This is a genomic window from Halolamina rubra, from assembly GCF_000739555.1.
Lineage (GTDB): Archaea > Halobacteriota > Halobacteria > Halobacteriales > Haloferacaceae > Halolamina > Halolamina rubra.
Genome location: NZ_BBJN01000005.1, coordinates 1 through 88,399 on the forward strand (window position 1 = coordinate 1; position 88,399 = coordinate 88,399).

Consider the following 88,399-nt stretch of genomic DNA (forward strand, 5'->3'; position numbering starts at 1 on the left):
GCCGCCGTCAGTTCGGGAGGCGGTCGCGTGCCTGCCGGAGCTCGTGGACGGTCTCGTTCTGTGCTCGCTTCAGCTGGACCTGCAGGAACCGGGCGTCGTCGCCGTCGAGGCGGGCGAAGTCGTGGGCCGGGTCGTACCGCGGAACGGGGTTCCGGCTCGTCGCGGGGTCCTGCTCGAACTGGCCGTCCTCTACGAGGTAGAGCCGGGTCAGCGTGCGCGAGAGGTCGGTGATCGCACTGTTGGCGGTCTCGGCGTCGATCTCGCCGGCTTCCGCCCGCTCCCGGAACGCCTCGATCTCGTCACGGAGCGCCCTGAGCTCCGCGAGCGTCGGCTCGAAGTCGAACTGGTCGCCCGCGGCGTCGTCGTACTCCTCGACGTGGTCGATCAGTCGCTCGGCGTAGCGCGTGTGGTCGAACGGCAGCAGTTCCGCGTTCAGCACGCGCAGGATGCTGACCGCGTAGATGCGGATGTCCCGCAGGAGTTCGTCCTTCCCGGCCTTGTCGAGCGTGTCCGTCGAGACGTGCCAGGCGTCGGAGTTGCCGCCGCAACCCCCGACCGGGTGGTAGCCGCGCTCGTCGCGGATCTCCTTCGGGATGTTCGAGCCGAGCATGAAGAAGCCGGTCACGCCGATGTTGTCGAAGGAGTAGTCGCCAGCCCGCGGCGGGAACTGCTCCGCCGAGGGGATGCCGGCCACGTCGTCGATGGCGTCGGTCACCAGCCCGTGGGCCTCGGGCGTCCAGCAGGACATGTCGGTGTACTCCGCGGAGTCCTTCGCGCCCGGGCTGTCCATGTTGACCTGGGCGACGCAGTTCTCGGCGATCTCGAGGGCGTGCTCGTCGGTGTACCACGTCGAGCCGGCGTAGCGGCCGGTCGAGTGTGCGGGCCACCAGCAGATCCGGACGTCGCGCTGCAGGTCGTCGCTGTGGGCCTCGAGGACGCGGGCGAGCTCCAGCATCCCGGCGTCGCCGGTGGCGTTGTCGGTGATCCCCACGTACCAGGAGTCGTAGTGGCCGTGGAGCAGCAGGAAGTCGTCGGTGTCGGCGGCGCCGCCCTCGATCCGTGCCTCGACGATGGGGCACTCCATCCAGTCGGTCGTGAGGTCCGTCGAGAGCTCGAGTTCGAGCCCCTCCTCGCTCTCGGCCCAGTCGCGAAGGATCTCGCCGTCGTGTTTGGTGACGTTCGCGATCGGCACGTCCGGGATGCGCTCCTTCTCGTCGTACGGCGGCGCGCCGCCCCAGACGGGCGTGGCGATGCCGTCGTGTGGCTCCCGGCGGTGTTCGTGGATCGCGATCACGCCGCCGGCACCCTTCTCCTCCAGCACGGTGGTGGCGCCGATGGAGAAGCTGCCGCCGTCGACCAACGCGATCCGGCCCTCGAGGTCGTCGAGTTCGGCGAACGGCTCGCGCGGGCCCGCCTCGCCGTCGTCGACGAGGTCGCTGCTCGCGGTGCCGACGTACTCGACCTCGCCCCGCACCGTCGTCGACGCCGAGAAGCCGACAGTTTTCACGATCCCCGGCTCGAACGTCTTGTTCAGTGTCCGGATCGTCGCGTCGTGTGGCTGGCTGATGTAGAGCTCCGGGTCGTAGCGGTTGTAGTCGACGCCGTTGGCCGCGAGTCGGTCGGTCAGGTACGCGGCGGCGGCCCGTTCGTCCTCGGAGCCGGAGAGCCGGTTCAGCTCCGAGAACTCCTCTAAGAGGCTCCAGGGCTCCTCGATCGAGATCTCGTCGACGACCCGTTGCTCCACGTCGCTCAGCGCACTCCTGTCCGTGACTGTCTCACTCATACGGAGTTGTGTTGCGAACCGAACTATTTGAATACTCGTATGGGGGTAACTGACACGGCCGGAGCGCCGGAACGCTTAATTGGGTCGTTCGCAGTGGTTGTGGCATGATAACGAGTGTCGATGTCGTGAGTCGCGAGATCCCGTACGCCGACGCGTTCCCCACGTCGTACGACGACCAGAGCCCCACACAGCACGTGTTCGTGCGAGTACGGGCGGGCGAGGAGACCGGCTACGGCGAGGGGTCGGCGCTGAAGTGGTTCACCGGCGACACCGCCGCGACGATGGCGGCGATCGTCCGCTCGGAGTTCGTCCCGGCGATCGAGGGCAAGCCCGTCGACGAGGCGCTGGGTGACTGCCGGGCGCTCGCGAACCGGCTCCCGGGCAACCCCGGCGCCAGTTCGGCCGTGGAGATGGCGCTGCTCGACCTCCGGGCGAAGCAGCTGGAGGTGCCCGTCCGGACGCTGCTCGGGCAGGCCCGCCGGGACTCGATCCCGCTGGCGTTCGCCTCGGGCGCGCTCCCACCGGAGACGGTGGCGTCGAACGCCGTCGACGCCTTCGACGCCGGGTTCCGGACGTTCAAAATCAAGGTGACGCCCGACCTCGAGACCTCGGTCGCGCGGATCAACGCGGTCACGCGGGTGTTGGCCGAGCGCGCCGACCCCAACGACGTGTTCGTCCGCGCCGACGCCAACACGGGCTGGGAGTCCTACGAGCGGGCCACGAGCGCGATCGACCGGATCGAGCGCCAGGCGTACGTGGAGTACTACGAACAGCCCGTCGCCGCCGACGCCATCGGCGACCTGCGCGCGCTGCGGACCAACCGCGGGGTGCCGGTGTTCGCCGACGAGGCGGTCCACGGCGTCGACGAGGTGCGCGAACTCACCCGCGAGCCGGCGGCGGTGTCGGGAGTGTGTGCGAAGCTCGCGAAAGCGGGCTCGTTGCTCGAGATCGTCCGGATGGGCGAGCTCGCGGCCGACGCCGGGCTCCCGGTGACGCTGATCAGCGCGTTCGAGACATCCCTCGGCGTCGCGGCGAACCTCCACGTCGCGTCGGTGCTGCCGTCGCTCTCCTCGGCGGCGGAGCTGGGCGCGAACCTGATCGCGGAGGACCCGGTGGATCGCTCGATCGAGCGGGCGGCCGACACGCCGGTGCCGGAGGGGCCGGGGCTGGGCGTCGAACTCGACGACGCGCTGTTCGACTGAAAACGAGTTCGGGAGCGTCAGTTCGGCAGTTCGTCCCGCAGCCGCCGTAGTTCGAACACCGCGTCGTTCTGTGCGCGCTGGAGCTCGACCTGGAGGAACCGGTACTCGTCGTCGCTCTCGTCGTACACGTCGAACAGCGACGTGTTCTCGAAGCGCGGGTACGGCGGCCGGTTGTAGGCGGGGTCCTGCTCGAACTGGCCGTCGCTGACGAAGTTGAGCCGCGTCAGCGTCCGCGAGAGCGTCTTGATCGTCTCGTTCGCGACCTCGTGATCGATCTCGCCGGCCTCGACGGCGTCGTAGAACGCGTCGACGGCGTCGGCGACCGAGTCGAGCGCCTCGAGCGTCGGGCCGAAGTCGAACGCCTCCCCCGCGAGGTCGTCGTAGTCGGCGACGATCGAGCGGTGGCGCTCGACGTTCCGGGCGTGGTCGTGGGGCAGCACGTCGGCACGGAGCAGGCGCGAGACCAGCACCGCGTACATCTGGATGTCCCTGATCAGTTCGGGCTTGCCGGCCTTGTCGATCGTGTCGGTGCTGAGGTGCCAGGCGTCGGCGTTGCCGCCGCAGCCGCCGACGGTGTGCCAGCGCATCGTCTCCCGCACGTCGGCAGGGATGTTCGAGGAGAGCGTGAACGCGCCCGAGAGCCCGAGGTTGTTGAACGAGTAGTCGCCGGCCCGCCGGGGCCGGTTCTCGCTGTAGGGCGCCCCCGTGGCGTCCTCGATCGCCCCGGCGACGACGCCGTGCATCTCCGGCATCCAGCAGGCCATGTCGACGTACTCGGTGGAGCCCTTCGCGCCCGGGCTGTCCATGTCGACGTGGGCGACGCAGTCCTCGACGAGATCCATCGCGAACTCGTCGGCGTACCAGGTCGAACCGGCGTAGCGACCCGTCGAGTGGCCGGGCCACCAGCACACGCGGAGATCGCGCTGGAGATCGTCGCTGTGTGCGTCGAACACGCGGGCGAGTTCCAGCAGGCCGGCGTCGCCCGTCGCGTTGTCGGCGATGCCGACCGCCCAGGAGTCGTAGTGGCCGTGGAGGAGGACGAAGTCGTCGTCGTCGGGGTCGGCGTCGCCGGCCTCGATCCGCGCCTCGACGATGGGGCAGGCCATCCAGTCGGTCGTCGTGTCCGTCTCCAGGGTGACTTCGTGGTACTCGTCCGCGTCGGCGTACGACCGCAGTTCGTCGCCGTCGGGCCGGGTGACGTTCGCGATCGGGAGGTCGGGGATCCGCTCCTTCTCGTCGTAGGGGGGCGCGCCACCCCAGACGGAGGTGGCGATCCCGTCGTGCGGTTCGCGCTCGTTCTCGTGGATCGCGATCACGCCGGCGGCGCCTTTCTCCTCGAGCACCCGGGTCGCCCGGATCGAGAGGCTCCCGGCCGCGGTGAGCGCGATCTTCCCGGAGAGGTCGCCCACGTCGGCGTAGGGTCGCGTGACGTTCACCGCGTGGTATTGGCTCCCGTCGTCGGCGCCCACGTCGCTCTGCTCGGCCTCGCCGACGTAGACGAGCTCGCCGGTCACCGCCCGCGCCGCCGAGAACGCGACGGTTTTCACCGGCCCCGGCTCGAAGACGCCGTCGTCGACGGTGATCGACGCGCTGTGGGGCTGACTGATGTAGAGCTCCGGGTCGTAGCGCTCGTAGTCGACGCCGAATTCGTCGAGGCGGCCGGTGAGGTACTCGGCCGCGCGGCGCTCGTCTTCGGTGCCCGAGACGCGCTCGAGATCGGCGAACTCCTCGAGGAGGGCCCAGGGTTCGTCGATCGACACCGCGTCGGTGAGCCGTGATTCGTACTGGTCCAGCGACTTCTCGCCGGTGCGCTGCTGAGACATCGTGTTGGTAAGTCAAGTCACACCACAAAAAGCTGTCGTGGGGCGCACTCCCCGCCGCGGCGGGGTCAGGCCCCGGGCGTCACGACGACCTTGCCGAACACCTCGCGGTTCTCGATCGCGCGGTGGCCCTCGGCGACACGGTCGAGCGGCAGCACGCGGTCGATCACCGGGGCCACCTCCCCGCGGGCGATCAGCCGGCCCGCGGCGCGGAAGTCCCGACGGTTCCCCATCGGCGTCCCGAGGATGCGCCGGTGGCGCTGGTACACCGAGCGGATGTCGATGTCCGGATCCGCGCCGGAGGTGGCGCCGCAGATCACCATGCGCCCGCCGGTCGCGAGGCTGTCGATGGACCGCTGCCACGTCTCCTGGCCAACGTGGTCGGCGACGAGGTCCACCCCGCGGCCGTCGGTGAGTTCGACCACGCGCTCGTCGAACGGTTCCTGGGTGTAGTCGATCACGTCCTCGGCCCACTCGGCCGCCTGCTCGGCTTTCCAGTCGGCCGAGGTCGTCGCGTACACCTCGGCGCCGATCCGGTCGGCCAGCTGGAGCGCGGCGTGGCCGACGCCGCCGCTGGCGCCGAGGATCAGCGCCGACTCGCTCGGCTGCAGCCCCCCGCCGCTGACGAGCATCCGCCACGCCGTCGTGAACGAGGAGGGCCACGCGGCCGCCGTCTCCATGTCGACGCCCGCGGGCACGGCTTCGAGGTTGTCGGCGGGCACCGCGACGTACTCCGCCAGCCCGCCGGGGAAGTCGCTCCCGAACTTCCGGTCGTGGGGACACATGGTCTGCTCGCCGCGCTCGCAGAACTCACACTCCCCGCAGCTCACGTGGTGGTAGACGTTGACGCGGTCGCCCGGCGTCCAGTCGTCGACGCCGTCGCCGACCGCGTCGACGACGCCCGCCATCTCCGTGCCCGGGCGTTTCGGGAACTCGTCCTCGATCTCGGGGTGACCCGTCCGGGCGAACACGTCCGCGTGCTGGAGCGCACACGCCTGGACCGCGAGCCTGACCTCCCCCGGCCCGGGCTCGGGCCGCGGTACGTCGCGGATCTCCAGTACGTCCTCCGGCGCACCACTGTCGACGATGTGGACTGCTCGCATATCCCGTCCGTCGGCGCCCACCACCATATCTCTATGCGCCCCTCCGGGATTAGTTCGGCCGCGTTCGCGGCTGACTGTACTGTCCGGTATGTGACCACAACCCAAGGTACTATATACCATGACATGTAGGTCCAAACGTCAGCCCATGACCGACCAGCCACCCGACAACCCGTTACAGAGGCGCAACTTCCTGAAGAAGACCGGCGCGGTGGGCGCGACGGTGACGCTCGCATCGTTCGCCGGCTGTGCAGGCGACGGCGGCGGCGGCGGCGACGACACCGACACCGAGACCGTCGCGGGCGGCGGCGGCGACGACACCGTCCAGATGGAGGGGTTCCAGGTCCCCTCCGAGAACGTCGTCCCCCAGAGCGAACTGGACGAGGCGCAGGCGATCCCGGAGCTCACCCTGATCGTCAACCCGCCGGACGCACAGCCCGACGACCACGAGACGTCGATGTTCGTCAGCGAGGAGATCGCCAAGCTCGGCCTCGACACGACCGTCGAGACGATGACGTGGCCCTCCCAGTCCTCGACGGTCTGGGACGGCACCGACTGGGACATGACGTTCTGGCAGATGGTCGGACGGCCGTCCCGGCTCGACCCCGACGAGTTCTCGGTCCAGATGGGCCACTCGAGCTTCCAGCAGGGGTACAACTACTACTTCTGGGAGGACGAGGAGTACGACGAGAAGGTGATGGCCCAGCGCGAGGAGCTGGACCAGGCCGCCCGCGAGGAGCTGATCAAGGAGTGCCAGCAGATCTTCCACGACCGGGGGCCGAGCACGTTCCTCATGTACCCGGACAAGACGATCCCGTGGAACAGCGAGCGCTGGGACGGCGTCGTCGAGCTCAACGGGATGGGCGCGGTGAACATGCTGACGTTCTCGAACATCGAGCCCACCGGCGACCGGACGGAGCTCAACATCGCCTACGATCAGGAGCTGCAGGCGCTCAACCCGTTCGACCAGTCCGGCGAGATCGACATGATCCAGCACCGGATGATCTGGGACCGCCTCGCGTGGCCCAACGAGTCCGCGCTGCCCGAGCCCCGGCTGGCGGAGGAGTTCAACTGGAAGGACGACACGACGCTCGAAGTCCCGATCAAGGAAGGACACACGTTCCACGACGGCGAGCCCGTCACCGCCGAGGACGTGAAGTACAGCTACAACATCCACCGCGACTACTCGACGTACTTCTCGGGGCCGGTCGAGCCGGTCAACGAGATCACGGTCGTCGACGACCACACCGTCGAGTTCAGCTTCGACTACCACTTCGCGCCGTTCCCGATGGCGGCGATGGGCCGCATCGCGATCATCCCCAAGCACAAGTGGACCGACATCATCGAGAACCGGATGGACGTCGAGAACCCGATGCTGTACCAGGAGGAGGAGCCGCTCGGCTCCGGGCCGATGGAGTTCGTCCACTGGCGCTCCTCGGAGGAGGTCCGCCTGGAGCGGTTCGACGACCACTTCGACCCGATCGCCTACGAGGCGCGCAACTCCCGGATCATCCCCAGCGTCCAGACGATGCTGACCCAGCTCGAGAACGGCACTCTGGACATGCTGGCGAACTACCGCGGCGACAAGGACGTGCTCCGCGACCGCGTCGACGCCAACGACAGCCTCTCGATGGCGGCGACGACGACGGTCGGGTTCAAGCAGATCTCCTACAACAACGACCGGCCACCGTTCCACATCGACGGGTTCCGCCGCGCGATGAACCACCGGTTCGACAAGGAGACGATCGTCAACGACATCTACGGCGGCTGGGGGTCGATCGCCCCGAACACCCTGGTGTCCTCGGCGCTGGAGAGCTGGCACAACGACGAGCTCGAGCGCTACGAGTTCAGCCTGCAGGCCGCCGCCAACGAGCTCATCGAGGCCGGCTTCGTCTGGGACGAGAGCGACGGCATGCTGTACATGCCCGCCGACAACACCGAGATCGACGGGGACGACAAACCCTAGTCCTCATTTCTTTAGATAATGGGACTAAAAGAATTCGTCACGAGACGTATCATCCAGATCGTCGTGCTCTACTTCGCGATAGCGACGATGCTGTTTTTCCTGTTTCGGGCGGCGCCCGGCGATCCGCTCGCGGCGTACATCGGCACGGGGTTCACCCAGGAACAGGCGGCCCAGATACGGGCGACGTTCGGGCTCGACCAGCCGATCCACGTCCAGTACTGGAAGTACATGACCAGCCTGGTGACGTTCAACTTCGGCCTCTCCTACATCACGGGCGACCCCGTCTGGGGGATCATCCAGGACCGGATCTGGAACACGCTCGTGCTGATGGGCACCTCCGTCATCCTGGCGTACCTGATCGGCGTCCCCTTCGGCGCGTACCTCGCGTGGAACCGCGGGACGAAACGGGAGCGCTTCGGCGTCGTGTTCGCGCTGATCTCCCGCAGCGCGCCGGTGTTCTGGACCGGGCTGCTCGGCATCTGGATCTTCTCGTTCAAGCTCGGCTGGCTCCCGGCGGGGTCGATGTCCCAGCCCGGGGTGACCTACTCCAGCAAGCTGGCGCAGTTCACCAGCCCGAGCTTCCTCCGACACCTGATCCTGCCGGCGCTCGTCCAGGCCTTTTACTTCTACAGCCTGCCCGCGCTGCTGATGCGCAACAGCATGCTCGAAGTGATGAACGAGGACTTCGTCGACTTCGCGGAGCTGAAGGGGATCAGCGACTTCTCGGTGATGCTGAAACACGCCGCCCGGAACGCGCTGCTCCCGATCGTGACGGCGTTTGCCGTCGCCGCGGGGTTCGCGGTCGGCGGCAGCGTCGTCCTCGAAACCGTGTTCGCGTGGCCGGGGCTTGGTCGGGAGATGGTCCGGGCGGTGATCGCGAACGACTACCCGGTGGCACAGGCGACGTTCCTGATCCTCGCCGGGCTGGTACTGGTAGCGAACTTCCTCGCGGACTTGGCGTACGGCTACCTCGATCCGCGGATCACCTACGACTGACACATGAGTGACCAGAACAAAACGGCCCTCGACTCGGAGTCGAACGTCGACGCCCTCGACACGGAACTCTCGACGTGGCGCGAACGCCAGGCGGACGCGTGGCGTCGACGGCTCGCCTTCCTCAAGCGCGAACCGATGGGGCTCGCGGGCATCCTCATCCTGCTCGCGATCGTCCTCGTCGCGATCTTCGCGCCGGTGATCGCGCCGTACGAGCCGACCGAGACGGACTACGGCAACTCGCTGGCCCCGCCCAGCGCCGAGCACCCGCTCGGCACCGACAGCGCGGGCCGGGACATCTTCAGTCAGCTCGTCTTCGGCGCCCGCCCGGCGCTGCAGATCGGCCTGCTCAGCGCGATCAGCGTCGCGTTCGTCGGCATGAACGTGGGGTTGGTCGCGGGCTACTACGGCGGCTACGTCGACGACGCGCTGATGCGGCTGGTGGACTTCGCGTACGGCATCCCGTTCACCCCGTTCATCATCGTGCTCGTGGCGCTGTGGGAGCCCTCGAAGTGGACGATCGTCGGCGCGATCGCGCTGCTGCTGTGGCGACAGACCGCCCGCGTCGTCCGCTCGCACGTGCTGAACCTCAAGGAGAAGCCGTTCGTCAAGAGCGCCCGAACCGTCGGCGCCAGCGACCGACGCATCATCTACAGACACATCGCGCCCAACGTCCTCCCGCTGGTGTTCCTCTACGGGAGCTTCGCGATCGCGTGGGCGATCCTCACCGAGGCGGCGATCAGCTACCTCGGGTTCGGCGATCCCACCGCGGTGACGTGGGGGCAGATGCTGCAGTCCGCCCAGCAGTCACAGGCGCTGGCTCGGGACGCCTGGTGGTGGTTCACGATGCCCGGCATCGCGATCATGCTGACGGTCATCTCGGCGTTCCTGATCGGCCGCGGCTACGAAGAGCAACTGAACCCGGAACTCCAAGAGCCATGACACTACTCGAAGTCAACGACTTGCACGTGACGTACGCGGGCGATCCGGCCGTCGAAGCCGTGCGTGGCGTCTCGTTCACCCTCGAGGAGGGCGAGACGCTGGGCATCGTGGGCGAGTCCGGCTGCGGGAAGACGACGCTCGCCCAGGCGGTCATGGGCGCGCTCCCGGACAACGGCGAGATCACCGGCGGCGAGATCATCTTCGACGGGCAGGACATCACCCACCTCTCGAACCGCCAGCGCCGCGAGATCCGCTGGGAGCGGATGTCGATGATCAGCCAGAGCGCGATGAACAGTCTCGACCCAGTCTACCGGGTGAAAGACCAGATCCGGGAGGCGATCCAGGAGCACCGGGACGTCTCCGACGCGGAGGCGTACGAGCGCTCCCGGGAGCTGATGGAGCTGGTCGGGCTCGACCCCGACCGCGTCGAGGACTACCCCCACCAGCTCTCCGGCGGGATGCGCCAGCGCGTGATCATCGCCATGAGCCTCGCGCTCGACCCGGACCTGATCATCGCCGACGAGCCGACGACGGCGCTGGACGTGATCATCCAGGAGCAGATCCTCTACCGGATCAAGGAGCTCCAGCGCGAGCTCGGCAACTCGATGGTGATGGTCACCCACGACATCAGCGTCGTCGCCGAGACGTGTGACAGCATGGTGGTGATGTACGGCGGCGAGCTGATGGAGGCCGGCAACGTCGACGAGATCTTCAACAACGCCCACCACCCGTACACGCTCGGGCTCCAGAACGCGTTCCCGAGCGTCGAGGGCGAGAAGCGCGACCTCACCAGCATCCCGGGGTCGCCGCCAGACCTCTCGGAGCCGCTCGAGGGCTGTCCGTTCGCGTCCCGGTGTCCGTTCGCGGCGCCGGAGTGCGAGGAGAAAGTGCCAGTACGGGAGCCGGTCGATGGCCACCGCGTCAGGTGCCACGAGCCGGTGCCGTTCGAACAGATTCGTGACCGATCCGGCGAGGACGAGACATGGCTATCACAGAACAAAGTCTGAACTGGGACTACGACGGTCCCATCATGGAGGTAGCGGGCCTGGAGAAGCATTTCCCACAGAGCACCGGGATCGTCCACCAGCTGATCGGCGGCGACACCAAACACGTCAAAGCCGTCGACGGCGTCGACATGGCGATCGAGAGCGGCGAGACGATGGGGCTGGTCGGCGAGTCCGGCTGCGGGAAGTCGACGCTGGGCGAGGTGCTCATCGGGCTGCAGGAGCCCACCGGCGGCTCGATCAAGTTCCTCGGGACGGAGCTCTCCTCGATGTCCGACGCCCAGCACAAGGAGTTCCGGCGCAACGTCCAGATGATCTTCCAGGACCCCTACGAGTCGCTGAACCCGCGGTTCTCCGTCGAGCAGTGGATCCGCGAGCCGCTCGAGGTCCACGACATCGACAACCAGGACGAGCGCATCTACGAGGCGCTCGAGCGGGCCGAGCTCACGCCGCCGGAGAACTACATCGGCGAGCACCCACACGAGCTCTCCGGCGGGGAACGCCAGCGCGTCTCCATCGCCCGCGCGCTCGTCCTCGAGCCGAAGTTCATCGTCGCCGACGAGCCGGTCTCGATGCTCGACGTGTCCGTGCGGGCGAGCATCCTCAACCTGCTCCGGAAACTCGTCGACGAGCTCGACATGGGCGCGCTGTACATCTCCCACGACCTCTCGCTGATCCGGCAGATGTGCGACCGGACGAGCGTGATGTACCTCGGGAAGGTCGTCGAGCGGGGGCCGACGGAGCGGCTGATCAAGGGGCCGAAACACCCCTACGCCCGCGCCCTGCTCGACGCCGTGCCGGTGCCGAACCCGGAGCACAACATCTCCGAACCGCAGCTGGAGGGGGAGCCGCCGGACCCCGTCGACCTGCCGGAGGGCTGTAACTTCCGGCCGCGCTGTCCGTTCGCGGCCGAGGAGTGTTTCGAGGAGCCGGGGCTCGACGCCTACGAGACGGCGGACGGCGAGCACGCGGCCGCGTGCTGGCGGGTAGAAACGGTCGACGAGATGTGACCCCGTCGGTGCGGCGCCGACGGGGTCGTCGTGGTTGCGGCTTCCCGGGTCGGCGGCTACAGGGTCTCGCGTCGCGGGCTACAGGTCGTAGATGTCGGCGTACTTCTCCGTGATGCGGTCGACGAAGTACTCCGTGGTGAGTCGCTCGCCCGTCGCGACCTCGGGCAGCACGTCGGTCTGGTAGCGCTTCCCGTGCTGGTGGACGTGCTCCTCCATCCACTCGCGGATCTCGTCGAAGCGCTGGGCACGAACGAGCTCCTCGAGCGATTCGCCGAAGTCCGCCTCGAGGTAGTGCTGGAGCTGGGCGGAGAACACCGTCCCGAGCGAGTAGCCCTGGAACGTGCCGATGCGGCCGATGCTCCAGTGGATGTCCTGCAGGCAGCCCTCGCTGTCGTTCTCGGGGCGGATACCGAGGTACTGCTCGTACTTGTCGTTCCAGACCTCGGGCACGTCCTCGACCTCGAGCTCGCCGTTGAGCAGCGCGCGCTCGATCTCGAAGCGGACGACGATGTGGAGGTGATAGGTGACCTCGTCGGCCTCGACGCGGGTGAGGTTGTCCTCGTACACCTGATTCGCGGCCTCGTACGCCTCCCGCGGCGTCACGTCCGAGAGCCGCGGGAAGTGCTTCTGGACGATCGGGAGGAACTGCTCCCAGAACGCCTCGGAACGGCCGACGTGGTTCTCCCAGAAGCGGCTCTGGGACTCGTGGATCGAGTGGCTCCGGGACTGACCCAGCGGGCCGGGGAACGCGTCCTCGTCGAGCCCCATCTCGTACGTCGCGTGCCCGTACTCGTGGAGCGAGCTGTCGAGGCCGTCGACGGGCGAGTGGTCGTGGAACCGCGTGGTGATGCGCATGTCGTACCGGTTGCCGTAGGAGAACGGGTGCGGCGACGTGTCCAGCCGCGCGCGGTCCCAGTCACACTGGACGAACGAGAGCGCGTCCTCCGAGAGCGCCATCTGGGTGTCCTCGTCGTAGGGGCCGCGCTCGACGAAGGGTCCCGAGGGGTCGACGTCGCTCGCCCGGATCTCCTCGATGAGGGGGACGAGCGCGTCCTTCAGGTTGTCGAGCACGCGCTCGGCGGTGTCGACGCCGACGTACGGCTCGTACTCCTCGAGCATGACCGCGAAGGGCTCCTTGTCCGGGTTGATCTGGTTCGCCTGCTCGCGCTTGAGTTCCAGTAGCTCCTCGAGGTAGGGGGCGAACGTGTCGTAGTCGTCGTTCGCTTTCGCCGCCTCCCAGGCGTCGTTGGCCTCGGAGATGACCGAGTTGATCTCCTCGGTGAGCTCCTGGTCGACGGACGCCTTACGCTCGTGCTCGCGCCGGACCTCCCGGACGACGGCCTGCTGGTCGTCGTCGAGGTCGGCGCCGTCGACGGCGTCGAGCCACGCCTCCACGTCGTCGCCGGTGAGCGCCTCGTGCTGCAGCGAGGAGACGAGCCCGCGCTGGGTCGACCGTGCGGGCGTCCCGCCCGGGGGCATCATCACCTGCTGGTCCCAGAACAGGAGGTTGTCCATCGTTTCGAGCGTCCCGACCCGCTCCGCGCGGTCGAGAAGCTGTTGGTACGCGTCCGCCGGGGAGTTGTCGGTCATAGAGATACGTTACCGTACAACGACGAAAAGCTACCCATACCCGTCACGCTGGCCGGTACCTCCACGTCGGCGCCGCGCTCCGGGACCGGAGGTAGCTTTATCGCGGTACAGCCGTCAGATCCATCCGTGACAGAGATTGTCTACCTCGTCCCGGGGCGGGGACTGGACGACGCGGAGCTCGATCGCCGCGAGGCGATCGCCAACGAACTGACCGACGCCAGCGTCACCGTCGTCGACGCCGACGACGGCCCGCTCTCGATCGAGAGCGAGGTCGAACACGAGTGGTGCGTGCGGAGCCTGCTCGGCCTGCTCAGGGAGCACGAGGCCGACTACGACGGGTTCGTCATCGGCTGCTTCGGCGACCCCGGGCTCGCGGCGGCCCGGGAGTTCGTCGACAAGCCCGTCGTCGGCCCCGCGTCGTCGACGTTCCACACCGCGGCCCAGCTCTCCGACCGGTTCTCCTGTCTCACGATCCGGTCGACGCCGGCGTCGAAGCGCCGGCAGATCCTCGCCGACGGGCTCGGCGAACACCTGGCGAGCGTTCGCGTCGTCGAGCAGGGCGTGCTCGACGTGGATCACGAGTCCGAGGAGATCGTCCAGAAGATGGTACGGGCGGCCGAGGCGGCGGTCGCGGAGGACGGCGCCGAGTCGGTCGTGCCGGGCTGCATGAGCCTCGCGTTCATGCAGGTCCACGACCGCGTCGCCGACGACCTCGGCGTGCCGTTCCTCGACCCCGTCCGGATCAGCCTCGGGACGGCGGCGATGTGGGCCGAGCAAGGGCTGACCCCGAGTCGGGTCACCTACCCGGCGTTCTCGGACGAACGGGAGGCGAGCCTGTTCGAGTGAGGTCGGGAGAACGGTCGGCCCGCGAGGGAGTTACTCGCGGTGGAGGTGGCAGGCGGCGAAGCGGCTCTCCGCCCGACTGGACGGGAGTTCGTACGCCGGCTGCTCCTGTGCGCAGATGCTCTGCTCGGCGAAGGAGTCGGTGAGTAGGTCCGTCGCTTCCTCCCACTCCGTCGCGGCGACGTGGTCGAGCGCGTCGTCGACGACGCGCCCGCCTCGCCGCCGAGGCTGACGCCGTCGAAGAACTCGGCCTCGACGGCCGCGCGGCTCTCGGGGTCGAACGCGCGGCGCCTGACCGCGCGCATGAACTCCCGAACCGCCGCCCACTCGTCGTCGCCCAGGTCGTAGGCGTCGGGCGGGATGAGCTCCGGACAGCGCGTCCGGAAGCGACAGCCCGAGGGCGGGTCGACGGGGTCCGGCACGTCGCCCTGCAGGATCGTCCGCGAGCCGGCCTGGGACGGGTCCGGCACCGGGATCGCCGACAGCAGCGACCGCGTGTAGGGGTGTTTCGGGTCCTCGAACAGCTCCTCCTTCTCGGCCAGTTCGACGATCTGGCCGAGGTACATCACCGCGACGCGGTCGGAGATGTGGCGGATCACCGAGAGGTCGTGGCTGATGAACAGGTAGGTGAGGTTGAACTCCTCCTGGAGCTCCCGCATCGTGTTGAGCACCTGTGCCTGGATCGAGGCGTCGAGCGCGCTCGTCGGCTCGTCACAGACGATGAAGTCCGGATCGACCGAGAGCGCCCGCGCGAGGTTGATGCGCTGGCGCTGCCCGCCGGAGAACTGGTGGGGGTAGCGGTTGTAGTGCTGCGGGTCGAGGCCGACGGCCTCCAGCAGCTCCCGCGCCCGCTCCTCCCGGCCGTCGTCGTCGTAGAGGTCGTGGGCCTTCATCGGCTCCTCGACGATCGGGCCGACCTTCATCCGCGGGTTGAGCGAGGACTGCGGGTCCTGGAAGATCATCTGCTGGTCCTTCCGGGTGCGGCGGAGTTCGCCCTTGTCGAGGTCGGCGATGTTCCGACCCTTGAAGTAGATATCCCCGTCGGTCGGCTGGAGCAGGCGGAGGATCGTCCGCCCGAGCGTCGACTTCCCGCAGCCGGACTCGCCGACCAGCCCGAGCGTCTCGCCGCGCTCGATCTCGAAGGAGACGTCGTCGACGGCCCGGACGTGCTCGACGGTGCGCTTCAGCGGGAACCCGCCGCTCAGGTCGAGTTCCACGGTGTCGAACACGCCGCTGCCCGTCGAGAAGTGTTTCGTGAGGTTCTCGACGCGGAGGATCGACTCCGCCCCGCTCATCGGCTCCCCTCCGTCACCTGCAGGTCCTCGCCGAACTCGTCGTCCTCGGACTTGATCGGCGCGCTGTGCTCGTAATCCACGTCGAACGCGTCGTGTTTCACACACGCCGCGTTGTGGGGTCTGCCGGTGTCGCTCACGTTCCGGGCGTCCGGGTTGATCTCCCGGCAGACCTCGCGGGCGTCCGGACAACGCGGGTGGAACCGACAGCCTGCGGGCGGGTCGATCGCCTCGGGCATCACCCCCTCGATCGGCGTGAGCGACTCGACGGTCTTGTCGGGGCGCGGCACGGAGTTCAGCAGCGCCTCCGTGTACGGGTGTTTGGTGTCGTCGAACAGGTCGTGGACGTTCGCCTGTTCGGCCATCTGCCCGAGGTACATCACGTTGACGCGGTCGCAGATGTCGGCGACGACGGCGAGGTCGTGGGTCACCCAGACGAAGCTGGTGCCGTACTCGTCCTGGAGGTTGGAGACCATGTTCAGGATCTGCCCCTCGACGGTGACGTCCAGCGCCGTCGTCGGCTCGTCGGCCAGGATCAGCGACGGCTGGCAGGCGATCGCCATCGCGATGAGGACGCGCTGGCGCATCCCGCCGGAGAACTCGTGGGGGTAGTCGTCGAACCGGTCTTCGGGCTTGGGGATGTCGACCTCCCGGAGCGTCTCGATCGCCACGTCCCGGGCGTCCTTCGGCGGGAGCTCCCGGTTGATCTCGATGAACTCCTGGAGCTGGCTGCCGACGGTGAACACGGGGTTGAGGCTCTCCATCGGGTCCTGGAAGATCGTCGCGATCTCGCGGCCCCGGATGCGGCGGCGGAACTCCTCGTTCGAGAGCGTCTCCGGGCTGCGGCGGCGCTCGCCGTCGGGGCCCTCCTCGAAGCTGAGCAGCGTCTCCCCCTGGAAGCGAATCTCGCCGCCGACGATCTCGCCGGGCGACTCGACCAGCCGGAGGATACTGGAGATGGCGACGGACTTCCCGGCGCCGGACTCGCCGACGAGGCCGACGGTCTCCCCCTCGTGCACGTCGAAGGAGATGCCGTCGACCGCGCGGACGGTGCCTTCGGCGGTTTCGAACTGTGTCTGGAGGTTGTCGACGCTGAGTAGTGGCGTGGATGCAGTCATTGTCAGTTTTCGAGGCGCGGGTCCAGCGTGTCGCGGAGCCCGTCGCCGAGGATGTTGAACGCCATCACGGTCACGAGGATGGCCAGCCCCGGCCAGACCGAGAACCACGGCGCCGGGAGCATGTAGTTGCGCGCGATCGAGAGCATCTGGCCCCACGACGGCGTCGGGGGCTGGGCGCCGAAGCCGAGGAACGACAGCCCGGCCACGATGAGGATGTTCGTCCCCATCTGGAGCGTCGTCTGGACGACGACCGGCGCGAAGCTGTTCGGGATGACGTGCCGGAGCAGGATGTTCCGGTCCTTCACGCCGGCGGCCTGGGCGGCCTCGACGTACGTCTCCTCGCGGATGCTCAGCACCTCCGAGCGGATCAGCCGGGCGAAGATCGGGATCGATATGATGCTCACCCCGATCATCGCGTAGATGAGCTCCCGGCCGAACGCCGCCATGAACGCGATGACGAGCACCAGGAACGGGATGGAGTAGAGGATCTCGACGAACCGCATCAGCACGTCGTCGACCCAGCCGCCGTAGTAGCCGGAGACGGCGCCGACGGTGGTGCCGACGACGACGCCGATCGTCGTCGACACCAGCGCAATCTGGATGGCGATCCGGGAGCCGTACAGCAGCCGGACCGCGATGTCCCGGCCACGGGTGTCGGTGCCCAGCGGGTGGGCCATGACGCCCTCGCCGAACTGGTTGCTCAGCCCGACCGGCGGCAGCAGCGGCCGCGCGCCGACGTTGTTCCGCAGCGGGTGGTAGAGGTACGTCTCCGCCAGCCGGTAGTCGAGGAACTCCGCGTCGACGAACGCGAACAGCGCGCCCGCGGAGATGATCGCGATCAGGAAGAGGCTGATCCGGGCGCTCGTGTCCTGGAGCAGCCGCGAGAGGGTGTAGGAGGCGCCGACGCGGGACTCGTACTCCTCGCCGTCGGCCGCCTCGGTTTCGGCCGCCATCAGTCCTCACCCTCGTAGGTGACGCGCGGGTCGAGGTACGCGTACGTCAGGTCGGTCACCAGCGTGCCGATCACGAACATGACGCCGAAGAACAGCGTCGTCCCCATGATGAGCGCGTAGTCCTGCGTCCGGACCGCCTGGATGATCAGCCGACCCATCCCGTTGATGTTGAACACGGTCTCGGTCAGCACCGCGCCGCCCAGCGCGGACGTGAGCTGGAGCCCGATGATGGTCACCACCGGCAGCTGCGCGTTGCGGAACGCGTGTTTCCGGGTGATGACGGACTCCTTCACGCCGAACGCCCGGGCGAGTTTGATGTAGTCCCGGCCCAGGACCTCGAGCATCGACGACCGCTCGATGCGGGAGACCGCCGCCATCTGGAGCGTCCCCAGCGCGATGGTGGGCATGATGAGGCTCTTGGCGGTCTGGACCAACACGTCGAGCCGTGAGGTGGCCCCCTCCACCTCCGAGATCGGTGTTAATGGCATCACTAACCCGTTCGAGGGTAGCACCTGGAGGTGGTAGCCGAACACGATGATCAGCAGCAGCCCGATCCAGAAGTTGGGGGTGCTGACGCCGATCAGCGAGACGACGCGGGAGCCGTGGTCGACCGGCTGGTTCCGGCGGCGGGCGGAGACGATCCCCAGCGGGATCGCGACGCTGATGGCGAAGGCGAAACTCGACGCCAGCAGCAGGAGCGTCACCGGCAGGCGCTCCATGATCTTCGTCGTGACCGGGACGCCGTAGTGGATGCTGCGCCCCAGATCGCCGCCCATTGCCGCGAGAATGTACTTGACGTACCGTACGTGGATCGGTTGGTCGAACCCGTAGCGCTCCTCGGCGGCGGCGATGAGCTCCTCGCTCGCGGTCGGCCCGAGCATCACCTCAACCGGCGAGCCCGGCATCGCGTTGATCAGGAAGAACGTGATCGACGAGATGCCGATGAGCACCGGGATCGCCTGGAGCAGCCGTTTGATAGTGTATCGTAAGTGTGACATCTATGTCGTCGTGAGTGCGAAAACGGTCGAGGGGGGAGGGGTTACTGATCCATCCAGACGTTCGAGCCTTCGGTGTCGGCGTTGGTGTTGTTCCGGTCGCCGTAGAGGTAGGGGTTGTACGTCGAGACGGGGTGGGTTTTCAGCCCCTGGACGTAGTTCTTCACGCCCATCGAGACGGAGGTGTAGTACAGCGGGAGGTGGACCCGGTCCTCGACGAACAGGTTGATCGCCTCGATGTACATCTCGCGGCGCTGCTCGCGCTCGGGGGTGACCCGGGCCTCGGCCAGCAGCTCGTTGAACCGGTCGTTGTCGTAGTACTGCCCCTGGAACGCGCCGTCGATGTGGAGCAGTTCGTAGAGGAAGCGGTCGGGCTCGGGGGCGCGCGTCCAGCCGAGCAGGTAGATGTTCACCTGGCTGGCGTCGCCGGAGTCGAACCGGTCGAGCATCGTCGCGAAGTCGAGGTACTGCACCTGCGCGTCGTAGCCCGCCTCCTGGATCCCGTTCGCGATGGAGACGGCGACCTGTCGGCGCTTCTCCGTGGAGGAGACGATGATGTTGCACGTCCAGTCGTCGGGCACGCCGGCGCTCTCGAACAGCTCCTTGGCGCGGTCGATGTCCTTGTCGGCCCAGCTGTTCTCCCACTCGTCGAGCGGCATGTCCCACGCCTCGGCGACGGAGGCGGGGACCGGGCTGTAGATCCGGCCGCCGCCGGGCTTGATGTACTGATCGATGGCCTGGTCGAGGTCGACACAGTGGTCGATCGCCAGTCGCACGTCGCGCTTGGCACACTCGCCCTCCTTCTGGTTGAACGCGGCGAACTGGTAGCTCAGCGAGGGCCCCTCGATCACGTCGGCGTCCGACATGTTCTGGACGGTGCTCCAGAACTGCGGCGGGATGCGGTTGATCACGTCCTGCTCGCCGGTCTGGAGCTGGGTCACGCGGTTGGTCGGCTCGTTGATCGGCGTGAACGTCACCTCGTCGAGGTGGGGGCTGCCGCTGCCCCAGTAGTCGTCCCAGCCGGCCATCGTGACGTGGTCGTTCTCCTCGAACTCCGTCACCTCGAACGGGCCGGAGCCGACGAACGTGTCGATCCCGAACCCTTCGGGATCCTCCTCGCGGACGCTCTTCGGCGCCACCGGGTGCGCGATCGCGTGGAGGATCGGCACGTACGGTTCGGTCAGCGTGAAGTGGGCGGTCTGGTCGTCCTCGACTTCGATGCTCTCGACGATGCTGAAGTTGGAGGCGTAGCTGGTCTGCTCCTCGACGGTCGCCTCGAACGTGTACTTCACGTCCTCCGCGGTGACGGGGTCGCCGTTGTGGAACGTCGCGTCGGCGTCGAGGTTGAGCGTGAACTCGTTCCCCTCGAGGGTGGGGATCTCCTCGGCCAGGATCGGCACGAGGTTGGTGTTCCGGTCGTAGCCGAGCACCGGGGAGTACACCAGGTTCTTCAGCATGATGGAGTAGTTCCCGCCGTTGTTGTTGACGGGGTCGAGCTCCACCGGCGAGGAGGTCTGTGCGAAGTTCAGCGAGCCGCCCCGGGTGGGCGTCGACGTCTCGCCGTCGGTGTCGTCGTCCCCGGACGAGCCGGAGTCCGTGTCGGTCGGGGTCGCCGTGCCGTCGCCGCCGGTACAGCCGGCAAGTCCGATCAGGCCCGCGGACGCGGCGGCCTGGAGGAACTTCCGGCGGTTGTCTTGCCAATCATTCTCAGGCATAGATGTACCCAACCCCCAATCTCTTATAAATGTTTGTCATGCGGCGGCCACTCCTCGAAATATACTTTGTGTCGGGTGGAATACAACTTAAACCGTACGGCGTCGAATATACAGCCCCCACTCGGAAGGTAGGTGGTTGCTACGGTGACCAGGTCCCGGTAGTCGGCGCCGAGAGCCACGTCGACGCCCGCTCGACCGCCGCCGTCGCCGGTCTCGCCGCCAGTTCCTCCAGCGCCCTGTCAGGTACGGGAAGCTATTACGGAGGGGGTACCGAAGGGGCAGTATGAGTCAGCGACTCTACGCGGACGGGAAGCCATCGCTGTCGGGCGTCGACGCCGCCATCGTCGACGCCGTCGGCGCCGACGAGCCCTGGCGGCTCGTCGAACGGTTCGCCGAGCTCGAGCGCGTCTCGGGCACCGACGACGAGCGCGCGGCGGCCGAGTACCTCACGGAGCGCCTCGATGGGTTCGGCGTCGACCACGAGCTGTTCGAGCCGGAACTGTTCCTGAGCACGCCCCACGGCGGGAGCGTCGAGGCTGGGGACGGCTGGGGGGCAGCGTCGGCGAAGACCGTCTCGTTCTCCGCCGACGGCACCGCCGAGGGCGAGCTCGTCTACGTGGAGAACGACGACGAGATGGAGTCGATCGAGGCGATGCTCTCGGTCTCGCTCGCCGGTCTCCCGGAGGACCTCTCGGGGAAAGTGGTGATGAGCGAGTCGATCATCCCGATCAGCGCGATCGAGGAGCTCGCCGACCGGGGCGCCGAGGCGTTCGTCGGCATCCACCCCCACGAGCGCGAGCCCCACGAGGGGATCGTCACGCCCGTCTGGGGCGGCGCGCCCCCGTACGACGAGCGGGACCGCATCCCGGAGCTGCTCGTCGCGAACGTCTCCGCGAGCGACGGCCGCGAACTCCGGGAGCGGGCCGCCGCGGGCGCCGAGGTCACCGTTTCGGCGGAGACGACGACCGAGTGGCAGACGGCGCCGCTGGTGCTGGCGCGGATCGAGGGGGAGGCCGCCCCCGAGACCGACGAGTTCGTGCTGGCTCACGGCCACCTCGACTCCTGGCACGTCGGCGTCACCGACAACGCGACCGGCGACGCCGCGCTGCTGGAACTGGCCCGCGTGCTGGACGAGCACAGCGACGAGCTCCGGCGGGACGTGTGGGTCGCCTGGTGGCCGGGGCACTCGACGGGGCGCTACGCCGGCTCGACGTGGTTCACCGACGAGTTCGCGACCGAACTCGCCGAGCGCTGCGTGGCGCACGTGAACGTCGACTCGCCGGGCGTCGCCGACGCGACGGCGTACGACGAGCGCGTGAAGTGGATGGCCGCGGTCGAGGGCGTCGCCGCCGGCACCATCGCGGACGTGACCGGCAAGGAGACCGAAACGTTCCGGCCGGCGCGTGCGGGCGACTACTCCTTCAACAACCTCGGGATCCCGGGGATGTCGCTGCAGTCGAGCATCCCCGCGTCCGTCCGCGAGGAGCGCGGCTACCACCCCGTCGGCGGCTCCGGCGGCCACGCCGACGCGTGGCACCTCACGACCGACACGATCGAGAAGGCCGATCCCGACGTGCTGGAACGCGACACCGAGGTGTACACGCTCGCGACGGCCCGGCTGAGTCGGGCCGACCGCCCGGCCGACCCGGTTCGGGCGATCGACCGGCTCGCGTCGGCGGCCGCCGAGTACGACGAAGCTAGCGCGTTCGACCTCGGGCCGGTGCGCGACGAGCTCGACGCGCTGCGGGAGGCGACGACGGCGTTGCTCGACGACGCCGACGGCTACCCCGCGGCGGCCGACAGGCTCGTCAAGGCGCTCACGCGGCTGCAGTTCGTCACCGAGGGGCAGTTCGAGCAGGACCCCGCCGAGAGCCGGGCGCCGTTCCCGCGGCTCGCCCCCGTCGAGCGACTCCCCGACCTGGACGGCGACGACGCGCGCTTCCTCGAACTCCAACTGCAGCGTGAACGCAACGGTGTCGTGGCGGAACTCCGAGAACTCCGCCGGTCGCTCTAGGACTGCGCACTCGCTGCGGGGATAGCTCTTTACCCGTGGTCGAGGATGATTGAGGTGATGCGGTTCGCAGCCAACATCCCGACTGCCGCCGGCGCCTCGGAGTACTCCACGCTGGCGTTCTGTGACTCGATCTCCTGGGAGAAACAGCGCGCCTACGCCGAAACCGTCGAAGCCGCGGGGTTCGACGGGCTCGGCGTCCCCGACCACCTGCTCGCGGGCGACGACGCGACCACGGAGTGTTTCACGACGCTGACCGGGCTCGCTGTCGCGACCGACGAGGTGACGCTGTTCCCCAAAACCGTCAACAACGAGCTCCGCCACGGCCCCCTGCTGGCGAAGATGGCCGCCGACCTCGACAACGTCAGCGACGGCCGGCTGAAGCTCGGGATGGGCGCGGGCTGGAAGGCCGACGAGGCGCTCGCGTACGGCTACGACTGGCCGGACGCGCCCGAGCGACTGCGCGCGATGGAGGAGACGATCGAGCTCACGAAGCGCCTCTGGACCGAGGACGACGTCGACTACGACGGCGACTACTACCAGCTCGACGGTGCGACCTGCCGCCCGCGACCGCGGCAGGACCCGCGGCCGCCGATCATGGTCGGCGGGGGCGGCGAGGAGTTCACGCTCCGCATCGCCGCCAAGCACGCCGACGAGTGGAACTACTGGGGGCCGACCGAGGTGATGGAGCACAAGCTCGACGTGCTGCGATCCCACTGCGAGACGTACGACACCGCGTTCGACGAGATCGACGTGTCGTGGTTCGCGCGGTGTATCGTCCGGGAGACCGAGGCCGAAGTCGAGGCGATCCTCGACGAGGTGCCGCGCTTCCGCGATCCGGACCCCGACGACCCGATGGCGTCGTACAACAACCTGATCGGCACGCCCGACCAGCTGATCGCCGAGCTCGAGCCCTACGCCGACCTCGGCGTCGACGAGGTCGTGCTGGAGTTCGTCGACTTCCCCGAGGCGACCGGTGTGGAGCTGTTCGCCGAGGAGGTCGTCCCGGCGTTCCGCTGAGCACCCCGATCGACGGCCTGCGGTTCAGGCCCGCCGGTCGAGGAACGCCTCGACGGTATCGGCCGCCTCCTCGACGTTGTGCGCGAGCTTCGAGACGCCGCGGACGGCTTTCGTCCGGGCGAAGCCGGCTCGGGGGCCAGTTTTGTCCGGGAGCGTCTCGGCGACCCGGAGGTACGGGAGCAGTTCGTGGGGCAGCGCCGGGTCGTGCTCGTGCGCCGGCGACTCCATGTACAGCGCCGGGATGAGCAGGTTGCCGAGCCGGACCTGTACGTCCTCGACGCCCGTCGCGACGCCGTCGTCGTCGACGCCCTCGGCCACTGCGGCGAACGAGTCCAGCGCGGCGTCGAGGCGGTCGAGCCGGTCGTACACCGGCGAGAAGTCGACCTCGCCCGCGGCCGCGTCGTCGATCTGCTCGACGAGCGCGCGGATCTCCGCGGCCGTCTCCCGGTAGTCGTGGGGGAGCACCGGCGAGTTCGAGAGCCGCGAGACGATGGCCGTGTACAGCCGGGCCTCCTCGGCCATCAGGTCGAAGTCGATCTTGTCCCGGGTGTCCTCGGGGGTGTGCCACCACCAGCCGCCGCCGACGGGGCCGGCGTCCTCGTGGTCGGCGCTGAACCGCGCGCCCGAGAGCAGCGAGGAGAGCCCGGCACCCCAGAACGACTGGTCGGAGTTCCGGCCCGGCCGGCTGCCGCCGCCGAGCAGGCCGCCCTCGTCCCGCGCCGTCTCCATCGGGAGCGGGCCGTCCGCGAGCACGTCGAGATGTTCGTCGCCGACCTCGGCCATGTGCTGGGCCCAGAGGTGGTCGGCGCCGTCGAGGCCGTTCAGGTCGATGTGGATGTAGGCGACGCCGTTCTCGCGGAGGTCGAGCCAGTTCCGGTCGGCGTAGCGCGCGCTCCCGGCGTAGCGACCCATCGAGTGGCCGGGCCAGAACCCGACGACGATCCCGCGTTTCGGCGGGTGCTCGGCGAACACGCGGGCCAGCTCCATCGACGTGGCGACGGCCGAGGCGTTGTCGGTGACGCCCTCGTGCCAGGAGTCGATGTGGTTGCCGACGACGGTGTAGCGGTCGCTCTCGGTGCCCTCGATCCGCGCGACGGGACACGGCAGTTCCCGCTGCTCGGTCCGGGCCTGCGTCTCGACGGTCACCGCCACGTCGTCGCCCGCGAGTCGCTCCGCCAGCCACGCGCCGTCGCGCTGGTGGATCTCCGCGACTGGGAGGTCCGGGAGCTCGTCCACGTCGTCCACCGACGGCGAGCCCCAGATGGGGGAGGCGATCATCTCGTGCAGTTGGCCCTCGGTCGGCGACTGGAACACCGCGGCCTGCGCGCCGGCCTCGTCGATGGCCCGCACGGCGCCGGGGGTCGGGAGCCCCTCCGTGAACACGATCTTCCCGGAGAGGTCGGGCAGGTCGGTCGCGCTGTGCCCGACCGCGTCGACGGCGACGAGCTCGCCGCTGACGCCGCCGGGGGGCGTGCTCGCGCTGAACGCGGTGGTGATCGCGTCCTCGAACACCTCCCGGACAGGGCTCGTGACCGTCACCGTCGCGGACACCGGGACGCTCGTGTACGCCTCGACCGTCTGTAGTTCTACGTCGACGCCGTCGGCGCCGAGTTCGTCGACGATGTACTCCGCCGCCTCCCACTGGTCGTCCGTCCCGGGATACCGCCGCAGGTCGGCCAGCGCGTCGATGTGGGCCTCCAGCGCGCTCCGGTCGATCTCGCCGACGAGTCCGTCTTCCGTCGTTCTGTCGACTGTGTCAATCACACCCACAACGAGGGAACTATCGCAATAAGCGTGACGGGGGTGGCGGTCGTGAACCGGGAGAAAACGCGCCGTGAACGTCGATCGCGCCGCCTACCGATCGACCGCCTCCCAGATCGCCGCCGCCCGGAGCGCGGTCGCGTCGGCGCCACGCGGCGCGACGAACTGGAGGCCGACCGGCAGGCCGTCGTTCGTTCCACAGGGCACCGAGACGGCGGGGTTGCCGGTGAGGTTGAACGGGCCCGTCGTCCGGACCGCCTCGTCGAGCGTGCTGTCCTCGAGGTAGCTCTCGCCCTCCCAGGTGGGCGCGACCATCGGCGTCGTCGGCCCGGCGAGCACGTCGACGCCGTCGAGCGCCTCGGCGACGCCGGCGGTTACCAGCTCCCGGGCGCGCTGGGCTCTCGCGTAGTACTCGGGGCCGTCGCCCGCGAGCAGGTGCTGGCCGTAGAGGAACGCGTCCGCGGGGTAGTCGCCGAGCTCGTCGGACCGCTCCGCGAGCGCCTCGTCGACCGCCGCCGCGAACGCCGGGTCGGTGACCGAGCGCTGCCAGAAGTTGGTCCCGTTCCGCTCGACGTAGGCGGCGACCTCCGTCATCGCGATCGCCCACCACGCCGGGATGGCGTACTCGAAGTTGGGGATCGACAGCTCGCGCACGGTCGCGCCGGCGGCCGCGAGGTCGTCGACGGCCGCCCGAACCGTCTCGTCGACGGCGGTGTCACCGCCGAACAGCTCCTCGGCCACGCCGACAGTGAGCGTCTCGGCCGCGTCGGCGTCGACGCCCGCGACCGCGTCGGTGTAGCGCTCCGGGCTCGCCCCCGCGGTGGCGGCGTCCCGTGGGTCCGGCCCGGCGATCGCCTCGAGCGTCCGGGCGGCCTCCCCGACCGTACCCGCGAGCACGCCGATCTCGTCGTTGAGCTTCGAGAACTGGACGAACCCCGTCAGCGGGACGAGCCCCCGGCTGGGTTTCAGGCCGACGACGCCGCAGAACGAGGCGGGGAACCGGACGGAGCCGCCGGTGTCGCTCCCCAGCGCCACGTCCGCGAGCCCGTCCGCGACGGCGACGCCGCTGCCGGCGGAGGAGCCGCCGGGCTGGTGGTCGGCGTCGTGGGGGTTGCGCGCCAGCCGGAACCGCATCGTCGCGGCGTCGCCGCCGAGCGCGAACTCGTCCATGTTCGCCTTGCCGACGATCCGCCCGCCGGCGTCGAGGATCCGGTCGACGACCGTCGCGTCCTCGGCAGGCACGTGCGCCTCGAACAGCGGCGACCCGCAGGTCATCGGCAGCCCCGCGACCGCGATGTTGTCCTTGACGGCGACGGTCAGCCCCGCCAGCGGGCCGTCGTCGGTTCGCTGCAGGTCACACCGGGCGAGAAACGCCGCGTTCGGGTCGTCGCCCTCCTCCGGCTCCCAGTGCTCCCGGTCGGGCGCCGTCGGCGCCTCGAGGTCGTCGAGCTCGGCGATCAGGTCGTCCTGTGCCGCCATCGCGGCCGCCTGTTCCGCCGGGTCGAACCGGTCCGGATCGAGCCGTGCTCGTCGGGCGTAGTCGCCGATCTCGTCGGCCGTCACGCTCGGGTCGTCGTCCATGCGGGAACCACGCGACCGACCCGACAAATAGCTTCGCCGGGGGTGGCGGCGATGGTGCGGGACCGTGGCAGCCGCGAGTCAGTTCTCAGAGCGGCACGGCTGACCGTCGCCGTGCCTCAGTCGTCGTCGCTCGCGGCGACGCCCTCCCCCAACAGGTCGCCGAGCTTCTCGAACTTCGGCTCGGGGTACGTTTCGGGGCTCTGGGCGACGCCGTGGCGGGCCCAGGTAGCCGCCGTCTCCAGCGCGAGGCTCGCCGGGTCGAGGAACGGCACGCCGACGCGCTCCTCGATCTCGTCGTGGCGCTGGGCGAAGGAGAGGCTCATACAGCCCGGGAACAGCGCCTCGGCGCCGTCCTCCTCGACCGCGGCTTTCCCCTCCCGGACCATGCGCTCGACGAGGTCGTCGTCGCCGTGGTCGATCGACTCGACGGGGGCGTCGACGGACCGGACGCTCACGCAGCGCTCCGAGAGGTGGTGCTCGTGGGCCTGCTCGTGGCTCATCGGGATCGTCTCGTCGAGGATGGTGAGCCAGGTGAACCGGTCGGCGACCATCGCGGCCGTGTGGATCGTCGTCTCCGCGGGGCCGACGACGGGGATGTCGAGCAGTTCACGCAGCCCCCGGATCCCGGGGTCGCCGAAGCAGCCGATGACGAGCGCGTCGTACTCCGACTGGATCCGGTGGGCGGTCTTCATCGAGCCGACGGTGCACCAGAGCTCCTCGACGGCGCTCTCGATGCTCGTGGGGCCCGGGCCCTCGGCCTCGACGACAGTCACCTCGACGTGGTCGGGCGTGAGCTCGTTCGCCACGCGCTCGCGGCGCTCCTTCTCGTCGCTCGGGAGGCCGACGCCGGGGACGAGGTAGCAGACGGCGACCATCAGGCACCACCCCCCGTGGCGTCCGCGACGATGGAACGCGCCCGCTTCAGTTCGCCGACGACCGTGTTCTGCTCACGTTTGAGCTGGGTCTCGACGAACTTCGCCTCGTCGCCGTCGACGATTTCGAACTTCCGGGCGACCGAGAAGCGCGGGAACGGCTCCCGGCTCGTCGCGGGGTCCTGCTCGAACTGGCCGCGCTCGACCAGGTAGAGCCGGGTGAGCACGCGCGAGAGCGATGTGATCGCGTCGTTCGCGGTCGCGGCGTCGATCTCGCCGTCCCGCGCGGCCCGCTGGAACGACGCGATCTCGTCCTCGAGCGTGTCGAGGCGGTCCAGCGTCGGCGAGAAGTCGAAGCGATCGCCCGCGGCGTCGTCGTAGCGCTCGACCGCCTCACGGAGCTTCGCGGAGTTGCGGGCGTGGTCGAACGGCAGCACGTCCGCGTTCAGCACGCGGGCGACCGAGACGACGTACAGCCGGATGTCCCGCAGGAGCTCGTCCTTCCCGGCCTTGTCGAGCGTGTCGGTCGAGACGTGCCAGGCGTCGGAGTTGCCGCCGCAGCCGCCGACGCCGTGGTAGCCGCGCTCCTCGCGGATCTCCGCGGGGATGTTCGAGGAGAGCATGAAGAACCCGGTGATGCCGAGGTTGTCGAAGGAGTAGTCGCCCGCGCGGAACGGGAAGTGCTCCTCGTACGGCGCGCCGGTCACGTCGTCGATGGCGTCGCCGACGAGTTCGTGGGCCTCCGGGGTCCAGCAGGTCATGTCCGTGTACTCGGTCGCGTCCTTCGCACCGGGGCTGTCCATGTTCACCTGCGCGACGCAGTGCTCGGCCAGCTCCCCCGCGAACTGATCGGCGTACCACGTCGACCCGGCGTAGCGCCCCGTCGAGTGCCCCGGCCACCAGGCGACCCGGAGGTTGCGCTGCAGGTCCTCGCTGTGCTGGTCGAACACCCGAGCGGCCTCCAACAGACCGGCGTCGCCGGTGGCGTTGTCGGTGATCCCGACGTACCAGGAGTCGTAGTGACCGTGCAGCAGGAGGAAGTCGTCGTTCTGGGGGTCGGCCTCGCCCTCGATCTCGGCGACGACGACGGGGCACTCCATCCAGTCGGTCGTGAGGTCGGTCGAGAGCTCGAGCTCCAGTCCCTCGTCGCTCTCGGCCCACTCCATCAGCGTCTCGCCGTCGGGCTCGTTGACGTTCGCGATCGGCACGTCCGGGATCTTCTCGCGTTCGTCGTACCGGGGCGCGCCGCCCCAGATCGGGGTCGCGATCCCGTTGTGGGGCTCGCGGTCGTGTTTGTGGATCGCGATGACGCCGATGGCGCCCTTCTCCGAGAGCTTGCTCACCGCGCGGATCGAGAGGCTGCCGGCTTTCGTGAGTGCGATCTTCCCGGAGAGATCGCCCACGTCGTGGTACGGCTCCCGCGGGTCGTCGTCGTCGGCGAGCAGGTCGCCGCCGGCGCTGCCGACGTACTCGACGGGGCCGGAGACCGTCGTCGACGCCGAGAACGAGACGGTCTTGACGGGGCCGGGCTCGAACTCCTTGGTGAGCGTCTCGATCGTCGCGCCGTGTGGTTGGCTGATGTACAGTTCGGGCTCGTGGCGCTCGTAGGCGACGCCGTTGGCGTCGAGGCGGTCGCTGACGTAGTCCGCGGCCGCGGCCTCGTCGGCGCTGCCGGAGACGCGGTTCAGTTCGGCGAACTCCTCCAACAGCTCCCACGGCTCGTCGAGCGATACTTCGTCGTGCAGGCGCCGCTCGAGACCGTCGAGGGCGTCCCTGTCGGTTGTCGGCTGGCTCATGTGGCTCGCGTTCGCGGGAACGGACGGAGCCAGTATAAACATTGGTAACCGTCAACACGGAGGGAGGCGGCCGAGACTCTCGACGCCAGAGCGCGGCGAAACGGGGGATGGGTTAACGGCGCCGCTACCCCGGCAGCTACCGTACCTGTGGTAGCTGTGGCAGCTACGGTAACTGAAGTAGCTAAGGTAGCTGAGGTAGCTGAGGTAGTTGCGGTAGTTACGGTACCTACGGGAGGCGATCCTCGTCCCCCGGCAGCTACCGCACCTGTGGTAGCTGTAGTAGCTACTGCACCCAAGCTAGCTGAGGCAGCTAAGGTAGCTGAGGTAGGTAGGGCATCTACCGTAGGTAGGTTACGTGCGGTAGTTGGAGCAGGTGGAGCAGTTGCGGTACTGCCCGCACCCGCGGTACCTACGGTAGTTGGAGCAGGTAAGGTAGCTAAGGTGGCTAAGGTAGCTAAGGCAGCCGAGGCAACGAAGTTGACGAAGGTAGATGAGGCAACTCGATCACCGTAGCCGGCGATCCCGGGATCACCGAGTACTCGCGTGATCAGGCGCGGTCGGCGTTCGAGGACTCCCGAACGCGGCCGTCCGTGTTCGAGAGCGCTTCCGTCGCCATGTCCGCGCGTTCGGCGGCCTCGATGTGCTGGTACGCCTGTCGGACCTGCTCCTCGCTGTTGTCGAGATACCGCGCGGCGGCGGCGTAGCCGAACTCCCGGACCATCACCTCGCCCATCCCGCGGCGGCCGCCGTGGGGGGCGAGGTAGTCGTGGCGGTCGTCGTCGACGGCGATCTCGGCGTCCGCACACAGTCGCTGCAGCACCCGGCGCGCGCCGTTCGGTTTCAGCGCCGGCGGGGCGTCGAGGTCGAACTCGGCGGCGACGAGGAGATCCGGCTTCGCGTCGCGCTGTCTGTCGATCTCCGCGTCCGAGAGCCCCCGTTCCCGGAGCCCGGCACGCACGTGGCGAGCCAGCGTCGGGCGGTGGAGCGTCGTGAACACCGGCCACTCCGCGGGCGCGTCGAGCAGCTGGCGGTATCGCCGCAGCGGTCCCAGCACGGGATCCGGGAGGGAGGCCTCGTCCCACTGCTGTTTCTTCCGGTAGACGGTGACGTTGTTGTCCGCGAAGGAGACGTCCGCCCAGCGGACACCGTTCCGTCCCGGCCGGTCGTCGTCGGCCGCGTTGAGGAACTCGGCGGCCCGGAGCCCCGTGTAGCAGAGCACGTACGCGAGCGCCCGCTCGCGGCAGCGCTTGTACGCGCGGAACCGCGCGGCGGCCTTCTCCCGGACGGCGTCGCTCTCGAGGTCGCCGCGTTCCTCGGCCGGCACCTCGACGGCACCGAGATCGTCGATGGCCGTCGACGCCCGCTCGTCGACGAACCGGGTGAGCTGGTCGCGCTGCTCCGGCGACCACGCCTGCTGGTCGCCGGGGCGTCGCCCGGTTCCCTCCGGCAGCGGGTCCTCGGCGTCGGACTCCCGGGCGTAGTGGCGCGGCACGTACCCCTGGGCGTCGGCCCAGCCACACCAGGAGGCGACGTAGGCGTAGTAGGTGAGGACGGTGCTGTTGGAGAACCCCGAGACGACGAGGTAGCGTGCGTAGTCGCCGAACACCGTCGAGTCGAGGTCGGAGAACCGCACGTCTCGGGCCTCACTCCCGGGGTTCGCGTCCCGAACGATCCCCTCCCACGCGTCGGCGGGCGACGCGTTCGCCGGGTCGGGCGTGTTCCCGCGACACCAGCGCAGGAACCGGTTCAGCTCCCGCTCGGCGTCGCGGCGGTAGGCGCCGTCGCTGCCGCCCTCACCCTTCCCCTTGTCGGTGAGGAACGTCGGGAACGTGCTGGCGATCGGCGTCGACGCGTCGCGGGCGCTCATCGTTCCCTCGAAAGCGACTGTATCGCCGGGTTCGCGGGCTGTCGAGGGGTGGAAGAGGGGTTGCGCATCGTTTGGTGCTGGGGGTTGTTCGGGGGGACGGGGGCACTCACCAAAGAACTTACGCACGCTTAGTGAGTTAAGCGTGCGTAACGGTTCGCAGGCGATTTGTCCCGTCAGTCACAGCCTACCCGGCGATATTCACACTACTGGGGCCTCTAGGTCACGATTTCCGAATCGGGACATGTCTATAAAGCCTATTGCGCGATATCTTCTGCACTGGTGGAAGGTGAGCGATTCCTTCGGATAGAGAGTGTCCCCTTCCGTTTACCGGGGCTCCTCGCGTACCCGTTGAGAGCTCGAAACTGACGCCGAGAAACGCGGTCCGAAACTGATCGTATCGCCGCTAACTGGCCGGGCAACTCGACGGCGACGGCCGTTTGAGGCTCGAGCTCGGAAGGAGCCGGGTTAAGTTAGACCCGGGTGACGTTCAAGCTGGAAGGCGAGTCGGGCTGAGTCCTGCTGAATACAGGACGCGAATGCAGCAGGAAAAGGGAATACCCTAATCGAACCCCATGGTTCCCGAGGCCGATTTTTGCCGGTAAGGGTATACGAGGTGATTTGACGAAGTCTCCGCTTCTAAGGACGCTATCTGAAAATAAATACGGCTCTTTCACCCGCGGGAAACGTAGAAGAATGAGAGAGGTCTTGGAGACTGACCTGCTAATTACGGGGTGAACCAGTCGTCATAGGTGGAATCCAGTGAGAGCGTATCTTCGGTGCTGTCACTCCCGTAATAGTTGTTGAAGTCCGGGTACGGTCCAGTGATCGTCTCTTGCTCATCCGGGGGATTGAACTCGGTATCGGGGACGACAATGATATTCGGTACGTCGCTCTCGTTCCACGTTCCTTCAACAGTACCACCACCGATCTCACTTTGAACAACGTCATCCTGGATCGTGCCCAGGTCGATCGTTGTCCCTTGACTCTTGTTCTGCATGTAGGGGTCGTAGACCTCGAAGAGCGCGTTATCCGCTGCCACGTCTGGGCGTGGCGAGGTCGTGGGTGGACTGACCGATCCCGAGGTGATCTCCACACTCAGCGTGGCGGTGTTACCCTGGGTGAAATTGTCGGTGTCGAAGAGCACAACGTCAAGGGTCCCCGAACCGACTTCGTCGGTCACCTCGACCTTTTCATTTCCGCCTGCCGTGTGGTTGCGGGTGAGTGTGAGTTCCCACTCGACGGCGTTGTCCAACATTCGCTCGATGTGAATGTCGTGACTGTCGCCGGCCCTGTGGACCCGAGACGTGAACTCCATGTCGATGGTCTGGAGTTCGTCGTCGAGGTAGGTCTCAGAAATGGTGGCACGCATTCCGAAGTCGTTGTAGTCGAAGTCACCTATTCTGTCCCTGTCCTCGTAACCGATGTACGAATCCGCGGGCAATTCCACCTCCTCCAGTTCCTCCACGCAGAACTGAAGGTTGCTGATGGCGGCTGTCTGGCCGCTGGGACCCACCAACCCGGGCTCAACGATTGACTGGGATCCGGATCGGTCGCGGTGACACAGTCTTTGCCGCCATAGGCCATGACTTTGAGCGCGCCGTAGCCAGCGGCGACGCTCCACTCCACCTCAATCGGCTCACAGCGCTCTCCATCTTTCGACGTGAAGCTATCGATTGTGATGAGATCAGTATCTGTCTCCTCCTCGAAGTAACAGTCGTCGTTCCCGTCAGAGTCCGTCTCGATAACGAAATTGAACTTGACGTAGGTGCTGCCCTCCGGACACTCGAAGTCCTTGAAACAGGGGGGGCCGCCAGCCGTGGCCAGTCCTGACATCCCCGCAATGCCAGCTCCTACAGCCGCACCTTTGAGTACTGTTCGTCGATCTATATCCAGTCCGCTATTCTGTTCTTTTTCGTTCGACATAGTTGTCGTGGTTGGCGCGATCGAGGACTGCTCATTCGCCTCCTCCATCAACCAACTACGAGGGGCACAAGCACGCCGTGTTGATTTTGTTATAACGTGTCTGAGATATCCAAACTGGCTGTAATCTTGTCTTACCTACCAGTCTGTCATCCTACAGTCGTCGATAACCACGAAATTGGAATAAAACCGGTAGCTAATCATGTTGTATGTGCTGTATTCTCCGTCTGTATTCAACAGCCCTTCCTCTCGGCAACACGGACAGTCGCACTCCTCGTGTGAAATAGCGAGGCGTCGATCCAAATTGTGAACGATGCACTTGAAAACGAGTTCGCGGAACTGCTTCCATCAGAGACTTGATCGGACAAATGCACCGAATTTCTGTTTGATCGCCGGGTTGACTGTCTCGTTCGTGCTCCGCTGTGGTAGAGATCGCTGTCCAACCGAGCATTCCACGCCTTGTGGAGGGGTGTGAACTCACGGTGCTCGATGAGTGGCCGAATATCGTGGGCACGGGCGAGCAAACCGTTCAACAAATCGAAGAAGCCGTGACTTCGGGGGAGCATCCATCTCCCCTCCAGCTACTCACCTAATGTGTTTGTCAGTAAGGGTTTCAAGAAGGTCAATATTTCTGTCCGTGTTGGCCGAAGACCGGGGGTGTAGAGGGCCGAACCGTAGTATTATGTCGCCCTCACGGGAAGTTACGTACCGTCGATTCGTGACGACCGTACCCGACGAACCAGTCCTGGCACCGCTTGCACTCCTCCAGCAGTTTCCCGTGCAACTGCCGGTCTCCGTCGACGTACTCGTGGTTCTTGCGGTCGTCTGCGTCGCGCTCACCCTGTTCATCTTCCAGCCGGTTTCGATCGACACCACCGCGATAGCCCTGATGGTCGTGTTGATTCTGCTCGGTCCGTGGACGGGTGTCACCCCCGAGGAAGGCGTCTCGGGCTTCTCGAACCCTGCGACCATCACCGTGCTGGCGATGTTCATCCTCAGCGAGGGGGTGCGACAGACCGGCGTCATCCAGATACTCACACTGAAAATAGAGTCGTTCGCGGGCGACAGCGAGTTCCGCCAACTCCTCGCGACGGTCGGGCTAGCGGGCCCGTCGGCGGGTTTCGTCAACAACACACCCATCGTCGCAGTACTCATCCCCGCCGTCACGAGCCTCGCCCGAAAGACCGGGACCTCGCCGTCGAAGCTGCTGATCCCCCTCTCCTTCGCCGCGATGCTGGGCGGGATGCTCACCGTGATCGGCACGTCGACGAACCTGCTCGCGAGCCAGATCTGGGCGCAGGTCGGTGGCCCGACCGCAGAACCGTTCTCGCTGTTCGAGTTCACGCAGCTCGGCGCCGTCGTGCTCGCTGTCGGCACACTGTACCTCCTGACGGTCGGTCGGTATCTCACGCCGGCCCGAATCGCGGCCGAGGGGACTCCCACGGACCAGTTCGGCATGGCCGACTACTTGACCGACGTCGTCGTCCACGAGAACTCCGACCTCGTCGGGTCGCAGGTGCGAGAGGTGCGACGCGGCGATCTCGATCTGGACGTGTTCCAGATCATGCGCAACGGCCGCAGCATCGTTCGCGGTCTTTCCAGCGAGCGGATCCGCGCCGGCGACGTCCTCTCGGTCAGAGCGAGCCAGGAGACGCTCGAACAGGTCATCGGGGACGAACACCTCGATTTCCTGCCGGAACTCCTCGACGCCGCAGCGGACGGGGACGAACTGCTCCCCGAAGGGTTCGTGGCCGAAGACCACGCGTGGAACCGGCCGCCGTCCACACCCAACTCGGCCACGAACGACGCCGAGGGGCCGGAAACGGCGGCGGAGTCCAAGGACGAGGTTTCGCTCACGGAGATCGTGTTGCTCCCCGGAACGTGGTTGAACAGACGAAACGGGGTCGCGGGATTCGAGCGAAACTACGACGCGACCGTGCTTGCCGTCCGCCGGGGGAACGAGGTGATTCGTCAGCGCCTCCGGGACGTGCGCCTACAGGGCGGTGACGTGTTACTTGTCCAGACGAGCGACGACGTCCTCGACCGACTCCGGGACGACAGCAATATCGTCGTCTCCAGTGACAGACGCTGGGAGGATTTCGACCGGACACGGATTCCGATCGCACTGGGCATCGTCGCCGGCGTCGTGGGACTGGCCGCGCTCGAGTACCTCCCGATCATGGTCAGCGCGCTCGCCGGCGTCGTCGCGATGCTCTTTTCGGGTATCCTCCGCCCCGCGGATGCCTACGAGGCCGTCGATTGGGACGTCATTTTCCTGCTCGCTGGCGTCATTCCCCTGGGGATCGCGTTCGAGGCCTCCGGGACGGCGGATCTGATCGCGTCGGGCATCGCCGCCGAGGGCACCGTGCTGCCGCCGCTCGCGATGCTCGCTGCGTTCTACCTGGGGACCGCGATCATCACGGAGATGATGAGCAACAACGCCAGTATCGTCCTGATGCTCCCCATCGCCGTGGAGGTCGCTGGTCAACTCGGTGTCAACGCCTTCGCGTTCGCCCTCGCGGTGACGTTCGCCGCCAGCACGCCCCTGCTCAGTCCCGTCGGCTACCAGACGAACCTCATGGTCTACGGGCCCGGTGGGTACAAGTTCACCGACTTCGCGCGCGTCGGAGCGCCGCTCCAGCTCGTCCTGACCGTCGTCACGACGGCTGGCATCGCGTTCTTCTGGGGGCTGTGACGACACCGGGATTCACGACCTACTGCGCTGATAGGCGTATGAGCGTCCTACTGGCCAGGTATCACCACCACCGACAGCCACAGCGACGACCGTCTCCGCCCAGTCGAGAGCTGGTAACAAGGTTCACAGTTGCTGGCGCCGTCACGCCGCGTATGGCCGACCCCGCACGCGAAGCCGTCACCATCCCGGTCGACGGCGTGGAACTGGAGGGCGATCTCGCCGTCCCGGAGGGAGCGAACGGCCTAGTCGCCTTCGCACACGGCAGCGGCAGCAGCCGGAAGAGCCCGCGCAACACGTTCGTCGCCGACGTGCTCGGCGAGCACGGCCTGGGGACGCTCCTGTTCGACCTGCTCACGGAGGCCGAGGACCGCGAGTACGAGACCCGCTTCGACGTCGACCTCCTCACGGAGCGACTGCTCGCGGCGACTGACTGGCTCCGCGAGGACGAGCGAACCCGGGATCTGACTCTCGGCTACTTCGGCTCCAGCACCGGCGCGGCGGCCGCGCTCCGCGCCGCCGCGGATCGCGGCGACGGCGTCGGCGCCGTCGTCTCCCGCGGCGGGCGGGTCGATCTCGCGGCCGACCGGTTGGCCGACGTGACCGCACCCACGCTGTTCCTCGTCGGCGGCGCCGATACGCAGGTTCTCGAACTCAACCGGGACGCCCTCGAGCAGCTCTCGTGCACGAAGGAGCTGACCGTGATCGAGGGCGCCGGCCACCTGTTCGAGGGCGAGGGCGAACTCGAAGCGGTCGCCGAGCACGCCGCCGAGTGGTTCGAGACGTATCTGTCCTGAAGACACGAGCCAGAGATACGGATTATTCCGTCCGGACAAGATTTATTTCGTTCAGCCTCGAAACCCGGTGCATGGAGGAACCACGCCCGGACCGCCGCGCCGACACCGAGGAGCGCGACGTGCCGCCAGCGTTCGACGCCCTCACCGACCCGTCGGAGCTCGTCCGCGGAGATCGAACCCGGGACGACTTCCTCGACGCTGTCCTCGGGCTCACGGAGCCGGCGACGGTGAGCGAGGTCGCCGACTTGGCCGGCCACGGTGTCGACGCCGCCCGGGAGTACTTGGCGTGGTTCGAACGGATGGGGATCGTCACGCGGGTCACGGAGTCGCCGACGACGTACCGGCGGAACCAGTCCTACCTGAACTGGCGGCGCGTCCAGCGACTCCGAGACGAGTACACGCCCGAGGAGCTGATCGAGTTCATCGATCGGGAGACCGACCGTATCGACGCGTACGTCGAGGGGTACGACGCCGACTCGCCCGACGAGGTCTCCCCGTCGACGGCGGCCAGCGGCGCCGACCGAACCGTCGAGTCGGTCTGGTCGGACCTCTCCGAGTGGCGCACCGCTCGGCGAAACGTGCGGTTGCTCGAACGGGCACTCGCTTCCGAGGAGAGCGGGGCGGCTGACAGAGAAGCTGCCGTATGACTGCCGGTGGCGATGGCCCGGATCCGTCGTCGGGCGCGCCGCTCGACGCCGATCGGCTCGGCGTGATCTACGACCGACTCAGTACCGACGAACGGTTCGCCGCGGTCGAGGAGCAGCCGGCGTACGCGCCGGAGCGTCTGGTCTGCCGCTACAGTTCCCGGTTCTACCCTGAGTCGGTTCGGGAGGCTCGCTTGGAGATCGTCTGGTACGACAACGGGGACTTCACGCTTCACTACCACGAGGAGCACGAGGACGGCACGTTCGACCATCGGTGGGACAGACACCCGTCCGACCACAACGAACGCGATCACGTTCATCCCGGACCGGACGCACCGACTCCGGCGGAGGACACGTCCCATCCAGCTGACTGGCGGGACGCCCTCGCCGACGTGCTCGCCGAGATCGAGGACCGACAGCGGTCGTTCTGGGAACAGAAGTAGAGCCCGTACTCCGGTTCGAGCACGTCGCTACCTCGACGCCACCGCCACGTCCAGCGACCGCGTCCGCGGGCCGTCGCACTCGACGAACAGGATCGACTGCCACGTCCCGAGGTCGAGCGAGCCGTCGACGACCGGGACCGAGACGCTCTCGCCGAGGAGCATCGCCCGCAGGTGGGCGGCGGCGTTGTCGTCGAGCTCGTCGTGGGCGTACCCCTCGCCGCGCGGGGCGAGCGCGTCGAGCCAGCCGTCGAGATCCGACAGCAGCCGCGATTCGTTCTCGTTGACGACGACGCCCGCCGTGGTGTGCGGCACGAACACGGTACAGACGCCGCGATCGACTCCGTCGGGGATCGCCGCCGCCACCTCTCCGGTCACGTCGACGACGTCGGTGCGCTCGGTCGTCTCGACCTGCAGGGACATACGGGTTAGTACGGCCGCCGTGGGGAAAGAGCCTGCTGCGGTCCAATCACGCGGACGACGTGGATCGACCCGTCATCGTCTCGATCTCGAGCTCGAAGATCGTGATATCGATCTCCTCGATCGACTCGTCGAACACGCGGATCGGGGTGAACTCGTGGTTGATCGTCGCCGTATCGAACCGGTCGCGCTCCGCCTCGGGAACCTCGCTGAGCTGGCCGGTGACGACGACGCTCCAGGAGTCGAGCTCCCGCGGGTCGTCGGTCGCCTCGGCGCCGTAGAGCACGTAACAGGCCGTCCCGGTCGCCTCCAGGAACTCCCGTTTCTTGCTGCCCGCCGTCGTTCCGAGACGGAAGTAGAGCCGCCCGTCGTCGTAGAGATGCGCCAGCGGGATCGCGTACGCGTCGTTCTGGTTCGCGAGGGAGAGCACGCCGGACTCGGCCGTCCGCAGCCGTTTCTCGACGTCGGCGTCGGCCATCCCCTGCGTGTACGCGTACTCGACGTGTTCCATACTGTTCCTACGCCAACACGAGGGATAAGCGTATCCCGGCTCGGGGGCTGGCCCGCCACTGCTGGGAGCGAACTGCGAGGACGGGCCGCCGTGGCAGCGGGAAAGCTATTGGCCCGGGGGCGCTCACGGACGGTAATGGACGTTCGCGTTCGCGGAACCGCGCAGGACGGCGGGGTGCCGCATCTCGGCTGCGGCTGCTCGCGCTGCGCTCGGGCCCGCGAGGACCCGACGGCCGTGCGCTATCCGGCGGCGCTGCGCGTCGACGCCGGCGAGTCGCTGCTGGTCGACGCGTCGATGGACATCCGCCACCAGATCGTCGGCGGTGTCGACGGCGTCGTCCTCACGCACGCCCATCTCGGCCACCTGCCCGGGCTGTTGCAGTTCGGCCGGGAGGTTCTCGACGCCGACCGGCTCCCCGTCTACTGCACGCCCGAACTCGCCGAGTTCGTCCGGACGAACCAGCCGTTCGCGGCGCTGGTGGCCGACGAGAACGTCTCGCTCCGGCCCGTGGACGCCGACGCGTCGATCGAGCTCCCCGAGGGCGAGATCCGCCCGTTCCGGGTCACCCACCGCGACGAGTTCGGTACCGGGACGCTCGGGCTCGAACTCCGCGGGCGACGGACGCTGGTGTACGTCCCCGACATCGACGCGTGGGACGACCGAACGGTCGCGCGGATCGACGCCGCCGACGTGGCCGTCCTCGACGGCACGTTCTGGGCGACCGACGAGATCCCCCGCCAAGCCGACGTGCCCCACCCGCCGGTTCGGGCGGCGCTGGATCGGCTCCCCCTCGCCGGGACGGACGTGTACTTCACCCACCTCAACCACACGAACCCATTACTCGACGACGGGTCGGCCGCGTACGCGACCCTGGCCGACGCCGGTGCGGGCGTCGTCGACCCCGGGCAGCGGTTCGACCTCGGGTAGTTCGGGGACTCGGTCGCTGGGGCCGGCGATAGGTGGCGTCGTCGACGTTCGAACGGCAGGTTCGCCGGAGTACGCTCCGACTACCAATCTCCGCGGAGCCCCATCCACCACCATGGACATCGCATCGATCGTCACCGAGGACTACGTCTCCTTCTCGCCGGACACCACCGTCTCGAAGCTCGTCGGCGCCTTCGACGACCCGTCGGTGAAGGGCGTCGTCGTCGACGGCGACGAGTTCGAGGGCGTCGTCACCCGGAAACAGCTCGCAACCTCCCACCACCCGCCCGACGAGAAGATCGGGTCGCTGGTCTGGCACGTCCCGCGGCTCGCGCCCGACGAGGACGTGCGGAAGGTGGCCCAGCTGATGATCGACAGCGACGCGCCGCTCCTCCCGGTGTTCCGGGGGAGCGACCTGGCCGGCGTCGTCACGGTCGACGGCCTGCTCGAGGCGGTCCAGCCGTACCTCGACGCCGCGACCGTCGCCGAGGCCCACACCAGCGATCTCGTCACGCTCGACCCGGAATCGACGTTCGGCGAGGCGCTGCACGTCCTGCGGGAGCACCGCATCAGCCACCTCCCGGTCGTCGAGGACGGGTCAGCGGTCGCATCCTCAGCCTCCACGACGTGATCGACGTGACGGTCCGCCCGGAGCGCGGGAGCCAGGGCGGCCACCCGAGCGGCACCGACGCCTTCGGCGGCGACATGTCCGCCGGGAGCGGGCGGTCCCACGGCGGTTTCGGCGCCCGCGAGGGTGAACTGGCCCGGATGCTCGACCTGCCGGTCCGGGACGTGATGACCTCGCCGGTGCGGACGATCGAGCCCGACGAGACGCTCGAGACGGCGGTCTCGGAGATGTTCGAGGTCGGCGCCTCCTCGCTCGTCGTCACCGAGGACGGCGACCCGTTCGGGATCGTCACCAAGACCGACGTGCTCGACTCGCTCACCTGGGAGGCCGGCGGGAGCCGGTCCGTCCAGTTGTACGGCGCCGACCTGATCGACGACGTCCAGTACGACGACATCGTCGCCATGGTCGACCGGTTCGACGACCGCGACGGCGGGATGCGGGTGCTCGACGCCCGGATCCACTTCCACAAACACGACGAGAAGTTCCGCGGGACGCCGCTGCTGCTGGCTCGGGTCCGCCTGCACACCGACCGCGGGCTGTACATCGCCTCCGGCGAGGGGTACGGCGCGAGACACGCGCTCAACGAGGCCCGGGACGTGCTCGAACGCCGGATCCGCGACCGGAAGACGTACGGCCGGAGCAAGAAACACCCGGACGAGGAGTACTGGGAGAAACGCTTCGGCTCGCTGCTCGAGGAGTGATCGGCCGCTCCGCGCGACCCGCGGTAGCCGTTCGTGAGCCGGCTACTCGTTCAGTTTCTCGACGATCCGCTTCGCCGCCGACCGGGCGTCGGACTTCCCGACGGACTCGGGGATCAGCACCGACTGGACGTCCCAGTCGTGGCTCCCCTTCCGGTGACCCGTCCGGACTTTGCTCCCCGTCTCGATCTCCTCGGCGACCTCGGCCGCCCAGTCTGGGGTGCGGATCTCGCTGAACTCGTCCGGGTCGCGGAACCGGACGTGGTAGTACTCGTCCTCCAGTTCGACCGTCTTCGGCTCCGGGATCTGCGCCATACCGGTGCTTGCCCCTCGAGCGACATTGTTACCCGGCGGCCGTTGGCTCCAGATCGCCGGTCACTAGGGGGCGAACCGTCGGTCGCCGATCGGCGGGATGTTCGGGAGAGGTGCCGACGAGCGCGACCCGACGCCCGGTCGATTCCCGCCGGCCAGCCCTGGCTATCCGCTCGCCTTGATGCCGACGAACGATCCGTCGCCGTACCCCGACTCGATCGGTTCGGGATCGTCGGTCTCCCCCGGCCAGTCGTAGATCGTCTGGACGAACTCGAACTCGGTGAACCCCGCCGCCTCGAGCGCGTCGACGAGCTCCTCGGTCGAGACGAACGTCGCGTCCCGGTAGAACGGGCTCTCGTCCTGATGCTCCTGATACAGCTCCCCGACCGGGCTCTCCTTGTCGATGTAGCCGATCACGAGGCTCCCGTCGGGGCGGAGCACCCGGCGCGCCTCGGCGAGCGTCCGCGGGATGTCGTCGACGAAGCAGATCGTCGTCACGAGCAGCGCCGTGTCGAACGCGCCGTCCCGGAACGGGAGCGACTCGGCGACGCCCCGCACGGCGTCGACGCCGCGCTCGCGGGCCCGATCGAGCATCCGGCGCGAGGGGTCGACGCCGACGCCGATCCCGAGCGGCGCCGCGAACCGCCCGCTCCCGACGCCGATCTCCACCCCGTCGCCCGCCGACGGCACGAGGCGGCGGAGCGCCGCCAGTTCCGCGTCGTACGCCGCCTCGTTCTCCTCGAACCACGCCTCGTACTCGGCGGTGTGTGCCTCGAACGGCGCTGTGTTGGGCATAGCCGGATCTACGATCCCCAGCGACACGAACCTTCGGTCGGCGTCGCCGTCGACGCCGCGCAACGGGCGAGTAGGACGGGCTTACCCCCACGCGAGGCCGTGAATCGTGTCCATACTCTTCCGGGCGCCGACCGAACGGGGAAGCGCTATGCCTGTCGCAGATATCGCACGCACGGACGTGATGACCGCGAGCCGCGACCAGTCGGCCGGGAACCTCGCGACGGTGATGAAGACGGAGAACGTGGGGAGCGTGATCATCGAGACCGACGACGAGCCGGTCGGGATCGTCACCGACCGCGACCTCGTGCTCGAGGTGCTCGAGCCCCGTGCGGACCCCACGACCATGACCGCCGAGGAGATCATGACCGAGACGCCGGTGACGGTCGACGGCGATCGGGGCGTGTTCGACGCGATCCGCACGCTCCACGAGAGCTCGGTGCGACGGCTGCCGGTCGTCGACGACGACGGAGCAGTCGCGGGGATCGTCACGCTCGACGACCTCGTGGTGATGCTCTCGGACGAACTCGACAGCCTGGGCGACATCATCGAGGCCGAGTCGCCGCCGTACTGAGGCCGCCGAGGGTCAGCCAGCCCAGCTACCACATCTACCTCAGTTGCCTTAGCTACCTTAGCTGAGGTAGCTTGCACAGCCGGGAACCGTTCAGAGCGAGTGAGTCCCAGCGACGGAGCAACCGAGGCGACGTGTTGGGCTGATAACCACCTGCGGTCATCAAGCCCACCGGCTATCCCGCTCGTCGTCGTCAAACTTCCCGGAGGCCGACGAATGAGCACACGTAGCAACCCCTTCGAGGAGGTCGAACAGTTCTTCGAGCGCATGGCCCGGCAGTTCGACGAGTCGTCGCGAACGTGGGCGGCCGACGGCCCGTTCGGCCGCTTCGGCGGCGAGTTCACGGAGATGGCCACGGACGTGGTCGAACACGACGACGAGTTCGTCGTGAGCGTCGACCTGCCGGGGTACGAGAAGCGCGACGTCGACGTGCGGGTCGCCGACCACACGCTCCACGTCGAGGCCGAGCACGAGGAGTCCACCGAGTCTGAGGACGGGGAGTACCTGCGCCAGGAACGACGGCACGAGTCGCTCCGGCGGTCGATCCGCCTCCCGGAGGAGGTGGAGAAGGAGGGCGTGAACGCACGGATGACCAACGGCGTCCTGACGATCACGATCCCGAAAGCGGAGGTGCGGGAGGCGCGGACGATCGAGGTCCAGTGAGTCGGCGACCAGGGTCGAGCCCGCTGCGAGCTGGTTGTGCCATGTTCCGCGACAGAACCGACGCCGGCCGGCAGTTGGCCGCCCGCCTCCGGGAGCACGACGTGGCGGCGGACGTCGTGCTCGCGATCCCCCGCGGCGGGCTCCCGGTCGGCCGCGCGGTCGCCGACAGCCTCGGCGTGCCACTGGACGTGGTCGCCGCGCGAAAGCTCGGCGCGCCGGGCAACCCGGAGCTGGCGATCGGCGCGGTCGCAAGCGACGGGACGGTGTGGCTGAACGAGTCGCTGATCGACGACCTCGGCGTCGGCGAGGCGTACGTCGACGAGCAGGTCGAGCGCGAACGCGCCGCCGCGGCGGCGAAAGTCGAACGCTACCGCGGCGAGCGGCCGGCGCTCGATCTGACGGGGAAACGCGTGGTCGTCGTCGACGACGGCGTCGCCACGGGGGCGACGACGACCGCCTGTCTGCGGCAGGTCCGGAACGCCGGCGCCGAGTCCGTGGTGCTCGCCGTCCCGGTCGCCCCGCCGGATACGGTCGAGCGACTCCGGGGCGAGGCCGACGCGGTGATCGCCGTCGAGGTCCCCTCACGGTTCTACGCGGTCGGCCAGTTCTACGACTCCTTCGAGCAGGTCGCTGACGAACGAGCGATGACGTATCTCGCCGGTGATCGCGAGGAGTGACCCCGCGAGTGTTTGCTAATTATGTCTCTGTCAGTTATTAAGAAACCGCAACTCACCCCCGTCCTTTAGCAGCGGGGTTATTAACTGCGGGCCGACTACCGCCGGGTATGAGCGGCCCGAACGATTCGGAGCGGGAGGAGGGGGCGGACGGGGCGCCGCCACCGTCGGCGAGCGACCCGGTCGATTCCGACACATCGGGAGCAGGGGACGATGCTGAGTCCGACGAGTCGGAATCAGTCGAGCTGCAGGTCCCCGGGATGGACTGTCCGACCTGCGCCGGCAAGGTCGAGAGCAGCGTCGGCGAGCTCGACGGCGTCGAAGCCGTCGATCCGCAGGTGACGACGGGGAGGGTGACCGTCGACTACGACCCCGACGGCGCGGGGCCCGACGAGGTCGTCGACGCCGTCGAGCGGGCGGGGTACGCGGTCGAGAACGGCGCCGGCGAGGCGACAGAGACGTTCACCGCCCCCGAGATGGACTGCCCGTCCTGTGCCGGCACCGTCGAGAACGCGATTACGGCCGTCGACGGCGTCACGGGCTACCGGACCGAGCCGACGACCGGGAAGGTCGTCGTCACGTTCGACGAGTCACGCACGTCCGCCGCGGCCGTCCGCGAGGCGATCGAGGGCGCGGGCTACGAGGTCGTCGACTCCTCGGTCGACGGCGACGGCGGCGTCGCCGAGACGGACAGCGTCTGGCGCAGCCGCCGGGCGATCAAGACGTGGATCAGTGGCGTGTTCACGGCGCTGGGGCTGCTGTTCGAGTTCGTCCTCGTCGGGGCGGACGCCGAACTGCTCACTGCGGGTGGGGTCACCTTCGGGCTCGCGGACGTGCTGTTCCTCGCGGCCGTCGTCGCCGGAGGGCAGGAGATCGTCCGCGGCGGCTACTACTCGCTGCGGAACCGGAACCTCGACATCGACCTGCTGATGAGCATCGCGATCCTCGGCGCCCTCGCCGTCAGCGTCGGGTTCGGCGAGTCGCTGTACATGGAGGCCGCGACGCTGGCGTTCCTGTTCAGCGTCGCTGAACTGCTGGAGCGGTACTCGATGGACAAGGCGCGGAACTCCCTCCAGGAGCTCATCGACCTCTCGCCGGACGAGGCGACCGTCAAGCGCGACGGCGAGACGGTGACGGTTCCCGTCGACGACGTGGCCGTCGGCGACGTGGTCGTCGTCAAGCCCGGCGAGAAGATCCCCCTCGACGGCGAGGTGCTGGACGGCGAGAGCGCCGTCAACCAGGCGCCGATCACCGGCGAGAGCGTTCCGGTCGACAAGACGCCCGGGGACGAGGTGTACGCCGGCACGATCAACGAGCAGGGGTACCTCGAACTGCAGGTGACCTCCGCGGCCGGCGAGAACACGCTCTCCCGGATCATCGAGATGGTCGAGGACGCCCAGTCGAACAAGACCGAGCGCGAGCAGTTCGTCGACCGGTTCGCGGGCTACTACACCCCCGTGGTGGTCGCCTTCGCCGTGCTGGTGACGCTCGCGACGCCGACCGTTCTCGGCGCGACCCAGACCGAGGCGATCGTCTACGGGCTGACGCTGCTCGTGCTCGCCTGTCCGTGTGCGTTCGTCATCTCGACGCCGGTGTCGGTCGTCTCGGGGATCACCAGCGGCGCGAAAAACGGCGTGCTGATCAAGGGCGGCAACCACCTCGAGGCGATGGGCGAGGTCGACGCCGTCGCGCTGGACAAGACGGGGACGCTCACCACGGGCGAACTCAGCGTCACCGACGTGGTGCCGCTGGGCGATCGCACCGAGGCGGACGTGCTCCGCTGTGCCCACGGGCTCGAACGCCGGTCGGAGCACCCGATCGGCGAGGCCATCGTCGACCGCGCGGAGGACCAGGGCGTCGACCGGCGGGGCGTCGACGGGTTCGAGAGCATCACCGGGAAGGGCGTCCGGGCGGAGCTCGACGGGCGGACTCACTACGCCGGCAAGCCCGGGCTGTTCGAGGAGCTCGGCTTCGACCTCAACCACGTCCACGCCGCGACCGACGGCGGGCTGGTGACGGCGAAGAGCCAGCAGCTGTGTGAGCGAAACGACTGCGTCGACCTGCTCGAGACGGTCGTCCCCGAACTCCAGGCGGAGGGGAAGACGGTGGTCCTCGTCGGTACAGACGAGGAGATCGAGGGCGTGATCGCCGTCGCCGACGAAGTGCGGCCGGGCGCGGCGGCGGCGATCTCGCGGCTGCACGACCTCGGCGTCGAGCAGGTGGTGATGCTCACCGGCGACAACGAGCGCACGGCGCGGGCGATCGCCGAGCGCGTCGGGGTCGACGAGTACCGCGCGGAACTGCTCCCGGAGGACAAAGTCGACGCGGTGCGGGAGCTCGACGCGGCCGGCGACGGCGTCGCGATGGTCGGCGACGGGATCAACGACGCCCCCGCGCTCGCGACGGCGACCGTCGGCGTCGCGATGGGGGCGGCGGGGACCGACACCGCCCTCGAGACGGCCGACATCGCGCTGATGGGCGACGACCTCTCGCGGCTGCCGTACCTCTACGAGCTCTCGGGCGACGCCAACCGCGTCATCCGGCAGAACATCTGGGTGAGCCTCGGCGCGAAGGCGGCGCTCGCGCTGGCGGTGCCGTTCGGGCTCGTCCCCATCTGGGCGGCCGTGCTGGTCGGCGACGCCGGGATGACCCTCGGCGTCACCGGGAACGCGATGCGGCTCTCCCGGATCGAGCCCTAGTTCCAGCCGTTCAGCGCGTCCGTGACGGCGGGACGAGCAGCACGTTCGACCGCGCCTTCGCGGTCACCGACTCAGAGGTGCTGCCCAGCAGCAGGCGGCGGATCCGCCCCTGCCCCCGCGAGCCGACGAGGACCGTCGTGGGGTCGAACTCCGCCTCGGCGGCCAGGATCTCGTCGGCGGCTTCGCCCTCCCGGACGACGGTTCGCGTCTCGATGCCCATCGACTCGAGTCGCTCGGCCAGTTCGGCCAACTGTGCCTCGGCGTCGGTGTCCCCCTCGCCGCCGGCCCGACGCTCCGGCGGCGCCACGTGGAGCAACGTGGCCTCCTTCGTCGCCGACTGGAGGCGCTCGAACTGGTCGAACGCCCGCTCGGCGTTCTCGGAGAAGTCCGTCGCGTAGAGCACCCGCTGGAACAGGTGTTCGTTCGCGACTTCGGGCTCGTCCTCGCCTTCGACGATCCGCTGGACCAGCAACGGCCGAACCGCGGTCCGGGCCACGTTGCGGGCCGTGTCGCCGATGAACCGCTGCTCGAGCGGGCTCTGCCCGCGCGACCCGACGATGACGAGGTCGGCGTTCACGCGGTCGGCGAGCCCGTTGATACGTCGGTGCGGCGTGCCGCGGAGGACGTGCGTCTCGACGGTGAACCCCTCCTCTTCGAGCAGTCGGCGCTGCCGAGCGAGCGCCTGCTTCGTTCGTCCACCGATGTCGCTCCCGGGCATGCCGGTCGTGACGTTGGGGCTCGTGACGGTGACGAGGTCGATCGTGTCGATCCCGTAGCGCTGGAGACACTCCAGACACGTCTGGGAACCGATGGCGGTCTCGATCGCAGCGGACAGGTCTGTCGCATACACAGCGCGCATACCTCACCTACGTTGCCTGTCGTATTAATATTGTGCATACCGTACAATTCTGTGGTAGCATCCCGCAGTCCGACGACTAACGGGCCTTCTTTCGCAGATCAGTACTGGCGCGTCGCCGGCGGCGATCCGGCTACCGGACGACGGTGACGGGGACGGGGGAGTGTCGGACCACCTTCTGGGCGACGTTGCCGACGAACAGACGGTCGGCGAGCGAGCCGCTGTGGCTGCCGACGACTACCGCGTCGAACCCCTCGGCACGGTCGACGATCGCCTTCGCCGGACTCCCCCAGGAGACGTCCGTCTCCAGGTCGACGCCGTGGGGTTCGGCGATCTCGCGGGCGCGGTCGAATATCTCGGCCGCGCGCTCCTCGGCGGCGCCCTCGATGTCGATCTCCAGCGCCAGCCCCGTGCTGTCCCCCATCATCGGCGACGGCACGCCGGCGATGTGCAGCACCGTGATCTCCGCCTCGGGGTGCGTCTCGAGGGCGTACTCCAGCGCGCGCTCGGCCATCTCCGACCCGTCGATCGGCACCAGAACCCGTTTGCTCATAGGTGACGTACGGCGGGTGAAACGATAAAGGCAAGCCCCGACCCGGGTGATCGCTCGCCGCTACACGCTCTCCGATCGCGCGTAGATGGCGCGGCATCGGCGCTGCACCGCCGGCGAACGTCGATCGGCGCGACTTCTCGACGGGGCGGAACCGGGACGCGGTATTTTGTAGTTGTATCACCAACGGAACAGTATGTACGACCAGTTCCTCTTCCCCACAGACGGCAGCGAGGGCGCGTCGACCGCGTTCGAGCACGTGCTCGACCTCGCAGCCGCGCACGACGCGACGGTCCACATCCTCGCCGTCGTCGACACCGGCGGTGACGGCCTCCGCAGGGTCGGCGAGGACGCCGTCGACGACCTCGAACGCCAGAGTGAATCGCTCGTGAGCGAGACGGCGGCGACCGCCGACGAGCGCGGCGTCGACACCGTGACCGCCGTCGAGCGTGGCTACCCGTACCGGGAGATCGTCCACTACGCGAACGCCCAGGCGGTCGACCTGATCGCGATGCCGACCCACGGGCGCCGCGGGATCGAACGGTTCATCCTCGGGAGCACCACCGAACGCGTCGTCAGGCGCGCCGACGTGCCGGTTCTCACGATCCACCCCGACGAGGACGCCCGGATCCACCACCCCTACCGCGACGTGCTGGTGCCGACCGACGGCAGCGACTGCTCGGCGGCGGCCGTCACGGCCGGGACCGAGGCGGCGATCGCCGCCGACGCGGAGCTCCACCTGCTGTCGGTGATCGACACGATGGCACTCGGCGCCGACGTGCGGACGGAGATGCAGATGGAGAGCCTCGAGCAGTCCGCGGAGTCGATCCTCGACGAGGCCGTCGAACTCGCGGCCGACGCCGGCGTCGACGACCCCATTAGGACGGTCGAGTACGGCTCGTCGATCCCGAACACGATCCGCAGCTACGTCGACGACAACGACGTCGACCTCCTCGTCCTCGGCACGCACGGCCGGACCGGGTTCGACCGCTACCTGCTCGGCAGCGTCGCGGAGAAGCTGATCCGGATCTCGCCGGTGCCGGTCCTGACGGTTCGAGCGCCGCCGGAGGCGTGAGGCGGCGGCAGCCACAACCTGGCCCCGTTTTTGACCGCGAGTCGAGCTACTCCTCCTCGGCGATCTGGACGGCTCCCCACGAGGACTCGCCGAAGAACGTCCGGAGGGCGCCGAGGACTCCGAGGAACGTTCCGAAGACGACGATCACGAGCAGGATAACGAGTGCCAGCACGAGCCCAGCGAGTGAGCCCATCCCGAGCATCTGGAGGAGAGGCATACCCTGCGCTAACGGGGAGTCTTGCAAATTATTGTCGAAAGCAACCACCGCTACCGGTTCGCCGTGAGTTCCGGCCGACTGGCGACCGCTCTCAGCCGAGCACCACCGGCCAGAGCGTCCGGATCAGGAGGTACGCGACGCCGGTGGTCAGCAGGATCACGACCGCGTCGAGCAGCACGCCGGCCCGGAGCATGTGCTCGCGTTCGACGTAGCCGGCGCCGAAGACGATCGCGTTCGGCGGCGTCGCCACCGGGAGCGCGAACCCGTAGCTGGCGGCGATAGCGCCGGTCACCGCCAGGAGCACGCCCGCCAGCTCCCCCGTCGTACCGAGCGCGGCGGCGTAGGCCGGCCCGACGTTGATCAGGATCGGGGCGAGGATGGCGGCCATCGCCGTGTTCGAGGCGAGCTCGCCGACGGTGACGATCAACGTGACGACCACCAGAAGGACCAGCAGGATCGACGCACCGCCGAGAGGTCCGAGCGTCAGTTCGGCCAGCCACACCGTCGCGTCCGTGTCCGCCAGCGCGTTCGCCAGCGAGATCCCGCCGCCGAGCAGGAGCAGCGTCCCCCAGTCGACGTCGAGTAGCTCCTCCCACGGCGCCGCGCCACTGACGACCAGAGCCGGGATCGCCGCCAGCCCGACGAGCACGTAGAACAGCAGCCCCTCGTGGCCCGCGGTGACGAACACGGAGGCTCCGTCGCCGCCGAACAGCGTGACGTACCACGCCCGCGGGAGCAGCCCCTCGAACAGGAAGCCGAGCCCGCCGAGCAGCCAGAGGGCGGCGGTGGCCGCGAAGATGACGACGGTCCGCCGCGCCGGCGTCGACAGCGCGCCGAGCGAGCGTCGCCCCTCTCGGGCGCGCTCCCGGGCTCGCGCCACGTCGTACTGCCGCGGCGGGTAGACGACGTACGTGAGCAGCAGCCAGGCGACGGGGAGGGTGACGATCACCAGCGGGAGCCCGATCGCGAGCCACTCGACGAACGTGATCTCGACGCCGAGCAGCTCGTCGAGCTGGCCGACGACGATCGCGTTCGGCGGCGTCCCGATCAGCGTGCCGACGCCGCCGAGGCTCGCCGCGTACGCGACGCCGAGCAGCATCGAGATCTGGAAGTTCGACGCCGGCGCTGAGTTCGCGGGGGTGTCCTCCCCGGCTTTCGTCAGGTCGGTCACGCTGTCGACGATCCCGAGCACGATGGGCACCATCATCGCGACCGTCGCGGTGTTGGAGACGACCATCGAGAGCAGCGCGGTCGCGATCATGACGCCGAGAACGAGCCCCCTCGCGGAGCTACCGAAGCGGACGAGGATCGCCAGCGCGATCCGGCGGTCGATCCCGTGGAACTGGAGCGCCTCGGCGAACATGAACCCCGCGAGCAGCAGGAAAATCACCGGGTCGGCGAACCCGAGGACGGCAGTCTCGAACTCGGCGTAGACGCCGAACCCCGTCAGCAGGATCGGGATCGTCAGCGCCGTGAGCGCGAGCGGGAGCGCGCCCGTGATCCAGAGGATCGCCGCGAACGCCATCGTCGCCACCGCGTACTGTCCGGCGGTCGTCAGCGACCCGCCGATCGGCGCGGCCGCGACCGCGGCGGTGGCGAGCACTGCGGCGGCGATCGTCGCGAGTCGGGTGGAGTCGTTCACGGACGGTCGTGGTTCCCGACACTCGCGGAACGGGTGTTAATACTGCCCCCGTCTCCTGGGCACGCTCCCGCGTCGTCGGTTCCTCCCTCCTGCCGCCTCGCTCCCACTCTCCTCGGTCCCCCCTCTCGCCCGCCGTTCACGCCTCCTCGCTTTCCCTCACTTCGTCTCACCGACAGCGTGGAACGGTCGAACGGGCGGTTCAGACGGGCGAGGGGAGGGTCACCCGGGGAGGAGCAGGTTCAACACCGCGACAAGGAGGCCCGCCAGCCCCATGCGGGCGCCGGCGACGAACCACCGCTGCTCGGAGATCGTGGCGAGGTACACGCCGAAGACGAAGAGGATGGCGACGGCGACGCCGACGGAGAGCATGGTCGCCGCCCGCATGCTCAGCAGCGACCCCTCGGCGAGAAACGGGATCATCGGTAGGATCACGCCGATGATCGGGCCGATCCCGCTCATCAGCGCGTTCACCTGCCGGGCGCCCGTCTGCTGTCGCTGGATCCGCGTACCGTCGAGGTCGGTCAGCATCGCGTCCTCGACGCGGGCGAGTTCGGCCCGCTTCTCCGCGCGCTCGATCTCCCAGACGCTCCAGACCCCGGAGGTGCCGAGCCCGATCGCGGCGCCGATGCCGATGCTGAACACCGTCAGCCCGTCGGCGATGCCGGTGAGGTACGCGCCGACGGTGACGCCGACGCTCGTGAGCGCGCCGTCGAACCCGTTGGAGATGAAGTAGCGCCGGGAGATCGACTGCACGTCCTCGTGCTCCAGGGCTCGAAGGAGCCGCCGCAGGTGGGAACGCATGCTCAGTCCTGCGGGGTGTCGCTCTGTTCGACGACGCGCTCGCCACAGACGGCCTCGTCGATCGAGTGCACCGCGGCGCCGAGATCCTCGAGCGTCTCGTACACCGTGTCGACCCGAATCGGGTCGCCCTCGACGGTCATCTTCACCGTCTGGACCTCCTTGTCGGTCTCGACCAGCACGACGTTGACGCCGTCGACGCCGTCGAGACCGGCGACCGCGTCGGCGAACGTGACGACGTCGGGCTCGTGTGGCTTCAACAGGTCGAGGACGAGTCGTCGGGCAGTGACCATACCGCGTGTTCGTCGCCCCCTCGCTTAATGTCGGGGGACGGTCGGGACCTCGCGTGGCGAGGGAGGTAGAGCGGTCGACGGAAGAAGTCGAGCGGGTCGACGGAGGAGAGTCCGTGGACGGTCGGTGGTACGAGCGGTGGGACAAGCGGCGAATCGAGACGGGAACGAACGGCGAACCGAGGCAAGAACGATCGGGAGATCGACGCCAGGGGTGGCGGATACCCCACTGTGTCCGCTGTTCTGCTGACACGTTCGGCGGAGAACGGCGGACATGGTGGTGTGGCGGCGTGAGTGTCAGGCGTCGATGGCGGCTGAACGGTGGTCTCGGCGATCGTACGACTGAGCCTGGGCGGTTCCGAGGATTGACCGTTCGTCGGCGACACCCTCCCCCCACTCTGTCCGCCGTTCCACGGAGAGAGTGGGACGGGGATCGAGATCGCGGGTAGGGAGCTCGTAAACAGTGGTTGTTTTCACGGACGTACCGTCCGTTCAAACGTGTTTGTCGAGGCTACGGACCACATATTTCCCCTACCGTATATAGGTTGCTGTTTATAGTAAACGTCGGTGTTGCTGTCACCCCCTCCCCCTCTCTTCTCCGAGAACTGCGGACAAAGTGGGGTGGGTGTGTTCGTCGTTTCTTTAAGTATCTCGAGAACGGCGGAAACTGCGGACGCTCCGGACGCGGTGGTTTTATGTGGCATGCCACGCGTCTCTCTACAACGCGATGGGCATGTTCGAGCGGGATACAGATATCTACCGTGACCGCGACGCGCTCCGGGAGGACTACCAGCCCGAGGAGCTCGTCGGTCGGGACGAGGAGCTCGACACGTACCGGGCCGCGCTCCAGCCGGTGATCAACGGCGAACAGCCCAACAACGTGTTCCTCTACGGCAAGACCGGCGTCGGGAAGACCGCCGCCACCCGCTACCTGCTCGAACACCTGAAGGAGGACACCGCCCAGTACGACGACATCGAACTCACGCTCGTCTCGCTCAACTGCGACGGGCTGACCAGCAGCTACCAGGTCGCGACGCGGCTGGTGAACCAGTTCCGCAGCGACACCGACCAGATATCGACGACGGGCTACCCGCGGGCGAGCGTGTACGAGATGCTCTGGGACGAACTCGACGCCTGTGGCGGCACCGTCATCGTCGTCCTGGACGAGGTCGACCACGTCGAGGACGACTCCATCCTCTACCAGCTCCCGCGTGCCCGGGCGAACGGCAACCTGACCGAGGCGAAGATCGGGATCATCGGCATCTCCAACGACTTCTCGTTCCGCGAGGAGCTGTCGCCGAAAGTGCGGTCGTCGCTGTGTGAACAGGAGATCCACTTCCCGGCGTACGACGCCGAGGACCTCCAGAAGATTCTGCAGCAGCGCGTCGACATCGCGTTCCACGACGGCGTCCTGAACCCCGGCGTCATCCCGCTCTGTGCGGCCTACGGCGCCAAGGACGCCGGCGACGCCCGCCAGTCGATCGACCTGCTGATGAAGGCCGGCGACCTCGCTCGCGACGACGACACCGAGCACGTGACCGAGGAGCACGTCGACCGCGGCCGTCGCGCGCTCGAACGCGGCCGGATCAAGGAGGGGATCACCGGGCTCACCCAGCACGGCCACCTCGTGCTGTACGCGCTGCTGACGCTCGACCTCGAGGGTGAAGTCCCCGTCCGCTCGCGGGACATCCGCCCGCGGTACACGCGCTTCACGGAGATGGCGGGTCGGGACCCGCTGGTCCCCCGACGGATGCGGGACCACCTCTCCGAGCTCGCGATGCTCGGGATCATCTCCGTCACCGAGCGCAACGAGGGGCGCCGCGGCGGCACCTACCGCGAGTACGCGATCGACATGGACCTCCACCTGCTGCTCGAGGCGATGGCCGACACCGTCGACGACGTGGGCGTCCACAAGTCCGTCCAGGAGTTCCTCGACGAGGACGTGGAGGAACCCGTCGTCGACACGAGCCTCGCGGAGTTCGCGACTGAGGACTGACGGACGATTTCGACCGGTAGGTCCGTCTTAACCGGACAATAACTCCGGACACGGTGGGGCTCGCGCGCCGATCTCCCGTTGCTCCCGGTTCCTGTCCCTCTGACGGCGAATTTACCCATTTTCACGCGGGTTACGACGCGCTTAACAGCGGACATGGTGGTGTGGCCGGCGGGCCAACGGAGCGGCGACCGGAACGGCGGACGAGGTGGTGTTCCGTGCGGGGAGGAGTGGGGGAGCGATCGCACGGGGCGAACGGGTTTAACCAACACAGCGACCCGTCAACCGGTGGCTTGTTGGTTAAGACTGCAGCGACGACGCCGCTGTTGCCGCTCCTCGGTCGGTCCCCGGGGTCGAGCCGCGAACCTGCACCGACCGGTCAGGATCCTGGAAGTGGCAGGTGGTCCCACTCCCACGCCCAGCAGTAGAGGAAGGAGAGCGCCGCGAGCGTGCCGCTGCCGACGACGACGTACCAGCCCCACGGGACGACGTTCCAGACCAGCAGCATCGGGAGCCCGACGAGGAGCCCGATCGCGCCGAGTATCACGCCGGCGACGCCGATGCACTCGAAGGGGCTGGGGATCTCCACCATGGTTTCGTGAACCTGACGGGTGGCCCGGTGAAAAGTATGAGTCGGCTACGCGACCGTTCACGCGGCGCCGATCCGAAAGCACCGTCCTACTCCATCGAGGCCCGCCGACCAGTCGTGTCAGGGAGTGAATAACGAAACCGTTGACGCGTACCCGGACAGTTGATGCCCCAGTGCCGAAACTGCGACGCCCACGTGACGGCCAGGTTCGCCCGCGTGTTCGGCGACAACGGCGATCAGGTGCACCGGTGCCCCGACTGTGCGGCCAACCCGGATCGCTACGACGGCGGGGGAGACGTCGACCGTAGCGCGATCGCGTCGGGGTGGCGATGAGGACCGACGGCCACGCACAGTTCGCTCCACTCGACGCGGCGGCGTTCACGCGACTGGTGGCACGGACCTGGCGGTCGTACGGCTGGGAGGTCGTCGAGGCGACTCCCGCCGAGTGTCCGGACGGGATCGGGGACGTGACGGCGCCGATCGACGGCGGCGCCACGCTCCTCGTTCGGTCCACCGAGCCGCGGGTCCTGCTCACGGTGCCGGGGGAGCGCCGGCTCTCGGCGGCGACGCTCGTCGAGATACTCGGTGAGGTGGAGACGCCGTCGAGACTGCTGGTCGCCGCCGCGGCGGGGTACGAGACCGGCGCGTTACACGTCGCTGAAACCTACGGCGTCGAACTCGTCGAACCAGCGGCGCTGGCCCGCCTCAACGAGCCCGCGGTGGAGGGCGACCGCCCCGAAGCCTGAGCATCGACGGTCCGAGTCGCGCTGACCGATCGGCCCTCCGTCCGATTTTTCGTCGCGATCGAACGCTGTTTCGAGCGTTCGACTACGAGCGCAGCGTCCCGTACAGCTTCGACAGCGCGGTCATCGTCAGGTTCCCGTTCTCGAGCGCGTAGTACGGCACCAGCTCCGGGGCGAACTTCGCTTTGAACTCAGCGATGCGCTGGTTGTTCGCGCCCGCGAGATCGTACGTTCTCACCCCTCGCTCCATCGCGTCGGTGACGTACGCCCAGTCGAGCAGGTCGTTGACCGGGAGATCGACCGACGGTTTCGCGGCTCCGAGCCAGCGGATCGACCGGTCGTCGAACTCGACGGTGACGAACCCGCCGGCGTAGTCGCCCTCGACGCGGCAGACGTACGGGCGGATCACGCCCGCGGGGAGCGCCTCGTAGAGGTCGCGGACGATCGCGCTGTCGACGCCGAACGACTCATCCTGCTCGGCGTGGCGCTCCCGGGCTTGCTCGACGATCCGGTCGATCGCCTCGGCGCCGCCCTCGGCGATCTCGTAGGACACCTCGTACTCGCTGGTGACGTTGCGCCGCGCGTCGCTGCTAAACGCCGACAGCAGCTCGTCCGGCGAGCGGTCGATGTCGACGATGTACGTGTACCGCACGCTGGCGTCGTACTCCTGCCAGAGGAACGGCCGCACGTCGTCGTACCCCGGCGCCGTCCGGACGGAGGTGTACCCCGGGCAGCGTTCGTCGTCGAGCCAGTCCTGACACGCCTCGACGAACCGGCGGTTGCGCTCGTCGTACCGCCGGCGCTTCAGCGGCTGCCGATCGAGCAGCAGCGGGCCCATGTACGGCAGCTTCAGGTTCGGCGGCGGCGAGAACGCGCCGGTCGCGGGCCCCTTCCGGATCGTGAACACGGGGAACAGCCCCACCGGCTCCTCGCCTTTGAACCCGACGAGCCGGTGGCAGTCGCCGCCGGTGTGGCGCTCGAGCACGTCGAGCGCGGCCGCGTGGTGGAACCCAGTCGGGTGGTCGGTGTCTGTCAGCAGCTCGTTCCAGCGCGCCGCGTCGTCGACGGTGCGGAGCTCAATACTCATTGTCGTCGATGTACCCCAGTCGGGAGAGCCGGCGGGTGACGTCCGCGTCGGTGGATCGGTCGATTCGCGCCTCGAACGGCGGGTACGACTCGGGGGCGACCGGCGTAACCGGCGGGAGCGGTTCGCCGTCCATCCGGGTCGAGGGGGCGACCCCGAGCGAGGCGAGCACCGTCGGCGCCACGTCGAACAGGTGGGCGTCGCTCAGCCCGGCGGCCGCGTCGACGCCGTCGCCGGCCGCGGCGACGATCCCGGCCGGCTTGTGGTTCCACTCGTCGGCGGCCGCGAACGCCTCGCCGCGCAGCGACGCCGAGAGCATGTGGTCGAACCCGGCCGGCACCGTGAGGAGGTCGACCGCCTCGTCGACGTACGGGCCCGAGAAGTACTCCTCCGCGGGCGCGACCTCGGCGAACACCGGGTCGCCGTCGGGGGTTCGTGCAGCCTCGAGCGTCGCGATCAGGTCGCTCCGGACAGAGGGGTACTCCGCGGGGGCGACGACGCCGTCCGGGTCCCGGCCCGCCTTGTTGAGCCGGACGCCCAGCTCCGTCCGCGAGCGCATGTACGCCGCCGACTCGGGGAAGTCGACGCGCTCGGTCCCGGCCCGGACCGTCCCCCGCGAGACGTGGTCGAGCACGAACTCCTTCAACCCGAGCGCCTCGAGCGCCGCCCCGATTCGCTGGCTGCTGAGCCCGACCGCGGAGGCCAGCCCGACCGCGCGTTCGGCCAGCGAGGGCGTCGACGACTCCTCGTCGCGCACGATGGCGCTCCAGGAGGGCATCCCGCCCTCGCCGCTAGTCGTCCGGAGGTACCCCTGCTCGGCGAGATACTCGTTGACCCGGAACTCCGCCCCCTCGTAGGGGCCGATCCCGTGGTCGCTCGCGACGATCACGCGGTCGGGGTCACACGCGTCGAGCGTCCGTTCGAGCTGCTCGTCGACGGCCTCGAACACCGTTCGGACCGCCTCGTCGTCCTCCGGACGCTCGTGGAACACCGTGTCCGTCTGCTGGAACTGGAGGAAGCCGAACTCGGGGTCGAACTCGTCGGCGAGCAGCCGGAACGCCTCGCCGCGCATCTCGACCAGTCGCCGGTACCACGCGACCTGCTCGTCGCCGTCGACGCCTTCAGGCGCGTACACGCGATACTCCCCGAGCTCGTCCTCGATGCGGTCGAGTAGCCCCTCGGGGTGGCAGGTCGGCCGTTCCGGGCTGACGTAGCCGGGGACGAGCGCGCCGTCGAACTGGCGGGGCGGGCCGGTGACGGGAACGTTCACGACGACGCTCGACAGCCCGTGGTGGTCGAGCAGCTCCCAGAGCGCGTGGGCCCGGACGTGGGTGCGGTTGACCAGGTCCCAGTCGTAGCCGTCGAACGCGAGGAAGTCGAACGCGCCGTGTTTCCCGGGGTTGACGCCGGTGTACAGCGACGGCCACGCGCTCGGGGTCCACGGCGGGATCTGCGACTCCAGGGGGCCGACGACGCCGCGCTCGAACAGCCCGGAGAGCGTCGGCAGCCGATCCGCGTCGAGAAGCGGATCGAGCACGTCCCGACAGGCCCCGTCGAGCCCGATCAGCAGCGTCCCCATCCCACTCGGTTGTCGGTCTCTCACGGCCGTCAGTACCGATGGCCCGGAAATTGTTATGGAGGGAGTGACCGGCCGTTGCCGCGTCGACATCCCGGTATGGACTGATTACTGCGCTGGAACCGCCCTCGCCGCGTTCTCGGCGGAGCCTACCGAGGTATGCCACGTGGTAACAACGAACCTACCGATAGTACGGAACTCCCTACCGAAATATCGACGATCCTACTACTTCCCGGCGCGCGCTGGTCGATCTGTAAGCTGTGCTTACTGCTTCGGTCCGGGATCGGTCGGTATCGTGTCGTTACTTGACTTACAAACGTCCGCAAGTAAGGGAGTTCTACCGTCGACTGGCCCCCACCCCGTCAGAATCTACTTTCAGGTAATCCCTCTCTACCCATCCATGGCAGAACGCCATGGCGAGGACGAGGCGGCACAGGACGAGCCTACTACCGACGCGGACGGCCAGCTCGGCCGACGGTCGATTATGAAGGCCCTCGGCGCGACGGCGGCCCTGACCGGGCTGGGCGCGCTGTCGGGCAACGCGGCGGCGGCCGACGTCGGCCTGTCGGGCGGCGGCACGTCGATCCCCGCCGGGGAGTACTCGTGGGACGGCTCCGGGCTCTCGGTGGACAGCGGCAACGCGATCGTCGGCGAGGGAAGCGCCGGCGACGTGGTGCTGAACCTCGAGTCCGGCACGATGGACGGCAACATCGAGGGGCGACTCGAGAACGTCGTGGTTCGCGGCTCCAACCACGATGCGAAGGCAGGGATTAACGTCTCCCCGGGGGCGACGATCGACGGGTTCGTCTGGCCCGAGGGCGGCCAGCGCGACGAGGACCGCGCGATGTACACGCCCGACGGGGGGAACGACCGGCTCACCGTCCGGAACTCCGCGTGGGGGTGGATGGTGAACAACGGCGCCTACCTCGACAAGCCGCCGGTGACGATGGAGAACTGCGCGGCCGTGAACAACAACATCGCGAACGTCCGGGTCGGCCACCGCGACGGCACCGACGAGGACGAGCGGACGGTGATCCGGAACAGCCTGATCGCGGTCACCCAGCCCGTCGAGAACGACGACACCAACATCCCCCACTCCCGCGGGATCCGCCTGCGTCACCCCGCGGACCTGCTGATCGAGAACTGCTGGTTCATCTACCTCGACGTCGACGGCACCGCCGACCTGATCGAGCTCCACGACGGCGCCGCGGGCTCCACGGTGGAGATCCGTGACTGCGCGTTCTACAACGACTCCGACGGCGACCTCGTGCGCGACAAGTCCAACGGCGAGATGGACGTGACCATCGAGAACTGTACGGTCGCCGGCTCGGGCAGCCGGAACGTCGAGCCCGACTTCGACGGCTCGGGCATCACCGAAGATGACAGCGTCAGCTTCCCGTACCCGTCGGCGATCACCGGCTACGCCGCCGCCGACGAGATCGAGGGCGTCGGCGACGGGATCGGCCCGTGGGACGGCGACGCCGGCTCGACGGTTCAGGAGCAGGACTCGATGGCTCACACGCTCGTCCTCCACGCCGACCCGGAGAACGACGGGACGATCGAGCCGACGTTCACCGTCGACGGCCCCGTCGAGTTCGCCGGCGACGCCGAGTCCGACGAGGACACGATCACGGAGAACGGCGACGGCACCTACACGGTGACGAGCGTGCTCGCGCCGGACGAGCTCGACTCGTTCCGCTTCGACGACAGCGTCGTCGACTACAGCCTCCCCGCCGACGCGAGCGTGGACGTGTCCCTGGACGGGACGACGACGACGTTCGCGTACCTCGTCGGCGCGGAGAGCACCGCCGACACCGAGGACGTGGTCGAAGTGATCGCCCGCCAGTCCGGCGAACTGGACTACGAGTTCGTCGTCGACGGCACGGCCGAACTCCACTCGACCTCCGGCCAGGTCACCGCCGGCCACGGCGACGAGATCACGGACAACGGCGACGGCACCGTCACCGTCTCCGGGTTCACCGGCAACGACGGCTACGGCGACGCGTACATCGTCGACGGGAGCGTCCAGTCGTTCTCGTGGACTCCCGAGGAGTACGCGTTCGACGTGCTGGTCAACGGCAACGTCGTCGACCCGCTCTCGTTCGACGCCGACGACTCGACGACCGACACGTCGACCGACGACACCACGACTGACGACACGACGACCGACACGTCGACCGACGACAGTACGTCGACGGACAGCACGACGGACGACACCACGACCGACAGCACGGACGGGTCGACCGACCGCCCGCACCTGCTGACGATCGACGGGACGCCGGACGACGTGACGACGTACACGTTCACGGTGTCCGGGTCGGTCGCCCGCGACGAGGAGAACAGCGAGGTCACCGACGACGGCACCAGCTGGGACCAGATCGAGGACATCGCGTCCGACGGGAAGGTCGTCGGGCTGGTCGGCAGCGGCGTCGACGCCTACCGGTTCGGCGGCAGCGTGACCGAGATCACCGTCGACGGGGACGCGAGCGTCTCCATCCAGCGTGACGTGTGATGACGGGTGACCAACGCGGCGACTGGCGACACGCGCCCGAGGACCCGGACCCGGCCGAGGACCTCGGCTACGAGGCAGTCGAACTGGACATGATCGGCACCGACGCCGACGGCGAGAACCGCGTGCTGGTGCTGCCGACCGACGAGGAGATGCTCGCCGACGACGCGTTCGTGATCGTCGACGAGGCCTCCGTCGAGGAGCTCTCCGCGAAGCGCTGAGACGGGCTACCCCCCGTCTGCGACGGGGTCGTCCGTCGACAGCAGGCCGGTCGCCATCAGGCGGCGGACGATGGTGACCAGCCCGTTGTCGAACCCGCGGCCGAACACCGCCTGCTCGTGTTCGGGTCCCCGTTCACTCCCCGCGGTGAAGGAGCTCACGAGGATCGCCTGCCGGTCGACCAGCAGGAGTCGGCTGATCTCGGTGTGGTCCCCCGTCGTCGAGGACTGCTTCAGCCACTCCAGCCCGGAGACGAACACCTCCACGCCCGGGAGCTGATCCCTGATCGTCGACTGCAGCGGTTCGGAGACCGTCCCGACGATGACGCTCACCCCCCGTTCCTGTGCGGTCTGTAGCGTCTCGGCGAGTTCGGGGGTGAACACGCGATCGTGACCGACCACGAGCACGACCTCCTCGTTCGCGCCCTGGATCAGCTGGTGGGATCGGCTCGCGATCCCCTGCTCGCCGGTCATCGCCCACACCTCGTGGGTGACCTCCTCGGTCGACTCGTCCTCGGGGGGTTCGAGCGCGCCGAGCGTCGCCCGGAGCGACTCGGTGCGATCGACGTACTCGGCCCGGAGCGTGTCGACGGCCTCGTCGATGCCGACCGCGCGGAACACCTGCGGTTTCGCGTGCTGGGTCTCGACGAGCCCCTTCGACTCGAGCACCCTGATCGCGTCGTACACCCGCGTGCGCGGCACCTCCGAGATCTCGCTGATCTCCTTGGCCGTGGCGCGGCCGATTCGCGCGAGCGCGACGAACGATCTCGCCTCGTACTCCTTGAGCCCGAGCTGTTGGAGCAGCTCGACCGCCTGCTGCCGGTCTGATTGGTTCTCCATTAGGTTACTCTCGCGGCGTCGGCGCCCGCCCGCACCCGGGAAACTGCCAGCAGAGCCGTTCACTTAGATAGTGACAGGGAGATGCATAACAGTAGGGGTTCACACGACAAGAAAACGGGGAGAAAATTCGTTCACTCACTTAATCACAGTACACCTATACGTCCGCCTCCGTAAGGGGCTGGCATCGAGTGGCCGCGCTCACTGTCGTCGAGTCTGCCGGCCACGATGCGACTGACGGATCGGTTCGACGGACGGAGGAACGTGACCTGATGGCCAATAACCACCCCGATTCGGCGTGGACGACCGCGACCGAGCAGCTGCAGGCGCTCGGGCTGAGCGCCTACGCCGCGCGGACGTTCGTCGCCCTGGTCAGGCTGGGTGACGGCTCCGCGAAGGAGGTCAGCGAGAACGCCGACGTGCCCCGAACGCGGGTGTACGACGCCGTCGAGGAGCTGGCAGACCTCGGCCTCGTCGACGTCCAGCACTCCTCGCCCAAACGGTTCTGGGCGGTGTCCACCGAGACCACCGGTCAGCACTTCGACCGCGAGTACAGCCACCGCGTGAACACGCTGACGGACGCGCTCGACCAGCTCTCGACCGGGACACGGTCGACCGAACAGCGCGGCGTCTGGACGGTCACGGGTCGGGAAACCGTCACCGAACGGATCGACGAGTTCGTCTCGAGCGCCGAGGAGGAGGTCGTGTACATGACCGTCGACGACCTGCTCACGGAGCGGCTCACCGATAGCCTCGCCGACGCCGCCGACCGCGGCGTCTCGATCCAGCTCGCGGGGATGGCCGACGGCACCGAGGGCCACTTCGACGACGCGCTCCCGGAGGCGACGTACTTCGAGTCGATCTGGGACTGGGCGGACACGCCAGCCGGGCGCCTCCTGATGGTCGACCGCGAGAAGACGCTGGTGAGCGTCCTCGTCGACGACGGCGACGCCCCCTCGCGTGCGGAGACCGCCATCTGGGGCTCCGGGAGCGCCAACGGGCTCGTCGTGGTCCTCAAGGCGATGTTCGCCTGGCAGCTCGACAGAGACCACGACGATGGGGCGGCCGACAATCGGCGATAGAACTTTACTTCCATGAAACGTATCTACGAATCAAGCCGGAAAACCGGGCGCCTGGGCCAGCCCTCCGTATGCAGGTGGTGATCGACCGATGAGTGAGGAAAACGAGGACACTCCAACGGCTCCCGCGCGGGCGGGACGCGACGAGAACACCGTCCAGTACCAGTGGGACGGCGACGCCACGCCGAGCACCGCCGTCGTCGAGGCGGTCGCCGCCACGACGGGCCGCGAGCCGGAGGCACTCCCGCCGCTGTACGAGTCTGTCGACGCCGAGGCGATCGACGACCTGTTCTCGGACCCCGACGGGACGGTCCGGCTCTCGTTCGAGTACGCCGGCGTGACGGTGACGCTCCACGCGGACGGCGTCATCAAAGTCTCGCCGCCGTAGCGGCGACGACGGCCGGCCAGCTCAACACCCGCAGACGGAGACGTCCTCCCGCTCCGCCGCGATCCGACAGAGGAGCGACGTGGCCTCGTCGAAGTTCGCCCCCGGACCGACGAGATCCCGACGGGAGTCGAGTTCGACGACGTTCACGGCCTCGAGCCGCGGCAGGTGGTTGTGGTGGGCTGCGGTCGCCCACTCCGCGTGGGCCGTGTTCGCGCCGTCGACGCGGAAACACGCCTCGACGAGCGCCTCGACGGACGTTCGGCCCTCGCTCGTGAGCAGCTGGCCGAGGATCCGTCGTCGCTGACTGTCGGCGAGTAAGGTGAGCAACGTGTCGGTTGATATCGTCGGTGGTGATAGTGCCATTCGGGGAGTAACCTGCCGAGGCACACTTATGTGCCTGCTGACAGTTACGGGTTCGCGGGCACCGTGGATACGTCTGGTGTTCACTCGAATAATCACGCTCCTCGTCGCGACGCCGAGTGGGAGACCCGCCGCGGCCGAGGGGGGCCTGGGCTCGGGGCCTCGACCGCGGCGGGTCCGCTCGATCCGGAATGCAGGTGGGGCGAGGGGGCGGCGAGGGGGAAGCGCCGCCCCGCTCGTCTGGGTCGGGATCGGGGGCGGAATCGAACCGAGACCGAACCCGGTCCGGTCGATTCCAGTTCTCCCTTGTGGTGGAACCACTATTGTAAGGGAGTCATTTCGGGGGGTGGATCAGTAGTAGTACACCCCGACCTCGTTCTCGCAGTCCTCACACTGGTGCTCGCCGCCCTGGAGCCGCTGGGTCGTCCCCAGCACGTTCTGGATGTCGTGGGCCGACAGCGGGAGGGCCAGCCGGGAACCACAGTGGGGGCATTCGATCTGCATACCGACGAGAAACGGCGCAGATCCAGTTAGTAAGTCACCCCCTCAACGGTGCTCAGAGCACGATCGAGACCAGCATCAACACCAGGAACACGATGACGAGCCACTTCGCGACGGTCATGCTCAGCCCCGCGACGCCGCGGGCGCCGACGACCCAGGCGACGATCGCGAGCACGAGGAACACGACCGCCCACTCGAGGAACTCGCCGCTGAAGAACTGCAGGACCGGCGCCGCGGCTGTGTTAAGGGGCATACCCCGACTTCGTGGCTGGTCCTCTTTGTTACCGATCCCGTTGTACGCGCGCTGGTCCCGGCCGCGCCGACACGGCCGACTGTGTGGCACAGTCCGACTGGCTCCAGCCCGGTAGCCTGCGCCTGTGTCCGGACGCGAGCGGGCTCACACCCCCGGGGCCCGCCGAATTGAGGCCACATAACGAAACCGTCCCTGCCCCAATCATCGACCGAATGAACCGCCGTCAGTTACTCGGCTATCTCGCGGGCGTCGGCGCCGCCGGCACGGCGGGATGTGGGTTGACGCCGTCACGGCGGGGGCCACGGCCGCCACAGGACCCGGTGACGACGGGCGATCCGACCGCGACGCCGCGCACGGACTGGGACCCCCGGGAGCGGGTTCGAACGAGCGACCCGTCGACGGTCGCGACTGCGTGGGGCCTGGACGAGGTCGTCGACCTCGGCGAGTTGGGCGCCGACCGCGAGGCCGGCACGCCGATCGACGAGCTGGTGGCGTCCAACGCCACCGACGGCACGCTGCTGTACTTCCCGCCGGGACGCTACCGGATCGACGAGACTGTCTTCGTCGACGGCGACGATCGGATCGGCCTGCTCGGCGACGAGGCCACGATCGTCCCGACCGACGGGTTCGCGTCGACGGTCCTGGCGTTCGGCTACCCGGAGCCGTTGGCCGAACTGCTCGTCCGCGGGCTGACGTTCGACTACCGCGCGGAGGACACCGGCGGCCGGCCGGTGCTGGGCATCGCGGACGACCTAGTGCTGTACCGCGATCTCTCGGTCCGCGGCCCGTCCGACGTTTCGGGTGACATCGTCCGCCTCGACGTGACCACGCCCGAGGGGATCGGCGTCGTCGACAGGCTCTCGCTCCCCGACGGCTCGCCCGTCCCCAGCGTCACGGGCTGTGAGGTCGGCGACAACAACCACGGCGACGTGTCGTTCTACGACTGCCACATCGCGGGGTTCCCGGACAACGGGCTGTACGCCGACCCGCCGGAGGGCTCCATCAACGTGTTCGGCGGCTTCTTCCGCAACAACGGCGTCGCGGGCGTCCGCATCACCACCAGCGAGCCCAGCCTCGTCCGTGGGGTCCGGGTTCGGTGTGACGACGCCGACGGGGCGGGCGAGAACATGCGCGGCATCCGCCTCCGCGGCGGCTACGACCACGTCGTCGAGGACTGCGTCGTCGAACTGCTGGACGTGACCAGCAGCGACGGCGCGGTGACGATCGCCTCCGAGCTCGCCTCCGCGACGGTCAGGAACTGCCACCTCCACGTCGACGCCGACGGCGTGAACGCGATCCGGGTGAAGAGCCCGAACGCGGACGCGGACGACGCCGTCCGGGGGGGCCGTTCCGGTTCGAGAACATCCGGATCACCGGCGACGCCGCCGGCGGCGCCGCGATACAGGCGGCCGACCGCCGCGGCTGTACGTTCAGCAACCTCCAGATCCACCAGTCCGGCGACGATCGGGACGGCATCGTCACCACGAACGTCGAGGGGGAGCTGCTCGACACGTGTATCTCCGTCACTAACGACCCGCTCTCGCTGCGCAACTCACAGATCGAGCGCCGCAACGTCCGGGTCGGCGACGACCCCGAGACCGAACGCTGCGGGACGGATCGCCCGCCCGCCGACGGCACGCCGACGCCGCCGGAGTGAGGATCGCCGCCGCCCCCAGTTGCGACCGTAACCCGGTCAATAACCCCGTAACACCGTCATAACCCGCCGAAAGCGCGTCTATAACTTTGGGTCGGTCGGCGGCACCCTCTCGTAGCCGCCACCGGCGGAACCGACCATGTTCCACGCCCAATCTCCAGCCGACCACCGTCCCGGACCGTCCGACCAACCGCCAGAAGTCAGGGGGCTCCCCCGACGCAGTCGTGCCCTCGCGGGGGGTGGGCGCCGATGACCGACGCCGGCACCGACGCCGACGGCGAGATCCACCCCGGCGCCACCCTCGGCAGCGCCGACGGCGGCCCCACCATCGGTCGCGACCCGACGATCCGGAGCCACTCGGTCATCTACGGCGACGTGGAGATCGGCGACCGGTTCGTCACCGGCCACGGCGCGGTCGTGCGCGAGGGCTCCGTGCTCGGCGACGACGTGCTCGTCGGCACCCACGCCGTCGTCGACGGCGACTGCCGGCTCGGCGACGACGTCTCCCTCCAGACGGGGGTGTACCTCCCGCGGAACACGACGCTGGGCGACCGTGTGTTCCTCGGCCCCCACGCCGTGCTCACCAACGACCCCTACCCGCTGCGCGAGGAGGCCCCGCTCGAGGGGCCGACGATCGGCGACGACGCCTCCATCGGCGCCAACGCGACGATCCTGCCGGGCGTCAGCGTCGGCGAGCGCGCGTTCGTCGCCGCCAACGCCGTCGTCACCGAGGACGTGCCGCCGGAGACGCTCGCGGTCGGCGCGCCCGCCGAACACCGGCCGCTGCCCGAGCGGCTCCAGGGGGGGAACGACGCGTGATCCCGATCGCCGACCCCGACGTGGGCGAGGCCGAGACCGCGGCCGTCCGCGACGTGATCGAGGGCGGTCAGCTCGCTGACGGGCCCGAAGTCCGACGGTTCGAGGACGCGTTCGCGGCGCTCTGTGGCACCGAGTACGCCGTCGCGACGACCAACGGGACGACCGCGCTGCACGCCACGTTCGAGGCGCTCGGCGTCGGCGAGGGCGACGCCGTCGTCACGACGCCGTTCTCCTTCGTCGCGAGCGCGAACGCTGTCCGGCTGGCCGGCGCCGAGCCGGTGTTCGCCGACGTGGACCCCGAGACGCTGACGATCGACCCCAGCGAAGTCGCCGATATCCTGGCCGAGCGCGACGACGTGGCCGCGGTGCTCCCGGTCCACCTGTACGGCCTGCCCGCGGAGATGGACCGCCTGCGGGCGCTCGCGGACGCCCACGACGTGGCGCTGGTCGAGGACGCCGCCCAGGCCCACGGCGCGCGCTACCAGGGCGAGGTCGTCGGCTCGCTCGGCGACGCCGGCTGCTTCTCGTTCTACCCGACGAAGAACGCCACCAGCGCGGAGGGCGGGATGGTCACCACCGACGACCCCGAACTCGCCGAGCGCGTGCGCCGGTTCTGCGACCACGGCCGGACTGCGGGCTACGAGCACGCGGAGGTAGGTCACAACTTCCGGCTGACGAGCGTCTGTGCCGCCATCGGTCGGGTACAGCTCGACCGGCTGCCGTCGTTCAACCTCGCGCGCCGGGGGAACGCCGCCTACCTCAACGACCGGCTCGCCGACGCCGCCGTCGAGACCCCCGCGGAGCCGCGAGGCGTCCGCCCGGTGTACCACCAGTACACGGTCCGCACCGACGAGCGCGACGCGCTCGCGGCCCACCTCGAGCAGCAGGGCGTGGGCTCGAAAGTGTACTACCCGATCCCGATCCACCAGCAGCCGGCCTACGCCGAGTACGACGCCGACGCGCCCGTGGCCGAGCGGGCGGCCGAGCGCGTGCTCTCGCTCCCCGTCCACCCGGGGCTGTCGGTCGCGGAGATCCGGCAGGTCGCCCGCGCGGTCGAGACGTTCGAGCCGGCCGTCGACGCGGCCACGCCGGAGCCGGAGGTGATGGACCCGTGAGCGACCCGCTCCGGACCGGCGTCGTCGGCGTCGGGAGCATGGGCCGCAACCACGCCCGGGTGTACCAGGAGCTCCCGAACAGCGAGCTCGTCGGCATCGCCGACGCCGACGTGAGCGCGGCCGCGGCCGCGGCGACGGAGTTCGAGACGGCGATCTACGAGGCGCCGGACCTGCTGGAGGTGGTCGACGCCGTCTCAGTCGCCGTCCCCACGCGGGTCCACGCGTCGCTCGTGCGGGACTGCATCGACGCCGGCGTCGACGTGCTCGTCGAGAAGCCGTTCGTCGACGACCCCGCGGTCGGCCGCGAACTCGCCGCCGACGCGGCCGAGGCGGGCGTCACGATCCAGGTCGGCCACATCGAGCGGTTCAACCCGGCCGTCCAGACGCTCCTGCGGGCGTTTCAGGACCTCTCGGTCGTCGCCGTCACGGGCGAGCGACTGGGCCCGCCCGTCGAGCGCGACATCGAGGCCAACGTCGTGTTCGACCTGATGATCCACGACATCGACCTGCTCTGTACGCTGCTCGACGCCGAGCCGACGCTCGTCTCCGCCGCGGGCGCGGGCGACGGCGAGTACGCGACGGCGACGTGGGCGAGCGACGGCGCCGTCGCCTCGCTCACGGCCAGCCGGCTCACCCAGGAGCGCGTGCGCCGGCTGACCGTCACCGCCGAGGAGTGCCGGGTCGTGGTCGACCTGCTCGACCAGACCGTCGAGGTCCACCGCCGCTCCCGGCCCGAGTACGTCGCCGCCGACGGCGACGTGCGCCACCGGATCGAGAGCGTGATCGAGCGCCCGTTCGTCGAGAGCGGCGAGCCGCTGAAGGAGGAGCTCTCGGCGTTCCTCGACGCCGCTGCCAACGGCACGGCGCCGGCGGTCACCGCCGAGGACGGTATCCGCGCGGTCGAACTCGCCAAGCGGGTGTCCGCGCTCGTCGACGAGCGGGCGACGACGGAGGTGTCGCAGTGACACCCTCGCTGTACGACACGCTCGCGTCGCCCGCCCGCCAGCGCGAGCAGTTCCGCGCGGGCGAGATCCCCGTGGCGGTGTACGGCCTCGGGAAGATGGGGCTCCCGCTCGCGGCGGTGTACGCCGAGCACACGGGCGCCGTCACAGGCGTCGACATCGACGAGCAGGTGGTCGAGCGCGTCAACGCCGGCGACTGCCCGGTGCAGGGCGAGCCCGGGCTCGACTCGCTGGTCGAGTCGCTCGCGGCCGAGGGCGCGCTGACGGCCACAACCAACGCCGCGACCGCGGCCCGGGACGCCGCGATCCACGTCGTGATGGTGCCGACGCTGATCGACGACGCGAACGACCCCGACCTCTCCGCGGTCGAGGCCGTCGTCGACGAGATCGCCGGAGGGCTGCTGCCGGGCGATCTGGTCGTGCTGGAGTCGACGCTCCCCCCGCGGGCGACCGCGGACGTGATCCACCCGACGCTGGTTGCGGAGAGCGACCTCGCCCCGGGGACGTTCGGCGTCGCGGTCTGCCCGGAACGGACCTCCAGCGGGCGCGCGCTGGCGGACATCCGCGGCACCCACCCGAAAGTCGTCGGCGGCGTCGACGCCGAGAGCGGCCGCGTCGCGGAGCTGGTGTACGACGAGCTGGTCGACAACGAGATCGTCCGCGTCGACGACGCCACGACCGCGGAGGCGGTGAAGGTGTTCGAGGGGCTCTACCGCGACGCCAACATCGCGCTGGCGAACGACCTCGCGCGGCTGACCGACGAGCTGGGGATCGACGTGCGGGAGGCCATCGACGCCGCGAACACCCAGCCGTACTGCGAGATCCACACCCCCGGCCCCGGCGTCGGCGGCCACTGCATCCCGTACTACCCGTACTTCGTGCTCAACTGGCTCGACGCCGACGTGCCGACGCTGTCGACGGCCCGCGCCGTCAACGACGGGATGCCGGCGTTCGTCGTCGACCGCGTTGCCGAGGGGCTGGCGGCGACGGCGACCGTCGACGACGCCGTGGGGCTCGCCGACGGCGGCGCCGAAACGAGCGACGCGGCGGATGCGTCCCCCGAGGACGCGTTCGACGACGCCACGGTCGCCGTCCTCGGCCTCACCTACCGCGCCGGGGTCCGTGAGACCCGCGCGAGCCCGGGGATCGACATCTGCGAGGAACTGGCCGACCGCGGCGCGAGCGTGCTCGCGGCCGACCCGCTGGTAGACGCCGCGGGCGTCCCGGCGACGGACGTGACGGTCGCGGACCTGCCCGAGCGTGCGCCCGACGCGGTCGTGCTCGCGACCGCCCACGACGCGTTCGACGCGGTGGACTGGGCGGCGCTGCCGCCGGCGGTCGTCGTCGACGGCCGGGACGTGCTCGACCTCGCTGCCACCGAGCACCGGCAGTACACGGTGGGCCGCGGATGGTCGTGAGCGACGACTTCACCACCGACGCGTACGCCGACCTCCTGGCGGCGATCGACGACGGCGGCTACGCGTTCCGCACCGTCAGGGAGTACCTCGCGGGTGAGGACCTGCCGGAACGGTTCGTGGTGCTCCGTCACGACGTGGACCGGATGCCGGCGCGGGCCTTGCGGATGGCGGAACTGGAGGCCGAGCACGGCGCCCGGAGCACCTACTACTACCGCACGTCGACGTTCGAGGCCGACCGAACCCGGACCGTCGTCGACCTCGGCCACGAGGTCGGCTACCACTACGAGGACTACGTGCGCGCCGACGGCGACCTCGCGGCCGCCCACGAGCGGTTCGCGACGAACCTGCACCGGTTCCGTCGCGCCCACCCGGCGCCGATCGAGACGGTCTGCATGCACGGCAACCCGCTGTCGCCCCACGACAACCGGGAGATGTGGACCGACTCCGAGGCGCCCGGCTTCGACGCGTACGACCTGCTCGGCGAGGCGTACCTCTCGATGGATTTCGACGACGTGACCTACTTCTCGGACACCGGCCGCACCTGGCGGGACGGGGCTTTGAAGATCAAGGACCACACGATGGGCGAGGGAGAGAAGCGCGCGAACCCCGACACCACCGCCGACCTCGCGGCGCTGTTCCGCGAGGGCGCCGTCGACCGCGCCTGCGTGCTCGCCCACCCCGAGCGCTGGGCGGACTCGTTCCCCGAACTGCTGCTGGCCCGCTCGACCGACGGCGCGGTCAACGCCGTGAAGCGGGGGATGCGGCTGTTGAACTACGGCGCCGCCGAGTCCTGAACGCGCCCCAGTACGGCCGCTGCCCCTCGGTGTCGCCGCATCGCGGGCGCCCGACCGCGAGAAGGACGATCGTACACGCTGTAGCGTGGCTATTACGAAGAATCGCGGGAGCGTCCCCGTAGTCGGTGGCGCAGACGCGCCCACCGGAGACACAGATGGTACGAGATTTCGAATCCAGCGACGAGGGGAAGACCGTCGTCACTGCCGACGGTGACGAGGTCGGAACGATCGAACAGATAGACCAGAACATGGCCCACGTGAAGCCGAAAGGGTCGCTCTCCCGGAGCGTCCGGCGACGGCTGGGCTGGGCCGAGGACGAGGACACGTACGAGATCACCCACTCGCGAGTGGCGCAGATATCGGACGACGAAGTCCACCTGCGGGAGTAGCTCGCGACGATTGATGGGGCGACCGTCGACGTCGTGGAGCCCGTCGACGCCGTGGGTTCCAGCGTCGGGCGCCCCTCGCCCGAAGGACGGCGGATTTTCTCGTAGGCTCACCGAACGAAACTTGTAGGACGGTATTACGCAGGCGCCAGCATCCATAACAAAACCCGTCGGCGGTCACGGTGGCTCCACGATGTCCGACCAGACAGACCAGGCAGTGGAGTCGCAAACTGAGACCACGGACCGCACGCGTCGCCGCTTTTTCGGCGTCGTCGGCGCCGTCGCGGGCGGGGTGTTCCTCGCCGGCTGTGGCGGCCCGGCGACAGAGACCGAGGGGTCGCCGACGGGGACGACCGAACCCGGCACGCCGATGGATACCGACACGCCGACCGAGGCCGGGACTGAGTCGCCGACCGACGGGGAGGAGTCGCCCACCGAGGAGACGGACACGGGGACGGAGACCGACGGGGCGATGGTTCGCGTCGCCCACCTCTCGCCGGACGCGCCCAACGTCGACGTGCTCGTCGACGGCGAGGCCGTGCTCGAGGACGTGGCGTTCGGCGCCGTCAGCGACTACCTCTCGCTCGCGGCCGGCACGTACACGGTGACGGTGACGCCCGCCGGTGACTCGGAGACGACCGTGTTCGAGGGCGAGGTGACCGTCGAGGCCGGGGTCGCGTACACCGTCGCCGCCATCGGCGAGGTGTCGGAGGACGCCGACCAGCCGTTCGAGCCGCTGATCCTGGAGGACGACCGCGAGCCGGCGAGCGGCGACAACGCGCGAGTCCGCGCGGTCCACGCCTCGCCCGACGCGCCGGCGGTCGACATCACCGCCGGCGGCGGGGAGACGGTGCTGTTCGACGGCGTCGCCTACGGCGAGTCGGGCAGCACGGAGGTGCCGGCCGGCGACTACACGCTGGAGATCCGCGGCGACACGGAGGGGAACGACGGCGAGGTCGTCGCCGAGTTCGACGTGACCGTCGAGGGCGGGCAGGCGTACAGCGCCTTCGCCGGCGGCTACCTCTCGCCGGACGACGAGCCGGCCGACACCGCGTTCGACCTGTTCGTCGTGCAGGACACCGAGGGGTCGATGTAGTGGGCACCGGCCCGAGCGCCCGCGTGCCGGCCGCCGCGGGCCGCGTTAGCCGGTTCGTAGCTTTACCCCGGCGTTCCGTCGGAGCCGGTAGTTACGACACCGCATGTCCCTGATAGCCTCACTTCAGGACCGCTTGCCCGTCGTTCCCGCAGTGGAAGCCCTGCTGCTGGGGGCGTCGTCGCGGCGCCCGCTCGGGACGAACGTGTTCGACCGGGAGTGGGACCTGCTGATCGTGCTGGACACCTGTCGGTACGACGCGCTCCGCAGCCTCGCGGGGGAGTACGCGTTCGTCGACGACGTGGGCTCGCTGTACAGTCTCGGCAGCTCGACGCGGGAGTGGGCCGCGAACACGTTCACCGAGGGGTACCGCGAGCGGATCGCGGAGACGGCGTTCGTCTGCAGCAACGCGCAGGTGGCGCGGACGCTCGAGGCCGGCAACGCGATGGAGTCGCCGCTCGCCCAGCGTGTCACGTCCTGGGACACCGTCGACCCCGACGCGTTCCACACGTTCGACTCCGTCTCGGACTACGCGCCGATGGACCCGTTCGGCGGCACGTGCATCCCCGAGATCGCGACGGACCGGGCGATCCGGGCCGGCCGGGAGGTCGACGCCGAGCGCATGATCGTCCACTACCTCCCGCCGCACAGCCCCTTCCGCGTCGACGCGCTCCGGGAGAACCGCCCGCTCGAACGCTACGAGTACCGACCGTTCGACTACCTCCGTGACGGCGGCGATCGGGAGAAAGTGTGGGCGCAGTACCTCGACGAACTCCGCTGGGTGCTCGACTCGGTCGGGGTGCTGCTCGAGAACGTCGACGCCGAGACCGCGGTCGTCACCGCCGACCACGGCGAGCTGTTCGGCCACCTCGGCCTGTACAGCCACCCGACCGGGGTCCCCCACCCGGGGCTGCGGCGCGTCCCGTGGCTGGAGACCTCGGCGACCGACACCGGGAGCTACGAGCCGCGCTACGAGGAGCCCGACCGGCAACGGGCGCCGAAGGAGACCGCGAAACAGCTCGAGTATCTCGGCTACCGGTGAGCACCCTGCCGGAGCCCTCTCTTCGTTACGGACCGCCCGCGACCTTGACGGCGACCTCGTTCCGCCGCAGGAACGGGAGCGTCCACGGCGCGTCGTAGCCCATGAAGAACGACTCGCCGACGGTCGCCACGTCGGCGTCGGCGAGCGTCGACAGCAGCTCGTCGCGCTCGCGGGCGATCCGCGCCGTCGTCGGCCGCCAAGAGAACCGTCTGACCGCCAGCGTGCGCTCGGGGACCGTCACCAGGTCGACGCGGTCGTCCGTCGGCGTCGGCGCCGACTCGGGGCCGTACTCGGCGGGGAGGAAGAACGCCATCCGGACGCCGTCCCGCCGGTCGTCGGCCGCGCCGTCGTCTCGCTCGGGGAGCCGGCGCCCGAGGTCGACCTCGACGGGCGCCGTCATCGAGATCGACGCGCCGCGGCCGTCGATCTCGACCGGCGTGGTCATCGACACGTCCGTGCTCCCCTCGTTTTCGCCCGTGATGTACCGGAACAGCCGGACGAACGCCTGGTTCTCGGAGTCGGCGACCGTCTCGACCGTCGTGACGCGGGGGTAGCGCCTGAGCTCCACGTCGCCCAGCCGGGCGACGACGGTGTAGGGAACCGTCTCGGTGGTCTCGCGCTGGCGGCGGCTCCAGAGCGTCGCCGCCACGAGGGCGCCGAGGGTGAGTCCGGCGCCGATCGTCGCGGCCCGCTTCGCGCGCCGGAGGGTAGTCGACTCAGGCATGGAAGGACCCCAGACAGTTGTACAGTTGGCGCTCGTAGATGTCGGGCTGCTTGGCGATGCCGAGGTGGGAGCCGATCTTGGCGTCGCTCCAGTGGGCCTTTTCGGTCCCCTGCAGCAGCCAGTTCAGCAGCCGCGGATCGACCTCGATCCGGACGTAGCCGTCGTACTGGTCCATCTCGGGCGACGCCACCAGCTCGTACCCCTCGCCGTCGAAGGTGAGCTCGACGTACTCGTCGTCGAGGAGGCTGACCAGCACCGTCGTGTCGGTCTCGAACCCGACGGACTGGCGGTTCGCCTCGAAGCTCTCGTACGCCGCGGGGAGGCGGTCGTACAGCTCCTCGCGCTCGGGCATCGGCGCGTCCTCGTAGTCGAACGACCGCTCGGCGAGCACCTCGTCGATGTACTCCCGCTTGGCCTGCTGGTCGATCGGTTCGAAGGGGCTCGAGACGTCCCCCGCGGCGAGGTCGATGTGCTCGCCGGAGTTGAGGAAGACGGGCTCGTGGTCGTCGGGGACGTTCCGCTCGAACCAGTCGTACGCCTCGACCCGCGGCGGGTTCGCGGTGTACTGGTTCAGGGGCGCGAGCTCGCCGGCGAGCACGTACTCGCCCGCGAACGGCAGGTAGTAGTCGGGCTCCAGCAGGTCGACGAACTGCGTCGCGAGCTCGTGTTTCTCCCGGATGACCGCGTCGCGGGCCTGCAGTTTCTGCTCGTGGCTGTAGTCGAGCATGCACTGGGGGTAGAACTGCGCGGCGCTGTACTGGTGACAGAGCAGGTCCACGTCGCCGTAGCGCTCCTTCACCTGCCGCATGCTGGTCTCGACCATCGGGTACGGGCAGTCGTTCATGTTGACGACGACGTGCTCGCCGTCGTCGATCGCCGCCAGCGAGTCGACCTGCGTCGAGCCGAGTTCGGGGTTCCCCTCGACCCACGAGCAGCCGAAGTAGTTGCCACAGATCTCCGGGTCGCAGGCGTCGGCGGCGAGGATGTTGATGTGGAGGTCGCCCGCCAGGTGGGTGCGGGCGTCGTGGTCGAGTTCGATCACGTCGAACCCCAGCGCGTCGATCTCCTCGCGGAGGTAGTCCCAGCGGTAGTCGTGGATATACACCGGGACGTCGGCGTCGAACTGCCGGAGCGTCGCCGGGTCGAAGTGGTCCGGGTGGATGTGGGAGATGTAGATCCCGTCCACGTCGTCGAAGTCGTCCGGCTCGGCCTCCAGCGGCGGGTAGTGACACCAGGAGCCGTAGAACGCGCCGTCCTCCAGCCACGGGTCACAGAGCAGCTTGGCCCCGGCACTCTCGACGAGGATCGCCGCAGAACTGAGGTAGGTGACCTTCATTTGCCTCGAGGTAGCTATCGTGGTGGGTTCGTTATTGAGTGATTACCGCGCTCCGGTGCCGCGCGACTCATCACGGCGCTGTCACCCGAATCGAATGCCCCGAACATGTTCTTTCACGCCCGTTTTATGCAAAGAAAACCTCTGCTAACGCGATGTCAGAGGCAGAAACGATTTACGCCGAGATCGGTGGACGCGACGCCGTCGAATCTGTCGTGTCCGAGTTCTACGACCGGGTGTTCGACGACCCCCTCCTCGAACCGTACTTCGAGGGGATCGACCGGGAGCAGCTGTACGCCCACCAGGTCCAGTTCATCAGCGCCGTCGCGGGCGGCCCGGTCGACTACGACGGCGCCGACATGCAGGAAGCCCACGCGGGCATGGGGATCACCGGCGAGGCGTTCGACCGGGTCGCCACGTACCTCGAGGAGGCACTCCGGGCGAACGGCGTCGACGAGGCGAACACCGAGGCGATCCTGACCGAGGTCGGCGCGCTCAAACCCGACGTCGTCGGGCAGTAAGCCGGGCCGAGAAGCGTTCGGCGCGGTGCTCGGGGGCGTCGACGCCGTCGTCGCAGACTCGAGTGAGTCTTCTTCGCAGCACGCGGTTGCACGGAGCGGATCTTAACCAACAGTACCAAGTTGAGTGGCGGCGTCTGTTGGTTAAGAACGGCTGCCACCCATGTCCTACGAGAAACCGACGCCCCCGGCGGAACTCCCGGAACCGGCCGCCGAACGCCTCGACGCCTACTCGCCCGACGAACTCCGGGCGGTCGCCAGCTACGCCGACGCGCTCGCCGAGTACCGGGAGCGTGCCGAACGACTGAGTGGGGACGACGCCGACCAGGCGGCGACGGCGGACCGCCCAGACGGCGTCCCGGCGAAGGCGTCGACGACGGTCAAGGAGATCAACGGGAACCGCTACTCCTACTGGCAGTGGCGGGAAGGCGACACGGTCCGATCGCAGTACGAAGGCCCTGTCGAGGGCGAGGAGTAGCGCGCAGGTCGGGGCGGTCGGCGTGGCAGTCAACTGGCGGCGCCGAACGTATCGGAAATCAGGTAGGAAGCCCGCCGTTCACCGTCGAAGACGACCATCTATCCACCGGAACATCTCTCCGAAATAGTACATGGTGTCGCAGATAGGGCGAACTAGTTAAGTACGACTTCACCCTATATGAGACACAATGTTGGAAAAGAAGGAACTCCGGCTACTCGAGCTACTCGACACTTCCAAAAAGAGACAGGAGGTCCTCGACCAGCTCGAGTACGCGCCGCAGTCTGTCACGAACGCGGCCACGAAGCTGGAGACGATCGGGCTACTGCGCCGTGAGCGCGAGGCGGGGGCGACGGTGTTCGTGCCGACCGACACGCGGTGTGGCGAGCTGTTCCAGTCGCTCGTGAAGGGGAAGCCCCACGTCGACTTCCCGGAGCTGCTCTCGCCCGCCGTTCGGGAGCTCCTCTACTACCTCCCGCCCGGCGACGGCCGGTTGGCGGCGGAGCTCACCGACGACGTGAGCTACTCCCGCGCGACCGTCTACCGGAAACTCAAGACGCTGACCAACCGCGCCATCGTCGGGAAGGAGCACGACCGCTACCGCCTCCTCGACGAGTTCTCGGAGCTCCACGAGTTCGTCCGCGAGCTCCGGCATCAACACCACCGGACGCGGGTCAGGGACGATCTCGACGGGGGAACGCTGCTGTGGGAGTCGTACGACGAGTTCCTCGCGCGGTCCGAGGCGCCCGTCGAGGAGCCGCCGTACCGCCGGACGGGCCTCGACGCCTTCGCCGAGTACGGACTGGAGTTCTTCACGCCGTCGGGCTACTACTACTTCTACGCCGAGCCCGACCGGGAGCTCTCCCCCGCGGATCTGGCCTGCCACCTCCTGCTGATCGAGAACGACTCGCGACACCGGAAGTACGCCCTGTTGCTGATCGCTCGAACCGACGAGTCGCCCGAGACCGTCCGCGCGGCGGCGTCGCATTACGGAGTGGTCGAGGCGATGGAACCGCTCCTCGAAAGCCTGGAAACGGGTGGCCGGTCGAACGCCGCCGAGGCCCCCTCGTGGGACGAGATGCAGTCGCTCGCTGACGAGTACGGGGTGACACTATGACGCGGGAGTCGAAGCTCGACGACTACGGGATCCGGCGGCAGTTCAGCGAACTCGCGTCGATCCTGGACGAACAGGTCACCGTCTACCTGATCGGTGGCGGGGCGCTCACGCTGGAGGAGCTCAAGCCCGCCACGAAGGACATCGATCTGATCGTCCGCGAAACCGCCGAACTCGACCGGCTCTACGCCGCGCTCGAGTCGGAGGGGTACGCAGTCCCGGACGAGATCGACCAGGAGTACGAGGAGCTGGAGGCGGCGTTCATCCTCCAGAACGGGAAGCGCCGGTTCGACGTGTTCGACGAACAGGTCGCTGGCGTGCTGAAACTCAGTCCGGGGATGATCGACCGGAGCGAACACCTCTTCGACGAGGGGCCGCTCACCGTTCAGCGCGTCTCGTTGGAAGACATTTTCCTGTTCAAGGCGGTCGCGAACCGGGACGACGACGTCGACGACATGGTGACGCTCGCGCAGGCGGGCGTCGACGACGAGACCGTCCTCGACGAGATCGACACGCAGCTCTCGATCCTCGCCGACGACGGGTTCGTCAGGTCGATGAAGTACAAGATGGAACGGCTCGCGGACGAGGGGTTCGACCTCGACATCCAGGACGAGATCGAGGCGCTCCACGAGCAGTCGAGTTCGGCCGACGACGTCCGGCAGTGCATCCGGACCCTCGCCGAGACGGAGTACACCGACGACCTGTACGACGGGGTGCCGGAGTGGCGGATCGAACAGGAACTCGGTGCGGACACGACCCGGCGCGGGATCGAGTGGCTGAAACGCATCGACGAGGTCGAACGCAACGGGGACGACACGCTCACGCTGCCCACCGACTGAGCGGGCGGGCGGTCAGTCGTCGTCCTCAGCCATCAGCCGGTCCGGGATCGTCGTCTCGCCGAGCGAGTCGGTCGGATCGGACACGTCACGCAGCGTGAACCGCTTTTTCACCATGTCGTACGCGAACACGACGGTGCCGAGAATCAGCAGCGTGTCGCCCGGGAGGCGCGCCCAGAACAGCAGCTGGATCAGCTCGCCGTTGTAGAACGCGAGACTCCGGGCGGCGCCGTACGTCTCGGTGAACGCCGTCTCCAGCTGGAGGAATCCGACCGGGAGGACGGAGACGAACACCATCACAGCCAGCCCGACGTTCCAGAGCCAGAACGCCCAGCGGAGTCGGCGCTCGCTCCACTTCGACGGCACCGTCGAGATGCGCAGCATGTACGTCGCCATCCCCAGCGCGAGGAAGCCGAACGCACCGAACATTGCCGCGTGAGCGTGGCCGACGGTGAGGTAGGTTCCGTGCTCGTAGTAGTTGACGATCGGGAGGTTGATGAAGAAGCCCAGCACGCCGGCGCCGAGGAAGTTCCAGAACCCGCTGGCGATGATGAACATGAACGGCAGCGTGTACGGGAACGTCTCGCCGCTGGTCGCGAGCGCGCGGTACTGCCCCATCGCCTCGAACAGGATGAGGATGAGCGGGATCAGCTCGAGCGTCGAGAAGATCGTCCCCAGCGGCAGCCACACGTCGGGCTGGCCGATCCACCAGTAGTGGTGGGAGGCGCCGATGACGCCCGAACCCATCACGAACAGCGCCTGGAACGCGACCGCCTTCTCCGCCGAGCGCTTCCGGAGCAGCCCCATGCTCACCAGCGTGATGCCGACGACGGCGACGATGAAGAACTCGAAGGCGCCCTCGACCCACATGTGGACGACCCACCAGCGCCAGAACTCCGTCATCACGATGTTCGTCTGCGGGGTGTAGAACATCCCCGCCGTGAACAGCAGGCCGATCGAGCCGCCGGCGTAGATGATCATGTGGGCGAGCCCGAATCGGGCCTCGCGCTCGAGCATCGGCTTGAACCCGCGGTAGACGAGCCCGGTCCACAGCACGAAGCCGACGAGTAGCCCCACCTGCCAGAGCCGGCCGACTTCGAGGTACTCCAGCCCCTCGTTGCCGATGATCCACCAGAGCTCGCCGTCGATGTACCCCTGGGAGCCGAGCCAGACGCCCGCGAGGCCGCCGACGGCGACGACGATCAGCGCGCCGAGGAGCACGTGGATGTACGTCCGCTGGCGCTCCGGCTCGTGGTTGGTGAGCAGCGGCGGGAGGAACAGCCCCGCCCCCAGCCACAGCGTGGCGATCCAGAGGATCCCCAGATCGAGGTGGAACGTCTTCGCCAGCGCGAACGGGAGCGCCTCGACGATGTGGACGCCGAACACCTCCTCGACCCCGAAGAAGGCGTGACGCTCGACGTAGTAGTGGGCGAGCAAGCCGCCCAGCAGCACCTGTACCGTGAACAGCAGCCCCGCGAGCGGGATGAACCGCGTCGCGGCCCGCTGGCTGGGTGTCAGGTTGATCTCGTCCGGCGGCGGGATCTCGATCCCCTCCGTCGTCGGCTCGGGGAGCTCGACCGACTTGTAGAGGAACACGCCGATACCGACGGCGCCGACGAGCAGCACCATGCTGATCACGCTCCAGATCATCGTCGCGCCGGAGGGCGTGTTCCCCGCGGCGGGGTTGTACGGCCACTCGTTCGTGAAGCTCGTATCGGTGCCCGGGCGGTCGGTGTGGGAGATCCACGCCGTCCAGAGCGCGAAGTCGGCGAACTGGCGCGCCTCCTCGGCGGAGCGACGAAGTCGGCCGGGACGCCGCGCTCGAGCTCGCCCTCGTGGTACCGCTCGACGTACTCCTCGCGGATCTGCTCGTGTGCGTACGCCTCCGCGGCGGAGTACTCGATCGTCTCAGTTCCTTCGGTGAACTGCTCGTCGAGGTCGTCGCGGACGAGTCGGTCGACGCTGCCCTGCTCGGCGGGCCCCAGTGCCGAGTACGCGGCGTCGTACCGTTCCCCAGCGTAGTACTCACGCATGTACTCGACTTTCAGGTCGAGCGTGTCCGCGGTGTAGTCGACGCCGTAGTAAGCGCCGTTGCCGAGGATCGACCCGTGGTTCATCAAGCTGTTCTGCTGGAACACCACTTTCCCGGCCTGCACCTGCTCCTGGGTGGCGACGGTGTTGCCGTCGGGGCCGACGACCTCCTGCGGGATCGGCGGCACCTGCTGGGCGGAGTACAGTGCGCCGCCGCCCATCACGATCAGGTTGAACACGAACACCACGGCCAGGGCCTTCGCGATGGTCTGCCTCGTGACCTCCATGGCGCGGCGTACCCCCGGCTGTAACTTGTAGGTAGTCCCGAACGAATAATTATCCCAGCGACAGATAGTTAATCCTCTGTGCGCGCCGATGCGGCCAATCTCCCGGGGTCGGGCGTCCGAGCCGGATGTCCCGTGGTTTAACTACTACGCCGTCCCGTCCACTGAACGATGACGGAAACGTTCCCCGGCGGTATCGAGGGGGCCGTCGACGAGCAGGGGCTCGTCGCCGACGCCGAGGGGGAAGTGTGCGTGCTGCACGTCGAGGACGACGAGAGCTTCGCCGACCTGGTGTCGACGTTCCTGGAGCGCCAGCGGGAGTATTTCTCCGTCGAGACGGTGACCGACCCCGAGGCGACGCTCGACCGACTCGCGGCCGCCGACGTGGACTGTGTCGTCAGCGATTACGACATGCCGGGGATGGACGGGTTAGCGCTCCTGGAGCGCGTTCGCGCGGCGTACCCAGACCTCCCGTTCCTGCTGTTCACCGGGAAAGGCAGCGAGGAGATCGCCAGCGAGGCGATCTCGAAGGGGGTCACGGAGTACCTCCAGAAGGGCGGCGGCACCGAGCAGTACGAGGTGCTGGCTAACCGGATCGAGCAGGCAGTCGCGCGGTTCCGAGCGGAGCGACAGGTGACACGCGGGTTCCACGCGATCGAGACCGCCCACGACGGCATCAGCCTCCTCGACGAGGACGGCCGGTTCATCTACGTCAACGAGGCGTACGCCGACATCACCGGCTACGACCGCGAGGAGCTCCTCGGCAGCCACTGGGACCGCCTCTACCCCGACGAGGAACTCGATCGGGCGTACGAGGAGATGCTCCCGGCGGCCCGTGCGGACGAGTGGAAAGGCCGGACCGTCTACGTCCGGAAGGACGGCGAGCGCGTCGACGTCGACCACTGCCTCACGTTCACGACCGACGACACGCTGATCTGCACGATCGCGGACGTCTCGGAGGCCGAGGCGGTTCGCGAGGAGCTGCGGCTGAAGGAGCGAGCGATGGACGAGGCGCCGGTCGGCATCACCATCACCGACCCCGACCGGCCGGACAACCCGATCGTCTACGCGAACGACGAGTTCGTCGAGCTGACCGGCTACGACCGCGAGGAGACCCTCGGGCGGAACTGTCGGTTCCTCCAGGGCGAGAGGACGGACGCCGAGGCGGTCGCGACGATACGGCGGGCCGTCGACGACGCCGAGCCGGTCACCGTCGAGCTGTGGAACTACCGCGCCGACGGCGAGCCGTTCCGGAACCGCGTCAGTATCGTGCCGCTTCCCGACGAGAACGGCGACCCCGACCAGTTCGTCGGCTTCCAACGCGACGTGACCGACGAACACGCGGCCCGGGAGCGACATGAGGAGTGGATCCAGCTGATGCAGGAGTTCGGCGACGTGCTGGCACACGACCTGCAGTCGCCGCTGTCCGTGATCCGCGGCCGTGTGGAGCTGGCGCGGGAGACGGGCGACGTGGCGCAGCTCGAGGGGATCGACGAGACGATCGACCGGATGGCGGCGCTGATCGACGACGTGGCGGCGGTGATGGAGACCGGCGAGCTGGTGAGCGAGGAGGCCCCCGTCGACGTCGGCGCGGTCGCCGAGGCCGTCTGGGAGACGTTGGAGACCGGCGACGCGTCGCTTGCTCTCGACGACCCGCCGACGGTGGTCGCCGACGAGAACGCACTCCGGCGGCTGTTCGAGAACTTGCTGGGGAACTCGCTGGAGCACGGCGGGGCGGACGTGACGGTCCGCGTCGGGGCCCTCGCAGACGAGCCGGGGTTCTACGTCGCGGACGACGGGCCGGGGATCCCCCCGGCCGACCGCGACGACGTGTTCGCCCCGGGGTTCACGACGAAGGCCGACGGTACCGGGTTCGGGATGGCCAGCGTCGCCCAGGTCGTCGCCGCCCACGGCTGGGAGATCGGCGTGACGGACGGGATCGACGGCGGCGCCCGGTTCGAGATCGTCGCCGTCGACGGGTGACGTAGCGGATCGGAAAAACTGCTGCAGAAAGGGGTGTTCAGCCGAGGACGTACTCGAGGACGGGGTACCGCTCCACGAGCGCTTCGCCGCCGACCTCGTACTGCTCGATGTACTGGTCGAGTCCCAGGATGCGGCCCGCCGCGAAGGCGCCGACCGCGAGGAACACGAGCATGTACGCGAAGTCGCCGTTGATGAACCCGTGGGCCATGTCCCAGTTGCCGAAGTAGAACATCGCCATCATCAGCGCGCCGAAGAACGCCGCGAGGCGGACGATCGCGCCGACGAGCAGGCCGAGGCCGATGAGCAGTTCGCCCCACGGCACGGCGACGTTGACGAAGTCGACGAACCACGGCGTCGACCCCATCCACGCGAACATCCCCGCGAGCGGGTTGCCGTTCGCCGCGGCGACGTTCGTGAGGTAGCCGCCCGCCGCGAACTCGCCGGTGATCTTCGAGAACCCCGAGTACGCGAACGCGTACCCCATCATGAGGCGGAGCGCGAGCACGAACCACGCGCTGAGGCTGTGGACTTTCCCGCCGACGGTCAGGCCGCCGACTCTGCTCTCGAGCTGGTTCATGCCGGAGTCGAGTGTGGACATAGTTATTGCACCTTCAACTATCCGTAGGGCGGGCCCCAGCATATAGCTGCGAGCCGGCGTTCCGGGCCAGAAAATCGGGGGGCTATATTACCCCGCTGTCGCGTGTACGGACACGTGACCGAGGAGCCCGATCCGCCGGCCGTCTTCGCGACCCTCGACGACGAGTACGCCCGCGACATCCTCGTGGCGACGAAGACCGAGCGGCTGTCGGCGAAGGAGCTCAGCGAGCGATGCGACATGTCGCGACCGACCGTCTCCCGTCGCGTCGGTCGCCTCGTGGAGCAGGGTCTCCTCGAGGAGTACACGCACGTCGACCCGGGCGGCAGACACTACAGCGAGTACGAGGCGCGACTCGAACGCGTCGACGTCCGCCTCCACGCGGCGGGGTTCGACGTCACAATCGACCGCCGGCCGGACCCCGCCGACCGGATGGCCTCGCTGTTCGACGAGATGCGGGGGGACTGACCCATGGAACACACGCTATTTGCCGTCGCCAAACTGTTCACGACCGTGCTCGCGCTGCTGATCGCCTACCAGGCGTACCGCGGCTACCAGCGCCACAGCTCGCAGCTGCTCCTCTACGTCGGGCTCGGGTTCGGGCTCGTCGGCCTGGGCGGACTTCTCGAGGCCGCGCTGTTCGAGCTGCTCCGGCTGTCGATCTTCGAAGCCGGGTTCGCGGCGGCGCTGGTCACCGCCGCGGGGATGCTCTCGATCCTGTATGCCCTCTACGCGCCGAACCCCTGAACAGAACCAGGACCGCCCTACGCGGGCGGGTCGGCGTCGTCGCCGAACCCGCTGCCGTAGGCGTCGACGATCTCCGTCACGGTGACCTCGTACGCGTCGTACCACTCCGTCCACCGCCGTTTCGCCTCCTCGTGGGTCGGATCTGCCCCGAACGACTCGAGGGCGTCGAGGTGCTCCCAGTAGTAGACGACGAGCAGTTCCTCGCTCTCCGGGGCGTGCCACGTCCGCTTCCCCCGGTAGCCGTCCGTCTCCTCCGCGGCCGCCTGGATCGCGTCGTCGAGCTCGTGGAACGCCGCGTCGTACTCTCCCGGGTCGAGGCGGAACGTGACGAGGTACATTACGACGGGGTACTCAGCCCGGCGACCAAGACCTTTCTTCTCGAAAACTGGCGGCGCATGGCTGTTGAGAGCGAAGTGTAGGGAGCTGACTGCCGAAGCCGGCTAGAACTCGATCGTCCGCCCTTCGTCGCCGGACGGCGGCGTCGCCGGCTCGTCGTCCGCGTCGCCGGCCGTGCTGAACCGGGTGACTGCGGCCGCGGGACAGATCCAGACCTCCGGGGCGTACCACGCGAACAGCCGCGAGGCGTGTTCGTGGGCGGTATCGGCGTCCTCGGCGCGGACGCGGCCGACGTGGCGCATCGGCCGGCCGTCGTCGTCGCGCTGGAACACCTCCCAGAGCTCGCCGTCGTCGGGTCGCTCCTCGGCGTCGACGTCCGCGTCGATCCGGTACCGTTCGACCTTCGCAACCCGCCCCGAGGTAGCTGCTTCCGACTCCTCGGAAGCGACGTGGCCGTCGTCCGGTGAGTTCGCCGGCATGCACGACGGGGCGTCGCCGAGGCGCATGGGTAATGGGTCGAATATGTTCGTCCCCCACTGGAGGCGGCGCTCACACGCGTTCGGCTACTGGCCTGCTGCGGTCGGCGAGCCCGTCACCGCCGCCGATCAGCTTCCGTCCGGGCGGCCTCGATGAGCTCGTCCCCGCGCCGCTCGATCGTTCTCGTCGCCGCTCCCACGCTCGTCGCGAACGACTGGTCGGCCACCGAATCGAGGTTCCACACGACCGTCGTGGCGCAGGACCCGAGCGCGGAGTGAGCGAGACGGGCGCCGGTCACGGTGTCCGGGACGGTTCGGTACGTCGCCGCCTCGGTTACGTCGACGGCCAGTTCGAGGACGGACGCACACGCGTCCGCCACCGTGAACGGGACGCCGACGGCTCGCTTCACCCCGCTCTCCCCGCCGTCGGCGTCCGCCGAGAACAGCCCAGTCACGGCGGCGGCGTCCGCATCCGCGAGCCGGAGGCAGTGAGCACGGTACCTGCTCAGCTCCTCCCGGGCGTCGCTGAGCGCCGCCGCGTCGTCCGACGACGACGCGGTTGCCTCGAGGGTGTGTATGCAGGCCATCTCGCAGAGTGCGGCGCCGAGCGCGCCGGTAACGGCTGCCGCTGACACGCCGGCGGGTGCGACGCGTTCCGAAGCGACGTCGGCGAGGAACCGATCGATCGTCAGTGCTCGATAGTTCGTCGGCATCGACCGGGTAGACGGCCAGTGGGTACGTGTAGCCTCCGGCAGGTTCGAGCACCTGCACCGAACGCTGTCGGTGTCCTGGGCGACGGAGCGCCGATCTATCGCGTTTCGGGGTACGACTGGGCGTCGCCGTGGCTGTTGCGCCCGACGAGTTCGACCGTCGCCGAGAGTTCGCCCTCCCGCCTCTCGCTGGACTCCTCGTAGTAGAGGACCGTCAGGTCGAGACACGCCCGCAGGAGCTCGTTCGCGCCGAACCGGTGGCGGTCGGTGCCCGGCCCGACCGTGGCCGGCGGATCCGACCGGAGGTGGTGCTGGTAGAAGAACAGGCCGTCAGACCGGAGCGCGGCCTTCAGGTCGCTCAGTCGATCGAGTAGCCGGTAGAAGCTGATCGTCACCACGTCGTACCGGTCCTCCGGGTACTCGAACGTCGTCGCGTCCGCCTGGATCAGGTCGACCCGGTCGTCGACGCCGCGGGACGCCGCGTTCGACTCCGTGATCCGGAGCCCTTCCTTCGACTGATCGAGTGCGTCGACCTCGTACCCCTGTTCGGCGAGAAACACCGCGTTGCGGCCCGTTCCACACGCGATATCGAGCGCACGGCCGCCGTCGGTCTCGTCGATGTGCGCCTTGAGCACCGGTGAGGGGTCCGGGTCCGTCGGGTACTCGCCGGCGCGGAACCGTTCGTCCCAGGAAGCCATACGACCACGGTCGGGCCCGTCGGTCTTGGAACTGTCTCTCTCTGGACCCAAGGGCCGCGGCCGTCGATCCCGTCGGAAGTGTGGCACTGCCGTCGCGATCGAACCAGCGATACCCGGGACGCACAGCGTGATCAGGCGGCTGAATCCCACGACGGGTCGGAAGTTAACGCATAAATTCGACAACCGTGTCCGATCCTCCATGAACTTCTGCGACGGGTGCGGTTCGATGATGCGCACGGAGGGCGACACGTGGGTGTGTGGCTCCTGTGGGAACGAGGAGCCGCGCGACTCGGAAGCGGAAGCGGCGATGACGACCCAGGACGAACAGCGGGACGACGGGGCACCCCCCGTCGTCGATGGCACCCAGGACGCCTCCGAGACGATGGAGGCGCACTGCCCGGCGGACGGCTGCGACGGCGACCGGGCCTCCTACGAGATGCGGCCGAAGCCGGGCGGCTCCTACGAGGTTCGAGTGTTCACCTGCGTCGAGTGCGGCCACACGTGGCGTGAGACCTGACGGCGCGTCTCCCGGGTCCGGCATTCCGCTTCCCGCCAGGAGCTCGCCGGGCTCCCGTCGTCAGTGCCCGAACGCCTTCTCGCCGGCCTCGATCGCCACGTCCAGCCAGTTCTCCGTCGGCGGCAGCGGACACTCGTACCGGTCCGAGTACGCACACGTCGGGTTGTACGCCGCGTTGAAGTCGAGGACCCACGTTCCGTCGTCGGTCCGGTGGTGGGCGGGTTCGAGGTCGATGTACCGACCGGCGCCGTAGGTCTCCTCGCCGCTCGTCTCGTCCCGGAACGGCACCCAGAGCCGGTCCTCCTCCGGATCGCCCTTGTAGGCAGTGATGGTGACCGGCTGGCCGTCGATCTCGACGGTGAACTCCCCCCACGCGAAGTACTCCTGTTCGCCGTCCGTGCTGGTTCCGACGACGACCGGCTCGGGCTCGTCGTACACGTCGAGTTCAACCTCGAACCGGTAGGCCGGGTCGACGGGGTAGTAGTTCAGCCCGTCGAACGCCGCCCGCTCCTCCTTGGGGATCGGTGACCGCGGGTCCTCCCCGAAATACCGGTCCTTCTGGCGTCGCTGGGTCTCGACCTCGTCGATCCAGTCCTCGGTGGTACTCATACGGTTCGGTTTTGTGCCAAACACACAAAAGTACGTCGTTCGATTCATCGGAAAGTACTACGGCTACCGACTCACTGCTGAATATCGCGCCACAGAAAATCGATATTCGCCCGATAGCTCTCTTCTCGGTATTGCACATCTATCACAATACTTTATTAGCGGTGCGTTCGTAGTTCCGGGTATGACAGCACCAGTAGTCGTGGTCGGTGGCGACGCAGCGGGGATGAGTGCTGCGAGCAAGTTCAAACGCGAGGCGCCCGACCGGGAGGTGGTGGTGTTCGAGCGCGGCGACTGGGTCTCCTACGGCGCGTGTGGCCTCCCTTACTACGTGAAAGGAGACGTCGAGACGCTCGAGGACCTCGTCTCGGTGACGCCCGAGCAGTTCGTCGAGGAGCGCGGAATCGACCTCCGGACGAACCACGAGGTGACGGCCATCGACCGCGAGGCCGGGACGGTGACCGTCGACGGCCCCGACGGCGCGTTCGAGCAGCCCTACAGCGACCTCCTGATCGCGACGGGGGCCCGCGCCGTCGAGCCCCCATTGGACGGAATGGAGACGGAGGGCGTGTTCACGCTCCACAGCATGGGCGCAGGCGCCGAGATCAGGCAAGCGCTCGGTGTCGAGACACCCACGGTGGACTCCCGCGAGGCGGCGGCGGAGTACGCTGACGCCGAGTCCCCCGAGTCGGTCGGGATCATCGGCGGCGGCTACGTCGGGATCGAGATGGCCGAGGCGTTCGCCGAGCGGGGGCTCGACGTGCATCTGTTCGAGATGCTGCCCCACACGCTCCAGCCGTTCGGCGCCGAGGCGGCGGCGACCGTCGAGGAACACCTCCGCGAGCAGGGAGTCGACCTCCACCTGGACACGGCGGTCGAGGGGATCCGCGGCGACGAGCGCGTCGCCGCCATCGCCGCGGGTGACGCGGAGGTCCCCGTCGACCTCGCACTCGTCG

The 88,399-nt window shown here is 68.5% G+C and carries 84 protein-coding genes and 4 pseudogenes; 45 read left to right on the plus strand and 43 right to left on the minus strand.

The window, feature by feature from the left end:
• Positions 1–7: 7 nt before the first annotated feature.
• Positions 8–1,783 carry a M28 family peptidase gene (locus tag ACP95_RS00835; protein ID WP_049979393.1) on the minus strand — a complete coding sequence of 592 codons (1,776 nt, stop codon included), beginning with the start codon at positions 1,781–1,783 and terminating at the stop codon, positions 8–10.
• A 104-nt stretch (positions 1,784–1,887) separates the two neighbouring features.
• Here ACP95_RS00835 and ACP95_RS00840 point away from each other — a divergent pair, with 104 nt between their 5' ends.
• The gene (locus ACP95_RS00840) at positions 1,888–2,985 is read left to right on the plus strand and encodes a mandelate racemase/muconate lactonizing enzyme family protein (RefSeq protein ID WP_049979394.1); all 1,098 of its coding nucleotides are present in this window, start codon (positions 1,888–1,890) and stop codon (positions 2,983–2,985) included.
• Positions 2,986–3,002: 17 nt separating this feature from the next.
• Here the strand turns inward: ACP95_RS00840 and ACP95_RS00845 are convergent, their stop codons facing one another.
• Complete coding sequence (locus ACP95_RS00845) at positions 3,003–4,808, minus strand: M28 family metallopeptidase (protein WP_049979395.1); 1,806 nt, start codon at positions 4,806–4,808, stop codon at positions 3,003–3,005.
• A 65-nt stretch (positions 4,809–4,873) separates the two neighbouring features.
• Positions 4,874–5,908 carry a zinc-binding dehydrogenase gene (locus ACP95_RS00850; protein ID WP_049979396.1) on the minus strand — a complete coding sequence of 345 codons (1,035 nt, stop codon included), beginning with the start codon at positions 5,906–5,908 and terminating at the stop codon, positions 4,874–4,876.
• Positions 5,909–6,053: 145 nt separating this feature from the next.
• On the opposite strand from ACP95_RS00850, the gene ACP95_RS00855 reads away from it, so the two are divergent.
• From ACP95_RS00855 to ACP95_RS16215, 5 genes are read left to right on the plus strand one after another with little or no spacing between them, the layout of a single operon-like run.
• Positions 6,054–7,871, plus strand: coding sequence for an ABC transporter substrate-binding protein (locus ACP95_RS00855; RefSeq protein ID WP_049979397.1), 1,818 nt, complete (start codon positions 6,054–6,056; stop codon positions 7,869–7,871).
• A gap of 18 nt (positions 7,872–7,889) precedes the next feature.
• Positions 7,890–8,867 carry an ABC transporter permease gene (locus tag ACP95_RS00860; protein WP_049979398.1) on the plus strand — a complete coding sequence of 326 codons (978 nt, stop codon included), beginning with the start codon at positions 7,890–7,892 and terminating at the stop codon, positions 8,865–8,867.
• A 3-nt stretch (positions 8,868–8,870) separates the two neighbouring features.
• Complete coding sequence (locus ACP95_RS00865; RefSeq protein WP_049979399.1) at positions 8,871–9,806, plus strand: ABC transporter permease; 936 nt, start codon at positions 8,871–8,873, stop codon at positions 9,804–9,806.
• The gene (locus ACP95_RS16210; RefSeq protein ID WP_049979400.1) at positions 9,803–10,813 is read left to right on the plus strand and encodes an ABC transporter ATP-binding protein; all 1,011 of its coding nucleotides are present in this window, start codon (positions 9,803–9,805) and stop codon (positions 10,811–10,813) included. The genes ACP95_RS00865 and ACP95_RS16210 overlap by 4 nt, the downstream gene beginning before the upstream one ends.
• A complete protein-coding gene (locus tag ACP95_RS16215; protein ID WP_082224519.1) occupies positions 10,789–11,820 on the plus strand; it encodes an ABC transporter ATP-binding protein in 1,032 nt (343 codons plus the stop codon). Before ACP95_RS16210 ends, ACP95_RS16215 begins: the two co-directional genes overlap by 25 nt.
• 78 nt (positions 11,821–11,898) lie before the next feature.
• Here ACP95_RS16215 and ACP95_RS00880 read toward each other — a convergent pair whose 3' ends face one another.
• On the minus strand, positions 11,899–13,410 hold the full coding sequence (locus ACP95_RS00880; RefSeq protein ID WP_049979402.1) for a carboxypeptidase M32: 1,512 nt from the start codon (positions 13,408–13,410) through the stop codon (positions 11,899–11,901).
• A 126-nt stretch (positions 13,411–13,536) separates the two neighbouring features.
• Here ACP95_RS00880 and ACP95_RS00885 point away from each other — a divergent pair, with 126 nt between their 5' ends.
• Positions 13,537–14,256 (plus strand): aspartate/glutamate racemase family protein, encoded by a 720-nt coding sequence (locus tag ACP95_RS00885; protein ID WP_049979403.1) that lies wholly within the window; start codon positions 13,537–13,539, stop codon positions 14,254–14,256.
• A 30-nt stretch (positions 14,257–14,286) separates the two neighbouring features.
• Here the strand turns inward: ACP95_RS00885 and ACP95_RS00890 are convergent.
• The 5 genes and pseudogenes from ACP95_RS00890 to ACP95_RS00910 form a co-directional block, all read right to left on the minus strand.
• A pseudogene (locus tag ACP95_RS00890) lies at positions 14,287–15,548 on the minus strand (ABC transporter ATP-binding protein).
• On the minus strand, positions 15,545–16,663 hold the full coding sequence (locus tag ACP95_RS00895) for an ABC transporter ATP-binding protein (protein ID WP_049979404.1): 1,119 nt from the start codon (positions 16,661–16,663) through the stop codon (positions 15,545–15,547). The pseudogene ACP95_RS00890 and the gene ACP95_RS00895 overlap by 4 nt, the downstream one beginning before the upstream one ends.
• Positions 16,664–16,665: 2 nt before the next feature.
• Complete coding sequence (locus tag ACP95_RS00900) at positions 16,666–17,616, minus strand: ABC transporter permease (RefSeq protein WP_049979405.1); 951 nt, start codon at positions 17,614–17,616, stop codon at positions 16,666–16,668.
• The gene (locus ACP95_RS00905; protein ID WP_049979406.1) at positions 17,616–18,614 is read right to left on the minus strand and encodes an ABC transporter permease; all 999 of its coding nucleotides are present in this window, start codon (positions 18,612–18,614) and stop codon (positions 17,616–17,618) included. The genes ACP95_RS00900 and ACP95_RS00905 overlap by 1 nt, the downstream gene beginning before the upstream one ends.
• 41 nt (positions 18,615–18,655) lie before the next feature.
• The gene (locus ACP95_RS00910) at positions 18,656–20,326 is read right to left on the minus strand and encodes an ABC transporter substrate-binding protein (RefSeq protein ID WP_049979407.1); all 1,671 of its coding nucleotides are present in this window, start codon (positions 20,324–20,326) and stop codon (positions 18,656–18,658) included.
• Positions 20,327–20,609: 283 nt separating this feature from the next.
• Here ACP95_RS00910 and ACP95_RS00915 point away from each other — a divergent pair, with 283 nt between their 5' ends.
• Together ACP95_RS00915 and ACP95_RS00920 are read left to right on the plus strand one after the other, a co-directional pair.
• The gene (locus ACP95_RS00915) at positions 20,610–22,340 is read left to right on the plus strand and encodes a M28 family peptidase (RefSeq protein WP_049979408.1); all 1,731 of its coding nucleotides are present in this window, start codon (positions 20,610–20,612) and stop codon (positions 22,338–22,340) included.
• Positions 22,341–22,397: 57 nt separating this feature from the next.
• The gene (locus ACP95_RS00920; protein WP_049979409.1) at positions 22,398–23,357 is read left to right on the plus strand and encodes an LLM class flavin-dependent oxidoreductase; all 960 of its coding nucleotides are present in this window, start codon (positions 22,398–22,400) and stop codon (positions 23,355–23,357) included.
• Between the two features lie 24 nt (positions 23,358–23,381).
• Here the strand turns inward: ACP95_RS00920 and ACP95_RS00925 are convergent, their stop codons facing one another.
• From ACP95_RS00925 to ACP95_RS15480, 8 genes and pseudogenes are all read right to left on the minus strand, one after another.
• Complete coding sequence (locus tag ACP95_RS00925; RefSeq protein WP_049979410.1) at positions 23,382–25,121, minus strand: M28 family peptidase; 1,740 nt, start codon at positions 25,119–25,121, stop codon at positions 23,382–23,384.
• Between the two features lie 90 nt (positions 25,122–25,211).
• A complete protein-coding gene (locus ACP95_RS00930; protein WP_049979411.1) occupies positions 25,212–26,699 on the minus strand; it encodes an amidase in 1,488 nt (495 codons plus the stop codon).
• A gap of 116 nt (positions 26,700–26,815) precedes the next feature.
• Complete coding sequence (locus ACP95_RS00935) at positions 26,816–27,574, minus strand: aspartate/glutamate racemase family protein (protein WP_049979412.1); 759 nt, start codon at positions 27,572–27,574, stop codon at positions 26,816–26,818.
• Entirely contained in the window at positions 27,574–29,367 is a 1,794-nt protein-coding gene (locus tag ACP95_RS00940) for a M28 family peptidase (RefSeq protein WP_049979413.1), read from the minus strand. The genes ACP95_RS00935 and ACP95_RS00940 overlap by 1 nt, the downstream gene beginning before the upstream one ends.
• 547 nt (positions 29,368–29,914) lie before the next feature.
• Positions 29,915–31,234, minus strand: coding sequence for a site-specific integrase (locus tag ACP95_RS00945; RefSeq protein WP_049979414.1), 1,320 nt, complete (start codon positions 31,232–31,234; stop codon positions 29,915–29,917).
• Between the two features lie 724 nt (positions 31,235–31,958).
• Positions 31,959–32,699 carry a hypothetical protein gene (locus ACP95_RS00950; RefSeq protein ID WP_154018401.1) on the minus strand — a complete coding sequence of 247 codons (741 nt, stop codon included), beginning with the start codon at positions 32,697–32,699 and terminating at the stop codon, positions 31,959–31,961.
• Positions 32,630–33,205: a hypothetical protein gene (locus ACP95_RS15475; protein WP_154018402.1), complete on the minus strand. Its 576-nt coding sequence runs from the start codon at positions 33,203–33,205 to the stop codon at positions 32,630–32,632. The genes ACP95_RS00950 and ACP95_RS15475 overlap by 70 nt, the downstream gene beginning before the upstream one ends.
• 237 nt (positions 33,206–33,442) lie before the next feature.
• A pseudogene (locus ACP95_RS15480) lies at positions 33,443–33,678 on the minus strand (IS5/IS1182 family transposase); the annotation flags it as partial.
• Between the two features lie 260 nt (positions 33,679–33,938).
• Here ACP95_RS15480 and ACP95_RS00955 point away from each other — a divergent pair.
• From ACP95_RS00955 to ACP95_RS00970, 4 genes are all read left to right on the plus strand, one after another.
• Complete coding sequence (locus tag ACP95_RS00955; RefSeq protein WP_237560370.1) at positions 33,939–35,849, plus strand: SLC13 family permease; 1,911 nt, start codon at positions 33,939–33,941, stop codon at positions 35,847–35,849.
• Between the two features lie 152 nt (positions 35,850–36,001).
• Complete coding sequence (locus tag ACP95_RS00960) at positions 36,002–36,643, plus strand: dienelactone hydrolase family protein (RefSeq protein ID WP_049979416.1); 642 nt, start codon at positions 36,002–36,004, stop codon at positions 36,641–36,643.
• A gap of 71 nt (positions 36,644–36,714) precedes the next feature.
• Complete coding sequence (locus ACP95_RS00965; protein ID WP_049979417.1) at positions 36,715–37,290, plus strand: DUF7342 family protein; 576 nt, start codon at positions 36,715–36,717, stop codon at positions 37,288–37,290.
• The gene (locus ACP95_RS00970; protein WP_049979418.1) at positions 37,287–37,730 is read left to right on the plus strand and encodes a hypothetical protein; all 444 of its coding nucleotides are present in this window, start codon (positions 37,287–37,289) and stop codon (positions 37,728–37,730) included. The genes ACP95_RS00965 and ACP95_RS00970 overlap by 4 nt, the downstream gene beginning before the upstream one ends.
• A gap of 27 nt (positions 37,731–37,757) precedes the next feature.
• Here ACP95_RS00970 and ACP95_RS00975 read toward each other — a convergent pair whose 3' ends face one another.
• Positions 37,758–38,150, minus strand: a complete 393-nt coding sequence (locus tag ACP95_RS00975) for a secondary thiamine-phosphate synthase enzyme YjbQ (RefSeq protein ID WP_049979419.1) — start codon at positions 38,148–38,150, stop codon at positions 37,758–37,760.
• Between the two features lie 46 nt (positions 38,151–38,196).
• The gene (locus ACP95_RS00980) at positions 38,197–38,658 is read right to left on the minus strand and encodes a pyridoxamine 5'-phosphate oxidase family protein (RefSeq protein WP_049979420.1); all 462 of its coding nucleotides are present in this window, start codon (positions 38,656–38,658) and stop codon (positions 38,197–38,199) included.
• Positions 38,659–38,793: 135 nt separating this feature from the next.
• Between ACP95_RS00980 and ACP95_RS00985 the strand changes: the two genes are divergently transcribed.
• Complete coding sequence (locus ACP95_RS00985) at positions 38,794–39,585, plus strand: MBL fold metallo-hydrolase (RefSeq protein WP_049979421.1); 792 nt, start codon at positions 38,794–38,796, stop codon at positions 39,583–39,585.
• Between the two features lie 112 nt (positions 39,586–39,697).
• Positions 39,698–40,911, plus strand: a pseudogene (locus ACP95_RS16585) (CBS domain-containing protein).
• Between the two features lie 42 nt (positions 40,912–40,953).
• Here the strand turns inward: ACP95_RS16585 and ACP95_RS00995 are convergent.
• Together ACP95_RS00995 and ACP95_RS01000 are read right to left on the minus strand one after the other, a co-directional pair.
• Complete coding sequence (locus ACP95_RS00995; RefSeq protein WP_049979422.1) at positions 40,954–41,223, minus strand: hypothetical protein; 270 nt, start codon at positions 41,221–41,223, stop codon at positions 40,954–40,956.
• Positions 41,224–41,385: 162 nt separating this feature from the next.
• Positions 41,386–42,015: a class I SAM-dependent methyltransferase gene (locus ACP95_RS01000; RefSeq protein WP_049979423.1), complete on the minus strand. Its 630-nt coding sequence runs from the start codon at positions 42,013–42,015 to the stop codon at positions 41,386–41,388.
• Between the two features lie 148 nt (positions 42,016–42,163).
• On the opposite strand from ACP95_RS01000, the gene ACP95_RS01005 reads away from it, so the two are divergent.
• The 4 genes from ACP95_RS01005 (at position 42,164) to ACP95_RS01020 (ending at position 46,619) form a co-directional block, all read left to right on the plus strand.
• Complete coding sequence (locus tag ACP95_RS01005) at positions 42,164–42,586, plus strand: CBS domain-containing protein (protein ID WP_049979424.1); 423 nt, start codon at positions 42,164–42,166, stop codon at positions 42,584–42,586.
• 213 nt (positions 42,587–42,799) lie between these two features.
• Positions 42,800–43,246 carry an Hsp20/alpha crystallin family protein gene (locus tag ACP95_RS01010; RefSeq protein WP_049979425.1) on the plus strand — a complete coding sequence of 149 codons (447 nt, stop codon included), beginning with the start codon at positions 42,800–42,802 and terminating at the stop codon, positions 43,244–43,246.
• Positions 43,247–43,287: 41 nt separating this feature from the next.
• A complete protein-coding gene (locus tag ACP95_RS01015; RefSeq protein ID WP_049979426.1) occupies positions 43,288–43,923 on the plus strand; it encodes a phosphoribosyltransferase in 636 nt (211 codons plus the stop codon).
• A 107-nt stretch (positions 43,924–44,030) separates the two neighbouring features.
• Positions 44,031–46,619 (plus strand): heavy metal translocating P-type ATPase, encoded by a 2,589-nt coding sequence (locus ACP95_RS01020; RefSeq protein WP_049979427.1) that lies wholly within the window; start codon positions 44,031–44,033, stop codon positions 46,617–46,619.
• A 10-nt stretch (positions 46,620–46,629) separates the two neighbouring features.
• On the opposite strand, the gene ACP95_RS01025 is transcribed toward ACP95_RS01020, so the two are convergent.
• On the minus strand, positions 46,630–47,478 hold the full coding sequence (locus ACP95_RS01025) for a universal stress protein (protein ID WP_049979428.1): 849 nt from the start codon (positions 47,476–47,478) through the stop codon (positions 46,630–46,632).
• 130 nt (positions 47,479–47,608) lie between these two features.
• Positions 47,609–48,028: a universal stress protein gene (locus ACP95_RS01030; protein WP_049979429.1), complete on the minus strand. Its 420-nt coding sequence runs from the start codon at positions 48,026–48,028 to the stop codon at positions 47,609–47,611.
• A 193-nt stretch (positions 48,029–48,221) separates the two neighbouring features.
• Here ACP95_RS01030 and ACP95_RS01035 point away from each other — a divergent pair, with 193 nt between their 5' ends.
• On the plus strand, positions 48,222–49,100 hold the full coding sequence (locus tag ACP95_RS01035; RefSeq protein ID WP_049979430.1) for a universal stress protein: 879 nt from the start codon (positions 48,222–48,224) through the stop codon (positions 49,098–49,100).
• 46 nt (positions 49,101–49,146) lie between these two features.
• Here ACP95_RS01035 and ACP95_RS15485 read toward each other — a convergent pair whose 3' ends face one another.
• The 4 genes from ACP95_RS15485 to ACP95_RS01050 form a co-directional block, all read right to left on the minus strand.
• Positions 49,147–49,317, minus strand: coding sequence for a hypothetical protein (locus ACP95_RS15485; protein WP_154018403.1), 171 nt, complete (start codon positions 49,315–49,317; stop codon positions 49,147–49,149).
• Between the two features lie 91 nt (positions 49,318–49,408).
• Positions 49,409–50,959, minus strand: coding sequence for an SLC13 family permease (locus tag ACP95_RS01040; protein WP_049979431.1), 1,551 nt, complete (start codon positions 50,957–50,959; stop codon positions 49,409–49,411).
• Between the two features lie 219 nt (positions 50,960–51,178).
• Positions 51,179–51,760 carry a VIT1/CCC1 transporter family protein gene (locus tag ACP95_RS01045; protein WP_049979432.1) on the minus strand — a complete coding sequence of 194 codons (582 nt, stop codon included), beginning with the start codon at positions 51,758–51,760 and terminating at the stop codon, positions 51,179–51,181.
• A 2-nt stretch (positions 51,761–51,762) separates the two neighbouring features.
• On the minus strand, positions 51,763–52,050 hold the full coding sequence (locus tag ACP95_RS01050) for a DUF211 domain-containing protein (RefSeq protein ID WP_049979433.1): 288 nt from the start codon (positions 52,048–52,050) through the stop codon (positions 51,763–51,765).
• Between the two features lie 724 nt (positions 52,051–52,774).
• Here ACP95_RS01050 and ACP95_RS01055 point away from each other — a divergent pair.
• Complete coding sequence (locus ACP95_RS01055) at positions 52,775–54,043, plus strand: orc1/cdc6 family replication initiation protein (protein WP_049979434.1); 1,269 nt, start codon at positions 52,775–52,777, stop codon at positions 54,041–54,043.
• A 376-nt stretch (positions 54,044–54,419) separates the two neighbouring features.
• Here the strand turns inward: ACP95_RS01055 and ACP95_RS01060 are convergent, their stop codons facing one another.
• Positions 54,420–54,632, minus strand: coding sequence for a hypothetical protein (locus ACP95_RS01060; protein ID WP_049979435.1), 213 nt, complete (start codon positions 54,630–54,632; stop codon positions 54,420–54,422).
• A 162-nt stretch (positions 54,633–54,794) separates the two neighbouring features.
• Between ACP95_RS01060 and ACP95_RS16675 the strand changes: the two genes are divergently transcribed.
• Together ACP95_RS16675 and ACP95_RS01065 are read left to right on the plus strand one after the other, a co-directional pair.
• Positions 54,795–54,962, plus strand: coding sequence for a DUF7563 family protein (locus tag ACP95_RS16675; RefSeq protein WP_154018404.1), 168 nt, complete (start codon positions 54,795–54,797; stop codon positions 54,960–54,962).
• The gene (locus ACP95_RS01065) at positions 54,959–55,375 is read left to right on the plus strand and encodes a hypothetical protein (RefSeq protein WP_049979436.1); all 417 of its coding nucleotides are present in this window, start codon (positions 54,959–54,961) and stop codon (positions 55,373–55,375) included. Before ACP95_RS16675 ends, ACP95_RS01065 begins: the two co-directional genes overlap by 4 nt.
• A gap of 82 nt (positions 55,376–55,457) precedes the next feature.
• Here the strand turns inward: ACP95_RS01065 and ACP95_RS01070 are convergent, their stop codons facing one another.
• Both ACP95_RS01070 and ACP95_RS01075 read right to left on the minus strand, forming a co-directional pair.
• Positions 55,458–56,459, minus strand: coding sequence for a GNAT family N-acetyltransferase (locus ACP95_RS01070; protein WP_049979437.1), 1,002 nt, complete (start codon positions 56,457–56,459; stop codon positions 55,458–55,460).
• On the minus strand, positions 56,449–58,035 hold the full coding sequence (locus ACP95_RS01075; RefSeq protein ID WP_049979438.1) for an alkaline phosphatase family protein: 1,587 nt from the start codon (positions 58,033–58,035) through the stop codon (positions 56,449–56,451). Before ACP95_RS01075 ends, ACP95_RS01070 begins: the two co-directional genes overlap by 11 nt.
• Before the next feature lie 397 nt (positions 58,036–58,432).
• Here ACP95_RS01075 and ACP95_RS01080 point away from each other — a divergent pair, with 397 nt between their 5' ends.
• Together ACP95_RS01080 and ACP95_RS01085 are read left to right on the plus strand one after the other, a co-directional pair.
• Positions 58,433–60,544, plus strand: coding sequence for a hypothetical protein (locus ACP95_RS01080; protein WP_049979439.1), 2,112 nt, complete (start codon positions 58,433–58,435; stop codon positions 60,542–60,544).
• Positions 60,544–60,762, plus strand: a complete 219-nt coding sequence (locus tag ACP95_RS01085) for a hypothetical protein (protein ID WP_049979440.1) — start codon at positions 60,544–60,546, stop codon at positions 60,760–60,762. Before ACP95_RS01080 ends, ACP95_RS01085 begins: the two co-directional genes overlap by 1 nt.
• A gap of 6 nt (positions 60,763–60,768) precedes the next feature.
• On the opposite strand, the gene ACP95_RS01090 is transcribed toward ACP95_RS01085, so the two are convergent.
• Positions 60,769–61,599 carry a TrmB family transcriptional regulator gene (locus tag ACP95_RS01090; RefSeq protein WP_202593745.1) on the minus strand — a complete coding sequence of 277 codons (831 nt, stop codon included), beginning with the start codon at positions 61,597–61,599 and terminating at the stop codon, positions 60,769–60,771.
• Between the two features lie 269 nt (positions 61,600–61,868).
• On the opposite strand from ACP95_RS01090, the gene ACP95_RS01095 reads away from it, so the two are divergent.
• A complete protein-coding gene (locus ACP95_RS01095) occupies positions 61,869–62,678 on the plus strand; it encodes a TrmB family transcriptional regulator (RefSeq protein ID WP_049979467.1) in 810 nt (269 codons plus the stop codon).
• Between the two features lie 88 nt (positions 62,679–62,766).
• On the plus strand, positions 62,767–63,063 hold the full coding sequence (locus ACP95_RS01100) for a HalOD1 output domain-containing protein (protein WP_161782042.1): 297 nt from the start codon (positions 62,767–62,769) through the stop codon (positions 63,061–63,063).
• Positions 63,064–63,084: 21 nt separating this feature from the next.
• On the opposite strand, the gene ACP95_RS01105 is transcribed toward ACP95_RS01100, so the two are convergent.
• The 3 genes from ACP95_RS01105 to ACP95_RS01110 all read right to left on the minus strand — a co-directional run bounded on the left by ACP95_RS01105 (position 63,085) and on the right by ACP95_RS01110 (position 64,177).
• Positions 63,085–63,426 (minus strand): DUF7344 domain-containing protein, encoded by a 342-nt coding sequence (locus ACP95_RS01105; RefSeq protein ID WP_154018405.1) that lies wholly within the window; start codon positions 63,424–63,426, stop codon positions 63,085–63,087.
• Positions 63,427–63,774: 348 nt separating this feature from the next.
• Entirely contained in the window at positions 63,775–63,927 is a 153-nt protein-coding gene (locus ACP95_RS15495; protein ID WP_154018406.1) for a hypothetical protein, read from the minus strand.
• Between the two features lie 52 nt (positions 63,928–63,979).
• Positions 63,980–64,177 carry a DUF1328 domain-containing protein gene (locus ACP95_RS01110; RefSeq protein WP_049979442.1) on the minus strand — a complete coding sequence of 66 codons (198 nt, stop codon included), beginning with the start codon at positions 64,175–64,177 and terminating at the stop codon, positions 63,980–63,982.
• Between the two features lie 212 nt (positions 64,178–64,389).
• Here ACP95_RS01110 and ACP95_RS01115 point away from each other — a divergent pair, with 212 nt between their 5' ends.
• The 9 genes from ACP95_RS01115 to ACP95_RS16220 all read left to right on the plus strand — a co-directional run bounded on the left by ACP95_RS01115 (position 64,390) and on the right by ACP95_RS16220 (position 73,460).
• Entirely contained in the window at positions 64,390–65,865 is a 1,476-nt protein-coding gene (locus ACP95_RS01115) for a hypothetical protein (RefSeq protein WP_154018407.1), read from the plus strand.
• A 215-nt stretch (positions 65,866–66,080) separates the two neighbouring features.
• The gene (locus tag ACP95_RS01120) at positions 66,081–66,650 is read left to right on the plus strand and encodes an acyltransferase (protein WP_049979444.1); all 570 of its coding nucleotides are present in this window, start codon (positions 66,081–66,083) and stop codon (positions 66,648–66,650) included.
• Positions 66,647–67,765, plus strand: coding sequence for a DegT/DnrJ/EryC1/StrS family aminotransferase (locus tag ACP95_RS01125; RefSeq protein ID WP_049979445.1), 1,119 nt, complete (start codon positions 66,647–66,649; stop codon positions 67,763–67,765). The genes ACP95_RS01120 and ACP95_RS01125 overlap by 4 nt, the downstream gene beginning before the upstream one ends.
• The gene (locus tag ACP95_RS01130) at positions 67,762–68,730 is read left to right on the plus strand and encodes a Gfo/Idh/MocA family protein (RefSeq protein ID WP_049979446.1); all 969 of its coding nucleotides are present in this window, start codon (positions 67,762–67,764) and stop codon (positions 68,728–68,730) included. The genes ACP95_RS01125 and ACP95_RS01130 overlap by 4 nt, the downstream gene beginning before the upstream one ends.
• Positions 68,727–70,145: a nucleotide sugar dehydrogenase gene (locus ACP95_RS01135; protein WP_049979447.1), complete on the plus strand. Its 1,419-nt coding sequence runs from the start codon at positions 68,727–68,729 to the stop codon at positions 70,143–70,145. Before ACP95_RS01130 ends, ACP95_RS01135 begins: the two co-directional genes overlap by 4 nt.
• The gene (locus tag ACP95_RS01140) at positions 70,136–70,939 is read left to right on the plus strand and encodes a hypothetical protein (protein WP_394324964.1); all 804 of its coding nucleotides are present in this window, start codon (positions 70,136–70,138) and stop codon (positions 70,937–70,939) included. Before ACP95_RS01135 ends, ACP95_RS01140 begins: the two co-directional genes overlap by 10 nt.
• A gap of 155 nt (positions 70,940–71,094) precedes the next feature.
• On the plus strand, positions 71,095–71,328 hold the full coding sequence (locus tag ACP95_RS01145) for a hypothetical protein (protein ID WP_049979448.1): 234 nt from the start codon (positions 71,095–71,097) through the stop codon (positions 71,326–71,328).
• 190 nt (positions 71,329–71,518) lie between these two features.
• Positions 71,519–72,421, plus strand: coding sequence for a DUF4397 domain-containing protein (locus tag ACP95_RS01150; RefSeq protein WP_049979449.1), 903 nt, complete (start codon positions 71,519–71,521; stop codon positions 72,419–72,421).
• 103 nt (positions 72,422–72,524) lie between these two features.
• Positions 72,525–73,460, plus strand: a complete 936-nt coding sequence (locus ACP95_RS16220; RefSeq protein WP_154018408.1) for a hypothetical protein — start codon at positions 72,525–72,527, stop codon at positions 73,458–73,460.
• A gap of 25 nt (positions 73,461–73,485) precedes the next feature.
• Here the strand turns inward: ACP95_RS16220 and ACP95_RS01160 are convergent, their stop codons facing one another.
• Both ACP95_RS01160 and ACP95_RS01165 read right to left on the minus strand, forming a co-directional pair.
• Positions 73,486–74,184, minus strand: coding sequence for an SOUL family heme-binding protein (locus ACP95_RS01160; RefSeq protein WP_082224521.1), 699 nt, complete (start codon positions 74,182–74,184; stop codon positions 73,486–73,488).
• Entirely contained in the window at positions 74,177–75,520 is a 1,344-nt protein-coding gene (locus tag ACP95_RS01165) for an MBL fold metallo-hydrolase (RefSeq protein ID WP_049979451.1), read from the minus strand. The genes ACP95_RS01160 and ACP95_RS01165 overlap by 8 nt, the downstream gene beginning before the upstream one ends.
• A 152-nt stretch (positions 75,521–75,672) precedes the next feature.
• On the opposite strand from ACP95_RS01165, the gene ACP95_RS01170 reads away from it, so the two are divergent.
• The 4 genes from ACP95_RS01170 to ACP95_RS01185 all read left to right on the plus strand — a co-directional run bounded on the left by ACP95_RS01170 (position 75,673) and on the right by ACP95_RS01185 (position 78,463).
• Positions 75,673–76,038, plus strand: coding sequence for a group I truncated hemoglobin (locus tag ACP95_RS01170; RefSeq protein WP_049979452.1), 366 nt, complete (start codon positions 75,673–75,675; stop codon positions 76,036–76,038).
• A gap of 160 nt (positions 76,039–76,198) precedes the next feature.
• Complete coding sequence (locus tag ACP95_RS01175) at positions 76,199–76,513, plus strand: hypothetical protein (RefSeq protein WP_049979453.1); 315 nt, start codon at positions 76,199–76,201, stop codon at positions 76,511–76,513.
• Between the two features lie 187 nt (positions 76,514–76,700).
• On the plus strand, positions 76,701–77,627 hold the full coding sequence (locus ACP95_RS01180) for a hypothetical protein (RefSeq protein WP_049979454.1): 927 nt from the start codon (positions 76,701–76,703) through the stop codon (positions 77,625–77,627).
• A complete protein-coding gene (locus ACP95_RS01185; protein WP_049979455.1) occupies positions 77,624–78,463 on the plus strand; it encodes a DUF6036 family nucleotidyltransferase in 840 nt (279 codons plus the stop codon). The genes ACP95_RS01180 and ACP95_RS01185 overlap by 4 nt, the downstream gene beginning before the upstream one ends.
• Before the next feature lie 12 nt (positions 78,464–78,475).
• On the opposite strand, the pseudogene ACP95_RS01190 reads toward ACP95_RS01185, so the two are convergent.
• A pseudogene (locus ACP95_RS01190) lies at positions 78,476–80,778 on the minus strand (nitric-oxide reductase large subunit).
• A gap of 168 nt (positions 80,779–80,946) precedes the next feature.
• On the opposite strand from ACP95_RS01190, the gene ACP95_RS01195 reads away from it, so the two are divergent.
• Positions 80,947–82,758: a PAS domain-containing protein gene (locus ACP95_RS01195; RefSeq protein WP_082224522.1), complete on the plus strand. Its 1,812-nt coding sequence runs from the start codon at positions 80,947–80,949 to the stop codon at positions 82,756–82,758.
• Positions 82,759–82,795: 37 nt separating this feature from the next.
• Here ACP95_RS01195 and ACP95_RS01200 read toward each other — a convergent pair whose 3' ends face one another.
• Positions 82,796–83,356 (minus strand): DoxX family membrane protein, encoded by a 561-nt coding sequence (locus ACP95_RS01200; RefSeq protein WP_049979456.1) that lies wholly within the window; start codon positions 83,354–83,356, stop codon positions 82,796–82,798.
• Between the two features lie 114 nt (positions 83,357–83,470).
• Between ACP95_RS01200 and ACP95_RS01205 the strand changes: the two genes are divergently transcribed.
• Together ACP95_RS01205 and ACP95_RS01210 are read left to right on the plus strand one after the other, a co-directional pair.
• Positions 83,471–83,821: an ArsR/SmtB family transcription factor gene (locus tag ACP95_RS01205; protein WP_049979457.1), complete on the plus strand. Its 351-nt coding sequence runs from the start codon at positions 83,471–83,473 to the stop codon at positions 83,819–83,821.
• Positions 83,822–83,824: 3 nt separating this feature from the next.
• Positions 83,825–84,100, plus strand: coding sequence for a DUF7521 family protein (locus ACP95_RS01210; RefSeq protein WP_049979458.1), 276 nt, complete (start codon positions 83,825–83,827; stop codon positions 84,098–84,100).
• 17 nt (positions 84,101–84,117) lie between these two features.
• Here the strand turns inward: ACP95_RS01210 and ACP95_RS01215 are convergent, their stop codons facing one another.
• From ACP95_RS01215 to ACP95_RS01230, 4 genes are all read right to left on the minus strand, one after another.
• Positions 84,118–84,438 (minus strand): antibiotic biosynthesis monooxygenase family protein, encoded by a 321-nt coding sequence (locus ACP95_RS01215; protein ID WP_049979459.1) that lies wholly within the window; start codon positions 84,436–84,438, stop codon positions 84,118–84,120.
• A 102-nt stretch (positions 84,439–84,540) separates the two neighbouring features.
• Positions 84,541–84,915: an Htur_1727 family rSAM-partnered candidate RiPP gene (locus tag ACP95_RS01220; RefSeq protein ID WP_082224524.1), complete on the minus strand. Its 375-nt coding sequence runs from the start codon at positions 84,913–84,915 to the stop codon at positions 84,541–84,543.
• A 113-nt stretch (positions 84,916–85,028) separates the two neighbouring features.
• Positions 85,029–85,625, minus strand: a complete 597-nt coding sequence (locus ACP95_RS01225) for a cyclodeaminase/cyclohydrolase family protein (protein WP_049979461.1) — start codon at positions 85,623–85,625, stop codon at positions 85,029–85,031.
• A gap of 95 nt (positions 85,626–85,720) precedes the next feature.
• A complete protein-coding gene (locus ACP95_RS01230; protein WP_049979462.1) occupies positions 85,721–86,320 on the minus strand; it encodes a class I SAM-dependent methyltransferase in 600 nt (199 codons plus the stop codon).
• Positions 86,321–86,519: 199 nt separating this feature from the next.
• Between ACP95_RS01230 and ACP95_RS01235 the strand changes: the two genes are divergently transcribed.
• Positions 86,520–86,837 carry an RPA12/RPB9/RPC11 RNA polymerase family protein gene (locus tag ACP95_RS01235; protein WP_049979463.1) on the plus strand — a complete coding sequence of 106 codons (318 nt, stop codon included), beginning with the start codon at positions 86,520–86,522 and terminating at the stop codon, positions 86,835–86,837.
• Between the two features lie 60 nt (positions 86,838–86,897).
• Here ACP95_RS01235 and ACP95_RS01240 read toward each other — a convergent pair whose 3' ends face one another.
• Positions 86,898–87,446, minus strand: a complete 549-nt coding sequence (locus ACP95_RS01240; RefSeq protein ID WP_049979464.1) for a DUF1684 domain-containing protein — start codon at positions 87,444–87,446, stop codon at positions 86,898–86,900.
• Positions 87,447–87,627: 181 nt separating this feature from the next.
• Here ACP95_RS01240 and ACP95_RS01245 point away from each other — a divergent pair.
• Positions 87,628–88,399, plus strand: a 772-nt coding sequence (locus tag ACP95_RS01245) for an NAD(P)/FAD-dependent oxidoreductase (protein WP_161782043.1), incomplete at its 3' end; no start/stop codon positions are given.

Coding starts and splice junctions, on each gene's coding strand:
- ACP95_RS01070 (WP_049979437.1), bottom strand. CDS start 56,459: ATGAGTATTGAGCTCCGCACCGTCGACGACGCGGCGCGCTGGAACGAG.
- ACP95_RS00880 (WP_049979402.1), bottom strand. CDS start 13,410: ATGACCGACAACTCCCCGGCGGACGCGTACCAACAGCTTCTCGACCGC.
- ACP95_RS01015 (WP_049979426.1), top strand. CDS start 43,288: ATGTTCCGCGACAGAACCGACGCCGGCCGGCAGTTGGCCGCCCGCCTC.
- ACP95_RS00915 (WP_049979408.1), top strand. CDS start 20,610: ATGAGTCAGCGACTCTACGCGGACGGGAAGCCATCGCTGTCGGGCGTC.
- ACP95_RS01110 (WP_049979442.1), bottom strand. CDS start 64,177: ATGCCCCTTAACACAGCCGCGGCGCCGGTCCTGCAGTTCTTCAGCGGC.
- ACP95_RS00835 (WP_049979393.1), bottom strand. CDS start 1,783: ATGAGTGAGACAGTCACGGACAGGAGTGCGCTGAGCGACGTGGAGCAA.
- ACP95_RS00960 (WP_049979416.1), top strand. CDS start 36,002: ATGGCCGACCCCGCACGCGAAGCCGTCACCATCCCGGTCGACGGCGTG.
- ACP95_RS00980 (WP_049979420.1), bottom strand. CDS start 38,658: ATGGAACACGTCGAGTACGCGTACACGCAGGGGATGGCCGACGCCGAC.
- ACP95_RS01025 (WP_049979428.1), bottom strand. CDS start 47,478: ATGCGCGCTGTGTATGCGACAGACCTGTCCGCTGCGATCGAGACCGCC.
- ACP95_RS16675 (WP_154018404.1), top strand. CDS start 54,795: ATGCCCCAGTGCCGAAACTGCGACGCCCACGTGACGGCCAGGTTCGCC.
- ACP95_RS01080 (WP_049979439.1), top strand. CDS start 58,433: ATGGCAGAACGCCATGGCGAGGACGAGGCGGCACAGGACGAGCCTACT.
- ACP95_RS16210 (WP_049979400.1), top strand. CDS start 9,803: ATGACACTACTCGAAGTCAACGACTTGCACGTGACGTACGCGGGCGAT.
- ACP95_RS01010 (WP_049979425.1), top strand. CDS start 42,800: ATGAGCACACGTAGCAACCCCTTCGAGGAGGTCGAACAGTTCTTCGAG.
- ACP95_RS01210 (WP_049979458.1), top strand. CDS start 83,825: ATGGAACACACGCTATTTGCCGTCGCCAAACTGTTCACGACCGTGCTC.
- ACP95_RS00900 (WP_049979405.1), bottom strand. CDS start 17,616: ATGGCGGCCGAAACCGAGGCGGCCGACGGCGAGGAGTACGAGTCCCGC.
- ACP95_RS01230 (WP_049979462.1), bottom strand. CDS start 86,320: ATGGCTTCCTGGGACGAACGGTTCCGCGCCGGCGAGTACCCGACGGAC.
- ACP95_RS00940 (WP_049979413.1), bottom strand. CDS start 29,367: ATGAGCCAGCCGACAACCGACAGGGACGCCCTCGACGGTCTCGAGCGG.
- ACP95_RS00935 (WP_049979412.1), bottom strand. CDS start 27,574: ATGGTCGCCGTCTGCTACCTCGTCCCCGGCGTCGGCCTCCCGAGCGAC.
- ACP95_RS01185 (WP_049979455.1), top strand. CDS start 77,624: ATGACGCGGGAGTCGAAGCTCGACGACTACGGGATCCGGCGGCAGTTC.
- ACP95_RS15475 (WP_154018402.1), bottom strand. CDS start 33,205: ATGGAGGAGGCGAATGAGCAGTCCTCGATCGCGCCAACCACGACAACT.
- ACP95_RS01145 (WP_049979448.1), top strand. CDS start 71,095: ATGGTACGAGATTTCGAATCCAGCGACGAGGGGAAGACCGTCGTCACT.
- ACP95_RS01050 (WP_049979433.1), bottom strand. CDS start 52,050: ATGGTCACTGCCCGACGACTCGTCCTCGACCTGTTGAAGCCACACGAG.
- ACP95_RS00985 (WP_049979421.1), top strand. CDS start 38,794: ATGGACGTTCGCGTTCGCGGAACCGCGCAGGACGGCGGGGTGCCGCAT.
- ACP95_RS00845 (WP_049979395.1), bottom strand. CDS start 4,808: ATGTCTCAGCAGCGCACCGGCGAGAAGTCGCTGGACCAGTACGAATCA.
- ACP95_RS00840 (WP_049979394.1), top strand. CDS start 1,888: ATGATAACGAGTGTCGATGTCGTGAGTCGCGAGATCCCGTACGCCGAC.
- ACP95_RS01150 (WP_049979449.1), top strand. CDS start 71,519: ATGTCCGACCAGACAGACCAGGCAGTGGAGTCGCAAACTGAGACCACG.
- ACP95_RS00905 (WP_049979406.1), bottom strand. CDS start 18,614: ATGTCACACTTACGATACACTATCAAACGGCTGCTCCAGGCGATCCCG.
- ACP95_RS01160 (WP_082224521.1), bottom strand. CDS start 74,184: ATGCCTGAGTCGACTACCCTCCGGCGCGCGAAGCGGGCCGCGACGATC.
- ACP95_RS00970 (WP_049979418.1), top strand. CDS start 37,287: ATGACTGCCGGTGGCGATGGCCCGGATCCGTCGTCGGGCGCGCCGCTC.
- ACP95_RS01000 (WP_049979423.1), bottom strand. CDS start 42,015: ATGCCCAACACAGCGCCGTTCGAGGCACACACCGCCGAGTACGAGGCG.
- ACP95_RS01090 (WP_202593745.1), bottom strand. CDS start 61,599: ATGGAGAACCAATCAGACCGGCAGCAGGCGGTCGAGCTGCTCCAACAG.
- ACP95_RS01170 (WP_049979452.1), top strand. CDS start 75,673: ATGTCAGAGGCAGAAACGATTTACGCCGAGATCGGTGGACGCGACGCC.
- ACP95_RS01060 (WP_049979435.1), bottom strand. CDS start 54,632: ATGGTGGAGATCCCCAGCCCCTTCGAGTGCATCGGCGTCGCCGGCGTG.
- ACP95_RS01195 (WP_082224522.1), top strand. CDS start 80,947: ATGACGGAAACGTTCCCCGGCGGTATCGAGGGGGCCGTCGACGAGCAG.
- ACP95_RS00860 (WP_049979398.1), top strand. CDS start 7,890: ATGGGACTAAAAGAATTCGTCACGAGACGTATCATCCAGATCGTCGTG.
- ACP95_RS01095 (WP_049979467.1), top strand. CDS start 61,869: ATGGCCAATAACCACCCCGATTCGGCGTGGACGACCGCGACCGAGCAG.
- ACP95_RS16220 (WP_154018408.1), top strand. CDS start 72,525: ATGTCCCTGATAGCCTCACTTCAGGACCGCTTGCCCGTCGTTCCCGCA.
- ACP95_RS01030 (WP_049979429.1), bottom strand. CDS start 48,028: ATGAGCAAACGGGTTCTGGTGCCGATCGACGGGTCGGAGATGGCCGAG.
- ACP95_RS01200 (WP_049979456.1), bottom strand. CDS start 83,356: ATGTCCACACTCGACTCCGGCATGAACCAGCTCGAGAGCAGAGTCGGC.
- ACP95_RS01175 (WP_049979453.1), top strand. CDS start 76,199: ATGTCCTACGAGAAACCGACGCCCCCGGCGGAACTCCCGGAACCGGCC.
- ACP95_RS00895 (WP_049979404.1), bottom strand. CDS start 16,663: ATGACTGCATCCACGCCACTACTCAGCGTCGACAACCTCCAGACACAG.
- ACP95_RS01235 (WP_049979463.1), top strand. CDS start 86,520: ATGAACTTCTGCGACGGGTGCGGTTCGATGATGCGCACGGAGGGCGAC.
- ACP95_RS00975 (WP_049979419.1), bottom strand. CDS start 38,150: ATGTCCCTGCAGGTCGAGACGACCGAGCGCACCGACGTCGTCGACGTG.
- ACP95_RS01115 (WP_154018407.1), top strand. CDS start 64,390: ATGAACCGCCGTCAGTTACTCGGCTATCTCGCGGGCGTCGGCGCCGCC.
- ACP95_RS01005 (WP_049979424.1), top strand. CDS start 42,164: ATGCCTGTCGCAGATATCGCACGCACGGACGTGATGACCGCGAGCCGC.
- ACP95_RS01215 (WP_049979459.1), bottom strand. CDS start 84,438: ATGTACCTCGTCACGTTCCGCCTCGACCCGGGAGAGTACGACGCGGCG.
- ACP95_RS01065 (WP_049979436.1), top strand. CDS start 54,959: ATGAGGACCGACGGCCACGCACAGTTCGCTCCACTCGACGCGGCGGCG.
- ACP95_RS01240 (WP_049979464.1), bottom strand. CDS start 87,446: ATGAGTACCACCGAGGACTGGATCGACGAGGTCGAGACCCAGCGACGC.
- ACP95_RS16215 (WP_082224519.1), top strand. CDS start 10,789: ATGGCTATCACAGAACAAAGTCTGAACTGGGACTACGACGGTCCCATC.
- ACP95_RS00850 (WP_049979396.1), bottom strand. CDS start 5,908: ATGCGAGCAGTCCACATCGTCGACAGTGGTGCGCCGGAGGACGTACTG.
- ACP95_RS01220 (WP_082224524.1), bottom strand. CDS start 84,915: ATGCCGGCGAACTCACCGGACGACGGCCACGTCGCTTCCGAGGAGTCG.
- ACP95_RS01180 (WP_049979454.1), top strand. CDS start 76,701: ATGTTGGAAAAGAAGGAACTCCGGCTACTCGAGCTACTCGACACTTCC.
- ACP95_RS01055 (WP_049979434.1), top strand. CDS start 52,775: ATGGGCATGTTCGAGCGGGATACAGATATCTACCGTGACCGCGACGCG.
- ACP95_RS00945 (WP_049979414.1), bottom strand. CDS start 31,234: ATGAGCGCCCGCGACGCGTCGACGCCGATCGCCAGCACGTTCCCGACG.
- ACP95_RS00855 (WP_049979397.1), top strand. CDS start 6,054: ATGACCGACCAGCCACCCGACAACCCGTTACAGAGGCGCAACTTCCTG.
- ACP95_RS00865 (WP_049979399.1), top strand. CDS start 8,871: ATGAGTGACCAGAACAAAACGGCCCTCGACTCGGAGTCGAACGTCGAC.
- ACP95_RS00995 (WP_049979422.1), bottom strand. CDS start 41,223: ATGGCGCAGATCCCGGAGCCGAAGACGGTCGAACTGGAGGACGAGTAC.
- ACP95_RS01165 (WP_049979451.1), bottom strand. CDS start 75,520: ATGAAGGTCACCTACCTCAGTTCTGCGGCGATCCTCGTCGAGAGTGCC.
- ACP95_RS01225 (WP_049979461.1), bottom strand. CDS start 85,625: ATGCCGACGAACTATCGAGCACTGACGATCGATCGGTTCCTCGCCGAC.
- ACP95_RS01045 (WP_049979432.1), bottom strand. CDS start 51,760: ATGCGTTCCCACCTGCGGCGGCTCCTTCGAGCCCTGGAGCACGAGGAC.
- ACP95_RS00920 (WP_049979409.1), top strand. CDS start 22,398: ATGCGGTTCGCAGCCAACATCCCGACTGCCGCCGGCGCCTCGGAGTAC.
- ACP95_RS01120 (WP_049979444.1), top strand. CDS start 66,081: ATGACCGACGCCGGCACCGACGCCGACGGCGAGATCCACCCCGGCGCC.
- ACP95_RS00930 (WP_049979411.1), bottom strand. CDS start 26,699: ATGGACGACGACCCGAGCGTGACGGCCGACGAGATCGGCGACTACGCC.
- ACP95_RS00965 (WP_049979417.1), top strand. CDS start 36,715: ATGGAGGAACCACGCCCGGACCGCCGCGCCGACACCGAGGAGCGCGAC.
- ACP95_RS15495 (WP_154018406.1), bottom strand. CDS start 63,927: ATGCAGATCGAATGCCCCCACTGTGGTTCCCGGCTGGCCCTCCCGCTG.
- ACP95_RS01100 (WP_161782042.1), top strand. CDS start 62,767: ATGAGTGAGGAAAACGAGGACACTCCAACGGCTCCCGCGCGGGCGGGA.
- ACP95_RS01105 (WP_154018405.1), bottom strand. CDS start 63,426: ATGGCACTATCACCACCGACGATATCAACCGACACGTTGCTCACCTTA.
- ACP95_RS01020 (WP_049979427.1), top strand. CDS start 44,031: ATGAGCGGCCCGAACGATTCGGAGCGGGAGGAGGGGGCGGACGGGGCG.
- ACP95_RS15485 (WP_154018403.1), bottom strand. CDS start 49,317: ATGCCTCTCCTCCAGATGCTCGGGATGGGCTCACTCGCTGGGCTCGTG.
- ACP95_RS00910 (WP_049979407.1), bottom strand. CDS start 20,326: ATGCCTGAGAATGATTGGCAAGACAACCGCCGGAAGTTCCTCCAGGCC.
- ACP95_RS01140 (WP_394324964.1), top strand. CDS start 70,136: ATGGTCGTGAGCGACGACTTCACCACCGACGCGTACGCCGACCTCCTG.
- ACP95_RS01035 (WP_049979430.1), top strand. CDS start 48,222: ATGTACGACCAGTTCCTCTTCCCCACAGACGGCAGCGAGGGCGCGTCG.
- ACP95_RS01085 (WP_049979440.1), top strand. CDS start 60,544: ATGACGGGTGACCAACGCGGCGACTGGCGACACGCGCCCGAGGACCCG.
- ACP95_RS01075 (WP_049979438.1), bottom strand. CDS start 58,035: ATGGGGACGCTGCTGATCGGGCTCGACGGGGCCTGTCGGGACGTGCTC.